Source organism: Halorubrum wangae, assembly GCF_051194135.1.
Taxonomy (GTDB): Archaea; Halobacteriota; Halobacteria; order Halobacteriales; family Haloferacaceae; genus Halorubrum.
Window position 1 is genome coordinate 386721 of sequence record NZ_JBLZNH010000001.1, and the last position, 110028, is coordinate 496748.

At 67.2% G+C, this 110028-nt stretch carries 115 protein-coding genes, 1 other RNA gene and 3 pseudogenes (1 of these 119 cut by a window edge); 56 read left to right on the forward strand and 63 right to left on the reverse strand.

What is annotated here, in order from left to right; all coding sequences use genetic code 11:
• The 6 genes in view from ACNS84_RS01970 to ACNS84_RS01995 are tightly spaced (each overlapping or abutting the next) and all read left to right on the forward strand, a layout consistent with a single transcriptional unit that may run on beyond the window.
• Positions 1 to 1903, forward strand: the 3' portion of a protein-coding gene (locus tag ACNS84_RS01970; RefSeq protein ID WP_435073165.1) for a type II secretion system F family protein. Its footprint begins 137 nt before the window's first position; the window shows 1903 of its 2040 coding nt (coding positions 138–2040); the start codon falls outside the window, past its left edge; it ends in the stop codon at positions 1901 to 1903.
• Complete coding sequence (locus ACNS84_RS01975; RefSeq protein WP_435073166.1) at positions 1893 to 2474, forward strand: DUF7287 family protein; 582 nt, start codon at positions 1893 to 1895, stop codon at positions 2472 to 2474. The genes ACNS84_RS01970 and ACNS84_RS01975 overlap by 11 nt, the downstream gene beginning before the upstream one ends.
• Positions 2468 to 3082 (forward strand): DUF7288 family protein, encoded by a 615-nt coding sequence (locus tag ACNS84_RS01980; protein WP_435073167.1) that lies wholly within the window; start codon positions 2468 to 2470, stop codon positions 3080 to 3082. The genes ACNS84_RS01975 and ACNS84_RS01980 overlap by 7 nt, the downstream gene beginning before the upstream one ends.
• Positions 3070 to 4086, forward strand: a complete 1017-nt coding sequence (locus tag ACNS84_RS01985) for a DUF7261 family protein (protein WP_435073168.1) — start codon at positions 3070 to 3072, stop codon at positions 4084 to 4086. Before ACNS84_RS01980 ends, ACNS84_RS01985 begins: the two co-directional genes overlap by 13 nt.
• Positions 4079 to 4573, forward strand: coding sequence for a DUF7266 family protein (locus tag ACNS84_RS01990; RefSeq protein ID WP_435073169.1), 495 nt, complete (start codon positions 4079 to 4081; stop codon positions 4571 to 4573). Before ACNS84_RS01985 ends, ACNS84_RS01990 begins: the two co-directional genes overlap by 8 nt.
• On the forward strand, positions 4570 to 5388 hold the full coding sequence (locus ACNS84_RS01995) for a DUF7289 family protein (RefSeq protein ID WP_435073170.1): 819 nt from the start codon (positions 4570 to 4572) through the stop codon (positions 5386 to 5388). The genes ACNS84_RS01990 and ACNS84_RS01995 overlap by 4 nt, the downstream gene beginning before the upstream one ends.
• A gap of 50 nt (positions 5389 to 5438) precedes the next feature.
• Here ACNS84_RS01995 and ACNS84_RS02000 read toward each other — a convergent pair whose 3' ends face one another.
• Complete coding sequence (locus ACNS84_RS02000) at positions 5439 to 7319, reverse strand: DUF7289 family protein (RefSeq protein WP_435073171.1); 1881 nt, start codon at positions 7317 to 7319, stop codon at positions 5439 to 5441.
• Positions 7320 to 7445: 126 nt separating this feature from the next.
• Here ACNS84_RS02000 and ACNS84_RS02005 point away from each other — a divergent pair, with 126 nt between their 5' ends.
• From ACNS84_RS02005 to ACNS84_RS02015, 3 genes are all read left to right on the forward strand, one after another.
• Positions 7446 to 8258 carry an alanyl-tRNA editing protein gene (locus ACNS84_RS02005; RefSeq protein WP_435073172.1) on the forward strand — a complete coding sequence of 271 codons (813 nt, stop codon included), beginning with the start codon at positions 7446 to 7448 and terminating at the stop codon, positions 8256 to 8258.
• 68 nt (positions 8259 to 8326) lie between these two features.
• Complete coding sequence (locus tag ACNS84_RS02010; protein WP_435073173.1) at positions 8327 to 8653, forward strand: transcription factor S; 327 nt, start codon at positions 8327 to 8329, stop codon at positions 8651 to 8653.
• 103 nt (positions 8654 to 8756) lie between these two features.
• On the forward strand, positions 8757 to 9344 hold the full coding sequence (locus ACNS84_RS02015) for a DUF6517 family protein (RefSeq protein ID WP_435073174.1): 588 nt from the start codon (positions 8757 to 8759) through the stop codon (positions 9342 to 9344).
• Positions 9345 to 9403: 59 nt separating this feature from the next.
• Here ACNS84_RS02015 and ACNS84_RS02020 read toward each other — a convergent pair whose 3' ends face one another.
• The 3 genes from ACNS84_RS02020 to ACNS84_RS02030 all read right to left on the reverse strand — a co-directional run bounded on the left by ACNS84_RS02020 (position 9404) and on the right by ACNS84_RS02030 (position 12368).
• Positions 9404 to 9907: a DUF7332 family protein gene (locus ACNS84_RS02020; RefSeq protein WP_435073175.1), complete on the reverse strand. Its 504-nt coding sequence runs from the start codon at positions 9905 to 9907 to the stop codon at positions 9404 to 9406.
• 74 nt (positions 9908 to 9981) lie between these two features.
• Complete coding sequence (locus ACNS84_RS02025; protein ID WP_435073176.1) at positions 9982 to 10353, reverse strand: methylglyoxal synthase; 372 nt, start codon at positions 10351 to 10353, stop codon at positions 9982 to 9984.
• An 89-nt stretch (positions 10354 to 10442) separates the two neighbouring features.
• Positions 10443 to 12368: a beta-CASP ribonuclease aCPSF1 gene (locus ACNS84_RS02030; RefSeq protein ID WP_435073177.1), complete on the reverse strand. Its 1926-nt coding sequence runs from the start codon at positions 12366 to 12368 to the stop codon at positions 10443 to 10445.
• Positions 12369 to 12603: 235 nt separating this feature from the next.
• Between ACNS84_RS02030 and ACNS84_RS02035 the strand changes: the two genes are divergently transcribed.
• Positions 12604 to 13119 (forward strand): DUF7984 family protein, encoded by a 516-nt coding sequence (locus ACNS84_RS02035; RefSeq protein ID WP_435073178.1) that lies wholly within the window; start codon positions 12604 to 12606, stop codon positions 13117 to 13119.
• A 2-nt stretch (positions 13120 to 13121) separates the two neighbouring features.
• On the opposite strand, the gene ACNS84_RS02040 is transcribed toward ACNS84_RS02035, so the two are convergent.
• The 6 genes from ACNS84_RS02040 to ACNS84_RS02065 all read right to left on the reverse strand — a co-directional run bounded on the left by ACNS84_RS02040 (position 13122) and on the right by ACNS84_RS02065 (position 17262).
• A complete protein-coding gene (locus tag ACNS84_RS02040; protein ID WP_435073179.1) occupies positions 13122 to 14024 on the reverse strand; it encodes an SDR family oxidoreductase in 903 nt (300 codons plus the stop codon).
• Between the two features lie 64 nt (positions 14025 to 14088).
• Positions 14089 to 14535: a GNAT family N-acetyltransferase gene (locus ACNS84_RS02045; RefSeq protein WP_435073180.1), complete on the reverse strand. Its 447-nt coding sequence runs from the start codon at positions 14533 to 14535 to the stop codon at positions 14089 to 14091.
• A 54-nt stretch (positions 14536 to 14589) separates the two neighbouring features.
• Positions 14590 to 15423, reverse strand: coding sequence for an archaeal proteasome endopeptidase complex subunit alpha (gene psmA / locus ACNS84_RS02050; protein ID WP_435073181.1), 834 nt, complete (start codon positions 15421 to 15423; stop codon positions 14590 to 14592).
• A gap of 4 nt (positions 15424 to 15427) precedes the next feature.
• Entirely contained in the window at positions 15428 to 15907 is a 480-nt protein-coding gene (locus ACNS84_RS02055) for an Rpp14/Pop5 family protein (protein ID WP_435073182.1), read from the reverse strand.
• A 7-nt stretch (positions 15908 to 15914) separates the two neighbouring features.
• A complete protein-coding gene (locus ACNS84_RS02060) occupies positions 15915 to 16538 on the reverse strand; it encodes a class I SAM-dependent methyltransferase (RefSeq protein WP_435073183.1) in 624 nt (207 codons plus the stop codon).
• Positions 16522 to 17262, reverse strand: a complete 741-nt coding sequence (locus tag ACNS84_RS02065; protein WP_435073184.1) for an RNase P subunit p30 family protein — start codon at positions 17260 to 17262, stop codon at positions 16522 to 16524. Before ACNS84_RS02065 ends, ACNS84_RS02060 begins: the two co-directional genes overlap by 17 nt.
• Before the next feature lie 137 nt (positions 17263 to 17399).
• Between ACNS84_RS02065 and ACNS84_RS02070 the strand changes: the two genes are divergently transcribed.
• Positions 17400 to 17684 (forward strand): DUF357 domain-containing protein, encoded by a 285-nt coding sequence (locus tag ACNS84_RS02070; protein ID WP_435073185.1) that lies wholly within the window; start codon positions 17400 to 17402, stop codon positions 17682 to 17684.
• Between the two features lie 78 nt (positions 17685 to 17762).
• Here the strand turns inward: ACNS84_RS02070 and ACNS84_RS02075 are convergent, their stop codons facing one another.
• From ACNS84_RS02075 to ACNS84_RS02085, 3 genes are all read right to left on the reverse strand, one after another.
• Positions 17763 to 18455 carry an HAD-IIB family hydrolase gene (locus ACNS84_RS02075; protein ID WP_435073186.1) on the reverse strand — a complete coding sequence of 231 codons (693 nt, stop codon included), beginning with the start codon at positions 18453 to 18455 and terminating at the stop codon, positions 17763 to 17765.
• Between the two features lie 102 nt (positions 18456 to 18557).
• Positions 18558 to 19730 carry a Cdc6/Cdc18 family protein gene (locus ACNS84_RS02080; RefSeq protein ID WP_435073187.1) on the reverse strand — a complete coding sequence of 391 codons (1173 nt, stop codon included), beginning with the start codon at positions 19728 to 19730 and terminating at the stop codon, positions 18558 to 18560.
• A gap of 94 nt (positions 19731 to 19824) precedes the next feature.
• A complete protein-coding gene (locus ACNS84_RS02085; RefSeq protein WP_435073188.1) occupies positions 19825 to 20031 on the reverse strand; it encodes a hypothetical protein in 207 nt (68 codons plus the stop codon).
• 142 nt (positions 20032 to 20173) lie between these two features.
• Between ACNS84_RS02085 and ACNS84_RS02090 the strand changes: the two genes are divergently transcribed.
• Entirely contained in the window at positions 20174 to 20575 is a 402-nt protein-coding gene (locus tag ACNS84_RS02090) for a hypothetical protein (RefSeq protein ID WP_435073189.1), read from the forward strand.
• A 17-nt stretch (positions 20576 to 20592) separates the two neighbouring features.
• Here the strand turns inward: ACNS84_RS02090 and ACNS84_RS02095 are convergent, their stop codons facing one another.
• Positions 20593 to 21672, reverse strand: a complete 1080-nt coding sequence (locus ACNS84_RS02095; RefSeq protein ID WP_435073190.1) for a DUF7973 family transport facilitator — start codon at positions 21670 to 21672, stop codon at positions 20593 to 20595.
• Positions 21673 to 23205 carry a glycerol kinase GlpK gene (gene glpK, locus ACNS84_RS02100; protein ID WP_435073191.1) on the reverse strand — a complete coding sequence of 511 codons (1533 nt, stop codon included), beginning with the start codon at positions 23203 to 23205 and terminating at the stop codon, positions 21673 to 21675.
• Between the two features lie 406 nt (positions 23206 to 23611).
• On the opposite strand from glpK, the gene glpA reads away from it, so the two are divergent.
• The 13 genes from glpA (at position 23612) to ACNS84_RS02165 (ending at position 35778) form a co-directional block, all read left to right on the forward strand.
• The gene (glpA, locus tag ACNS84_RS02105) at positions 23612 to 25447 is read left to right on the forward strand and encodes an anaerobic glycerol-3-phosphate dehydrogenase subunit GlpA (RefSeq protein ID WP_435073192.1); all 1836 of its coding nucleotides are present in this window, start codon (positions 23612 to 23614) and stop codon (positions 25445 to 25447) included.
• Positions 25447 to 26826, forward strand: a complete 1380-nt coding sequence (gene glpB, locus ACNS84_RS02110) for a glycerol-3-phosphate dehydrogenase subunit GlpB (protein WP_435073193.1) — start codon at positions 25447 to 25449, stop codon at positions 26824 to 26826. Before glpA ends, glpB begins: the two co-directional genes overlap by 1 nt.
• Positions 26823 to 28331 (forward strand): anaerobic glycerol-3-phosphate dehydrogenase subunit C, encoded by a 1509-nt coding sequence (locus tag ACNS84_RS02115; RefSeq protein ID WP_435073194.1) that lies wholly within the window; start codon positions 26823 to 26825, stop codon positions 28329 to 28331. The genes glpB and ACNS84_RS02115 overlap by 4 nt, the downstream gene beginning before the upstream one ends.
• A 182-nt stretch (positions 28332 to 28513) precedes the next feature.
• On the forward strand, positions 28514 to 29959 hold the full coding sequence (locus tag ACNS84_RS02120; protein WP_435073195.1) for a CRTAC1 family protein: 1446 nt from the start codon (positions 28514 to 28516) through the stop codon (positions 29957 to 29959).
• A gap of 116 nt (positions 29960 to 30075) precedes the next feature.
• Positions 30076 to 30264, forward strand: coding sequence for a DUF7576 family protein (locus ACNS84_RS02125; RefSeq protein ID WP_435073196.1), 189 nt, complete (start codon positions 30076 to 30078; stop codon positions 30262 to 30264).
• A 74-nt stretch (positions 30265 to 30338) separates the two neighbouring features.
• Complete coding sequence (locus ACNS84_RS02130; protein WP_435073197.1) at positions 30339 to 31064, forward strand: ribosome assembly factor SBDS; 726 nt, start codon at positions 30339 to 30341, stop codon at positions 31062 to 31064.
• 96 nt (positions 31065 to 31160) lie between these two features.
• A complete protein-coding gene (locus ACNS84_RS02135; RefSeq protein ID WP_435073198.1) occupies positions 31161 to 31649 on the forward strand; it encodes a YbaK/EbsC family protein in 489 nt (162 codons plus the stop codon).
• Between the two features lie 144 nt (positions 31650 to 31793).
• On the forward strand, positions 31794 to 32822 hold the full coding sequence (locus ACNS84_RS02140; RefSeq protein ID WP_435073199.1) for a metal ABC transporter substrate-binding protein: 1029 nt from the start codon (positions 31794 to 31796) through the stop codon (positions 32820 to 32822).
• An 82-nt stretch (positions 32823 to 32904) separates the two neighbouring features.
• Entirely contained in the window at positions 32905 to 33645 is a 741-nt protein-coding gene (locus ACNS84_RS02145) for a metal ABC transporter ATP-binding protein (protein ID WP_435073200.1), read from the forward strand.
• Complete coding sequence (locus tag ACNS84_RS02150; RefSeq protein ID WP_435073201.1) at positions 33645 to 34715, forward strand: metal ABC transporter permease; 1071 nt, start codon at positions 33645 to 33647, stop codon at positions 34713 to 34715. The genes ACNS84_RS02145 and ACNS84_RS02150 overlap by 1 nt, the downstream gene beginning before the upstream one ends.
• Before the next feature lie 97 nt (positions 34716 to 34812).
• Positions 34813 to 35097 carry a DUF7545 family protein gene (locus ACNS84_RS02155; RefSeq protein WP_435073202.1) on the forward strand — a complete coding sequence of 95 codons (285 nt, stop codon included), beginning with the start codon at positions 34813 to 34815 and terminating at the stop codon, positions 35095 to 35097.
• A 73-nt stretch (positions 35098 to 35170) separates the two neighbouring features.
• Positions 35171 to 35605, forward strand: coding sequence for a thioredoxin domain-containing protein (locus ACNS84_RS02160; RefSeq protein ID WP_435073203.1), 435 nt, complete (start codon positions 35171 to 35173; stop codon positions 35603 to 35605).
• Complete coding sequence (locus tag ACNS84_RS02165) at positions 35602 to 35778, forward strand: DUF123 domain-containing protein (protein WP_435073204.1); 177 nt, start codon at positions 35602 to 35604, stop codon at positions 35776 to 35778. The genes ACNS84_RS02160 and ACNS84_RS02165 overlap by 4 nt, the downstream gene beginning before the upstream one ends.
• A gap of 18 nt (positions 35779 to 35796) precedes the next feature.
• Here ACNS84_RS02165 and ACNS84_RS02170 read toward each other — a convergent pair whose 3' ends face one another.
• The 3 genes from ACNS84_RS02170 to ACNS84_RS02180 form a co-directional block, all read right to left on the reverse strand.
• A complete protein-coding gene (locus tag ACNS84_RS02170) occupies positions 35797 to 36279 on the reverse strand; it encodes an acyl-CoA thioesterase (RefSeq protein ID WP_435073205.1) in 483 nt (160 codons plus the stop codon).
• A 63-nt stretch (positions 36280 to 36342) separates the two neighbouring features.
• Complete coding sequence (locus tag ACNS84_RS02175; RefSeq protein WP_435073206.1) at positions 36343 to 36795, reverse strand: bifunctional nuclease family protein; 453 nt, start codon at positions 36793 to 36795, stop codon at positions 36343 to 36345.
• Between the two features lie 90 nt (positions 36796 to 36885).
• Entirely contained in the window at positions 36886 to 37566 is a 681-nt protein-coding gene (locus ACNS84_RS02180; protein ID WP_435073207.1) for an ArsR/SmtB family transcription factor, read from the reverse strand.
• Between the two features lie 108 nt (positions 37567 to 37674).
• Here ACNS84_RS02180 and ACNS84_RS02185 point away from each other — a divergent pair, with 108 nt between their 5' ends.
• The 3 genes from ACNS84_RS02185 to purM all read left to right on the forward strand — a co-directional run bounded on the left by ACNS84_RS02185 (position 37675) and on the right by purM (position 41252).
• Entirely contained in the window at positions 37675 to 39444 is a 1770-nt protein-coding gene (locus ACNS84_RS02185; RefSeq protein WP_435073208.1) for a TraB/GumN family protein, read from the forward strand.
• Between the two features lie 25 nt (positions 39445 to 39469).
• Positions 39470 to 40138, forward strand: a complete 669-nt coding sequence (locus tag ACNS84_RS02190; protein WP_435073209.1) for a metalloprotease — start codon at positions 39470 to 39472, stop codon at positions 40136 to 40138.
• An 82-nt stretch (positions 40139 to 40220) separates the two neighbouring features.
• On the forward strand, positions 40221 to 41252 hold the full coding sequence (gene purM / locus ACNS84_RS02195; RefSeq protein WP_435073210.1) for a phosphoribosylformylglycinamidine cyclo-ligase: 1032 nt from the start codon (positions 40221 to 40223) through the stop codon (positions 41250 to 41252).
• 329 nt (positions 41253 to 41581) lie between these two features.
• On the opposite strand, the gene ACNS84_RS02200 is transcribed toward purM, so the two are convergent.
• The 11 genes from ACNS84_RS02200 to btuC form a co-directional block, all read right to left on the reverse strand.
• Positions 41582 to 42121 (reverse strand): CBS domain-containing protein, encoded by a 540-nt coding sequence (locus ACNS84_RS02200; RefSeq protein WP_435073211.1) that lies wholly within the window; start codon positions 42119 to 42121, stop codon positions 41582 to 41584.
• 41 nt (positions 42122 to 42162) lie between these two features.
• On the reverse strand, positions 42163 to 42531 hold the full coding sequence (locus tag ACNS84_RS02205; protein WP_435073212.1) for a DUF555 domain-containing protein: 369 nt from the start codon (positions 42529 to 42531) through the stop codon (positions 42163 to 42165).
• Between the two features lie 79 nt (positions 42532 to 42610).
• A complete protein-coding gene (locus ACNS84_RS02210; RefSeq protein ID WP_435073213.1) occupies positions 42611 to 43609 on the reverse strand; it encodes an isocitrate/isopropylmalate family dehydrogenase in 999 nt (332 codons plus the stop codon).
• Positions 43606 to 44262 (reverse strand): 3-isopropylmalate dehydratase small subunit, encoded by a 657-nt coding sequence (gene leuD, locus ACNS84_RS02215; protein WP_435073214.1) that lies wholly within the window; start codon positions 44260 to 44262, stop codon positions 43606 to 43608. Before leuD ends, ACNS84_RS02210 begins: the two co-directional genes overlap by 4 nt.
• On the reverse strand, positions 44259 to 45680 hold the full coding sequence (leuC, locus tag ACNS84_RS02220) for a 3-isopropylmalate dehydratase large subunit (RefSeq protein WP_435073215.1): 1422 nt from the start codon (positions 45678 to 45680) through the stop codon (positions 44259 to 44261). Before leuC ends, leuD begins: the two co-directional genes overlap by 4 nt.
• Positions 45681 to 45750: 70 nt before the next feature.
• Positions 45751 to 46923 (reverse strand): ketol-acid reductoisomerase, encoded by a 1173-nt coding sequence (ilvC, locus tag ACNS84_RS02225; RefSeq protein ID WP_435073216.1) that lies wholly within the window; start codon positions 46921 to 46923, stop codon positions 45751 to 45753.
• Positions 46823 to 47509 (reverse strand): acetolactate synthase small subunit, encoded by a 687-nt coding sequence (gene ilvN, locus ACNS84_RS02230; RefSeq protein ID WP_435073217.1) that lies wholly within the window; start codon positions 47507 to 47509, stop codon positions 46823 to 46825. The genes ilvC and ilvN overlap by 101 nt, the downstream gene beginning before the upstream one ends.
• Positions 47506 to 49317 (reverse strand): biosynthetic-type acetolactate synthase large subunit, encoded by a 1812-nt coding sequence (ilvB, locus tag ACNS84_RS02235; RefSeq protein ID WP_435073218.1) that lies wholly within the window; start codon positions 49315 to 49317, stop codon positions 47506 to 47508. The genes ilvN and ilvB overlap by 4 nt, the downstream gene beginning before the upstream one ends.
• A 355-nt stretch (positions 49318 to 49672) precedes the next feature.
• Complete coding sequence (locus tag ACNS84_RS02240; protein ID WP_435073777.1) at positions 49673 to 50866, reverse strand: LeuA family protein; 1194 nt, start codon at positions 50864 to 50866, stop codon at positions 49673 to 49675.
• A gap of 463 nt (positions 50867 to 51329) precedes the next feature.
• Positions 51330 to 52634 carry an ATP-binding cassette domain-containing protein gene (locus ACNS84_RS02245; RefSeq protein ID WP_435073219.1) on the reverse strand — a complete coding sequence of 435 codons (1305 nt, stop codon included), beginning with the start codon at positions 52632 to 52634 and terminating at the stop codon, positions 51330 to 51332.
• The gene (gene btuC, locus ACNS84_RS02250; RefSeq protein WP_435073220.1) at positions 52631 to 53797 is read right to left on the reverse strand and encodes a vitamin B12 ABC transporter permease BtuC; all 1167 of its coding nucleotides are present in this window, start codon (positions 53795 to 53797) and stop codon (positions 52631 to 52633) included. Before btuC ends, ACNS84_RS02245 begins: the two co-directional genes overlap by 4 nt.
• Positions 53798 to 53859: 62 nt before the next feature.
• On the opposite strand from btuC, the gene ACNS84_RS02255 reads away from it, so the two are divergent.
• Positions 53860 to 55011, forward strand: coding sequence for a PGF-CTERM-anchored ABC transporter substrate-binding protein (locus ACNS84_RS02255; protein WP_435073221.1), 1152 nt, complete (start codon positions 53860 to 53862; stop codon positions 55009 to 55011).
• A 22-nt stretch (positions 55012 to 55033) separates the two neighbouring features.
• On the opposite strand, the gene ACNS84_RS02260 is transcribed toward ACNS84_RS02255, so the two are convergent.
• From ACNS84_RS02260 to ligA, 3 genes and pseudogenes are all read right to left on the reverse strand, one after another.
• Positions 55034 to 55768, reverse strand: a complete 735-nt coding sequence (locus tag ACNS84_RS02260; RefSeq protein ID WP_435073222.1) for an MBL fold metallo-hydrolase — start codon at positions 55766 to 55768, stop codon at positions 55034 to 55036.
• 35 nt (positions 55769 to 55803) lie between these two features.
• A pseudogene (locus ACNS84_RS02265) lies at positions 55804 to 56651 on the reverse strand (hypothetical protein).
• An 82-nt stretch (positions 56652 to 56733) separates the two neighbouring features.
• Positions 56734 to 58584: an ATP-dependent DNA ligase LigA gene (gene ligA, locus ACNS84_RS02270; protein WP_435073223.1), complete on the reverse strand. Its 1851-nt coding sequence runs from the start codon at positions 58582 to 58584 to the stop codon at positions 56734 to 56736.
• A gap of 147 nt (positions 58585 to 58731) precedes the next feature.
• Between ligA and ACNS84_RS02275 the strand changes: the two genes are divergently transcribed.
• Entirely contained in the window at positions 58732 to 60300 is a 1569-nt protein-coding gene (locus tag ACNS84_RS02275; protein WP_435073224.1) for a glutamate-cysteine ligase family protein, read from the forward strand.
• A gap of 57 nt (positions 60301 to 60357) precedes the next feature.
• Here ACNS84_RS02275 and ACNS84_RS02280 read toward each other — a convergent pair whose 3' ends face one another.
• Complete coding sequence (locus tag ACNS84_RS02280) at positions 60358 to 60774, reverse strand: thiol-disulfide oxidoreductase DCC family protein (RefSeq protein ID WP_435073225.1); 417 nt, start codon at positions 60772 to 60774, stop codon at positions 60358 to 60360.
• 165 nt (positions 60775 to 60939) lie between these two features.
• On the opposite strand from ACNS84_RS02280, the gene ACNS84_RS02285 reads away from it, so the two are divergent.
• On the forward strand, positions 60940 to 62625 hold the full coding sequence (locus ACNS84_RS02285) for an HTTM domain-containing protein (protein ID WP_435073226.1): 1686 nt from the start codon (positions 60940 to 60942) through the stop codon (positions 62623 to 62625).
• Between the two features lie 57 nt (positions 62626 to 62682).
• Here ACNS84_RS02285 and ffs read toward each other — a convergent pair.
• The 3 genes from ffs to ACNS84_RS02300 all read right to left on the reverse strand — a co-directional run bounded on the left by ffs (position 62683) and on the right by ACNS84_RS02300 (position 64603).
• Positions 62683 to 62994, reverse strand: an RNA gene (gene ffs, locus ACNS84_RS02290) — signal recognition particle sRNA.
• A 49-nt stretch (positions 62995 to 63043) separates the two neighbouring features.
• Positions 63044 to 63451, reverse strand: coding sequence for a DUF7548 family protein (locus tag ACNS84_RS02295; RefSeq protein ID WP_435073227.1), 408 nt, complete (start codon positions 63449 to 63451; stop codon positions 63044 to 63046).
• Positions 63452 to 63571: 120 nt separating this feature from the next.
• Positions 63572 to 64603, reverse strand: coding sequence for a sensor histidine kinase (locus tag ACNS84_RS02300; protein WP_435073228.1), 1032 nt, complete (start codon positions 64601 to 64603; stop codon positions 63572 to 63574).
• Positions 64604 to 64868: 265 nt separating this feature from the next.
• Between ACNS84_RS02300 and ACNS84_RS02305 the strand changes: the two genes are divergently transcribed.
• The gene (locus ACNS84_RS02305) at positions 64869 to 65330 is read left to right on the forward strand and encodes a DUF7992 family protein (RefSeq protein ID WP_435073229.1); all 462 of its coding nucleotides are present in this window, start codon (positions 64869 to 64871) and stop codon (positions 65328 to 65330) included.
• 45 nt (positions 65331 to 65375) lie between these two features.
• Here ACNS84_RS02305 and ACNS84_RS02310 read toward each other — a convergent pair whose 3' ends face one another.
• On the reverse strand, positions 65376 to 66401 hold the full coding sequence (locus ACNS84_RS02310) for an aldo/keto reductase (protein ID WP_435073230.1): 1026 nt from the start codon (positions 66399 to 66401) through the stop codon (positions 65376 to 65378).
• 77 nt (positions 66402 to 66478) lie between these two features.
• Complete coding sequence (locus ACNS84_RS02315) at positions 66479 to 66757, reverse strand: ribonuclease P protein component 4 (RefSeq protein WP_435073231.1); 279 nt, start codon at positions 66755 to 66757, stop codon at positions 66479 to 66481.
• A 127-nt stretch (positions 66758 to 66884) separates the two neighbouring features.
• On the opposite strand from ACNS84_RS02315, the gene ACNS84_RS02320 reads away from it, so the two are divergent.
• The 5 genes from ACNS84_RS02320 (at position 66885) to ACNS84_RS02340 (ending at position 70019) form a co-directional block, all read left to right on the forward strand.
• Positions 66885 to 67079: a methytransferase partner Trm112 gene (locus tag ACNS84_RS02320; RefSeq protein ID WP_435073232.1), complete on the forward strand. Its 195-nt coding sequence runs from the start codon at positions 66885 to 66887 to the stop codon at positions 67077 to 67079.
• A 48-nt stretch (positions 67080 to 67127) separates the two neighbouring features.
• Positions 67128 to 67709, forward strand: a complete 582-nt coding sequence (locus ACNS84_RS02325) for a DUF7524 family protein (RefSeq protein WP_435073233.1) — start codon at positions 67128 to 67130, stop codon at positions 67707 to 67709.
• An 85-nt stretch (positions 67710 to 67794) separates the two neighbouring features.
• A complete protein-coding gene (locus ACNS84_RS02330; RefSeq protein WP_004050211.1) occupies positions 67795 to 67983 on the forward strand; it encodes a hypothetical protein in 189 nt (62 codons plus the stop codon).
• Positions 67984 to 68008: 25 nt separating this feature from the next.
• Entirely contained in the window at positions 68009 to 68512 is a 504-nt protein-coding gene (locus ACNS84_RS02335) for an RNA-binding protein (RefSeq protein WP_435073234.1), read from the forward strand.
• 76 nt (positions 68513 to 68588) lie between these two features.
• Positions 68589 to 70019: an FAD-dependent oxidoreductase gene (locus tag ACNS84_RS02340; protein ID WP_435073235.1), complete on the forward strand. Its 1431-nt coding sequence runs from the start codon at positions 68589 to 68591 to the stop codon at positions 70017 to 70019.
• Positions 70020 to 70048: 29 nt separating this feature from the next.
• Here ACNS84_RS02340 and ACNS84_RS02345 read toward each other — a convergent pair whose 3' ends face one another.
• The 5 genes from ACNS84_RS02345 to ACNS84_RS02365 form a co-directional block, all read right to left on the reverse strand.
• Positions 70049 to 70555 carry a hypothetical protein gene (locus tag ACNS84_RS02345; protein ID WP_435073236.1) on the reverse strand — a complete coding sequence of 169 codons (507 nt, stop codon included), beginning with the start codon at positions 70553 to 70555 and terminating at the stop codon, positions 70049 to 70051.
• Complete coding sequence (locus tag ACNS84_RS02350; RefSeq protein WP_435073237.1) at positions 70552 to 71046, reverse strand: phosphopantetheine adenylyltransferase; 495 nt, start codon at positions 71044 to 71046, stop codon at positions 70552 to 70554. The genes ACNS84_RS02345 and ACNS84_RS02350 overlap by 4 nt, the downstream gene beginning before the upstream one ends.
• 99 nt (positions 71047 to 71145) lie before the next feature.
• The gene (locus tag ACNS84_RS02355; RefSeq protein WP_435073238.1) at positions 71146 to 71781 is read right to left on the reverse strand and encodes a winged helix-turn-helix transcriptional regulator; all 636 of its coding nucleotides are present in this window, start codon (positions 71779 to 71781) and stop codon (positions 71146 to 71148) included.
• Between the two features lie 108 nt (positions 71782 to 71889).
• Positions 71890 to 72969 carry a glutamate--cysteine ligase gene (locus tag ACNS84_RS02360; protein WP_435073239.1) on the reverse strand — a complete coding sequence of 360 codons (1080 nt, stop codon included), beginning with the start codon at positions 72967 to 72969 and terminating at the stop codon, positions 71890 to 71892.
• 198 nt (positions 72970 to 73167) lie between these two features.
• On the reverse strand, positions 73168 to 73725 hold the full coding sequence (locus ACNS84_RS02365; protein ID WP_435073240.1) for a DoxX family protein: 558 nt from the start codon (positions 73723 to 73725) through the stop codon (positions 73168 to 73170).
• Positions 73726 to 74056: 331 nt separating this feature from the next.
• Between ACNS84_RS02365 and ACNS84_RS02370 the strand changes: the two genes are divergently transcribed.
• Positions 74057 to 74542: a hypothetical protein gene (locus tag ACNS84_RS02370; protein WP_435073241.1), complete on the forward strand. Its 486-nt coding sequence runs from the start codon at positions 74057 to 74059 to the stop codon at positions 74540 to 74542.
• 79 nt (positions 74543 to 74621) lie between these two features.
• On the opposite strand, the gene ACNS84_RS02375 is transcribed toward ACNS84_RS02370, so the two are convergent.
• From ACNS84_RS02375 to ACNS84_RS02390, 4 genes are all read right to left on the reverse strand, one after another.
• Entirely contained in the window at positions 74622 to 75194 is a 573-nt protein-coding gene (locus ACNS84_RS02375) for a PH domain-containing protein (RefSeq protein WP_435073242.1), read from the reverse strand.
• A gap of 6 nt (positions 75195 to 75200) precedes the next feature.
• Entirely contained in the window at positions 75201 to 75890 is a 690-nt protein-coding gene (locus ACNS84_RS02380) for a PH domain-containing protein (protein ID WP_435073243.1), read from the reverse strand.
• A 188-nt stretch (positions 75891 to 76078) separates the two neighbouring features.
• Positions 76079 to 76660: a flavodoxin domain-containing protein gene (locus ACNS84_RS02385; RefSeq protein ID WP_435073244.1), complete on the reverse strand. Its 582-nt coding sequence runs from the start codon at positions 76658 to 76660 to the stop codon at positions 76079 to 76081.
• A gap of 163 nt (positions 76661 to 76823) precedes the next feature.
• Positions 76824 to 77720, reverse strand: coding sequence for a CPBP family intramembrane glutamic endopeptidase (locus tag ACNS84_RS02390; protein ID WP_435073245.1), 897 nt, complete (start codon positions 77718 to 77720; stop codon positions 76824 to 76826).
• 374 nt (positions 77721 to 78094) lie between these two features.
• Here ACNS84_RS02390 and ACNS84_RS02395 point away from each other — a divergent pair, with 374 nt between their 5' ends.
• Entirely contained in the window at positions 78095 to 79096 is a 1002-nt protein-coding gene (locus ACNS84_RS02395) for a DUF7544 domain-containing protein (protein ID WP_435073246.1), read from the forward strand.
• 359 nt (positions 79097 to 79455) lie between these two features.
• On the opposite strand, the gene ACNS84_RS02400 is transcribed toward ACNS84_RS02395, so the two are convergent.
• Positions 79456 to 81282, reverse strand: a complete 1827-nt coding sequence (locus tag ACNS84_RS02400) for a flavin-containing monooxygenase (RefSeq protein ID WP_435073247.1) — start codon at positions 81280 to 81282, stop codon at positions 79456 to 79458.
• 277 nt (positions 81283 to 81559) lie between these two features.
• Here ACNS84_RS02400 and ACNS84_RS02405 point away from each other — a divergent pair, with 277 nt between their 5' ends.
• Positions 81560 to 81841 carry a hypothetical protein gene (locus ACNS84_RS02405; RefSeq protein ID WP_435073248.1) on the forward strand — a complete coding sequence of 94 codons (282 nt, stop codon included), beginning with the start codon at positions 81560 to 81562 and terminating at the stop codon, positions 81839 to 81841.
• A 379-nt stretch (positions 81842 to 82220) separates the two neighbouring features.
• Here ACNS84_RS02405 and ACNS84_RS02410 read toward each other — a convergent pair whose 3' ends face one another.
• The 6 genes from ACNS84_RS02410 to nth all read right to left on the reverse strand — a co-directional run bounded on the left by ACNS84_RS02410 (position 82221) and on the right by nth (position 88849).
• Positions 82221 to 82388, reverse strand: a complete 168-nt coding sequence (locus ACNS84_RS02410) for a DUF1059 domain-containing protein (RefSeq protein ID WP_435073249.1) — start codon at positions 82386 to 82388, stop codon at positions 82221 to 82223.
• Between the two features lie 631 nt (positions 82389 to 83019).
• Positions 83020 to 83442, reverse strand: a complete 423-nt coding sequence (locus ACNS84_RS02415; RefSeq protein ID WP_435073250.1) for a DUF7539 family protein — start codon at positions 83440 to 83442, stop codon at positions 83020 to 83022.
• 268 nt (positions 83443 to 83710) lie between these two features.
• Complete coding sequence (locus ACNS84_RS02420; RefSeq protein ID WP_435073251.1) at positions 83711 to 85288, reverse strand: acetolactate synthase large subunit; 1578 nt, start codon at positions 85286 to 85288, stop codon at positions 83711 to 83713.
• Positions 85285 to 86676, reverse strand: coding sequence for an NAD-dependent succinate-semialdehyde dehydrogenase (locus ACNS84_RS02425; RefSeq protein ID WP_435073252.1), 1392 nt, complete (start codon positions 86674 to 86676; stop codon positions 85285 to 85287). The genes ACNS84_RS02420 and ACNS84_RS02425 overlap by 4 nt, the downstream gene beginning before the upstream one ends.
• A complete protein-coding gene (locus ACNS84_RS02430; protein WP_435073253.1) occupies positions 86673 to 87239 on the reverse strand; it encodes a ferredoxin--NADP reductase in 567 nt (188 codons plus the stop codon). Before ACNS84_RS02430 ends, ACNS84_RS02425 begins: the two co-directional genes overlap by 4 nt.
• Before the next feature lie 926 nt (positions 87240 to 88165).
• Entirely contained in the window at positions 88166 to 88849 is a 684-nt protein-coding gene (gene nth / locus ACNS84_RS02435; RefSeq protein ID WP_435073254.1) for an endonuclease III, read from the reverse strand.
• Between the two features lie 161 nt (positions 88850 to 89010).
• On the opposite strand from nth, the gene ACNS84_RS02440 reads away from it, so the two are divergent.
• The 4 genes from ACNS84_RS02440 to ACNS84_RS02455 all read left to right on the forward strand — a co-directional run bounded on the left by ACNS84_RS02440 (position 89011) and on the right by ACNS84_RS02455 (position 91547).
• A complete protein-coding gene (locus ACNS84_RS02440) occupies positions 89011 to 89376 on the forward strand; it encodes a DUF5658 family protein (RefSeq protein ID WP_435073255.1) in 366 nt (121 codons plus the stop codon).
• Positions 89377 to 89446: 70 nt separating this feature from the next.
• Positions 89447 to 90448, forward strand: a complete 1002-nt coding sequence (locus ACNS84_RS02445) for a VOC family protein (protein WP_435073256.1) — start codon at positions 89447 to 89449, stop codon at positions 90446 to 90448.
• On the forward strand, positions 90445 to 91158 hold the full coding sequence (locus tag ACNS84_RS02450; protein WP_435073257.1) for an alpha/beta hydrolase: 714 nt from the start codon (positions 90445 to 90447) through the stop codon (positions 91156 to 91158). The genes ACNS84_RS02445 and ACNS84_RS02450 overlap by 4 nt, the downstream gene beginning before the upstream one ends.
• Positions 91159 to 91262: 104 nt before the next feature.
• A complete protein-coding gene (locus ACNS84_RS02455; RefSeq protein ID WP_435073258.1) occupies positions 91263 to 91547 on the forward strand; it encodes a transcriptional regulator in 285 nt (94 codons plus the stop codon).
• A 24-nt stretch (positions 91548 to 91571) separates the two neighbouring features.
• Here the strand turns inward: ACNS84_RS02455 and ACNS84_RS02460 are convergent, their stop codons facing one another.
• Complete coding sequence (locus tag ACNS84_RS02460) at positions 91572 to 92249, reverse strand: type 1 glutamine amidotransferase domain-containing protein (RefSeq protein WP_435073259.1); 678 nt, start codon at positions 92247 to 92249, stop codon at positions 91572 to 91574.
• A gap of 305 nt (positions 92250 to 92554) precedes the next feature.
• Between ACNS84_RS02460 and ACNS84_RS02465 the strand changes: the two genes are divergently transcribed.
• Positions 92555 to 93445, forward strand: coding sequence for a DMT family transporter (locus tag ACNS84_RS02465; protein WP_435073260.1), 891 nt, complete (start codon positions 92555 to 92557; stop codon positions 93443 to 93445).
• Positions 93446 to 93761: 316 nt separating this feature from the next.
• The gene (locus tag ACNS84_RS02470) at positions 93762 to 95276 is read left to right on the forward strand and encodes a hypothetical protein (protein WP_435073261.1); all 1515 of its coding nucleotides are present in this window, start codon (positions 93762 to 93764) and stop codon (positions 95274 to 95276) included.
• Positions 95277 to 95455: 179 nt separating this feature from the next.
• Here ACNS84_RS02470 and hpt read toward each other — a convergent pair whose 3' ends face one another.
• The gene (hpt, locus tag ACNS84_RS02475; RefSeq protein WP_435073262.1) at positions 95456 to 96025 is read right to left on the reverse strand and encodes a hypoxanthine/guanine phosphoribosyltransferase; all 570 of its coding nucleotides are present in this window, start codon (positions 96023 to 96025) and stop codon (positions 95456 to 95458) included.
• Positions 96026 to 96292: 267 nt separating this feature from the next.
• On the opposite strand from hpt, the gene ACNS84_RS02480 reads away from it, so the two are divergent.
• On the forward strand, positions 96293 to 96883 hold the full coding sequence (locus tag ACNS84_RS02480) for a DUF8215 family protein (RefSeq protein ID WP_435073263.1): 591 nt from the start codon (positions 96293 to 96295) through the stop codon (positions 96881 to 96883).
• A gap of 11 nt (positions 96884 to 96894) precedes the next feature.
• Here the strand turns inward: ACNS84_RS02480 and ACNS84_RS02485 are convergent, their stop codons facing one another.
• Both ACNS84_RS02485 and ACNS84_RS02490 read right to left on the reverse strand, forming a co-directional pair.
• Entirely contained in the window at positions 96895 to 97674 is a 780-nt protein-coding gene (locus ACNS84_RS02485; RefSeq protein WP_435073264.1) for an enoyl-CoA hydratase/isomerase family protein, read from the reverse strand.
• A 60-nt stretch (positions 97675 to 97734) separates the two neighbouring features.
• Positions 97735 to 97956, reverse strand: coding sequence for a hypothetical protein (locus ACNS84_RS02490; RefSeq protein WP_435073265.1), 222 nt, complete (start codon positions 97954 to 97956; stop codon positions 97735 to 97737).
• A 105-nt stretch (positions 97957 to 98061) separates the two neighbouring features.
• On the opposite strand from ACNS84_RS02490, the gene aroC reads away from it, so the two are divergent.
• Positions 98062 to 99249: a chorismate synthase gene (aroC, locus tag ACNS84_RS02495; RefSeq protein WP_435073266.1), complete on the forward strand. Its 1188-nt coding sequence runs from the start codon at positions 98062 to 98064 to the stop codon at positions 99247 to 99249.
• Between the two features lie 27 nt (positions 99250 to 99276).
• Here the strand turns inward: aroC and ACNS84_RS02500 are convergent, their stop codons facing one another.
• Complete coding sequence (locus tag ACNS84_RS02500; RefSeq protein ID WP_435073267.1) at positions 99277 to 99486, reverse strand: hypothetical protein; 210 nt, start codon at positions 99484 to 99486, stop codon at positions 99277 to 99279.
• 50 nt (positions 99487 to 99536) lie between these two features.
• The gene (locus ACNS84_RS02505) at positions 99537 to 100085 is read right to left on the reverse strand and encodes a TIGR04206 family protein (protein WP_435073268.1); all 549 of its coding nucleotides are present in this window, start codon (positions 100083 to 100085) and stop codon (positions 99537 to 99539) included.
• Positions 100086 to 100207: 122 nt separating this feature from the next.
• Between ACNS84_RS02505 and aglM the strand changes: the two genes are divergently transcribed.
• The 6 genes and pseudogenes from aglM to ACNS84_RS02535 form a co-directional block, all read left to right on the forward strand.
• Positions 100208 to 101530 carry a UDP-glucose 6-dehydrogenase AglM gene (gene aglM / locus ACNS84_RS02510; RefSeq protein ID WP_435073269.1) on the forward strand — a complete coding sequence of 441 codons (1323 nt, stop codon included), beginning with the start codon at positions 100208 to 100210 and terminating at the stop codon, positions 101528 to 101530.
• A gap of 97 nt (positions 101531 to 101627) precedes the next feature.
• Positions 101628 to 102476: a DUF7847 domain-containing protein gene (locus tag ACNS84_RS02515; RefSeq protein WP_435073270.1), complete on the forward strand. Its 849-nt coding sequence runs from the start codon at positions 101628 to 101630 to the stop codon at positions 102474 to 102476.
• Between the two features lie 56 nt (positions 102477 to 102532).
• Positions 102533 to 102916 (forward strand): annotated as a pseudogene (locus tag ACNS84_RS02520) (hypothetical protein); the annotation flags it as partial.
• 101 nt (positions 102917 to 103017) lie between these two features.
• Complete coding sequence (locus ACNS84_RS02525; protein WP_435073271.1) at positions 103018 to 103686, forward strand: DUF2238 domain-containing protein; 669 nt, start codon at positions 103018 to 103020, stop codon at positions 103684 to 103686.
• Between the two features lie 139 nt (positions 103687 to 103825).
• On the forward strand, positions 103826 to 104746 hold the full coding sequence (locus tag ACNS84_RS02530) for a metal-dependent hydrolase (RefSeq protein ID WP_435073272.1): 921 nt from the start codon (positions 103826 to 103828) through the stop codon (positions 104744 to 104746).
• A 105-nt stretch (positions 104747 to 104851) separates the two neighbouring features.
• A pseudogene (locus ACNS84_RS02535) lies at positions 104852 to 105073 on the forward strand (hypothetical protein); the annotation flags it as partial.
• Positions 105074 to 105094: 21 nt separating this feature from the next.
• Here ACNS84_RS02535 and ACNS84_RS02540 read toward each other — a convergent pair.
• Positions 105095 to 106441 carry an alkaline phosphatase family protein gene (locus ACNS84_RS02540; RefSeq protein WP_435073273.1) on the reverse strand — a complete coding sequence of 449 codons (1347 nt, stop codon included), beginning with the start codon at positions 106439 to 106441 and terminating at the stop codon, positions 105095 to 105097.
• 125 nt (positions 106442 to 106566) lie between these two features.
• Between ACNS84_RS02540 and ACNS84_RS02545 the strand changes: the two genes are divergently transcribed.
• Positions 106567 to 107538, forward strand: a complete 972-nt coding sequence (locus ACNS84_RS02545) for a phosphoadenosine phosphosulfate reductase family protein (protein ID WP_435073274.1) — start codon at positions 106567 to 106569, stop codon at positions 107536 to 107538.
• Positions 107539 to 107557: 19 nt separating this feature from the next.
• Here ACNS84_RS02545 and ACNS84_RS02550 read toward each other — a convergent pair whose 3' ends face one another.
• A complete protein-coding gene (locus ACNS84_RS02550; protein ID WP_435073275.1) occupies positions 107558 to 108217 on the reverse strand; it encodes an NAD(P)-dependent oxidoreductase in 660 nt (219 codons plus the stop codon).
• 300 nt (positions 108218 to 108517) lie between these two features.
• Complete coding sequence (locus tag ACNS84_RS02555) at positions 108518 to 109441, reverse strand: NAD-dependent epimerase/dehydratase family protein (protein WP_435073276.1); 924 nt, start codon at positions 109439 to 109441, stop codon at positions 108518 to 108520.
• Positions 109442 to 109550: 109 nt separating this feature from the next.
• Between ACNS84_RS02555 and ACNS84_RS02560 the strand changes: the two genes are divergently transcribed.
• Positions 109551 to 110012: a GDP-mannose mannosyl hydrolase gene (locus ACNS84_RS02560; protein WP_435073277.1), complete on the forward strand. Its 462-nt coding sequence runs from the start codon at positions 109551 to 109553 to the stop codon at positions 110010 to 110012.
• Positions 110013 to 110028 lie beyond the last annotated feature (16 nt).

Genomic DNA, 110028 nt, shown 5'->3' on the forward strand with positions numbered 1-110028 from the left:
GCGGATGCCGGACCAAGTGGAGATGTACGTCTCGCGGGCGCTGGGGGTCGGACTGCTCGTCGGCGGGCTCCTCTGGGCGGTCGGTACGCTGCTCGGCTTCGGCGTGTTCTCGCTCGGACTGATCGATGCGAACACGCTCTCGCTCGGCATCCCGGCGCCCACGCCGGCGATCCAAGAGCTGTTGCGGTCGCTCGTGATTCCGACGGCGGTGTTGATTAGCGGCCTCGTCTTCGGATCGATCGGGTTCGCCGTCGGCTTCGGGGGTCTCGTCGCGATTCCCTACTCTCGGGCGTCGGAGCGGAAACGCGAAATCAACCTCCTGCTCGCGGACTCCGTCTCGTTCATGTACGCGCTCTCCGTCGGCGGGCTCAATCAGCTGGAGATTCTCCGCTCGATGGCGAAGGCAGAGGACACCTACGGCGAGGTCTCCCGCGAGTTCCAGAGCATCGTCAACGAGACGGAGTACTTCGGGACCGACTACCGGAACGCGATCCGCCAGCAGTCGATGGAGACGCCCTCCGATGAGCTCTCACAGTTCCTCGCCGATATGCTCTCCATCGTCAACTCCGGCGGCAACATGGAGAGCTTCCTGAAGGACAAAAAGGAGAAACACCTCCGCACGTCGAAACAGGAACGCGAGATGACTCTGGAGACGCTGGAGCTGTTCGGCGAGATGTACATGACGCTCTCGCTGTTCCCGCTCCTTCTCATCATCATCCTCGTCATCATGGGGATGATGGGCGAGGCAGACGACCGACTGCTGTACGCGACGGTGTACGCCCTGATCCCGCTGACGGGCGTCGGCTTCCTCGTGCTCGTCTCCACCGTCAAACAGGACGAGCCCGGCAACGGCTACCTCCATCCCAAGGACGGCAGCAAACGGCTCCAGCAGACGAGCGAGGAGGGACTGCTTCACTTCGGCCTAATCGAGGGGTTCGTGGGTCAGTTCGGCGTTTTCGACCGGATCCGCGACCGAGAGGGGACGTACAAAACGAAACAGATCGTCTCGGCGCCGCAGCTGTTCCTCCGTGACAACCCGCTGTACACGCTGGCGTTGACGGTTCCGGCCGCGGTCGCCATCGTCTCCATCGCGGCGCTCACCGGCAACGCGCCGATCACCTTCGACGGTTGGGTCGCCCGTCCGGTCTGGTCCGCGTTCGTTTGGGTCTACGTGCCGGCGTACCTCGTGATGACCCCGCTCGCCGTGTTCCACGAGTGGAACCAGCTGTCGAAGCGGGCGATCACGGGCAAGCTCTCCGAGAGCCTCCGGAAGCTCTCCTCGGCGAACGACACCGGGCAGACCCTCTTGGAGTCGGTCGAGACGGTTTCGGAGACGTCCACCGGCCAACTCGCCGAGGAGTTCGAGGTCATCCACGCGAAGGTGAACTACGGCATGAGCCTCCGCGACGCCCTGGTCGAGTTCAACAACAAGTACGCGGTCCCGCGACTCGCCCGAACGGTGAAGCTCATCTCTGAGGCGCAGGAGGCGTCCTCACAGATCACGGACGTGTTGACGACGGCGGCGCAGGCGTCTGAGAACCAGGACGACATCGAGCGCAACCGGATCTCGCAGACACGGATGCAGGTGGCGATCATCGTGATGACGTACATCACGCTGCTCGGCGTGATGGCGATTCTCCAGACCCAGTTCATCGAAGTGATGGGCGGACTCACGTCGCAGGCGGAGTCGGCCGGCGGAGGCGCGGGGGGCGGGTCGAGCTTCGGGGGCGGCGGCGTCGATCCGGACGTGCTCTCGATGCTGTTCTTCCACGCAGTGACGCTGCAGGCGGTGCTCTCCGGCTTCATCAGCGGGTACATTCGCAGCGCCGACATTATCTCCGGCGTCAAGTTCGCGGTGATCCTGATGACGCTCGCGCTGGGGGTGTGGATCTATGTGGGATGAGCGACGGTCGACCGTCGTCGGTCGGGGGGTCGCGGGCAACCGCGCGCAGACGCCGATCGATTTCGCCGTCGGGGCGAGCGTGTTCCTGTTGACGCTCGGGTTCGTGATCGCCTTCATCCCGACGGTGTTCGACCCGTTCGCCGGCGCCGAGACGGCTCTGCCTGCCGTGAGCGACCGCGTCGCCTCGGGACTCGTCGGCGACCTTCTCGCTACATCGCCGGTCGAGCCCGCGGTGTTGTCTCCCGCGTGTACGGCCGCGTACTTCGAGGGTGACGGAGGGAACGCCACGCTCGCCGGGGCGGCCGGCTGTCAAGCGGGGGTCGCGAACGACACGGCCGAGGAGTTCGGGGTCGACGGCGACGTGCTCGTCGTCGTCCACGCGATGGACGAGCCGGACCCGATCGGCAACGCCTCGACCGTCTCCATCGACACCCGATACGGCACGCGCCCCGTCGAACTGCGCCGTAGCACGACCGATACGATCCGCGTCGACCGCGGCGGTGTCAGCGTCTCCCAGCGGCTCGTCTCCATCGGCGGGGCGCAGTACCGACTCACGGTGTGGGTGTGGTGACCGTGCGACCGTTCGACGACCGCGGACAGGCGCACACGCTTGAGGCGTTCGCGGCGGCGATACTGATACTCGCCGGGCTCACCTTCGCGCTGCAAGCGACCGCGGTGACCCCGCTGTCGGCCAGTACGTCGAACCAGCACTTGGAGAACCAGCAGCGCGCGGTCGCGAACGACCTACTGGAGACGAGCACGGCCACCGGCGACCTCGAAGACGCCCTCCTCCACTGGGACCCGGAGAGAGAGACGTTCACCGACACTCGGAGTCCGAGCTACTTCACCGGCGGCGGACCGCCGAACCCGTTCGGCGCGGCGCTGAACGAGAGCTTCGGGGACCGACGGATCGCGTTCAACGTGTACGTCAGACACGGACCGGGCAACGAGGAGGAGACGACGCTGGTGAGCATGGGGGCGCCGAGCGACAACGCCGTGACGGCGTCGCGGACGGTCGTCGTGACAGACGACGCGAATCTAACCGCGCCGGGGTACCGGGACACGACGCTGGAGTCGCTCTCGGACGGGACCAGCGACGGCGAGTTCTACGCCGCGGACGCGTCCGCCGGCGCGGTGTACGACCGACTGGAGGTGCGCATCGTCGTATGGCAGCTGTGACGACCGACCCGCCCGACGGCGACGGGTCGCGTGGTGTCGGTCCCCGCGACGGGGGGGCGGCGAGCGACGGGCGGGGGTTCCGCGACGCCGACCGCGGTCAGATGCTGCTGGTCGCCGGGCTGATCGTGGCCGTCGCGCTCGTCGCACTCGTGGTGCTGTTGAACGCGAGCATCTACAGCGAGAACGTCGCGACCCGAGGGATCGAAGCCACCGACGGCGAGGCGATGGAGGTCCGGGCGACCGCGGTCGAGGGGACTGGCGCCCTGATCGACGGCACGAACCGGAATCGCCCTGCAGACCACGGCGCGGCGATCACTGCGGTCGAGGACGGTGTCGTCGACCTCGACGCGTACCTCGCCCGAGCGTACGCGGATCGGGGCGGGGTGACGCACCTCACCACGACGGCGGCGTCGATGGAGCGCGGCAGCTACGTGACGGGAAACCTCACCGCGAACGGCACCGGCGGATCGAACGCCTCGCTCGCCGCCGGTGTCGACCGGACGCGAGGGTTCGTCGTCGGCGTGGAGCCGACCTCGCTCGCCTCGACGGACGAGTCCGGAGCGGTCGCGAACGCGTTTCGAATCGAATTCGCCGACTCCACGGCCGCGACGCGGGAGGTGTACGTGTACGAGAACGCCGATAGCAACGTCACCGTCGCCGTCGGCGAGAACGGAAGCGCTCCGACCGTCGTCTGTTCGACACCGTCCAGTGGTCCCGTCGACGTCGATCTGACCGGAAGCACCCTCGGTGACGAGGGCTGTCCGGGGCTCTGGACGGAGAGCGCGGGGGAGTTGGACGGGTCGTACGACGTGCGTATCGAGCGGACTGACGCGGCGGCCGGTGACGTTCAGTTGACCGCGCTCCCCGAGTCGGGCGACGCCGTCAGTTCGGACCACACCGCGAGTCCGGCGGTGTACGAAGCCGTGATCGATCTCAGCTATCGGACCGCGGAGCTTCGGTTTGAAACCACCGTCCGGGTCGCGCCGGGTGAGCCCGATGCGTGAGCCCTCGGGCGCGGAGGGCGGCAGTCTCCGCGCAGACGACCGCGCCGTGAGCGTCACCGTCGGGTACGTGCTGACGCTCGCCATCGGCGCCGTGCTGCTCTCCGGGATCGTCATCGGGATCGGCGGCGTCGTCGACTCGCAGACGGAACGGGTCGTCAGGGGCGACCTCGCCGTGGTGGGCCAGACCGCCGTGGCAAACCTCGAGAGTGCGGATCGACTCGCTCGCGCGGCGGAGGTCGACCGGCCGGCCACCGCCGACGCCCCGAATGTCTCGATCGATGTCGACCTACCGACCCGGCTCGCGGGCCGGCCGTATCGAATCGCAATCGACGGCGACACCGTGACACTTCGGACCGACGACCCGGACGCATCCGCCGAAATATCACACATCGCGGCCCTCCCGGTCGCGGAGGCGAACGTGCGGGGCGGCCCGATCCGAATCCGGTACGACGGCGACGCCGGGCGGCTGGAGGTGATGGCGCGATGAGCGACAGGCGAACGCGGACGGTCTCCCTGGGGGGCATCTCCTCGCTCGCTGGCGACGATCGCGGTGTGAGCAACGTCGTCGGCTACATCCTCGTGTTCTCGCTGATAACGATCACGATCGGAACGGTGTTCGCGGTCGGTATCACGGGCGTGGAAGACCGGCGTGAGGCCGAACGGGTCGCCAACGTCGAGCGCGCGTTCGACGTGCTCGACGACAACCTGCGAGACATCCAGCGGTACGGCGACCCGAACCGCGCGACGGAGATCCGGTTGGCCGGCGGCACCCTCTCGGTCGCCGAGGAGACGCGGATAACGCTCGCGAACACCAGCGACCCAGCAGACCTCGTGAATGGGACGCGCGCCGAGTGGCGGTCGAAGCGGATCGCCTACCAGGAGGACGACACGACGATCGCCTACGACGCCGGTGCCTTGGTCCGCGGCGACGGCGACGGCTCAGTCATGCTGTCGGAACCCCGCTTCGTCGGCGCCGGCGGCCGGACGACCCTTCCGATTGTTGCGCTGGTCCGCGGCGACGGCGACGACCGGGTCGCCGGCGACGGAACGGTCCAGATCACCGCTGTCGAGGACGAAAACCTGGACTCGGAGACCACGCGTTACGCTGCCGCGAGCGGCGAGACGCTGTACCTCTGGGTGGAAACGGACCAGCCCGATGCGTGGGCGCGATACTTCGAACGCGCCGACGGGTTCGCCGACGCGACCCCCGCCGGCGCCGACGGGGTCGCCGTGGCCGAGATCGAACACGACGACGCGGTGTACGTGCACGAGATCATTCGCGTCGTCGGGCTACAGCGCTGAGCGACGGTCAGTCGCGCTCCGCCTGTGACGTGACCGGCCGTCAAGCCGCGTTAGTCGTCCTCGACTGTCACCCGGTGTCTGGAGACGTGGAGGTGACTCACCACGGGGACGGAGTCACCGTCGAACGGTTTGAGCCCCCTGAGCGCCTCGTCGTAGTGGAGCATGAGATCCGCGTTGGTGAACTCGAAGCTCCCAGAGGTGAACGACCCTTTGAACGTCATCTGATTCTTTAGCTCCACGTCGCTCGTCGGGGCGTACATGACGCCGGCGAAGTCGATCCCGTCGGTCTGGTCGCCGTCGAAGTAGATGTCGTCGCCGCTCGAGTACAGCCACAGATTCTTGGTCACGTCGTTCTCGGCGACGAGACGCGCTTCGTTCCGCACGGCGACGTCGCCGGTGGTGTACAGTTCGAAGCGAGTGTCGTCCGCCGTCTCGATCACCGCGTTGTTTCGAATCCCGACCGTGCCGTCGACGAAGAGTTCGTTGCGGTTTGCCCCCTGTGCGCGCATGGTCGATTGGTCCTGCATGGCGAAGTTCCCCTCGACGAGGATCGCGATGTCGTCGGCGTCGCTGGCGTCGTTCTCACCGACGAACTCGACGCGACTTCCGTCCTCGGCGACACTGAGCCCACCGCCGACATGAACGGTCGCGCCGTTCTCGATTCGGAGCGTGCCGCCGTCCGTGACCGAGATGTCCCCGTCGACGTACGTGTCCTCGCTGATCCGGAGCGTGCTCCCGTTGGCAATTAGGATGGAACCGTTGACGTAGGTTTTCTGCTCTATCTTTGTGAGCGCCCCGTCGTCGTGTTCGAATCCGCTCCTGACGTTCCCGATCGACGCGAGGTTCTGATCGCGGATCTGATTCATCCGCTCGGTTATGGCCCCGGATATCGGGTCCGCGGGTTCGAGGGAGTCGTCGACCAGGCGCTCGCCGGTGACGTTCAGTTTGTCCTCCTGTCCCGGCGGGATGTCGTACGACTCCGCGACGAGGTCGCCGTGGATCGTGATGCTATTCGTGCCGCCGCCGCCCCCGGCCGTGAGACGGAACTCGCCCGTGGTCTGCACCACCGCGTCGCTGTCCGCGGCGTCGGTACCGGGGTAAGGGGTCTTTCCTTCCGAATCGTAGCTGTCGGCGTACAGGCTGTCGATTCCGCCCGTGTTGAGCTGAGATCTACCGACCGCCGAGACGCTCGCGCTGAGCGTCGGGTGGACCGTCTCCGTGCGGAGCGCGACTCGGACTTCCGTGGGTGAGACCTGCGTGACGTTCGCCCGCGTCCGGGTTTCGAAGAAGCGTCCCCACGCCTCCGCGTACTCGCTCTCGACCGTGATCGTGACGTTTCCGCCGAGTAGCGGGTTCGAGACGTTCTCGGAGGGGAACAGTCCCTCCGGGTGCTCCGAGCGCCCCGTGACGACGGCGGCGTCGCCGAGGCGTCCGTCGACGCCGTCGATAGTCACCAGCGGCAGCGTGAGCGTGTCGCCGCGGTAGTGGAACTCCGGTGGCGACACCATCCACGAGCCGTCGTCGTTCGCCCGCCAGACGCCGCCGCCTTGGTACGCGACCTGCTCGTCGCCCCGCTCGTAGATGATTGCTCCGAGCGTGACGTTCTTCGTCACCGTTTCGATCCCGCCCGTCTCGTTTTTCGCCTCCACCTCGATGCGCATCACTCCCGACTCGCCGTCGACGCGCACGTTGGCGTCTTGACTGGGATCGAGCCGGACGCGCTGGCTCGTCGACCCGCCGTGCGCGACGAGACTGGCTTTCGAGTCGACCTGCGTCATCGCCCCCTCGATCCGCTGGACGTCGGCCGACGACTGGACGTCGCCGAGAGCGGTCGATCCGAGCGCCACCGTTATCCCGACCGCCGTGATCGTGAGCCCCAGCAGGAGGACGACGCCGATCACCTCGCTCTGCGCGCGGTTGGGGCTATACATATCGATCGCTAGATCGGCTGCACTGATAAACGTCGACGTCCGAGTATCGCGACTGAGACCGGGTCCCCCGCGGTGAGCCGTGGATAGAGCGCACGAGCTAAGCCGTCGGACCCGTTCCGTACGCCTATGACCGAGGAGTTGTACCTCGCCGACGACACGGTGACCACGTTCGAGGCGACCGTCGAGCGCGCTCTCGACGACCGCGTGGTCCTCGACCGGACCCACTTCTATCCGACGGGCGGCGGCCAGCCTCACGACACGGGCACGCTCCGCCTCGCGGACGGGGATGACGAGGCCCGGTGGCGGGTGGTCGACGTCCGGAAGAAGGATACGATCTATCACACGCTCAGACCGGTCGACGGGGACGACACGAGCGACGAGGCGCTCTCGCCACCCACCGCCGGCACCGCCGTCGTCGGCGACGTCGACGCGGAGCGTCGGGGCGCCCACTCGAAGTACCACACCGCTCAGCACCTCCTGTCGGCGCTGCTGTTGCGCGAATTCGACGCGCAGACCACCGGAAATCAGCTGTACCACGACCACGCGCACCTCGACGCAGCTTACGACCGCTTCGACGACGCCGACCTCGATCGGATCGAGGCCGGGCTCAACGAACTCGTCGCCGACGAGCGCCCGGTGACGAGTTACGTGATGGACCGGGCCGAGGCGGAGGCGACCCTCGATCCGGAACGGACGCGCATCAACCTCCTCCCCGACTCGATCGAAGAGCTCCGGATCGTCGAGATCGGGGCGGCGGGCGCCGCCGAGGCGGGACCGGGGACCGACGCCGACCCCTACGACCGGACCGCTTGCGCCGGCACCCACGTCGGTAACACGGCCGAGATCGGTGATATCGTCGTCACCGGCCGGGAGACGAAGGGGAGCGACGAGGAGCGAGTCCGATTCGCGCTCGCCGCCCACCGAAACGGCGACGAGTGACAGTTTCGGGGACGCTCCCGCTCGGCCGCGATCCCGCCGTTTATATACGATCCGCGGTTCGATCCGCCATGAAGTTCTGCGACGAGTGCGGCTCGATGATGATGTCCGGCGAAGGCGAGGACCACTGGGTGTGTAGCGACGAGGACTGCGGCCACGAAATCGGCCGGGAGGACGGCGACGACGAGTGGACCACCGAGTCGCAAGTCGAGTCGGAGATCATCGACGTGAGCGACGCGGAGGACAAGGGGTTGCCGAAGACGACGGCTCACTGTCCGGACTGCGGTAACGACCGCGCCTATTGGTACATGCAGCAGATCCGCTCGGCCGACGAGTCCGAGACGCGCTTCTTCGTCTGTACCGAGTGCGAGCACAAGTGGCGCGAAGACGACCACTGACCCGCTCCCCGACGGATCCCCTCTCCTCTTTGCGGCTTTCTCGCGGTTCCGATCCCCCGGTGTGCGTACCCGTTTTTAATTACCTCCCCGGTGAACGGCGACCATGGACCCGCCCGTCGTTCCCGCCGACCGACTCGTCGGTTGGCGACGCGTCGCCGAGACCACGGAGCGCCCGTTCGACGCCGGCCCCATCTCGGTGACCGCGAGCACGGTCCGCTACGAACGGTCGGACGACCCGACGCCGCGACCCTTTTGCTTCGCGAGTCGCCTGTCCATCCGCCCGGAGACCGCGCCGAACGCCCCGCTCACGCGACTCGTCGAACGTCAGTCGAAGGTGGGATTCCGCGATCGACTCGCCGATCGCGGCATCGAGGCGGTCGAGCAGCGGGGCGACCGCGAGATAGCGGTCGACGACCCAACTGCCTCGCGGGCGAGGGTTTGGACGTTCCGAGGCGACTGTCGACCCGTCGCGACCGATCGGGGGCCCAGCGACGAGACCGCCGCCAGCGCGGTCCCGGTCGAGGCCCTGCTCGCGGTGTGGGCGACCGATCAGTACCTCCTCGCCGGCGGGGCGTACCCGCTGGACGCGGGTGCGTATCCGAACGGGCGGAACGCCGCCGACGCGCGGCGAGAACTCCTCGGGATCGTCCGCGGTGTCCGGCCGCCCGCGAAGGACGAAGACGGCGAGTAGAACGATGTGGGAGATGAGACTGACGCTACGGGAGCGAAGAACGCGACGGGCGCGACGGCTCAGCAGGCCACGGTGCCCGCGCCTGACTGGATCGGGGAGCCGTCGTCGTCGTACTCGGAGTCGGCGATGGCGCCGTCAAACATCGGGAGGTTGAGTTCGTAGACGTACAGCACGCTGAACGCCGCGAACGGGTCAACCCCGTCCGAGATCGCTTCGCGCGCGGTGAGCCGAACCCCCGCGGCGAGCGTCACGATCCGGTCGTCGCCGAGCGCTCCGGCCGCCTCGATGCCAAACTCGTTGCCCGCCACCGGGTCGGTCAACACGGAGAGGTGGACGACGATGTCGATCGTGGCCCCCGTCTCGCCGATCGAGATCGGGTAGCCGTCACCCGCGAAACACCGCGTCGGGGGCGTGGCTGCGTCCTCCTCCGTCTGCGCGACTGGGGTGTCGCCCGAGTTTGCCGCGCTCGCTCCGCCGACGGCCGCTCCGCTCGCGACGAGCGCCGAGACGAGGAGCAGCGCGGCCGCCAGCGCGGCGAGCCGTGGGATCGGGCGACCGGTCATTGGTTCGCGTTACGACGGGTGCACGTAAAATGCCGCGCTCTCGGCTATCCGATCTGATACCCGGGCGGGCGGCGTCACGACGAATGGAGGAGCCCCTCGACGAGCAGTTCGCCGGAGGCGACGTTGGTCGCCAGCGGGACGTCCTTCACGTCGCAGACGCGGAGCAGTGCGGAGATGTCGGGCTCGTGCGCCTGCGCGGTGAGCGGGTCTCTGAGGAACACGACGCCGTCGATCGCGTCGTCGGCGATCATCGCGCCGATCTGGAGGTCGCCGCCGTAGGGTCCCGACGCCTGTCGATTCACGGCGAGGCCGGTTTCCTCGGCGATGCGGGTCCCGGTCGTCCCCGTCGTCACGAGTTCGCACTCCTCGAGGACCGCCGCGTGCTTGGTGACAAACTCCACCATCTCGTCTTTCAGTTCGTCGTGGGCGATGAGTGCGAGACGCATAGGCGGACGTCACCCCGTCGCCTGTTAAATACACCCGTCGACACAGCGCGCGTCGCAGGATCGAAAACGGCGTCTCCCAGCGGAGCGGCCTACTTGAACCGGAACGTTTCCAGGTTCTTCGGCGCGAACGTCCGCATGTTGTAGTCGTGGTACAGCGCGGATGAGAGGTCCTGCACGGAGCGCTCGTCGCCGTGGACGCACAGCACCTTCTCGGGGCGCGGGTTCATCGTCTTCACGAAGTTCTCCAACCCCTGTCGGTCGGCGTGTCCGGAGAAACCGTCGACGACCTCGGTCCCCATCTCCAGCGTGAGCGTGTCGCCGCGGCTCCCGCCGCCCCAGCCGTCGACCGGGATCTCGTCCCAGCCGTTCTGAATTCGGCGGCCGAGCGTCCCCTGCGCCTGGTAGCCGACGAAAACGAGTTTCGAGTCCGGGTCGGGTCCGATATGGCGGAGCCACGACATGATCGGCCCGCCCTCGATCATCCCGGAGGTGGAGATGACGATACACTGGTCGCCGTCGGCGACCTCCTGCCGCTCGTCCTCGCCTGCGTCGATGTGGTTGAACTGTTCCGCGAGGAACGGGTTCTCGTCGTCGTGGAAGATCCGGTCGCGGAGGTTGTCGCGGAGGTACTCTGGGTACGTCGTGTGGATCGCGGTCGCCTCCCAGATCATCCCGTCGAGGTGGACGGGCATCGTCGGGATGTCGCCCTCGCGCATCGCCTCCTCCAAGACGAGCATGATCTCCTGCGATCGCCCCACGGCGAACGCGGGGATGACGACCTTCCCGCCCTGCTCGTACGTCTCGTTGATGACTTCTTTGAGCGCCTCCTCCGAGTCGGCCTGGTCGGTCTGATAGTCGTCGCGGCCGCCGTAGGTGGACTCCAGGACGAGCGTCTCGACCCGCGGGAAGTCGTTGACAGCGCCGTTGAACAGGCGGGTGTCCTCGTAGTGGATGTCGCCCGAGAACGCGACGTTGTAGAGCCCGTCGCCGATGTGGAAGTGCGTGACCGCGCTTCCGAGGATGTGGCCCGCGTTGTGGAACGTGAGTTTCACGTCGGGCGCCACGTCGGTGACATCGCCGTACTCCAGCGGGATGGTGTGTTTGATCGCCTCTCGGACCTGCGCCGACTCGTACGGCGGCGTCCGCCCCTCTTTGGCGGCGACGTCGAGGTAGTCCAGCGTGAGCAGCCCCATCAGGTCGCGGGTCGGCTCAGTCGTGTAGATCGGGCCGTCGTATCCGTACTTGAACAAGAGCGGCAGCAACGCCGAGTGGTCGAGGTGGGCGTGCGTCAAGATGACGGCGTCGAGCGTCGCCGCGCCGGCGCCGAGCGCCTCCGGGACTTGGAGGTACGGCACCTCGCCCTCCGCGCCGGGCTTGTCGCCGCAGTCGATGAGAATGCGCGTTTCGGGCGTCGAGAGGATGAAGGCGGCTCGGCCGACTTCGCGACAGCAGCCGAGCGTCGTGATCCGTACCCACTCGTCGTCGGACATCTTCTCGCGGTGGATCTGCCGGCCGACCCGTTCGAGAATGTCGCGACGCTCCTCGCGTTCGTTTTTCAGGAACCCGCGCACGTTCGAGACGGTGGACGATTCAATCGGCGGCGTCCGAACGACCTCGGGGGTCCAGCCGACCTCTTGGGTGATCTCCCGGAGTGTGGAGCCACGACGGCCGATCACCATACCCGGCTTCTCCGCCTCGATGACGACTTCGCCGGTGTCCTCGTGGAAGTCGAGGTCGGTCACGCCGGCCTCCTCGGGAATGACCGCCCGAACCTCTTCTTCGGCGCGTCCCGGGGGAGAGAGGGCACTGGGGTCGGGTCGGACCGTGATTCGTTTCCGGAGCTTGGAGGCGAGCCGGCGGATCAGGTCGCCGTCGCCGGCGAACCGTTTCGGGTCACGCGTGTACACGACCAGTTCCGGGCCCTCGTACTTGACGTCGGTGACCGTGATGTCGTTCGGAATCTCCTGTTCGATCTCTGATTTCAGGTTATCGAGCTGCTTATCGACTTGACTCATATCTTACCGCGGGTAGTTGGGGTCGCCGCCGCCGTCGAGTCGCGCTGCGGGCCGACGCGCGGCCCGGCGCCGAACGGTCGACCGTGACGGGGTAGGCATAGTGGTAGTACTGTCCGTAGGTGGTTCCATGCGGGAACAGCCAGCGAAAACCCGCTTGGAGTGACGTAATCCCCGGTTGTTATAAAACCCTTCGCAAAGGGCAAACCCCTTTTCCGGCGATGGCGTTCGAGCCGGTATGCGCGTTACCCCCGAAACGGTCCGAGACGAGCGCGAGTGGGTGCACAATCGCGCCCCCGTCGTCGTTTCCCTGATAAACGAGACCCGCGATCGGCTCGGAACGCTCTTCGGGACCGACGTCGACGCCGTGAGCCGCGAGGCCTACCGCCGCGACGTCGACGCCGTCTTCGCCGACGGCGAGGTCGCGGTCAACGTCGCCGGGTACGTCGCGCTCCTCCGGGACCTCGACGTCGAGGGCGACTACCCCGGCTTCGTCGTCGACGAGGTCCTCGGTCGCGAACTCGCGGCGACAATCGCCGGCGGCCGGCCGCTCTCATTGCTCGCGGAGGCGACGTTTCACTTCGTGGACGTCCACGTGAGTGAGGACGCGACCGCACCGGCTGAGGAGACCGGAACCGCGGGCGCCGACGACCTCGACGCCGCGCTCGCCGCGGGGTTCCAGACGCGGCTGCCGGGCTGGGAGTGGCGAGAGACGGAGAGCCCGTTCGCGGTCGATTCGACGCGGGAGAAGTGAGGTTACGACGTGAACTTTCGGACGAACTCGTATCCTCGATCGAGCAGCGCGTCGGGGAGGAACCGCGCGAGTACGGCGACGCGGGCGGCGGTGCCCGGCTGAACTCGCGCCGGAGGACGAGTCGCGCTCGCGGCGTCGTAGATGGCGCCGGCGACGAGTTCGGGTTCGACCGCGCCCGGCCCGCCGCCGCCGACCAACTGTGCGTCTTCGAACATCTCGTAGAACCCCTCGTAGGCGCCGCTACGGTCGAGACCCTCCGCGTCCGCATCGTCGGCGTCCTCCGCGTCGTCCGCGTCCGGGTCGACGCCCGCCTCCGTCTGCGCGCGGTTCGAGAAGTTCGTTTTGACGGGGCCGGGCTCGACGACCACCACGTCGACGCCGAACTCGTCGACCTCGTTGCGGAGGGCGTCCGACATCGCTTCCACCGCGAACTTCGACCCGCAGTACACGCCCCCGCCGGGGAACGAGACGCGCCCAGCGACCGACGAGACGTTGACGATGGTACCGTCCCGCTCGCGCCGCATCGACGGCAACACCGCCTTGATGAGTCGGTGGGGCCCGTACACGTTCACGTCGAACTGTTTGTGGACATCGTCGGTCGACACGTCCTCCATCGGCCCGAACTGACCGTACCCTCCGTTGTTGATCAGGGCGTCGATCGCGCCCTCCTCGTCCAAGATCCGGTCGACGACGCGGTCGACGTCTGACTGGTCCGTCACGTCGAGCGTGGCGAGCTTGCAGCCCGCCTCGCCGAGCGTCTCGATGTCCGCGGGATTCCGGGCCGTCGCGTACACGGTCCACCCTTCGTCGTTGAACGCGTGCGCCGTGGCGCGGCCGATGCCCGAGGAACAGCCGGTGATGAGAACCGTCTTCTGCACGCGTCGTGGGTCGGCCCCCGTCATCATAACTCTCCCGACCCGAGCGCCGGTCCGGTCGCCGCGTCGCTCTCCTCTGCCTCGCCCGTTCGGGTCACAACTCCTCGGTCCAGATCCCCATCGCTCGCGACCCGGGCGCGGTCTGCTCGAACCCCCACCGTTCGTAGAAGCCGTCGACGTCCGAGAGGAGGTCCACGTAAGCACCGTCCGGCGCGTTCGCACGGAGCCACGCGACGAGTGCGTCCATCATCGCCGTCCCGATCCCCCGCCCCTGATGCGGCGACGCGACGGCCGTATCCGTGAGGTGGAAGATCGACCCGCCGTCTCCGACGATCCGGGCCATTCCGACCGCCGTTCCGCCCTCGGTCTCGACCACGTGGACGCCGTAGGTAGTGTTCGGGAGCCCTCGCTCGACGGCCTCGCGCGACCGGTCGGTCATCCCGGCCTCGCGCCGGAGCCGACGGAACGCGTCGACCGACGGCGTGCTCTTCCGCAGTTCGTAGCCGGGCGGAAGCCCGGGGCCGGCGTCGTCGTCACTCATGTGTCTCCGTTCGCGCCCAGAAAAATGGCCGTTTCGGCCGACGTCGACTCGCCGTTACTCCTCGGTAGCGCCTTCGTCGCCGCCTGCGCCTTCGTCGCCGCCTGCGCCTTCGTCGCCGCCCGCGTCCTCAGCTTCGCTCTCCTCCTCTTCCTCCTCCTCGGTCGCGAGGAGGTCGCGCTCCTCGAGGATAGACTCCAGCTCTTCGGCCGAGAGCTCGGTGTAGCCGTCCTCTGCCGTGATCGTGGCCACGCCAACGCCGTTTGGCGCCAACTCGCCGTCGTTCGGCTGCGCGAGGGTGTCGAGCGCGAGCCCGACCGCCTCGTCGGTGGAGAGGCCGTCGTCGTACTCCTCTTCGAGGTAGTCGCGGAGGTCGTTTCGGTCGGAGCCGATCGAGAGGGCCTGCCACTCGTAGGGCGTCCCGGAGGGGTCGGTCTCGAACAGGCGCGGCTCGCCGTTCTCGATCCCGCCGACGATCAGCGCGACGCCGAAGGGTCGCGCGCCGCCGACCTGGGTGTACTGCTGGATGTGGTCGGTGATCGTCTTCGTCAGCGTCTCGATTCCCATCGCCTCGCCGTAGCGCAGGCGGTTGACCTGTGCCTGGCGGCGCGCAAAGTCGATAAGCTGGCGCGCGTCGGCGACGTGCCCCGCGCTCGCGACGCCGACGTGGTCGTCGGCCTTGTGGAGTTTCTCGATGCTCGCCGGCTCCATCAGGCGGGAGCGGGCGCGCTTGTCGGCCGCGAGGACGACGCTGTCCTCGCCGCGAACGCCGACGCTCGCCGTGCCGCGTTTTACGGCCTCCCGGGCGTATTCGACCTGGTAGAGCCTGCCGTCGGGAGAGAAGATGGTGATTCCTCGGTCGTACGCCTGCTGTTGGGATTGGCCCTGCATGATATCACTCGATGTCGAACGCCGCCGCGCCAACGTACCCCGACTCGACTCGCACATCGTACGCGTCTCCACGCACGACGGCGGGTCGCTCGGCGCCTTGAAACGCGACGTCTCGCTGTGTCGAAGAATCGCCCGCGCGACCCATATATCTTTCCTCACAGGCACGCACCGTCCCCGAGATACCACGCACGTGGATCCCGACCGGTCGGTCGTCGACCTCGCTTACGCAGGCGATCACAGCCCGCGCCTCGTCGACGTGACCGTGCCGTACCTTGACGACGGCTTCACCGACGCCGTCCTCGTGCCTGAAGTCGAGCAGCGTGAGGTCCGCGTCGGCGCTGCCGGCGTCGCCGATCAGGTTGCCGGCGGCGTACCAGAGTGCCCGCTGAAATGCGCGGCGACCGACGCTCGCGTCGGGCCACGTCTCGATACCGATCGCGACGTACCGCCAGCGCGGCCGGAGGTGTTTTGGGAGGTGTTTCACGCGCCAGTCACCCGGAGAGCGCGGTCCCGCGCTCCGCGACGATCACGGCCACCTGATCGTGGACGCGCTCGACCGCGGTCACCGCGAACCCCTCGGCGGTGAACGCCTCGACGAGGGTCCCGACGGTTGCGGGGTCGTCGACCTCGGGGCCGTAGAACGGCGCCTCCGGGTCCGGCGTCCCGAAGAACGCCACGTCGCCGAGAACGATCCGGCGGGCGCCGGTTGCGGCCATCTCGCGGATCGCCTCGCGCTTCTCGTCGTCGGAGAGGTGGTGGAGCGCGAAGTTCGAGGTGACGATGTCGACCCGCTGGTCCGCGTCGACCTCGGGCGACCGGAACTCGCCGTACGCGAACTCGACGTTCTCGATGCCCTGTTCCTCCGCCTTGCGTCGCCCCTCGTCCATCATGCCCTCACTGATGTCGCGGGCCAGCACGCGCTCGGCGTCGGGCGCGAGCGCGAGGGCGATGGCGCCCGTTCCGGCGCCCAGATCGAGGACCACGTCGTCGGCGTTCGGGGCGGCGTAGTCGATGACGAGGCTCGCGCAGGCGTGGTACTCGTCGCTCTTCGCGTCATCGTACTCGGCCGCCTTCTCGGAGAAGCGCGCGGCGTGTTCCTCAACCGTCTTCTTCATACCTTCCACGTCGCACCCCCGGCTCTATGAAGGCCTCGGAGCGGCGCTCCCGGTTGCGCGCAGCGATGTCGCCCCACGCGCGGAGCCCGTCGCGGACCCACTCGGGATCGAACCCGACGGCCTCGGCGGCGGCGACGAGTTCCCGCGGTGCGCGGAGGGCGAGGTGCGACCTCGCGTTCGCGCTGACGACGTGCGGGGCGTCGTAGTAGGTCACGATCTCCCTGAGCTTCCGGAGGGACGCGAGCGCCCTCACCCGCTTCCCGCCGCTGGCGCGGAGCAGCGGCCCGAGGTCGAACTCCACGTGGATTCCATTGTCGCGGGCCGCCTTCGCGAGGACGTGATTGAAGTCGCCCGACCCGGCCATGGGGCGCGCGAGCACGTCGACGCGCGGCTCCTCGACCGCGAAGCGGTTGAGGCCGTCATCCCCCCCGACGAGCGCGACAATCGTCCGGTCGGATCGGTAGTTTCCGACCGCACCAGAGGCGCTCGTGGCGTTGTCGGCGTCGATCTCCACCGCGTCGACGACGTCGATCCCGCACTCCTCGCGGAGCGCGGCTGCCTCCGGCGGCCGGTCGGCCGCGCTCGCTCCGCCATTTTCTCCGGCCGGAGCGAGCGCGTCCCGCGTGCGGACGACGATCCCGTCGTAGCCGTAGCGCGCCGCGGTGGCCGCGTGGCGGGCGACGGTCGTGTCGCCGTCGGGATGGGCGTGGACGGCCTCGTACATGGCCGTCCGTTTCGGCTCCGCCGGTATCGTCGTTGCGTTTTCCGGCGACGCGTCCGCCGCTGGTACGCGGTCGCGTCACCCGACCGCACGCTGGCGGTGCCCGAGGGTTTTTGCGTCGCTCGGGGAAACCGGAGCGCATGAGCGCCGACCTTGAGGAGAAGACGGACCGCTATGAGCGCATGCTCGCGGACGCGCTGGCGGTCGCGGAGCCCCGACCGCCGGCCGACACGCCCCTCGGCGAGGCCGCGGCCGACGTGATGGAGATGGCCGAGTCGTACCTCGACGACGGGCGGCACTTCCGTGAGCACGAGGATCCGGTCAACGCGCTTGCGTCGTACTCGTACGGGTACGGCTGGCTCGACGCCGGCGTCCGTCTGGGGCTGTTTGCCGTTCCCGAGGACACCGAACTGTTCACGACGTGAGGAGCCGGGCGTCTGTTCATTGAGCGCCAAGCGGTCCTCGCCGTCCGTGGATAGAGAGAGACACACCGAGCCAGCGTCTCACTCGCCTCGGTCGTCTCGCTCGCGTAGGGTCGCCAGCACCGACGCCGTCCCGTCCATGTACGCCTCGTTTAGGACGACGTCCGCAGCGTCTCGAGCCGTCGTGTCCGCGTTGGCGACCGCGTACGACTCGCCAGCGACGGCGAACGTCGACGCGTCGTTCTCGCTGTCGCCGACCGCGACGAACGCGTCGACGTCCAGCCCGAGTGCCTCGGCGACGTGTTCGAGTGCTCGACCCTTGCTCACGTCGGGCGACTTGACGTGATACGCGTAGCCGGTGTCGACCACCTCCACGCGCCCCTCGGCCTCCGCGGCCACCTCGCGGAGCAGCGCCTCGTCCGCGTCGCGCGACAGCGCCACCTCCGTCTCTCGCCAGCGGTTGACGGTGTCGCCGTCGCCCCATCCGATCTCCCCGCCCCGCGCCACGAACGCCTCGACGACGGCCCGCGGGGCGGTCGGGTCGCCGAGAACGGTCGTCTCCCCCTGGGCGTACGCGATCCCGCCGTTTTCGGCGACCACGAACTCGGGTCGGCCGAGGAAGTGCGCCAGTCCCACCGGGTAGGGGAACGCCTTGCCGGTCGCGAAGACGACCGGCGCGTCCCACTCCGGAAGCAGTTCGAAGACGCGCGCGTCGATCCGGCCGCTCGGCGTCGTCAGCGTCCCGTCGATGTCCAGCGCGAGGGGCGGAACCATACCGGCGGTGCGGGGGCCGGGCGCAACTGTCTTGCGTTCGTGAGAGGCGTCGAAAAGGGGCGTCGCGGGCGTCGCCGCCGCAGTTTGGTCAGTCGTGCGAGGTCAGCTCCGCCACGGCGGTCGGTCGAACAGCTCCTGGAACACGAGCGTCGGGAACCGCGGCACGAGCCGGCTCGGAGGTCGGCCCTTCCCGTCGCTCTGGCGGACCGTCACCCGGTCGAGCAGGCCCGCGTCCGCGAGCTCGTAGAGCACCCGGCGCACCGTAGACGCCGAGAGGTCGACGTCGGGCCGGGAGGCGATCGTTTCCGTCGCGGCGCTCACCGAGGACCGATCGTCCTCCGTGAGGCTGACTAACTCGTACAACAGCCGCTGTCGGCTGTCCGAGAGCGCGAGAACGCGACCGAGCGCGGCGCCGGGCTGCGGGACGGCGTCGATCCCGGCGTCGAGGTCGGCCGGACGGATCGTCGACGCCCCGGCGCGCTCCGCGCTGATCGCGGCGCCGCTGATCGCGGCGAGCGCGTCGTGCGCGTCGCCCTCGGCCCACTCGGTCACCTCGCGGATCTGGTCGTGGGTGACCGCGTCCCGGCCGAGTCCGGTCGAACACCGGCTCGTCAGTAGCTCGACGAGCACGTGTCGCCGGTACGGCTCGAACGCTACGGTCGCCTCCGGATCCCACGCCATTCCGTCGGGCGGCTCCCGGCCGAGGCACACGGGTGCAATGTGATCGCTGATGTCCGTGAGCCACGTCACGACCTCCGAGGCGTCCGGCGTCTCGGGCTCGTTGGTGTGGTCGACCGCGACCACGACCTCCGGTCCGGTGCGAACGCCGTCCCGTAGCTCGTCGACCAGTTCGTCGGTCCCGATTCCGTGTTCGGGGATAGGGTCGTCGCCGATCGTCGAGAGGACCGTGTGGTACAGCCGGAAGCGGGTCGAGCCGCGTCGTGCGTCGACGTAGACGAACCCGGGAAGCGTCGGCTCGACCGCCCGCGTCGCGGTTTGGATCGCCCCCCGCGGTCCGCTGTGGGCCGCGAGCCGTTCGATCAGGGCAGAGACGACGGCCGATTTCCCGCTCCCCTTCGGTCCGTGCACGTAGGTGCTCGGGGGGAGCGATCCGGAGAACGCCGGGCTGAACACGTCGAGCAGGCGCTCGAACGACGGTCCACGGCCGGTCGGCGAGTCGACGTGCGTGACGGGGGAGACCGCGTCGAGATCGACGAGAACGCCCGCGCCGGTGTCGTACCCCAGCCGACGCTCGATTCGGTCGTCGATGTTCACGGACGTCCCTCCGAGATACCGCGATAAAACTGGCACGAACGATGCAGTTCGGATTGACTCGCCCTCCAGCCGGCCGCTCCGACCAGACGGGTCGCTACCAGTGGTCCGGTTTGTACCGGTTTATCAACAGCGTCGACACGACGAACACCGCGGCGGCGACCGCGCCGACTATGGCCCCGGCGACGATCCGCGCGCCCACGGGGCCTTCGGCGGTCACCGCCACGACGAGCGTGACGACCGCTGCGACCACGAGCATGTTGCGACCGTCGCGTCTCTCGAGTTCCGGTGTTTGCAGATTCATACCAGGCTCTCTCGTCGGGCGGCGTTAAATCCACCCCGAACCGACCCGTCGCGCCCCGGTCCGTTTCGCCGAGGTCGGCGGTGTCCGGGTCCGCTCCGCTGTCGTCCACACTCTTAAACGGGCCGCCCACGTCCCGCGGAGTATGACCGAGCCAGAGTTCGACGAGTCGGTGATCAAAGCCGACAAACGGAGTAAGGCGGTCGCGCTGCTGGTCGCAATCGTCGCGTTCCTCCTCGTCCGCGAGCTCGTCGCTGATGTCCAGTTCGCCTCCATCGTCGCGGCGACGGCCGGGATCGGTACCAGGCTGTACATCCCGTACCACGCGAGTGTTCGGGTCCCGGAGTCGGACCGTACGTCGATCAGCGAACACCCGACGGCCGGCGCCTACCACCACGGTGCGGCCGGGATCGGATCGGTGCTCCTGTCGGTCGTCGCCGTCGCCGTGTTCGTGGTGACTCAAGGGCTGGTTACCTCGGTTGGTGTCGGGATCATCGCTGGTGTCGTTTCGTACGTGGTTCTTTCCGCGGCGCTTCCCTCAGCGTAAAAACGAGTGGCCGAGGCTCAGGTACCCGGCACCCAGATGGAGCCGAGAATCCCTAAGATCGCCAAGACGGCCAGGATCGAAGACGTGATGAAGATCGCTGCGGCCGGCGGGTCAACGTGCGTGTCCCCGTGCGCGTAGAAGACGCGCTGGAACGCCTCGCCGATTATCCCGCCGAGAAGCCCGAACCCGGCGCCGGCGATCAGTCCGACCGTCGGACCGAAGCCGGCGCCGGTGAACGCGGCCCACGCGGTCGCACCTGGGAGCGTCATGTGGTGGGTGACCGGGATTCGCTCGACGCCGAGGTTCAAGAACAGCAGCGTCGCCGCGCTGACACCGAACCCGAGGAACACGTTTCCGGTCTGGATCGCGGCGTACGAGGCCGCCACCCCGGCGGCGGCGCCGATCGCCGCGACGTGTCCCCACTTGTACATGTTCGGCAGCCACGGCTCGACCGCGAGGCGGTCCTCGCTGGACTTGCCGCCGTCGCCGGGCACTTCGCCCGGCTCGCGCATCTCCTCGCGTTCGAACGGCCCCATGTCGAAGTAGCCGCTCGCCTTGCTGCTGACGTTCCCGATCACGGAGTATCCGAACGCCGCCCGCGCGACCACCGCGCTGGCGACCACGGTGAACGCGATCGGGTCCGTCGGAATCGCCAGGTTCCGGAGCGTCTGTTCGAGCACGATGCCGAACACGCCGAACAGCGCACCGACGGCCAGGATGTCAGGCCGACTCCCCAGCGCGAAGCCGATGTCCTTCGCGTTGTGGTAGTCGAATCCGGACTCCATCGCTCCGTTCTTCGCCGCGTACGCCGCCGCCGCCGCACCGCCGGCGAAGGAGATGTGCGGCCCGAAGACGGGACCGAACCCGACGCCGACGCCCGCACCCGAGGCCGCGTCGCCGCCGAAGACGCCCGCGATGACGAGGAAACCGGTGAAAATGAACGCCGGGAGCGCACCGAGGGCAGCGCCGAACGCGCCGCCGGCCGCCGCGCCGAGCCAGATGGACGGATCGAGCAGGATGTCGAGCACCGCTCCGATAGATCCCGCGTTCCACCCGCCGGACTGCGCGAGCAGATCCGCCGCGACTAAACCGCTCATCTATTCCTCCTCCTGCGCCCAGTTAAGCGATCGTTCGACGGCGTCGTCCCAGCGGCTGTACAGCTTGTCGACCTCTTCCGACTCCTTCTCGGGGGAGAACTCGCGGTCGATCTGCCAGTTGTCGCGGAGTTCGTCGACGGTGTCCCAGTACCCGACGGCGAGGCCGGCGGCGTACGCCGAGCCAAGCGCGGTGGTCTCGTCGACCTCCGGACGGACGATTTCCGTCTGAATGATGTCGGACTGAAGCTGACAGAGGAAGTTGTTCTTGACCGCGCCGCCGTCGACGCGGAGGCTCGTCGTCTCGACGCCGGAGTCTGCCTCCATCGCCTCCGCGAGGTCGCGGGTCTGGTACGCGATGCTCTCGAGCGTCGCGCGAACGATGTGCTCCTTGCTCGTCCCGCGGGTCATCCCGACGATGGTCCCGCGTGCTCGGCCGTCCCAGTGCGGGGCGCCGAGGCCGGTGAACGCCGGGACCATGTAGACGCCGTCTGTCGATTCGACCGAGCTCGCCAGCTCCGCGGTCTGGGCCGCGTTGTTGATCAGGTCGATGTCCTCGAGGAACTCGATCGCCGCGCCGGCGATGAATATCGATCCTTCGAGCGCGTACTGGACGGGCTCGCCGGACATCTGGAAGCCGACCGTCGTGAGCAGGCCGTTGTCGGAGGCGACGGCCTCCTCGCCGGTGTTCATCAGATAGAACGCGCCGGTGCCGTAGGTGTTCTTCGCGTCGCCCTTGTCGAAGCAGGTCTGTCCGAACAGGGCGGCCTGCTGGTCGCCCAGCGCGCCGGCGACGGGGACCTCTTCGCCGAGGAACCCGTCCGCGTCGGTGTGTCCGTAGTACTCCTCGTCGGACGACGGACGGACCTCCGGGACCATCTCCTTCGGAACGTCGAACTCGTCGAGGAGGTCGTCGTCCCACTCCATCTCCCGGATGTTGTACAGCATCGTCCGGGAGGCGTTGGTGACGTCCGTGATGTGGTTCCCCGTCAGGTTGTAGATGAGCCACGCGTCGATGGTGCCCATAATCAGTTCGCCGTCGCGAGCGCGGTCGCGAAGGTCACCGCCGCGAGAGCTCTCCATCTTGAGCGGCTCCGCGTTGTCAAGGATCCACTCGGTCTTGGTCGCGGAGAAATACGCGTCGCACTCCAGTCCCGTCTTCTCGCGGATCTCCTCGACCTTCCCCGCCTCCTGGATCTCTTCGACACGGTCCGTCGTTCGCCGATCCTGCCACACGAGGGCGTTGTGGACCGGCTTCCCGGAGTCTTTGTCCCAGACGATCGTCGTCTCGCGCTGGTTGGTAATACCGAGCGCATCGAGTTGGCTCGCCTCGAGGTCGGCGTCCGCGAGACCGTCGAGAACGACCTGTTTGGTGTTCTCCCAGATCTCGATCGGGTCGTGCTCGACCCATCCCGGCTTCGGGTATATTTGTTCGTGCTGTTCGTATGCGTTCGTGACGACCTCGCCCTCATGGTCGAACACCATGAATCGGGTTCCGGTCGTCCCCTGGTCGATTGCACCGACGTACTGTGTCATGTTTTGGATCCCTCCTGTGGCGCTGGTCCGCACGCGACGACGACGCCGGTCTCATCTCGGGCCGTGCCCGCACGAGACGCGTCCCGGACGTACCGGGAGTCGGCATCGAACGGTGACGCGTCCCGAAAGGCCGCAAATCGGTCCGTGCGTCGGTCGCACGGGCGAACTCCGGGGGCGTCACCGCATCGCCGCGGTATATCTTCACGGAGGCTACCACGCCGTTCGTGAACATAATGTACTACCATAATAATCTAACTGTTAAAATCCAGTTCTGAGCACGATTGAAAAAGGAAGTATATAAAGAAACTGCTCTCAACAAGGCTTGTCCTACTTGAATGTCTCTGATAGTTATTCCGACCCACGTGCAGGAGGTAAAGTAAAGTGCACAGGGTCCGAGCGCACGAATATGGATCAACAGGTGGACGTCGTGGTCGTCGGCGGCGGCTCGACCGGCTGCGGCGTCGTCAGGGACCTCGCCCGAAGGGGGCTCGACGTCGTGCTCGTCGAGAAGGGGAACCTGACGCACGGCACGACCGGGCGGATGCACGGGCTCCTTCACAGCGGGGGCCGGTACGCGGTCTCCGACCAGAAGAGCGCGAAGGAGTGTATCGAGGAGAACCGGGTCCTCCGCGACATCGCGTCGCACTGCGTCGAAGAGACGGGTGGAATGTTCGTCAAGCGCCCCGAGGACTCCGAGGAGTACTTCCAGAAGAAGTTAGAGGGGTGTCGCGCGTGCGACATCCCGGTCGAGGTGCTCGACGGCGAGGAGGCGCGCCGCCGCGAGCCGTACCTCGCGCGCGACGTCGAGAAGGCTATCGCGCTCCCCGACGCCGCGATCGACCCCTTCCGACTCTGCGTCGCCAACGCGGCCGACGCCCGTGAGCACGGCGCGCGGATCGAGACACACGCCCCGGTGACGGACGTGCTCCTCGAGGACGGCGAGATCGTCGGCGTCGAGATCGAACACGAGACCGGTCCCGGAAAGCGCGTCCACCGCAAGCCCGGCACGACCGAGGAGATCCGCGCGCGACACGTCGTGAACGCGACCGGCGCGTGGGCCGGTAACGTCGGCGAGATGGCCGGCGTCGACGTCGAGGTCCGCCCCTCAAAGGGCGTGATGACGGTGATGAACACCCGGCAGGTCGACACCGTGATCAACCGCTGCCGACCGAAGGGCGACGCCGACATCGTCGTCCCGCACGAGACGGCCTGTATCCTCGGGACGACCGACGAGGAGGTCGACGACCCCGAGGACTACCCCGAGGAGGAGTGGGAGGTCGACCTCATGATCGAGACGCTCTCCGAACTCGTGCCCGCGCTGAAGGACGCCCGGACGCTGCGGTCGTTCTGGGGCGTTCGCCCGCTGTACGAGCCGCCGGGGACCGGAACCGAGGACCCGACCGACATCACGCGTGACTACTTCCTGCTCGACCACGACGAGCGCGACGACCTCCCCGGAATGACGACCATCGTCGGCGGGAAGCTCACCACCTACCGCATGATGGCCGAGTCCATCTCCGATCACGTCTGCGACCTGATCGGCCACGAGGCGACCTGCGACACCGCCGACGTGCCGCTCCCCGGCTCGGAGAGCGACGCGCGCATGGAGGAGCTAATGGACGAGTTCGGCATTCGCTCCCCGGTGGCCCGTCGTTCGGGCCAGCGACTCGGGTCGCGGGCAGAAGATGTGCTCGGCGAGTGCGACCCGAATCCGGTCGTCTGCGAGTGCGAGGGCGTCACGCGCGCCGAAGTACAGGACGCGATCGGTGAGGCTGGTAGCGACCTCAACGCGGTCCGTCTCCGCACCCGCGCCTCGATGGGGAACTGCCAGGGCGGTTTCTGCACCCATCGGATCGCCTCGGAACTGGCACAGGAGTACCCGGAGCCCGTCGTCCGCGACGCCGAGGACGAGCTGTATCAGGAGCGCTGGAAGGGCCAGCGCCACGCGCTCTGGGGTCGCCAGCTCTCGCAGGCGATGCTGAACCACCTGCTGCACGCGACGACGATGAACCGCGACGGCGACCCGGCGAACCTCGACGGCGAGGTCGACTTCGGCGCGTTCGACGCCGGCCCCGCGGGCGGCCCGGCCGGCGCGGACGACGGCGGCGAGTCCGGGACCGCAGCGGCCGATGGGGGCCGCGCAACTGACGACGCGGCGACCGACGGGGGCCGCGCAACTGACGACGCGGCGACCGACGGGGGCCGCGCAACTGACGACGCGGCGACCGACGGGGGTCGCTGATGGCGATCAACAGCGACGTCCTCGTCGTCGGCGGCGGGTTGGCAGCCATCACGGCCGCGGTCTCGGCGGCCCGCGAGGGCGCCGACGTGCGCCTCGTCTCACACAAGGCGAGCACGCTCCGTCAGGCGTCGGGGCTGATCGACGCGCTCGGCTACGTGCCGGCGACCGAGCCAGCACAGCCGCTCCGCGAGGGGCCGCCGACCGCGGGCCGCGAACTCGACCGCGACGAGTGGCCAGATCCGGAGGGACCGCTCGCGGACCCCTTCGAGGGAATCGACCGGCTCCCCGAGACGCACCCCTACCGGATCGTCGGCGCCGACGCGCTCCGAGAGGGGTTAGCGCTGTTCGACGAACTGGCCGGCGACGCGTATCGCGGGAGCCACACCGATCGCAACGCCCTCTTGCCGACGTTCGGCGGGAGTGTCAAGCCGACCGCGCGGTACCCCGCCGCCGCGGAGGCGGGGCTCGCGAGCGACGAGCGACCCGCGCTCATCGTCGGATTCCGGTCGCTGACGGAGTACGACGCTCGGGCGTTCGCCGGGCGGCTGGAGGCCGCGGGTGTCCCGTTCGACGTCGCCGGCGCGGAGGTGGAGTTCGCGGAGGCGTTCCGGGCCGACACGAAGGTCACGCGGCTCGCGAAGGCGCTCGATTACGACGAGGACATCGACGGCGTCCCCGCCCGCGAGGCGCTGGCGAAGGCCGTTGGCCCGCACCTCCACGACGTGGTAGACGAGACGGGCGGCGTCGACCGCGTCGAGCGCGTCGGCTTCCCGGCGTTCCTCGGCGACGACAGAGGTGACGAGGTCCGCGCGGATCTCTCTGACCGGCTCGGCGCCGACGTGTTCGAGATTCCGATGGGGCCGCCGAGCCTCCCCGGGCTCAGGCTTGAGGACCGGCTCTACGACGCGCTCGACGCCGAGGGCGTCAGGTTCGAGACCGGCAACCCCGTCGTCGGTATCGAGACCGAGGCGGACGGGCGCGTCGAGACGGTCGCCGTCGACCGAAAAGGGCGCGAGACGCCGTACGGCGCCGACGCCTTCGTGCTCGCGACCGGCGGGCTCGTCGGCAAGGGACTCGACTCGGACCGTGACGCCGTCCGCGAGCCAACCTTCGGCTTGCACGTCGAACAGCCCGCGGACCGCTACGAGTGGTTCGTCGACGACGCGTTCGGCGATCAGCCGTACGCGCGGTTCGGCGTGCGGCCCGACGAACGCGGGCGCCCGCTCGACGCCGACGGCGAGGTACAGTACGCGAACGTCTTCGCGGCCGGCGGAGTCGTCGGCGGCGCCGACGTGGCGCGGGAGAAGTCCGCGAGCGGAGTGTCGCTCGCGACCGGCATCGTGGCCGGGCGGCAGGCGGCGACGGAGGCGACCCAATGACACGACACACAGACGACGAGACGGACGGATCAGGGGGAGAGCGCGACGACGGGAGCGAGCCGCGGGCCAGCCCCGGCGTCCCGGCGGCCGGCCGAGACGAGCAGCCGTCCATATTCGTCCCCGACGATGGGGACGTGACGGACGGGAGCGAGGCCGCCGCTGGTGGACGCGCAGCGAACGACGCGGCCACCGACGGTGGGGTCGAGAGCGCGACGGGCGGCTCCGACTCAACCGAGCTCGATCCAGACGCGTACGACCCGGTCGACGTGTTCCCCGGCGGCGACCTCGACCTCCGAGAGGGGGCCGACTCCTGTTATAAATGCACCAGCTGTGACACCTCCTGTCCGGTCGCCGAGGTCGACGAGGAGTTCCCGGGACCGAAGTTCCAGGGCCCGGAGCAGTGGCGGCTCAAGCGCAAGGACGACCACGACATCGACGAGTCCATCTCGTCCTGTTCGAACTGTATGCGCTGTGACGACGCCTGCCCCTCCTCGGTGCCGCTCTCGCAGATGCACAACGAGGCGCGCGGCCAGTTCGTCGAAGAGCAGATGGAGAAACTGTCGGTGGAATACGTCCGCAACCGGATCCTCGCGAACTATCACACCTCGGCGCGGCTGGCGAGCGTCTTCCCGCGTACCGCCTCGTTCGCGATGAACTTCGGGCCGGTCCGGTGGGCGATGGAGAAGACGATGGGCATCCCGAAGGAGCGCGATTTCCCCGAGTTCGCCACGGAGACGTTCCGCGAGTGGTGGAAGGCCCGCGGCGGCGCGCAGGTCGAGGACCCGGACAAGCGGGTCGCGTACTTCCACGGCTGCTACTCCAACTACAACACGCCCGAGGTCGGCAAGGCGATGGTCCGCGTGTACGAGCACTTCGGCTACGAGGTGATGGTGCCGCCCCAGAAGTGCTCCGGCACGCCGATGTTCGCGAACGGGATGCTGAAGGACGCGCGCCGGCACGCGGAGACGAACGTCGAGAGCCTCATCGAGGCTATCGGCGAGGGCGCGGACGTGATCGCCTCGTGTACCTCCTGCTCGATGTCCCTTCGGCAGGAGTACCCCGAGCTGTTCGACATCCACGGGATCGAGGACGTCTCGAAGCACACCTACGAGGCGCTGGAGTACCTCCGAATCAACGAGGACTTGGAGAACGAACTCGCGGGGACGAAACTCGCCGACGAGCAGTCGTTCGCGTACCACGCGCCGTGTCACGCCCGCAACCAGGGGCTCTCCCGGCAGGCCGTCGAGACATTCCGCGACGTCGACGGCGTGACGATGGAGGACGTCGGCGACTCTTGTTCTGGCATCTCGGGAACGTACGGCTGGAAGAGCGAGAAGTACGAGACGTCGATGAAGATCGGCGAGGAGATGTTCGAGCACATGGAGGACGCCGAGGGCGACGTGGGGATGACGGAGTGTCCGACCTGTGCGATGCAGATGGAACACGGCACCGGCTACGAGATCAAACACCCGCTCCAACTGCTCGAAGAGACGGTCGCGGCCTGAGCGGGCTGGGGTCGGACCGCCCCGACGGGGCGGGGCCGGACCGCGGTCGCGGTATCGGGCGGAATCCGTTGCGATGCGGTAACCGAAACCCGTCGCGGTCGGCCGCCGGCGAAATCGTATTTATTTCTCTCGGGGTGAATCCAACCCGTGAGTTCATATTTCCCGAGCGGTGACGGAATACCATGTTCACGGAGCGGTCCGACCTCGTGGGTGACGACGATCCGATCCGCGGGTACGGCGTCGCGGTGACGCCGGGACGGAACGGGCCGCTCGTCTTTGTCGCCGGATACGGCGAGCCGAACCGACTGTACGCCCGCGACGGAGACCGCTTCGTCGACACGGCGTGCGGCATCGTCGCGGACGGCACCCGCCACGGGATGGGCGTCTGCGCGGCCGACCTCGACGCCGACGGCTGCGAGGAGGTGTACGTCCACAACTGTACGATGGGCGTCGACGGCGGCGGCGACCCGGACCTGCTCTTGAGTCGCCTCGAGTCCGACGGCTACCGCTGGACCGACGTGTTCGCGCTCGACGTGAACGCGGACCGACTCGACGTGCGGGCCGGTCGGTCCGTCGCCGCGCTCGACCGGCTCGGAACCGGCCGGTACGGGGTCGCCGTCTCCGGATACGCCGCGCCGCTCGCGTTTTACGAGCTCGGCGACGACGGCGAGATAACCGACATGGCCGACGCTGTCGGTCTGGAGGTCGACGGCGGCTGTCGGTCTCTGCTCGCGGTCCCTCACTGTACCGGCGCGGGCGACCTCTTCGCGGGCGTCGAACGCGGGCCGAACCGCCTATTCCGAAACGAGAACGGCCACTACGACCTGACGCGCGGCGGGGCGCTGGCTGACCCCACTGGCGACACCCGCGGCGCCGCGCTCGTCGACGAGGGCGGGACGTTCGCGTTCGCGGTCGGCAACGAGAACGGTCCGAATCGACTCCTCCGATACACCGCGGCCGGCGGGTTCGAGGACGTCGCGCCGGCGGCGCTCCGGGAACCCGGCCGGGTCCGGACCGTCGTCGCGGCCGACTTCGACAACGACGGCCGCGAGGAGCTGTTCTACAACGTCTCCGGCGAGCCGAATCGACTCTACGAGCGGGTCGGCGGGAACGGGGCGGACGCGGGCGCCGATGCCTCCCGCTGGCAACCCGTCGACCTCGGTTCCGCCGCCGAGCCTGACGGCTTCGGGACGGGTGCGGTGGCGGCCGACCTCGACGACGACGGCGTCTTGGAACTCTTCGTCGTCCACGGAGAGGTCGCTGCACAGCCAATCTCGGCCTACGAGGTGGCCGGCGCCGCCGACGCCGGGTGGCTTCGCGTTCGGCCGACGACGCGACACGGAGCGCCGGCCCGCGGCGCCGTGGTGCGTTTGGAGACGACGGCCGGCAGCCAGCGCCGCATCATTGACGCCGGTGGCGGCTGCCTCTGCCAGACCGAACCGGTCGCGCACTTCGGCCTCGGCGGCGCGACGCCGCAGCGGGTCGTCGTCCGGTGGCCGGACGGGCGCGAACGAACCCTGTCCGACCCCGTGCCCGACACGGAGGTCACGGTCGACCACCCGTCGAGACTAGAGTCGTCGCCGGACGCGACAGTTCGTTCCCCGAGCGAGCCCCCGCGCAGTCGGTAGCGGGCTCACGATTGGCCGCTGCGGCCGCTCGGTCGGTCATGTCCGTCTGGCACCAGTGGCCCGGCCAGAACTGCCGCCCTTCGCGGGTTCAAGTGTCCGGGGGTGTACGGACGGGTATGGTAGATGCGACTTCCGACCTCGAAGAGGACATCGACGAGGAGTCCGCGCCGCGCTGCGCGACGTGCGGGGGACCGGCGCTGGGCGTCGGCCGACGGACCGTCACGTGGGTCGACGGAGCCGACGTCGTGCACCGACGCTTCTGTTCGCAGGCCTGTCGCGACGACTGGGACGACGAGCGACCCTGAGCGGCCGGTCGAGGCGCGCGGGCGTCGGACGGGGCGCGGGAGGCTTTTTCAGTACGGGGGTGGTATCGTTCGGTATGATATCGCTCGACGAAGCCGTGACGGCCAGACTGGAGTCGCACGGCGAACGATTCGAAGTGCTGATCGACCCGGACGCGGCGCTGGAGATGAAACGTGGTGAGTTCGACGGCGACTTGGAGGACGTGATCGCCGCGGAGGACGTGTTCGAGAACGCCTCGCGCGGGGACCGCCCGGCGGAGGAAGACCTCGAAACGGTGTTCGGGACGACGGACCCGCTGGAGATCATCCCGGAGATTGTCGAGCGCGGAGAGATCCAGATCACCGCCGAGCAGCGCGAAGAGATGCTGGAGCAGAAGCACAAACAGCTCGTCACCACCATCACCCGCAACGCGGTGAACCCGCAGATGGACGACTCTCCGCATCCGCCGGAACGCATCGAGCGGGCGTTAGAGGAGGCCGGGTTCCAAGTCGACCCGATGGAGCCGGTCGAAAACCAGGTCGACGACGCACTCGAGGCGCTCCGCCCCGTCATTCCGATTCGGTTTGAAGAGGTGACGATGGCGGTCCAACTCCCCGCCGACTACGCGGGCTCCGGGCAGGCGCAGATCCGCGAGTTCGGTGACTTAGAGCGCGAGGAGTGGCAGAACGACGGCTCGTGGGTCGGCGTCCTCACTTTCCCCGCCGGGTTGCAGAACGATCTGTACGACCTCGTCAACGAGGTCACGTCCGGCGAGGGAGACGCCCGCGTGATCAAGGACAAAGACGAGCTGCGGACACGGTAAATCGCCGCCTCCGTCCCGCGGTCGACTGGCGCCGGCCGACCGTCACACGTGCCGCGGCCGGGAGATTCATGCCCCGGCACCGACTTCTTTCTTCGCATGCACGAGCGCGCGGCCGAGTTCGCGGCACGAGCACGGGACAGGTACGGCGTCGACCTCGACGTGGTGGAGTTCGACGCCGGCACGGAGACGGCGGCCGCGGCGGCAGATGCCGTCGGCTGTGACACCGCGGCGATCGCCTCGACTATCGTGGTGTCGCTCTCCGGCGGCGATATTGACGAAGACCGTCTCATCGCGGCGATCACGAGCGGCGCGAACCGGCTCGACCTGGACGCGGTCGCGGCCCACTTCGGCGCGGACGACGCCGCCATGGCGGATCCGGCGCGGATCCGCGACGTGGTCGGCTGGAGCATCGGCGGCGTCCCGCCGCTGTGTCACGACGCCACGCTCCCCACCATCTTCGACCCGACGCTTGCCGAGTTCGACACGGTGTATGGGGCCGCTGGAACGCCAAGCGCGCTGTTCGCGATCGATCCCGAGCGACTCGCGGCGCTCGCGGACGCGACCACGGTTGATCTCACCGAGTGAACGCGGACGCCGGCCGAGCATTCTGAACGGCGGGTGGCGTCTCCGGGCCGAGTTGTTAATCGACCCCCGCTCTCGTCCGCCGAATTATTAAACCGGAGTTATGAAGTAATAATGTTTTTCTATTAACAGCCGCTACGAGCCGGTATGAGTCACTCACGTCGCACGCTGTTGCGGGGCGGGGCGGGGCTGCTCGCCGCCGGCGCGGCGACCTCGCTCGCTGGCTGTTCCGGTGCCGCAAACGGTGATGCGGACGGGTTCGACGGCGGGTACGCCGCCTTCTTCACGCTCAGTGACTGGGCCAACGAAGTCGCGGGCGACCGCGCGACCTTCGAGAACCCGGTCGAAGTCGGTCGGCTCGGCCACGGGTGGACGCCCGACGGGACCCTCGCCGCGGACGTCGCCGCGACCGACGCGTTCGTCTACCTCGACTCCCCGGAGTTCGCGTGGGCGCAGGACCTCGCCGCGACGCTCGAGGCCGACTACGACTCCGTTGCGGTCGTCGACGCGCTCGCCGACGTCGAGGACGACCTCCTCGCCTGGGACCACGTTCACGGGGAGGCGGGCGACGAAGACGACCACGACGAACAGCCGGACGGCGACGAGCACGACGAACAGGCGGACGGTGACGAGAACCGTCAGCACGACCCTCACGTTTGGGTCGACCCGGTGTTCGCGGCGACGATGGTCGAAACCATCGCGACGGGGCTGGGCGAGGCCGACCCCGACAACGCAGCGGCGTACGCCGACAACGCGGCCGCGTACGCCGAGGAACTCGATGCGGTCGACGCCGGCTTCGAGTCCATCGCGACGGACGCCGCCCGCGACGTGGCCGTCATCGCGGGCCACAACTCATTCCAGTACTTGGAGGCGCGGTACGGGTTCCGGCTCCACTCACCGATCGGGGTCTCGCCGCAGAACGAGCCGAGTCAGAGCCAGATAGCCGACACCATCGAACTGGTCGACGAGGCGGGGATCGACACGATTCTCTACGACCGGTTCGAGTCGACGACGCTCGCCGAGACAATCGTCGAGAACAGCGGCGCCACGGAGACGATGGCCGTCACCCCCGCCGGCGGGACGACCAAGGAGTGGAACGAGGCGGGCTACGGCTATCTCGAACAGATGACGGAGGTCAACCTCCCGGCGTTCGAGCGCGCCTTCGGGGTCCAGTGACCCGGAAGCCGACGGTCCGGCGGTGCGGCGGCGACGGACTACAAGAGCTAAGGATCCGGGCGACCGATATAGGTGACACGCAGTGACCGACATCGTCGACCTCGACGGCGTGACGTTTGCCTACGGCGACACCGTCGCCGTGAGCGACGTCTCTCTGACGGTGGAGGAGGGAGACTTCCTCGGACTCGTCGGTCCGAACGGCTCCGGGAAGACCACCCTGCTCCACCTCATGCTCGGCCTCCACGAGCCCGACACGGGCAGTATCGAACTGTTCGGTCGTCCGATCGACGAGTTCGACGACGGCGGCCGGATCGGCTACGTCTCGCAGAAGGCGACGAGCCGCGGCGGAGCGATGCCCGTAACGGTCCGCGAGTGCGTCACCATGGGTCGGTTCGCGCACGCCGGCCGGGGACGGCTCTCCGACGACGACCGCGCCGCCGTCGCCGACGCCATCGAGACGGTCGGGATCACCGACCTCGCGGACCGGCTCGTCACCGAACTGTCCGGCGGGCAGAAGCAGCGGGCGTACATCGCGCGCGCCCTCGCCAGCGACGCCGACCTGCTCGCGCTCGACGAGCCGACCGTCGGCGTCGACGCCGAGTCGCGCGACGCCTTCTACGCTCTCCTCGACGAACTGAACGACGACGGAATCACCATCATCCTCATCGAGCACGACATCGGCGTCGTCACGGACCGCGCGAACCGCATCGCCTGTATCAACACCGAGCTCTACCACCACGGCGACACCGAGTCGTTCGTCGAGAGCGACGCCCTCGCCGAGGCGTACGGCGCGACCGGTCAGGTCGTGCACCACCACCACTGATGAGCGGAGCCTCGGCCCCGGACGGCGAGGAGAGCGTGAGCCCGGCCGCGACTCCCGACCGTGGGCTTCGTCGGACGGCCGAACTCGTCGGAATCGGCATCACCGGTGCCGTCGCCGTCGGGATGCTCGGCTTCCTCCTCCTCTATTGGGCGCAGGATCTCCCGGTCGCGAGCGGTCTGTACGCCGGGTTCCGCGCGCTCGGTCGCGGGATGGACGCCTCGTTCGGGACGAACGTGTTCCGGCACCCGATCATGTGGCAGTCGATGTCGGTCGGCGTCCTCGTCGGCGTCGTCGCGCCGCTCGTCGGGTCGTTCCTCGTTCACCGCGAGATGGCGCTGATCGGTGAGACGCTGGCGCACACGGCGTTCGCCGGCGTCGCCATCGGTATCCTCGTCAACGCCTCGACCGGCTGGGACGGCTCGCTGCTGCTCGTCGCGCTCGTGGTCGGCATTCTGGGAGCGCTCGCGGTCCAGTGGCTCACCGAGCGCACCGACGCCTACGGTGACGTCCCCATCGCGATCATGCTCAGCGGGAGCTTCGCTGTCGGTACCCTAATAGTCAGCTACGGGCGCGGGCTGACGGCGATCAACATCGAGGGATACCTGTTCGGGAACCTCGCGGTCGTCACGGCCGAGGGCGCGCGGCTGATGGGTGCGCTTTCACTGCTCGTCGTCGCCGGCGTGGCGCTGACGTACAAGCAGCTCCTCTTCATCACCTTCGACGAGCAGGCGGCGCGGGTCGCCCAGCTGAACGTCACCGGCTACAACACGCTCCTCGTGGTGTTGACCGCGGTCGTCGTCGTCGGAGCGATGCAGGTGCTCGGCGTCATCCTCGTCGCCGCGATGCTCGTCGTTCCCGTCGCGGCGGCCTCACAGGTCGCTCGAAGCTTCCGCGAGGCGACGTACCTCTCGGTGATCTTCGGTCAGCTGTCGGTGCTCGGCGGCTTCGCCGTCTCGATCGGGCTCGGGCTCCCCTCCGGCGGGTCGATCGTCGTCACCGCGATCGCCGTCTACCTCGCGACGATCGCCCTCTCCGGCTTCTCGGTGAAGGCCGTCTCCGCGCACGGATAGTCTCAAAACGACGGGGTGCGACCCCCGAGAGAGGCGCGTGTGCGCCCTCGGCGCGCGCTTTCCACAGACCCTTATGTCCCGACCGCGAGGTGCTCGTATGGGAGAGACAGAAACCTACACGATCACCGGTCCCGACGGTGAGGAGGAGTCGTTCGAACTGCCCGCCGGTCTCGTCGACGTGCTCAGCGAGCAGGGCGAGCAGGGCACCCGCGTCGTCAGCGACGTCGTGGTGCAGGCGATGGCCCAGCAGGCGCACGTCATCGTCCACCACAGCGAGGGCGAGGTGCCGGAGGACATCGCGGAGATGAACGAGACGGCCGCGGAGCTGTTCGAGGAGCGCTTCGGCCAGTCGCTCGAGGACGCGCTCGGCCACTCGCACTGAAACGCCGCGCGACTTCCACGTCTTTTCACCCGCCTGCCGGCCGCTTAAGCCGGCGCAGGCCCTACGTCTCACCATGAGTCTCGACTCGGACGCGCCGGTGCTGATCTTCGACGGCGACTGCCCGTACTGCTCCGTCGCGGCGCTTGCGCTCCGCCGGCTGGAGGGCGTCGTCGCGGTGCCGTGGGAGGCCGATCCGGTCGGCCCGTTCCTCGACGCGCAGTTCGGCTCGCGTCCGTTTGCGATGGTGTTCGTCGACCCGGGCGAGCGCAAGGTGTACGCCGGTCGGTCGGCGGCCGAGGAGCTCGCCGACCGCGCGGGCACCCCGGGGATCGTCGGCGGGCTCGTCCGCGACAACTACGACCGGATCGCCGACGTGGTGGGGACGCTGTCGGGTCGCGGCCGCGATCCGGCCGACGTTCACGAGGTGTATCGCCTCACCGACGCCGCAAGCGACCTCGTCGACGACCTCCGGCCGGCCGCGAGCGACCCGCCAGAGGCGCTGTCGTGAGCGGGGACGGCGCCGGCGGCATCTACACACGTGTCATCGACCTCGCGACCCCCGTTGTCATCGACGTCGGCGCGCTCGGCGAACACCGCTTCGAGCGCGGCGTCTACGCGTACACCGACAGCGCGCTCGGCGTCGATGGCGATTCGCACGTCGAACTGGTCGCCGAAGAGTAGCGGTCGGCCGAGCGACGGTTACAGGTCGTAGCGCTCCACGATGTCGGTAAGCTGTTCGCGCCGCCCCTCTATCGCCTCCTCTCGTAGCGCCGTCTCCTCCGGGGTCGGACAGGTCAACTCGGGAACGCTCGCCGGCGAGCCCTCCTCGTCGAGCGCGACGAAGGTGAAGTACGAGGTCGTCGTGCGTCGCCGCTCGTCGGTTCGTGGGTTCTCCGCCCACACGTCGACTTTCACGTCGAGGCTCGTGCGCCCGACGTTGAACACGTACCCCTCGATTACGGCGACCTCGCCCATCTCGATGGGCGCGATGAAGTCGACGTGGTCCATCGAGGCGGTGACCACCTGTCGGTTCGCGAATCGCATGCCGGCGATGGCGCCGCAGATGTCCATCCAGTGGAGGACGGCGCCCCCGAGCGCCCGCCCGAGGTTGTTCGTGTCGTTCGGCAACAGCATCTCGGTCATCTCGGTGTGCGACTCCGCGACGGTCGCCGTCTCGTCCATACCACGGGTGAACGGGCGGGTGACTTGAACCTCCGGCTTCCCTGGTCGGCAAGCGGGCCGCCGTCAGGTGTCGCCGACCGACTCGTCGTCGAAGTGGACGGAGTCCGGCGACCGGCCGGCCTCGTCGATCACTTCGTCCGAGACGATGATCGGGCAGTCGATCCGGACGGCGAGCGCGAGCGCGTCGGACGGTCGCGCGTCGAAGACGAACCCCTCCGGCTCGCCGTTCTCGTACCGCTCCGCGTCGATCTTCGCGTAAAACGTCCCGTCGCGGAGGTCGTCCACGCGAACGCGGTCGATCGCCCCGCCGAACTCCGTCAGAATATCTACGAGCAGGTCGTGCGTCAGGGGGCGGTCGAACGTCTCGCCCTCCAGCGCCAGCCCGATCGACTGCGCCTGATCGGCGCTCACGAAGATCGGGACGTACTCCCCGCGGGCGGAGAGGATGACCGCCGGCACGTCGCCGCCCGGTGCAGAGCCCGTTCCGACTCCGACGACGTCGGCCTCGTGTTCCATACCAGATCGAGGCGACGGTGACATGAATAGCTGTCCCACGCGCGGGCGGCGTCGTGGGACCGTCCCGCACCATCTCGTTGCGCGCACCGCTCAGCGTCTAGCGCGCCGATACCAGTACGCCCACGCGACCGTGAACACGAGCGCCGCGCCGAGGAAGAAGACGACGCCGGGCTCGAGCAGCGAGACCGCGTACTCGGCGACCGGGTCGACGACGTACTCGACCGTGCCCTCGATCGCCGCGTCGCCGCTCTCGGTCGCGCCGCCGGCGTCTCCCCCACCGGCGACGCCGGCGTCGTCACCCCCGCTCGTCGTCGTCACTCGCGCCGTCGGCCCCGCCACGGAGAGCGCGTGCTGGGCGACGAGGGCCGCCAGCCCGATCAGCGCGTACCCGCCGAGTAGCCGCGCGAGGGCGCTCTTGATCCCGGCCGATTCCTCGCTGCCACCGGCGAACAGGACGAGCGGCTCGTCCGCCGCCGCGTACACGTCCATCTCGCGGCCCTTCTCGGAGTAGGTCGTGTCGACGACGTCGACGAGGTCCGCGCCGTCGAGCTTCGCGAGGTGGTACTGGACGTTCTGGAGTGAGGTGTCGACCTCGGCCGCGATCTCCGACTTCGTCGCCGGCTCGTCGTGGAGGCAGGTGAGAATGTTGCGGGCGGTCTCGGAACTCAGCGCAGCGATGAGGTCGTCCGCGTCCTCGTCGTCGACACCCACGATCCGCGGCTCCCGATCGTCGGGAGTCGCGTCGGGGAGGGAGGGAAACAGCCGCGACATACTCGGTCGTCCACGCCGTGAGAATACAAATTTGTTGGATCGATAAGGGTCACCGCGGCCCATATCGACTCACAAACCCTAAACGCCGTGAGAGGGTACTGTCCGCCAATGACAGAGACGCCAGGGGGCTCCGACGGCGCGTCCGCACCTCCGACGGCGAGTGATCCTCCGTCGGCGTCAGGGACGGACGACGGTGCCGGGGACGAAGGCGGCTCGGTGACGGTCGTCGGGACCGCGCACGTTTCCGAGCACTCGGTCAACGAGGTGGAGGAGACGATCGAGGCGGAGCGTCCCGACGTCGTCGCGGTCGAACTCGACGAGGGGCGGTACCGCCAGCTTCAGGGCGAGACCCCGGAGGACCTCGACGCGGGTGACCTCCTGCGCGGGAACACCGTCTTCCAGTTCCTCGCGTACTGGATGCTCTCGTACGTCCAGACCCAACTCGGCGACCGCTTCGACATCGAACCGGGCGCGGACATGCGCGCGGCCATCGACGTCGCCGAGGGACTCGGCATCGACGTCGCCCTCGTCGATCGAGACATCCAGACGACGATTCAGCGGTTCTGGGCCCGAATGACGGTCACAGAGAAACTTCGCATGGTCGGTGGGCTCGCGTTCGGCGTCACCGACTCGCGGGTCGTCGGGGTCGTCGCGGGGCTGTTCGTCGGGATAGTCGCCGGTCCGGCGATCGGTCTGTTTGGGGGCTCCTTCGGCGTCACCGACGCGCTGCTGACGAGCGTGACCGGCGGCGTGCTCGCCGCCGTCGCCGTCGGACTCGCCGTCGACCAGATCGGGAAAGTCGCGCTCTCGCCTGACGGGCGGCTCTACGCCGCCGCGGTTCTCGGCGTGAGCGCCGGAATCACGGCCGCGGTGCTCGGTCTCCTCGACGGACTCGTCACGACGTATCTCGGCGGATTCACCGTGACGGCTATCGGTAGCCTCGGACTCGGTATCGCGCTCGGGCTGACCCTCGGCGTGGTCGTGTCGGCAGCGCTCGGGCTAGTCGGTCGCGGCGGAGAGCCGGACCACGGGGGTATCGAGTCGCTCGGCGTCGAGGAACTCACCGACACCGACGTGGTGACGATGATGATGGAGGAGTTCCGCCAGTTCTCGCCGGGCGGCGCCGAGGCGCTCATCGACGAGCGGGACGCGTTCATCGCCCACCGGCTCGTCGCCCTCCGGGAGGCCGGTCACGACGTCGTCGCCGTCGTCGGCGCGGGGCACCAAGCGGGGATCGAGCGGTATCTCGCGGCCCCGGAAACGCTGCCGCCGATGGAGAGTCTCGTCGGCCGCGAGCGCGGCGGCAGAGTCCCGTGGAAGAAGGCGATCGGGTACGCGATCACCGTCGGGTTCGTCGGCTTCTTCGTCCTGCTGGCGCTGGCCGGCGTCGAGAACGCGTTCCTCTTCCGCCTGTTCGGCGCGTGGTTCCTCATCAACGGCGTGTTCGCCTTCGGATTCGCGAAGGTCGCGGGCGCGCGGTGGTCCTCCGCGGGCGTCGGCGGCGCTGTCGCGTGGATGACCTCGATCAATCCGGTGCTCGCACCCGGCTGGTTCACTGGCTACGTCGAACTCCGGCACCTCACCGTGAACGTCGGCGATATCGGTACGCTCAACGAACTACTCTCCGACGAGACGCAGTCGCCGTCGGACCTCGTCTCGGCGATGCTCGACGTCCCCCTGTTCAAGCTCATCGTCATCGTCGCGATGACGAACATCGGGAGCATCGTCGCGAGCTTCCTGTTCGCCGTCTACGTGATCCCGGCGATGTTCGGCACGGAGGTCGGCGGCGTCGACGAGGTCGGCCGGCTGTTGATCGACGGCGCCAGTACAGGTGCGGAGCTGATCCGATCCGTCTTCACCGGCGGAGGTGCCGCATGACCCGACTCGCGCGAGGAGGGAGCAAATGAGTTTTGCCTTCCGCGGCCGCCGAATCGCCGGCCTCTACTTCAGCGGCACGGAGCTCCGTGACCTGCTCGTCGCGTGGCTCGCGCTCGGCGTCGCCTTCACGTTCTTCTTCGTCAACGGCACCGCCGGCTTCGGTCGGCTGGTCGCAGCGGGCGTTCTCCCGCCGCTGCTCGTCGGCCTGCTCACCGCGGGCGTCGCCTTTCTCCTCCACGAAATTGCGCACAAAGTCGTCGCGGTCCACTACGATCAGGTGGCCGAGTTCCGGGCCGACAACAGCATGCTGTTCCTGGCCATCATGAGCTCGCTACTCGGGTTCATCTTCGCTGCGCCCGGCGCGGTCCACCACCGCGGCCGGCTGACGCCGAAAGAGCACGGCCACATCGCGCTCGCCGGGCCGGTCGTCAACCTGCTCCTCACCGTGGTCTTCCTCCCGGTGCTCCTGCTCGGTCCCGTCGTCGGAAGTCCGGTTATCACCCTGATCGGCTCCCGCGGGATCGCGATCAACGTCTTCCTCGCCGCGTTCAACCTGATCCCGTACGGTCCGCTCGACGGGAAGACCGTGTTCGACTGGAGCAAGGCGGTGTGGGTCGTTTTCTTCGTCGTCTCCGTCCTGCTCACGGTTGGGCTCGTCTTCGTCGGCGGACTCGGCTTCGGCGGCCCGTTCTGAGGCAGGCGGCGGTCCGCCGCGCGGGTCCCGACTGCTTGGCGGGAACGGTGCGCTTTTGCTCCGCGGGCGTCCCTCGACACACATGACCGAGGGCGACGGCGGCGAGACGGACGGGGGCGACGAGGGAGAACCGAGCGCGGACGACGAACTCACCTACGCCGAGGCGGGGGTCGACATCGACGCGAGCGAGGCGGCGACCGCGGCGCTGATCGGCGCGGTCGGCGAGGCCGAGGGCGACTACGCCGGCCTCCTCGACATCGGTGACCGGTACCTCGCGCTCGCGACCGACGGCGTCGGGACGAAACTCCTCGTCGCCGAGGCGCTCGGCGACTACTCGACGGTCGGCATCGACTGCATCGCGATGAACGTCAACGACCTCGTCGCCGCCGGCGTCCGCCCCGTCGCCTTCGTCGACTACCTCGCGGTCGACGAGCCGGACGAGCGATTCGCGGAGCAGGTCGGTGACGGACTCGCCCGCGGGGCCGAACTCGCTGACATGGAACTCATCGGCGGCGAGACGGCGGTGATGCCGGACGTTATCTCGGGGCTCGACCTCGCGGGAACCTGCGCCGGGCTCGCCGCGAAGGGCGCCGTCTTCGACGGCACGGCGGAATCGGGCGACACCCTCGTCGGCTGGCGATCCTCGGGCATCCACTCCAACGGTCTCACGCTCGCCCGCGAGGCCGCCACTCGGGATCACGCGTACACCGACCCGTGCCCGTTCGAGGGGTACGAGACGGTCGGCGAGGCCCTCTTGGAGCCGACTCGGATCTACACGGGTCTGCTCGATCCCATGCGCGAACACGACGTGCACGGCGCGGCCCACGTCACCGGCGGTGGGTGGACGAACCTGACGCGGCTCGGCGACTACCGGTACGAGATCGAGGACGCCTTCGATCCTCAGCCCGTCTTCGAGTTCGTCCAGAGCGAGGGGAACGTCCCGGACGAGGAGATGTACCGCACGTTCAACATGGGCACCGGGTTCGTCGCGGCCCTCGACCCCGACGACGCCGAATCGCTGGCGGCCGCGACGGACGGCCGTGTCATCGGGCGAGTCGAGGAGAGCGAGGGTGACGCGGCGACGAGCGTCTCGATCCGCGGGCTGGAGCTGTAACGCGCCGGCGCGAACTACCGGCTATTTTCATCGATACGCGCGAGTGGCGGCTCGAGTTACTCGTGAACGCCACCTTCTGATCGCGAGGGACGTAGCGGCGGGTACTGAGCGAGCGACCCGAGTTGCTGGAGGCGGACGTCGCCGAGGGCAGCGACACGAGCGACGCGGTCGGTCCCGCGGACGAGGGGGCTGAGGCGAGCGAACCGGCGATGCCGACCAACTCGCCGCCATCGAGGACATCGAGGACGGCGCGGGCCGTGTGGAGATATGGGAGCGCCGGGAGCGCGAAGACGCGGGCCGTGATGGGACGGAGCGCGACGAGTGGCCCGCTACGACAGGTGTGCGGCGATGTCCGCCTCGGTGATGATCCCGACCGTCTCGCCGCCGTCGGTGACCATCACGGCCTTGTAGTGGTCCAGGAGGTTCCGAACCTCGTCGACGGTCGCACTGGGGGCGACCGTCGGGAACGACTCGCTCATCACTTCGCTGACCGGGTGATCGCCGACGTTCTCGCCCGCGTGGATCACGTCGCCCTGACTGATCGAGCCGACGGGCACGCCGCTCTGGAGCACCGGTAGCTGCGAGTACGCCTCCTCCTCCATCAGGTCGACCGCCTCGCGCACCGCGTCGTCGGGCGCGACGCTGATCACCGTCTCGTTCATCAGATCGGTCGCGCGAACGACCTCGCCCTCCGCCTCTTGGAGCGCGTTGACGATCCGCCGGAGCGTCGAGAGACGGGGGTCGACGTCACCGCCCTCGATCCGCGCGATCAGCGGCTGCGAGACGTCAGCCGCGTCGGCCAACTCGCTCTGGGTCAGTTCCAGCGTCGTCCGTCGCTCGCGGAGGTCCTGTGGCGTCGGGAGTTCCATACGCCAAATAACTCCGGGTTATTAGAAAAGGTTTCGGCGTCTCACTCGCCGTCGTCGTCTTCGTCGCCATCGGTTTCGATGATTTCGATGACTTCGAGCGGGACGTCCCGCAGCGCGCCGCCAATCTCGCTTTTCGCGATCCGCTCGGCGTGCTCCTCGCTGTCGGCGTTGAAGATGTCGATTTCCAAGAGGAGTCCGACGAGGGCCGTGTTGGCCGCGAGGAACGCGGCGTCGAACGGCTCGCCGCAGGCCGGACAGCCGGTGACGCCGGGTTCGACCTCGACGTACTGCTTGTCCGTCTCGTTGAGTCGCTTGCCGGCTTCGCTGACCGCGACGCCGATGGCGTCGTCGGTCTCCTTGACATCGCGGACCAACCAGGCGGCTTCCAAAGCGACTTCGTAATTGCTCATACTCGACCTGACGGGCCGCAGGGTTTCGTTTCTTGTGGTTTGCCCGTGGCCGTCGTGAGAGAGCGTGTCTCTCGGGGCGTTACAGCCGGTCGACGATCGCCGCGGTGACCTCGTCGGTCGTCGCGTCGCCGCCGAGGTCGCCGGTGCGGGGGCCGTCGGAGAGCACGCCCTCCACCGCGTCGCGCACGCGCTGGCCTTCCTCGACGTATCCGAGGTACTCCAACAGCATGGCGCCCGAGAGAACCGCCGCCGTCGGATTCGCGATCCCCTCGCCGGCGATATCGGGCGCGGTGCCGTGGACCGGCTCGAACAGCGCGTTCTCGTGACCGATGTTAGCCGACGGGAGCAGACCGAGCCCACCGACGAGCCCGGCCGCCAGGTCCGAGAGCACGTCGCCGGCGAGGTTCGGGCAGACGATCACGCCGTACTGGCTCGGATCGAGCGGGAGCTTCGTCGCGAACGCGTCCATCAGCTCCTCGTCGGCGTCGACGCCGTGCTCCGCGGCGACCGAGAGCACCTCGTCGCGGAACCGCCCGTCCGTCTCGCGCATCACGTTCGCCTTATGCGCGACGGTGAACCCGTCTTCGGGACCGCCTGCGGGACCCCGCCCGTCTTCGACGAACTCGCATGCGAACGCCGCCAGTTCGCGGGAGGCCGACGAGGTGACGACTCGCGTCAGCGTCGAGAGGTCGTCGGAGAGCCGGTTCTCGTGGCCCGAGTAGACGCCCTCGGTGTTCTCGCGCAGGAAGACGACGTCCGTCTCCGGACGGAGCGCGTCGACGCCGGGGTACGCCTTCGCGGGCCGCACGTTGACGAACGAGTCGACGGCGTCGCGCAGCGGGAGGATGACGTCGGCGGCGGTCTCGCCGGCCGCGCCGAACAGCGTCGCGTCCGCGTCGGCGGCGAGGTCGTACGTCTCCGCGGGCAGCGCCTCGCCGGTCGCCTCCTTCGTCGCGTCACCGGCGTCGGCCGAGACGAACTCGAAGTCGAGGTCGAACGCCTCCAACACTTCGACGGCCGCGGGCACGACCTCGCGGCCGATCCCGTCGCCCTCGATGACGACGACCGTTTGACTCACGCCTCGTCCCCCGGGATGTGCTCGGCCGGAACGTACGGCAGCGACCGAGCGGTCTCGCGGACCGCGCCCTCGTTCGCGCCCATCAGCGCCGTGGTGTCCCAGACGCCCTCGACGAGCGCCTTCCGCTGGGCGTCGTGGACCGTCGCGTCGACGACGGTGTCGCCGTACGTTATGGTCTCCGCGGCCACGTCGATGTCGACCTCGGCGTCCGGGTTGGCTTCGACGAAGTCCTGCAGCGCCTCGATGTCGGCCTGATCGGCCGTGACCGTGGGAATACCGAGCGCGAGGCAGTTACCCGCGAAGATCTCCGCGAACGACTCGCCGACGACCGCGTCGATACCCCAGCGCATCAGCGCCTGCGGGGCGTGTTCCCGCGACGAGCCGCAACCGAAGTTGGCGTTGGCGACCAGAATGCTCGCACCCTGGTACCGATCCTCGTTGAACGGGTGGTCCTTCTCGTTGTCGTCGTCGTCGAACCGCTGGTCGAAGAAGGCGAACTGACCCAACCCGTCGAAGGTGACCACCTTCATGAATCGGGCGGGGATGATCTGGTCGGTGTCGATGTCGTTGCCCCGGATCGGGATCCCGGAACCGGACACCTCCGTGACCTTCTCCGCCGGCGCCTCGCCGTCGCTGAACTCGGGAGAGCTCATACGGTCGCCACCTCCTCCATCTCGCGGACGTCAGTGACCTCGCCGGTCACCGCCGCGGCCGCGACCATGATCGGACTCATCAGGACGGTGCGCCCGTCCTTCGAGCCCTGCCGGCCGACGAAGTTCCGGTTCGAGGACGAGGCGCTCGCCTCGTCGCCAACCAGTTGGTCGTCGTTCATGCCGAGGCACATCGAACAGCCGGGTTCGCGCCAGTCGAAGCCGGCCTCGATGAATATCTCGTCGAGCCCCTCGGCTTCGGCAGCGTCGCGGACGCGCTGGCTGCCGGGGACGACCATCGCGCGCACGTCGTCGTCGACCTCGCGGCCCTCGACGAACGCCGCGGCCTCGCGAAGGTCTTTGAGCCGCGCGTTCGTGCACGATCCGAGGAACGCCACGTCGATGTTGTATCCCTCCATCGTGTCGCCCGGCTCGACCCGCATGTGTTTCTGTGCGCGGCGCGCCGTATCGCGGTCCTCTTCGGGGAGATCGTCGGGGTCCGGGATCGGTTCGGTGATCCCGGCCGTCTGTCCGGGCGTCGTCCCCCACGTGACCGTCGGCTCGATGGCGGACCCGTCGATGGTGACCACGTCGTCGTACTCGGCGTCGTCGTCGGTCCGGATCGACTCCCAGTAGGGTTTCAGCCGCTCGAACTTCTCGGGGTCGTCGGCGAAGGCGTCCGTCTCTCGCAGCCACTCGTAGGTGGTCTCGTCGGGGTTGACGTACCCCGCGCGAGCACCGCCTTCGATCGACATGTTACAGATGGACATCCGTCCCTCCATCCCCAGGTCCTCGATGGCCTCGCCGGCGTACTCGTACACGTAGCCGACGCCGCCGTCGGTCCCGAGCTTCCCGATGATGGTCAGGATGACGTCCTTCGCGGTGACCCCCTCACCGAGTTCGCCCGTGACTTCGATCCGACGGACCTTCTGCTTCTCCATCGCGACGCAGCCGGTCGCGAGTACGTCTCGGATCTGTGACGTCCCGATTCCGAACGCCAGCGCGCCGAACGCGCCGTGCGTCGACGTGTGCGAGTCGCCGCAGACGATGGTCATTCCCGGTTGGGTGAGCCCCTGCTCCGGCCCGATGACGTGGACGATACCCTGATTGCCGGAGTCGGGATCGGAGAAGTCGATGCCCGATCCACGGACGTTCTCCTCCAACTCCGCCATCATGTTCTCGGCTGCCTCGTCGCGGTAGGGCCGGTCGCGGTTCCCGGTCGGGACGATGTGGTCGACCGTCGCGTGCGTGCGCTTCGGGAACGCGACGCCCTGCTCGCGCTCTCTCAGCATACCGAACGCCTGCGGGCTGGTGACCTCGTGAACGAGGTGGAGCCCGACGAACAGTTGGTCCTGTCCTGTGGGCAGCCGCGTCACCTTGTGCCGGTCCCACACCTTGTCGTACAGGGTTCTCTCGCTCATCGGGATCCCCCCTCGCAGAGCGTGGACCGAGCGTGCTCGTGAGGCCGGTTCGCGTCGCCGCGGACGCCCATCAGGCCGTCACCTCGGCCGACTCCTCTTCGTCTTCCTCGTCGTCCTCCTGCCACGAGAACAGGCCGCGAAGCTCCTCGCCGACGGCCTCGATCTCGTGGTTCTTCTCGGCCGTCCGCAGCTGCGTGTAGGAGGGTCGTCCCGCCTGATTCTCCGCGATCCACTCGCGAGCGAACTGTCCGTTCTGGACCTTCTCGAGCACTTCTTCCATGTTCTCGCGGGCGTGCTCGTCGACGACGACGTCGCCCTGCGTGAGCCCGCCGTACTCGGCGGTGTCGGACACGGAGTCCCACATGCCGCCGAGCCCGTCCTCGTACATCAGGTCGACGATGAGCTTGAGTTCGTTGAGGCACTCGAAGTACGCCATCTCCGGGGAGTAGCCGGCGTCGACGAGGGTCTCGTACCCCTGCTTCACGAGGGACGTGACGCCGCCGCAGAGGACGGCCTGCTCGCCGAAGAGGTCCGTCTCCGTCTCCTCGCGGAACGACGTCTCGACGACGCCGGCGCGGGTGCAGCCGATGGCGGCCGCGTACGCGAGGCCCTCCTCGTGGGCGTCGCCGGTCGCGTCCTGATAGACGGCCAGCAGTCCGGGGGTCCCCTCGTCGTTCTCGTAGTTGCGGCGCACGAGGTGGCCGGGGGACTTCGGCGCGACCATCGTCACGTCGACGTCCTCGGGCGGCTGGATCTGGTTGTAGTGGATGTTGAACCCGTGAGCGAACTGGAGCGTGTCGCCCGCCTCCAGGTTCGGCTCGATGGCGTTCTCGTACACGTCCGGCTGGACTGTGTCGGGGACGAGGACGCTCACGATGTCGGCCTCGGCGACCGCATCCGCGGGGCTCGCGACCCGGAGCCCGTCGCTCTCGGCGGCGGCCCGCGAGGAACTGCTCTCGCGGAGGCCGACGACCACGTCGACCCCGCTGTCGGAGAGGTTCTGCGCGTGGGCGTGCCCCTGCGAACCGTAGCCGAGGACGGCCACGGTCTTGTGCGCGATCGCCTCCTCGTTCGCGTCGTCGTCGTAGTATACTGTCGAATCGAACGTCTGCGTGTCTTCTTCGGTCATGTGTCGTGTGTAGTTAGTCGTCGTGGGTGGTCGGTTCGCCGGCCGTTCCGGGTTTCTCTCCGGGCGCCGTCGGGGTGTCGCCGCGCGCGAGCGCGGTCTGCCCCGTCCGAGCAATCTCGAGGATGCCGAACTGACGGAACGCGTCGAGCGCGTCGTCGATCCGTTTCTCGCCGCCCGTCAGCTGGACGGTGATCGTCCGCGGCCCGGCGTCCAGCGTCCGTCCGTCGTACATCTCGGTAACGGCGTGGACCGCCGCGGGGTCGTCGGCCTCGACCTTCAGCAGGACGAGCTCCGCCGTCACTGCGTCGCCGGACACCTCGCCGACCGAGATAACCGGCTTCAGCTTCGCCATCTGCTTTTCGATCTGGTCGATACCGGGGTCCGTCTCCTCGACGACCATCGTGATCCGCGAGTGGCCCTCGACGGTCGTCGGCCCGACGGTGAGACTCTCGATGTTGAACTGGCGTCGAGAGACGAGTCCCGAGACGCGCGCGAGCACGCCCGGCTCGTCCTCGACGAGCGCCGAGATGACGGCGCGGCGCGACTCGTGTTCCGCCTCGACGACGGGATCGATCCGGATCCCTTCGAGGTTGCGGCGTCCCTCCGGGTGCGTTCGCTCCTCTGGGGCGGGCTGCTCGCTCGGCGCGGGCCGCGAGTCGGCCTCCGGCGCGCCACCGGATGCGGTGGAGTCGCCGCTCATAGCTGGTCCTCCGCGGTGGCGAACTTACCGTTCGCACCGCCGCTCGGCACCATCGGCAGGACGTTCTCCTCGGGGTCGACGTGGAAGTCAATCACGGCTGGCCCGTCGTACTCGAGGGCCTCCTCGACCGCGGGGGCGACCTCGTCGTAGTCGTCGACGCGGAGCCCGAGGGCGCCGAACGCCTCGGCGAGCTTGTCGAACTCGGGCATCCACGTGTAGTCGGAGGCCATGTGACGTCCCTCGTAGAAGGCGTCCTGCCACTGGCGCACCATGCCGATGTACTCGTTGTTGAGCACGGCGATGGTCAGGTCGAGGTCCTCGCGAACGGCCACGGACAGCTCCTGCATCGTCATCAGGAACGAGCCGTCGCCGTCGAAGCAGACGACGTCGCGGTCGGACTCGCCCATGTTGTTCGCAGCGACGCGCGCGCCGATCGCGGCGGGCACGCCGTATCCCATCGTCCCCAACCCGTGCGAGGAAACCCACGTCCGGGGCTCGGTGTAGGTCCAGAACTGTGAGGCCCACATCTGGTGTTGCCCGACGCCCGTCGTCACAATGGTGTCGTCGTCGGTCGCCTCGTCGAACGCCTCAACGACGAACTGCGGCTTCAACGGCTCGTCGTCTGGCGTCGTGTACGTGAGTGGGTACGTCTCCTTCCACCCGGCGCAGCGCTCGCGCCACGCTTCGGCGTCCGGCGCGTCTCGGATCGCCGCGGTCAGCTGGTCGAGAACGTGCTTGGCGTCGCCGATCAGCGGGTGGTCCGCGTGGACGTTCTTCGATATTTCGGCGGGGTCGATGTCGATGTGGACGACCTCGGCCTCCGGCGCGAACGTGTCGATGCCGCCGGTCAGCCGGTCGTCGAACCGGGTACCGACCGCGATCAGGCAGTCCGTGTGCGTGATAGCCATGTTCGCATAGCCGGTGCCGTGCATCCCGGCCCACGAGAGGCAGAGGTCGTCGTCCTCGGGGTACGACCCGATCCCGGGCATCGTCGTCGTCACCGGGATACCGTTCGTCCGCGCGAACGTCCGCGCGGCGTCGCTCGCCTCGGCCTTGATCACGCCACCGCCGAACAGACAGAGCGGGCGCTCCGCCGCCTCGATGGCCCGCGCGGCCGCCTCGACGTCGTCGGCGTCGGCGCTCGGATCGGGGTCGGTGCCGGCCGGCGCCGCTGCCGGACCGGGCGTCCGATCGGTCTCGTCCTGCGTGACGTCCTTCGGGAGGTCAACGAGCGTCGGCCCCGGACGGCCGACGCGCGACAGTTCGAACGCCTCGCCGACGGTGTCACCGACGGTATCGGCGCCGTTCGCGAAGTAGTTGTGCTTCGTGATCGGCCGCGTGACGCCGACGGTGTCCGTCTCTTGGAACGCGTCGTTGCCGACGAACTCGGTCGGCACCTGTCCGGTCAACGCGAGCATCGCGTCGGAGTCCATGTCGGCGTCGGCAATCCCGGTGACGAGGTTCGTCGCTCCGGGGCCGGACGTCGCCAGGCAGAGGCCCGGTTCCCCGGACACGACGCCGTACGCGTCAGCGGCGTGGGCGGCGCCCTGCTCGTGGGCCATGGTGATGTGGTCGATCGACGAACTGTACAGCGCGTCGTAGACGGGCATGATCGCCCCGCCCTGGACGCCGAAGGCGGTCTCCGCGCCGGCCGCTTCGAGGGCGGCGACGACCGACTCTGCGCCGGTCGAGACCGCTCTCGCGTCAGGCGCGTCGTCGGCGTCGGGGGCGCCGTCGTCGGCTCCCTCTGTCGGCTCCTCGGAGCCCTCGGGGTCGTCTTCTCGTGAGTGTGCTGCTGTGTCGCTCATTGTCGTGGTCGTGTTCGATGTGGTATCTCAGGCGCGTGGAAGTTCGGTCCGAACGTCGACACCGCGCGCGGACTGCGGCCCGCTTGTCGGCGTTCGTCGGTACGTCGAGTCGATGAGGAAGGGGTAATGTAGGGGCTCAGACCCCTACGATGATCGGCGCGACGGCTCCGTCGACGTCGGCAGTCGTCGATGCCGCAGGGTGCCGTCGCATCTCGGCCTGACCAACGGAACCGCGGTATAAATCCCTGTCGGGACGCCGATCCGATGAACCGGGTCGTAGCGAACCGGTTCGCGGGGGCGACTGCCGATTCGCACGGCGGCCGCTCGGCGGGCTTCCCGGCCAGGGGGGCGGCCATCAGACCCGAACCTCCTCCTCCCGGTCGATGTCGGCCTCCTCGGCGAATCGCTCGACGTCGCCGGCGGTCACCTGCCGCTTGCCGGCGCCGTACTCCTTGACGCGTTTGGTGAGGCGCCGGACCTCGCTGTCCGTCGGGTCGAACCCGGCCTCCACCAGGTGCTTGCGCACGCTGTGGGTGCCGGTGTGTTTCCCGAGCACGAACTCGCGTTCGGCTCCGACCATCTCCGGGGTCATCACGCCCGTCTCGAACGTGTCGGCGTTCTCGATGACGCCGGCGGCGTGGATGCCCGATTCGTGCGCGAACGCGTTCCGTCCGGTGATGGGTTTGTTCGCGGGCACGGGGATGTCCGAGGCCTCCTCGACGATCCGCGCCAGCTTGGTTATCTGGGTGGTGTCGATGCCGGTGTCGACGCCGTACACCGATTCCACGGCCATCACGACCTCTTCGTAGGCCGCGTTGCCTGCGCGTTCGCCGATCCCGTTGACCGACACCTGCGCCTGCTCCGCGCCGTTCTCGAATCCCATGATGGCGTTTGCCGCGGCCATCCCGAAGTCGTCGTGCGTGTGGACGTCGACGCGAGCGTCGGTCGACTCGACGACGGCCTTCACGGTCTTGCCGAAACTCGTCGGCATCGCCACGCCGCACGTGTCCGGAATGTTGATCCAGTCCGTGCCGGCGTCGCTGACCGCCTCGACGATCTCCGTCAGGTACTCCGGGTCCGTCCGGGTGGCGTCCATCGGCGAGAACATGCACTCGACGCCGGCGTCTTTCACCTGCTCGACGGCGTCGACCGCGCGTTCCTTCGCCTCCGCTCGGGTCGCGTGCATCGAATCCTCCAGCTGGACGTCGCTGGTGGAGACGAACACGTGGACCATCTCGACGCCGGAGTCTATCGCGGCGACGATGTCGCCCTCGACGACCCGCGCCAGTCCGCAGACGGTGGTGTCCGTCGCGGCGGCGATGTCGCTCACGGCCTCGAACTCCGCGTCCGAGTTCACCGGGAACCCCGCCTCGATGACGTGGGTGTTCATGTCGTCCAGCGTCGCCGCTATGCGGCGTTTCTCGTCGTAGCTGAACGACGTCCGTGGTGACTGTTCACCGTCTCGTAACGTCGTGTCGAAGATCCGTACAGGACCGATTTCGATGTTAGAAGCTATCGTGCCCTGGAAGAACTCGATCCGCCGGGGTATCCGACGAAGCCTCCGTGATGTCTGTCATCGATTGTCGACAGTACGGTGGAGAACTTAACGCTTGTGCCGAAAGCAAAAACGCCGCTCCGGCGACAGGTTCAGATGGACCCGCGATCGCGCGAGACCGCACGACACCAACGCCATACCAACTCATTATACACCTTATATTTTCGCCGGCGCAGACGAGAGCTGTCGTTTCGGAACCCGAGTAATAAGGGGAATCGACGTTCGTTTCGTTCCGGCCGCGGTCACGCGCGCCGAGGTCGTTGCGGTCGACGTCCGGCGGAAGCTCGACCGCGTCGTCGCCCTCGGACCGGCCCTGCAGTCCGGAGAACACGCGGGGCAGCGTCGACGTGTCGCAACCCCGAGAGACCGACCACCGCGACGAACTCCCCGTCGGCAACCGGGAGGTCGACGCCGCCGAGCGTGACCCTCCCGTGTCCGGTACTGGACTCGGTTGCTGTCACGTGTCACGCGGTCGTCTCGGGTCGGCGTCGGTGTCGGTGTCGGCGTCGGAAACCGCGTCGAACAGGGAGTCGTCGTCGACGTCGGCGTCGACCTCGATCACGCGGTCGGCGGCCGCGAGGACCGCCGTGTTGGGGTTGACTCGGTCGACGCTGCCGCGATCGGTGGCGGTGGCATCGCCGACGGCGACCGCGGCGTCGGCGTCGCGCGAGAGCGCCACCGCGGCCTCGCGAACTTCCGGGTCGACCGGCTCGAACGCAGGGGCGGCGACGACCGCGGCGTCGGCGTCGCGGGCGGTTTCGGCGGCGGCGTCGCCCCCGGTGACCACTCCGACTGAGAGGTCGTGGCCCGCAGCCGCGAGGCGGGCGACGACCCGTGCGGTCTCGCGCCCCGTCCCGACGATGTGAAGGCGTCGGGGGTCGACGCGCCGCACCTCGGAGCCGTCGTCCACGCCGACGGCGTCGAACGCGGTCACCGCGGGAGTTCCGGTCGCGGGGTTCCGCCCGACGAACGCCTCGGCGTCGAACGCCGTGCGCAGCGTGTCCGCGGTCAACACCTCCGCGGGCGGACCGGTCGCGCTGACGCCGCCGTTCGCGAGGACGACGATCCGGTCGCAGTACCGGGCCGCCATGTCGAGGTCGTGGATCGCCGCGAGCGCGCCGTGACCGTCCTCGGTGAGGTCGCGGACGAGTTCGAGGGTACGCACGGCGTGGTTCGCGTCGAGGCTCGCCGTCGGCTCGTCGAGCAGCAGCGCCGGGGTCTCCTGCGCCAACGCCCGCGCGAGTAACACTCGTTGCCGTTCTCCGCCCGAAACCTCTGTGATCGACCGATCGGCGAAGCGCGCGACGCCCGCCGCCGCCATCGCCTCGCGGACCGCCCGGTCATCGTCGGAGCCGTGGCCGTCGAACCGGCCGAGGTGCGGAGTCCGTCCCATCTCCACCACGTGGCGCACCCGGAAGTCGAACGCGAGCCCCGTCTCCTGGGGGATGCTGGCGACACGTCGACCGGCCTCGCGCGCAGTAAGGTCGCACGCCCGGTCGCCCCCGAGCCGGACCGCTCCCGCGTCGGGCGCGAGAGTTCCCTTGATTGCGCGGAGCACCGTCGTCTTCCCGGCACCGTTTGGGCCGACGAGTCCGACACACTCGCCGCGCTCGACGCGGAGGTCGACGCCGGAGACGACCGACACATCGCCGAACGACACCGCCAGATCGGTGACCTCGATGAGCGGCTCGTCGGCGTGTGGAGCGTCACCACCGTCGGCATCCTCGCTCCCGCCTCCCTCCGCGGTCGAGTCGGTGCTCACAGCTCGTGCACCTCACGGTTCGAGAGCAGGTAGACGAAGAAGGGCGCGCCGACCGCAGCGGTGACGATACCGACCGGGAGCTCCGTGCTCCCGGCGCGGGCAAACGTGTCGGCGGCGACGAGGAACGACCCGCCCGCGAGCGCCGCGGTCGGCAGTAGCACCCGGTGGTCGGGACCGACGACCAGCCGGAGCATGTGGGGGACGATCAGCCCCACGAAGCCGATGACGCCGGCGAAGGCGACGCCCGCGGCCGTGATCAGCGCGGAGGCACCGAGCAGGATCCGCTTGGTCCGCTCGACCGCGATCCCCAGTCCGCGCGCCTCCTCCTCGCCCAACAGGAGGACGTTGAGGTCGCGTGCGTACACGAGAAGGATCAGGAACAACGGGGGCACCAGGACCGCCGTCGCCGCGACCTCGCTCCACGAGGCCCCGGAGAGGTGACCCATCAGCCACGCCACAATCCGCCGGAGCGACTCGCCGGCCTGCAGTTGGAGGTACGAGATGACCGCGCCGAGGAACGTCTGGACCGCGACCCCCGCGAGCAGCAGCGTTGCGACCGGCGTCCGGCCGTGTCGCGTCGCGATCGCATACACGCCGAACGCGGCCGCGAGCGCGCCGACGAACGCAAAGAGGCTGACGCCAGCGCTGTGCGAGAGTCCGATGTCGATCGCGCCGATCAGGGGGAGGGTCACCGTCGCTGACAGGGCCACGGGGAAGACGATGAAGGCGACGGCCCCGACCGCCGCACCGGAAGAGACGCCGATGATCGACGGGTCGGCCATCGGGTTCCGGAAGAATCCCTGCATGACGGTGCCCGCGGCCGCAAGTGCGAAGCCGACCAGCGCGGCCATCAGGATGCGGGGGAGCCGGACGCCGACGACGATCTGCGCGTGGACGTCGTCGACCGGATACGAGAACGGCGAGGCGTACGTGAGGTCGACCCCGGGCAGGGTCAGGGGCCTCACGCCGGGGAGTCGAAGGGTGCCGACCGTCGCGGTCGTCGTCTCGACGCCGGCCGGCACGCTCACCGCGTTCAACACCGCCTTCACGACCTCTGCGGGAGGGATTCTGACGGGGCCGATCGCGGCGCTTACCACGACCGCGACGACGAGCGCGACCGCTAATCCCGCCGACCAGCCGGACGCTCGCGTCCAGGCATTCATTCGTTCTCCAACAAAACTTGTAGTAGGTAAATACTTATTGGACGAGCCGCGTCGTCGATCCGATGCGAACCAGGTACGCCATCGCAATGGCCCTGCTCGTGACGACCGCCTTCGTGGGCGGCGTCGCGGGTCCGGCCGCGGGTGCACAGCCGACGACGGAGTCGCCGACACTCGAGACACCGAACGCCGGACCGAGCGTCCACCAGACGGACGATACGTGCGGGTTCCCACTGGAGATCACGGACGCGACGGGGACGACGATCACGCTCGACGAGGCGCCCGAGCGGATCACGACGACGAACCCGTCGGCCGCCCAGACGCTCTGGGAGCTCGGCGAGCAGGATCGAGTCGTCGGCGTGACGCAGTACGCCGCGTACCTCGACGGGGCGAGCGAGCGCGAGAACGTCTCATCGGAAGGGCTCGGCGTCAGCATCGAGCGCGTCGTGGCGACCGAGCCGGATCTCGTGCTCGCACCGAACGCGTCCGCGGGTCAGGTCGGTGCGCTCCGCGAGCAGGGGCTCACCGTCTACCACTTCGCCGAGGCGACCTCCATCGAGGACATCGCTGAGAAGACCGAGGTCACGGGTCGGCTCGTTGGCAACTGCGAGGCCGCCGCCGAGACGAACGCGGAGATGAACCAGGCCGTCGCCGACGCCGAGAACCGGACCGCCGACTTCGACCGGCCGGACGCGCTGTACCCGCTCGGCAGCGGCTTCGTCGCCGCGAACAACACGTTCATCAACTCGATCATGGAGGCCGGCGGCGTGAACAACGTCGCGGCCGCCGAGGGCGACGGCTACCCGCAGCTCTCGAACGAGGTGATCCTTCAGACCGACCCCGAACTGATCCTCGTGAACACGCCTGACGCAGCGATCTTAGCCGAGGAACCGTACGCCAGCACCACCGCCGGCATCGAGGGGAACTACGTCGTCATGAACGTGAACTACCTCAACCAGCCGGCCCCGCGCAGCGTGATCGAGTCGACGACCACGCTCTCGACCGCGGTCGCGGAGCTCCAGACCGAGGACGACGGCGCGACTGACGAGGAGAACGGGAGCGCCGACGGGGAGAGCGATACCGACGACGCCGACGGGTCGGCGGCGGACGGGAGCGACGGCGAGGACGCGAACACCGGCGACGAGGCACCCGGCTTCGGCGTCGTCACCGCGCTGATCGCCGCGATCGCCGCCGCGCTGATCGCCCGGCGGCCCTGAGACGAAATCCGAGAGTCGGCGCTCACTGATTCGCCGACCGCGCGTCGAGCGCGACGGGGATCGATCGGGCGGCGACGTCGCCCGCGAACGCTTCCCCGTCCGCTTCCAGCTTTTCGAAGGTGTCGTAGTGGATCGGAACCACGAGATCCGGGTCCATCCGGTCGGCGAGGGCCGCGCTCTCGTGACGGTCGGAGACGATGCCGCCGCCGCCGATATTCGCGAGGAAAATCGAGACATCGAGCTCCGCGAACGCATCGAGCGCGTCGGAGTCGCCCGGCCAGAACACGGTGCGGTCGCCGAGGCCGAGTAGGAACCCGCAGCCGAGCCCGGGCGGGTGCGTCACCGAGCCGTCGGGACCGGCGTTGGGGCCCTCGGGGTCGTTGTGTGCGGCGACGGACCACACCGTCACCGCTCCCGCGGGCGTGTCGACGTCGACACGCGCCTCGTCGTCGACGCGGATCACGTCGTAGTCGTCGGCGAGCGAGTCGATCGATTCCACGTCGCGACTGATTTTCGCGGGGTCGACCGCGTCGTAGATCACCAGCGTCGCGTCTTCCCTCGCGACCGAGCGAATTCCGTCCGGGTCGTAGTGATGATCGTGAGTGACGACGACGAGGTCGCCGTCGCGCGCCCAGTAGTCGTCGAGGACGCCGTATCGCCCCGGATCGGTGTAGGCGACCGGACCATCCTCGGGCGCGAGGCGCGCCGTCGCGTAGCCGAGCCACTCCACCGTGAATTCGTCGTAGCGGACTGTCATGCGTCACGGTCCGGTCGCGGGCGTCTTGAGGATGGCTATGCCGGGTCAATCGCGTCGACCCGAATCAGGTCCCAGGCGTCGTCGAGGTCGGCCGTTCCTGCTTCGTTGCCGGAGTCCCGGTCGGGCGCGAACGCCGGCCCGAGGATGTGTTCCGGGACGATGGGCATGGGAATCGGCACGTACCCCGCGGCCCGCATCGGCGCGAAGCCGCTGACGCTCTCGACGATTGCGCCGTCGGCGCCGCGCCGCACCCGAAATCGCTTGTCGTTCGGGTGGCGGCTGTACGCGTACGGGAACGCCTCTGCCGGCGGTTCGCGGAGGCTCTCGACCCCCGCGAGCACCGCGACAGCGTGGCCGTCGACCTCACAGACCAGTCGCGGGACGACCGGGCGGTTCGCCTCGTCGACGGCGGCGGCGTCGATCCCTGGCCCCGCGGGAACCGGCCCGACCGGCGTGTCGGTCTCGCGCCATGCGAACGTCGGCTCTCCGAGCCCCTCGTACCGGACGCAGGCGTAGCCGCCGCCGGCGACCGGTATTCGATCGGGGCCCGCGTGGAACGTCCGGCGGCCGTCGCGCTCGTCGACGAGCAACGGCGGGTCCGAGAGAAGCGACCGAACCGTCGCGGCGACCTCGGGGTCGTCGACGACGAAGTAGGCGCGGCGGTCGCGGTCAAGCGCGTGCGCGAGGCGATCACCGTCGCCGTCGCGTCGTCCGGCGTGAGCGGTTCGACCGCGAGCGCCACGCCGTCGCCCGGTCGGGTCGCCACCGCCGGGGGTTCGGCCCGAGTCTCGGGGTGTGCGACCTCGTATCCCTCGTCGGCGAGACGGGCCGCGGCCGCGTCCGTCAGCCGTCGTCGCGTCGCGTCGCCGAGCGGGCCTGGCATGGAAGCCTATACGATCCGGAAGGTGAAGCGGGTTTCGCGTAGCGGGGGCGGTCGAGCGCCGGCGCGGACGGTACTTAAATGGCTACGCCGAGTCGCCGGCGAGTCGTGCGATCCGTTCCAGCGAGTCCGCGTCCGCGACCGACTTGTCCTCGCGGACGCCGACGAACCGGGGGAACCGCAGCGCGTAGCCCGAGGAGTAGGTCGGCGACGTCTGAATCTCCTCGTAGCCCACCTCGACGACGACCTCTGGGCGAATCGAGAGTTCGGTACCCGACTCGCCCACGACGTGCGGTTCGAGGCGCTCGGTGAGGTCGGCGAGCGCCTCGTCGGTGAGGCCCGTTGCGACCTTTCCGACGGTGGCGAACCCGCCGTCTCCCGTCCCGCCGTCCGCCGCGTCCGGCCCCGTCCGTACCCCGAGCAGAAACGTCCCGAACAGGTCCGCGCGGCGCCCCTCGCCCCACTCCGCCCCCACGACGACCGCGTCGAGGGTCTCCACGTCGGGCTTGCGCTTCAGCCACTCTTGCCCCCGGTCACCGGGGGTGTAGGCCGCGTCCGGGTCCTTCAGCATGACTCCCTCGTGGCCCGCGTCGAGCGCGGCCGCCTCCGCCGCCGCTATCGCCTCCGCGTCGTTCGCGAACTCCAACGTCGCCGCCGCGTCGGGGAACACCTCGACGAGGTGGGTGTGACGCACCCGGAGCGGTTCGTCGAGCAGGTCGACCCCGTCGGCGTGGAGGCAGTCGAAGGCGTGGAGTCGGAGCGACACCTCCTCGCGCATTCGCCCGACGTCGTGTTTTCGGCGGAACCGCCGCAACACCTCCTGGAACGGGAGCGGGTCGCCGGCGTCGTCGACCGCCACGACCTCGCCGTCGAGGATGACCGGCACGTCGACTCGGGCCGCGACGTGCTCTACGATCTCCGGGAGCGCATCGGTCACGTCGTCCATGTTCCGGGAGTAGAGTTTCGGGCCGAGTCCGTCGACCGCGTCGGTCTCTGCGCCGTCGCCGTCGTCCCCCTCTCCCGGCACGTAGTGAACCTGCACCCGAGCCCCGTCGAACTTCGTCTCGACGGCGACCTCGCCGAACGCCTCGACCGCGTCGGTCGCGGTGCCCGCCTGCGCGAGCATCGCCTGTACGGGGCGCCCGACGACGAGTCCCTCCTTCCGGAGGCCGGCGATTCCCTCGTCACGCGAGAGGGCCGCGACGCGGCCGTAGTCGTTCGTCACCTGCAGCGCGCGCTCGACGGCCCCGACCGCCTCGTCGTCGGCGCGCCGTGTCGGCTCCTCGTCGTCGCTCTCGGCGGACTCGGACTCCGGGTCCGTCAGGAACGCCTCGGCAATCGCATCCCGGACGGTCCCCTCGCCGACGCCGATCCGCATCTCGCCGAGGACCAATCGAGCGAGGAACTTCGCCTCGGCGGGGTCACACCGATTGAAAAGGCCGAACAGCGAGTCGAGTTTTCGGGACTCGCTGCCGTCGCCCGACGCGGCCGCCAGCTCTCGCAGCGACGCGTCGAGCCCGGCGACGGTGAGCGCGTCGCGTCCCTCGCCGAAGGCAGCGAGGCCGCGCTGGCCGCCGAAGTCGAAGCCGGCGGCGACCGCGCCGATCTCGCCCGCCGACGCGAGCCGGTCCTCGACGTCGGCGGCGGTCACGTTCGGGCCCGCTGCGCGGGCGATCGCTTCCCGGCACAGCGCCGGGCCGATATCGAGCGTTCGGGTGTCGTGCGCCGGGAAGACGCGGCCGAGCAGGAACCGGGTGACCGTCGCGAGGTCGTCGGCGTCGTCCCCTTCGGTAGCGTCGTCGCGGTCGGCGGCGTCGTTCGACCCGCCTCGACTCCCGGCCGCTTCGAGCAGGTCGGCGACCGCGAGCGTCGTCCCGATGTCGCCCGGCTCGGCCGCGAGTTGCTCGGCCCGCGCGGCGAACGTGGCGAACTCCATATGCGACCTCGGCGATCGGCGGGCAAAAACGCCCCGGTACGACGGCTACACCCCCTGGTTGCGGTCTCCTCGCCGCATCGTGCCGACGCTCCCCAAACCGCCGATCGGCCGCAGGTCTTTTTACCAGCCCGACTCGTCACCCGTCGCATGAGCACGGAGCCCGCCCTCGCAGACGGCGTCCGGGAGACGCTCGCCGTCGACCCGGACGAGTTCGACGCGCGCGTCGAAGCGGAGGGAGAGATCGTCAAGCAGGAGCTCCGTGACGGCTCCTTCGACAACCACCAGTCGATCGTCGGCTTCGAGTACGAGTTCTACGCGGTCGCCGACGGACGATGGAGCGAGGAGTCGCGAGCGAACGAGTACGCCCTGATGCGCGTCCCGCGACGGCTCCTGGAGCTGATGGGGTTCGAGAAGGAACTGGGGCTCCACAACGCCGAGATGAGTACGAGCCCGCAACCCCTCTCCGACCACGGGCTCCGGGCGCAACTCGCGGAGGTCCGGGCGCAGTTGGAGGCCGCCGAGAACACCGCCGCCGTGGAGGGGATGCGACTCGTCTCGGACGGGATCTGGACGATTCCGCCGACCGGCGAGACGGCCCGCGGGTACCTCACGGACAGCGTCGACGTCGACGGCGTCACCGTCGCCGTCAACATGAGCGACGCAGTTCGGTATCACGCGATGGCGAACGCCGGCTCCGGCGAGCGACGCGGCACCCTCCTCGAAGCGCCGGGGGTGTCGCTGGAAGCGGACACTGTGATGCCGGAGAGCCTCATCACCTCGATCCAACCGCACTACCAGGTCGCGCAGGCCGAGACGCTTCCGCGGCACTTCCGGTACGCGCTCCGAATCGCGGGACCGCTGCTCGCGCTCGGGGTCAACTCTCCCTTCTTCCCGCCTGACCTGTACGACGACGATTGGGACGGGGAGCGCGTCCTCGACGAGGGGGCGGCCGGGAATCGCATTCACGTGTTCGAGTCGGTGCTGAACGCCCGCACCGACGAGGCTAAGGTCCGCTTCCCGCGCGACGTTCACGACGTCGAGACTGCTATCGACCGGATCGTCGGCGACGAGACGCTGATCCCGATGCCGGAGCCCGAGGGGACCGACCGCTTCGACGACGCGTTCGCATCGTTCCGAACGAAGCATGGCAGCTACTGGCGGTGGGTCCGCCCCGTTTTCGAGGGGTCGAGCCGTTCGAGCGCGAACGCCCGGATCGAGTTCCGACCGATCGCGGCCCAGCCGACGGTCCGCGACTCCATCGCCTTCCAGGCGGCGTTCGCGGGGCTGATGCAGTCGCTCACGCAGCACGAGCATCCGGTCATCGGCCTCGACTGGGATACCGCGCGCGAGAATTTCTACGCGGCGGTTGCTGACGGGCTGGACGCCGACATCGAGTGGATCAGTCACGACGGCGAGACAACGACTGACACCGACGCGGTGTACGCAGACCTGATCGACCACGCAGAGGCGGGCCTGCGGACCGCCGGCTGTCCCGAGGAGGAGGCGGCGTCGTGGCTCGCGCCGCTCCGATGGCGGGTCGCGAACCGGACGACTCCGGCGAGTTGGAAGCGCGACCGGGTCCGCGCTCGGCTCGACGGTGGCGACGACTTCGAGACCGCGGTCCACGAAACCCAGCGCGAGTACATCGATCGGCAGTCGGAGACGCTCGTGGAGGGCGGCTTCTCGGCGTGGAAGGACAGCGGCGAGGCGACATAAGACGAACCCCGCCGAACGGTCGATGCGGACCGCCACCGAACGGTGGAGTCGCGCCGATCAGTCCAAAAACCGCGACTGGACGTCTCCGGACGGGATCATACACTGGTCCTTCTTGCCGAACCATCGGTATCGGTGATCGGCGACGAAGTCGTAGATCCGATCGCGAACCGAGCGCGGGAGGTACCGGAACGGCGAGAGGAGTCGGTAGGCGCCGCCCAGTCCCGACGCTATCTGGATGATCGCCGCCGACTTCACGTAGCTCTCCCCGTCTTCGATCAGGACGACCGACTCCAGTTCGTCGCTCGGTAGGTCGTGTTCGACCAACAGCGCCTGCCCGACGTCGGACTGCAGGGAGGCGAAACGATACTTCTCCTCCGTGTCGCGGGGGAGAACGAACTGCACGAACCCGCTACAGAGGTTGCAGACGCCGTCGAAGAGAATGATCGCCTTGTCGTCCGGAATCTCTGTAGACATCGTCTGACAGACCTTCAAGATACCGACAGTTCACACTTCCGGTCACTGCGTCTCGAGGGTCGGCTCCGTCCGCCACGCGATCGGACAGCCAACTGCACGTTTGTGTCTACACCAAGCTTATATCATCCGAAAGTAGAGTCCAGACATCCGACACAATTTGGATTCATGACTCGACAGCCCTCCACCGAGACCGCGCGGTCGCGACTTTCGGGCACTGTCGATCGGCTTTCGGCGGCACTCGCCGCGCGAGTCGCGGTCGACCTGCGCGCGCTCGCGGCCTTCCGGATCGGACTCGCGGCGCTGTTGCTCGTCGACCTTGTGCGGCGGTCGCGTTGGTTGACCGCCTTCTACACCGACTACGGCGTGCTCCCGCGACGAGCGTTCGCCTCTGACTACTCGACGAGCCACTCGCTGCACGCACTCGTCGGAGAACCGTGGACCGTCGCGCTGCTGTTCGCCGTCGCGGGCGCGTTCGCCCTCGCGCTGCTCGTCGGGTATCGGTCGCGACTCGCGGCGGTCGTCTCCTGGCTACTGCTGCTCTCGTTGCAAGCCCGGAACCCGATGCTGTTGAACGCGGGCGACAGCCTGCTGCGCATGCTGCTCTTCTGGAGCGTCTTCCTCCCCCTCGGCGCGCGGTGGTCGGTCGACGCCGTCAAGCGGGCGGACGCGCGGACCGACACGGGATCCGAGGCCGACTCTACCACGAGGTCCGATGCCGATCTCTCCACGGGGAACGATGCCGATCCCCCGACGTCGGGTCCGAGCGCCCCCTCAGTGGCGACCGTCGCTACGATGGCGGTTCTGCTGCAGATGCTGGTGATGTACGTGACCAACGCCGTTCACAAGTACGGAGGCGACCTCTGGATGAGCGGCGAGGCGCTCGTGTACGTCATGCAGGCCGACCACTTCACCTACCTGCTCGGCAATCACCTCGCCGAGTTCCACGGCTTGCTGCGCGCGCTCACCGTCCTGTGGGTCGCGCTTCTGTTCGCGTCGCCGCTGTTGCTCCTCCTCACCGGCGTGCCGCGCGCTGTGCTCGCCTCGCTGTTCGTCGGCATGCACCTCGGCATGGCGGTCACGATGCGGATCGACCTCTTCCCCATCATCGTCGTCGTCGGTTTCCTCCCGTTCTTTCAGACGCCCGTGTGGGACGCCCTCGAGCGCGCTCTCGCTCGTCTGGGGTGGTCGACGTCGCTCTCGCGCTGGCGAGCCCGGCTCGAATCTTTGGTGAGATATCTGCGCTCGCTCGAACCGACGCTCCCCCGACCGACCGCGCCCGGGCGCCTCGACGGGCTCCGCGGCACAGACTTCGCTGCCGGGTTCACCCGCGGACGTGTGCTCCTCTCGACGGTCCTGCCGTACGTCTTCCTCGTGTTGATCGTCCTCTCGAGCGCGCAGGCGGTCGACTTGGCCGAGGTTCCCGACCCCGCAGAGGAGGTCTTAGACGTCGTCGAAATGGACCAGTCCTGGCGGATGTTCGCGCCCGATCCCACCTACACGACTCGGTGGTTCGTCGCACCCGGCGCCCTCGAGAACGGCACCGAACGGGACGTGTTACGAGACTCACCGGTCGATTTCGAACGCCCTGCGCGCGCGGAGACCACTTATCCGACCTCGCGCTGGCGGAAGTACCTCACGAACGTCTACTCGGCCGACAACGAGAACCACCGCTCGTACCTCGCGAACTACCTCTGTGAGGAGTGGAACCGCACCCACGAGGTCGGCGTCGAGACCGTCACCGTCTACCAGCTGTACGAGCGAACGGACCCCTATAACGGGACGGTCGAGGCCGAAGGCACGGTCGAACTGATCGAGTACGACTGCTCCGGTGAGTTCGTCCAGAACGAGTGAGCGGGGCCGTCGCAGGGCGTGTACGGCCGCCGCTCATTGAGTAAAAACGCGTATGAATGGCGGACAGGCGGGCTAGCCCGGCGTTCCGGCACGGGGTATCCCGATTGCCTTCTCCACCCCGCGACCCGACGAGCGACGGGCGTCCGGCGGTGGGCTGCTCGCTTCCGCGCCTGACCCAGTGTCGCCGACGAACCGCGACGGACCGCTCCTGCGAGCGGGCGCCACGGACCGCTGTCCCCGGCGGACGAGGCTTCCACGTTGGCTCTCGGGGCCCGCGCCGGTCAGACCGGACGCGCCCGGTGTTCGGTCCCCGCTAAAGACTACCTCGCGGGTGACGAGCGGGGCCTAACCGCCCGACCTAGTCCATATCAAAATACTCGGGTCCGCCATAAGGGCCTTTCGTTCGCCACCTCGATTCCTACGATAGCAGCGCCCGGGCGTACACCGCTGCGGAGACTGGCAGCGCGACCGACAAGGCGACGACGACTGGCGCGTGCCACCGCAGCCAGCGATACTCCGCGAACATCGTCGTCGGCTCGATGGCGAGCGCCCACGTCGCTGCGCTGAGCGTCGTCGCGGCGCCGAGGATCACCGCGACGCCCGCAAGCGTTCCGGGGTCGAGGTTTCCCCGTTCGACGGAGGCGACGACGACGGCGCTGACGAGCGCGAACAGCGCGATGCCGCCGGCCCCGAGCGTACCGGCGGCGTAGTAGCCGGCAAGCTGGGTCGCGTACCCCGACACGAGCGCGTACGGGGCCGCGAGCACGACCACGGTGACGACGCCGGCGACGATTCCCGCCCGGCGCGAGATACCTCGAAGGTCCATATCCGGGGGTGATCCGGCACGGCGGTAAAAGGACCGGATCGCCCGCGGCGGCGACCGCGCTCTCGATTCGGCGTCCCGACTCGGAAGCGTTTCGTTTTCCTCCGGGCCAGCCGTCCGGCTTCACTCCGTCTCGACGCCAGTTATCTCGAATCGCACGCCCCCTCCGGTCCGCTCTGTCACGTTAACTTCCCAGCCGTGAGCGGTCGCGATTTCCTTCACGATCGCAAGCCCGAATCCGGTGCCGTCTCGTGCAGTCGAGTAGCCGCTCTCGAACACCGTTTCGCGGTCCGGTTCGGCGATCCCCGGCCCGTCGTCTTCGACGTACAGTCCGCCGTCGAAATCGCCGATCCAGATCGTCACGTCGTCGCCCCCGTGGTCGATCGCGTTCCGAATGAGGTTCTCGACGAGCTGTTGCAATCGCGCGGGATCGGCTTGCACCGTCCGCGTCGCCTCCACCTCGAGAGTCGCGTTGGCCGTGTCCATAACGGACCACGACTCCTGGACGAGCTCGGACAGCGCCACCGCTTCGACGGCGTCGACGACTTTGCCTTCTCGGGCGAGCGTGAGGATGTCGGAGATCAGCGCCTCCATTCGAGTGAGTGCGCGTTCGGCGACGGCGAGATGTTCGCTGTCACACGTCTCAGCGGCGAGTTCGAGCCGCCCCTTGGCGACGTTCAACGGACTGCGGAGATCGTGCGAGACGAGGCTGGCGAACTCTTCGAGCTGTTGGTTCGACATTTGGAGCTTTCGCTGTATCTCCGCGAGCTCCTGTTGGCGCTCTTTTTCCGCGGTAATCTCTCGGTAAACGCCGCTAATCTTGACGATCTCGCCGACATCGCTGTACTGCGGAACGCCAGTGGTTCGGACCCAGTACACTTCCCCCTCATCGGTGAGTTCCCGTAGCTCTAAATCGTAGGTTTCTCCGGTCTCTTTGAGCCGTCGGACCGCCGCCTCGATGATGGGCCGATCCTCGGGGTGGTAGAACTGGAGTCCGGCTTCGAGCGTTGGCGTGTAGTCCGCGGGAAGGTCGCGGATCCGGCTGACCTCCTCGGACCAGCGTAGCCGTTCGGGATCCAGATCCATCTCCCAATAGCCGACCTTCGCATACTCGCCCTGTCGGGTATGTGACTCTTCTTCCGTCCCGGCAGTCATATGATCAGTACGTCGGTAGCGCATATTAACGGTGGTATATGTAGACGCCCTTGGCGCGGGGGAGTACTGCACGTTCCGTCCTGAGAGACCGAGAAACAACAGTAGGAGTGCACGTCGTCTTCTCGTGGTCACCGCCGTGCTGGATTCTCGCCCCGTCTTCAGCGCGGATTCGGTGCCCGATAGCCGTCCGAACAGTCTCTCAGTGGTGTCAGAACGGGGACCAGAGGAGCCATACTCTTGCGTGGGGGCGAACAAACACGTACTAATGAGTCTCGACGTCGATACGCCGGCACCGCCCGAACTGCAAGAGACCGACCCGAACGAATACGAGGACGCAGAGGTCGTCGGAGACACGGATTACAAGCGCGACGAGTTGGGGGCGTTCCTGAAAGCGGGGGCATGGGAGGACGCGTTCCTCGAGTGGGCCGGAGACACGGACATGGACGAGGAGGCGTTTCAGATCGTGCTGGATTTGGACATGCTCCAGCAGTACGACTTTTTCTGGGACTCGTTTGCAGAACGCGTCGGCTACCACGCACCCGGTATTCCGGAAGATTGGAAAGAGCGCAACTACCACGCCGACTTGGATTCGTGGGGGACGGTCTCCTCGATAAACGCCGGACTGACCGAGTTGGGACAGATCACCTGCGACGTCCTGAAAAGCGAGTACATCGACTGGGAGACAGAGTACGAAGCGCCCGACGACCTGCCTGATTTCGAAACGTAGCCGCCGGCGTCCGTCTTCGCCTCGTGTTCCGTCTCTCCCGACCGCTCAGTGTCCCCAGAGCGACCCGTCCGGGGCGTACCGCGCGTCCATGATCCTCTCCCACTGCTCGTCGGAGAGGGCGAGGTCGGTCGCGGCGACGTTCTCGGCCAGTTGGTCGGCCGTCCGCGCGCCGACGATGGGGACGCAGGTAAACTCGTCCCACTCGGTTAGCCACGCGAGCGCGACCTGTGCCGGCGTCGCGTCGAGTTCGGCGGCGACTTCGCGGACCGCGTCTAACACCTTCCAGCCGCGCTCGGAGAGGTAGAAGCGCTCGAATCGGTCGTCGAAGCTGGCGCGCGAGCCGTCCGGTGCAATCACCTCCTCGGGGTCGTCCGGGTCGGCGCGCTCGTACTTTCCGGTGAGGAACCCGCCCGCCAGCGGGGAGTACGGACAGACGGCGACGTCCTGGTCGATGCAGACGTCGAGGTACTCCTTGACGTCCTCGTAGTAGCCGGCGTGGTGGAGCGGCTGGACCACGTCGAACCGGGCGTAGTCGTTGACGTCGGCGGTCCACAGCGCCTTCGTCAGCTGCCACGCCGCCATCGTCGACGCGCCGAGATAGTGCACCTTCCCCTCCGAGACGAGTTCGTCGAGGACGCGCATCGTCTCCTCGATGGGCGTCTCCTCGTCCCACCGATGGATGTAGTAGATGTCGAGATAGTCGGTGTCGAGTCGGTCGAGCGTCCCTTCGACCTGCGCTCTGATGTGCTTTCGTCCGAGCCCGGAGTCGTTGGGTCCGGGCTCGCCGCGCCCGTCGAACGGGAAGTACACCTTCGAGGCGACCACGTAATCCTCGCGGTCGTGCTCCGCGAGCCACTCGCCGACGTACTCCTCGCTCGTCCCGTTCGGATTCCCGTACACGTTGGCGGTGTCGATGAAGTTGATCCCGTGGTCCGCGGCCGCGTCGAGCAGCGCGTGGGCCTCCTCGCGGCCCGTCTCGACCACGCCGTTCGTCTCCCGCCCGAAGCGCCACGTCCCGAAACAGAGTTCCGAGACGCTGAGTCCGGTGTTGCCGAGTCGTCGATAGTCCATGCTTGCACCTCTCGTCGGTGAGGTTTAAATCGTGACGACAGCGGCGGGCCGCGGGCGGGGGCGAGCCGGCGACGCGGTTACTCGAACGGGTACCGCGCCGTCGACCCGCACTCGCGACAGCGGACGACGACGCGACCGGGCCGGAGCCGGACGCGCCCCGTCTTTCCGGGCCGGAGGTACACGTCGCAGTCGTCGCAGGTCTGGCGAGAGAACGCGGCCGGAAGCCCGCACCGGTTCCGCTCCGCGACGCGGCGCGCGAGCGCGACGTACTCCCTGGATCGATCGTACTCGTCGTCGACGACCGCCTCGCGGGCGAGCGTCAACAGGCGGTCGATCCGTTCCGACGGAATCCCCATGTCTCGCCGGGGGCGACGGACCGGCAAAGTCGTTGCTATCGACGGACGGCCGGGCGGTGGGATTGACGCGGCGACGCCGCGATCCGGACCCGCACGGTTTTTTACCGGTCCGGTCGAACGCCTCGGTATGAAAGAGTCGCTGATGGACGTCGTCTGCTGCCCGCTCGACAAGGCCGACCTCGAACTCGACGTCGATGACCGAGAGGACGAAGAGATCCTCACCGGGACGCTCACCTGCACCGAGTGCGGGGAGAAGTACCCCATCGAGGACGGGATTCCGAACCTCCTGCCGCCGGACATGCGCGAAGAGGCCACCGCGTAGTCCGAATCGTACTGCATCTTTTTTTAGTGTGAGTTCGTCGACCCGTACGTGCCGACACTCGCCGTCGAACTAAACGGGGACGCAGTCCACTCGATCCGGGCACCAGACCGGTTCGCGACGAACGGTCACTTCTCCATCGTGCTCGAGAACCTCGGTCGGTCGACGCACGTCCACCTCCACTTCGACGATGACCTCAATCGGGTCTGCTCGGTCGCCGAAACGAATCACTTCGTCGACGGCGAGTCGACCAAACGGGTTCACGTCACCGCCGCTGAGGTCGACGAGACGGTCGCCGGCAAGCTAAAGATCGTTACTGGGTACGGGTCGAACACGCGGTACGTCGACATGGAGATTGACCCGCCTCCGGAGTCCGAGACGCAGCGGGTCGCCGTCGACGAACGGTTCACGAAACCGCCGGAGCGGTCGCCCGACCCGCCGCTCGGACAGCGCGCCGCGGCTGCGGTCACCGAACTCGTGGAACGCGGCGGGTTGTCGGCGGCGATCGTCGGTATTCTCGCCATCGTCGCCGGCGTCGCGCTCGCGCTCGCCATCGACAGCCTGATCGTCTCGTTCGCGGTCGGCGTCGTGCTGACGGTGTTGATCGTCGTCGTGTTGCTCACGATGGCGTGACCGCCGGCCGCCGAGACGACGTCCAACCGCGCTCCGGTCGCTCCGGATCCGCGCGCTTTTAAGCGTCCCACTGGAACCAAATTCCATGAGCTTTGAGAAGGAAGACGAGGTCGTGCTCCACGACAAACACAGCGAGTACGACGGCGAGACGGGCACGATCACGCAGGTGATGGAGACGATGTTCGGCGACGCGACCTACACGGTCAGCTTCGAGGATGGCCAAGAGACGGGCGTCCCCGAGGACGCGCTCGACGCCGTCGAGAGCGAGGAGTAACCGACCCCGTTACCCCGAGACCCGCATGGCAAAAGTCCCCTTCCACTACGTCGACCTCCGGGCGTTCTCGTACGCCACCGAGGACGAGAAGCGGGTCGAAGACGCCCTCCGAACGTTCCTCCCCGAGGACGTCGAACTCGACCGCGTCGAGAATGTCGGCCACCACGGCGACCGGATCGTCGTGCTCTCCGCGCGGATCGAAAACGCTGACGGTATGCGCCACGTCCTCGACGCGCTGGCCGACCTCGACGACGTCGACCGCGTGATCGACGAACTCGACCAGCGCGTCGACGACAACTGCGCGCTGTTCCTCCGAGTCGACAAGCAGGCCGCGTTCCGCGGCGACGTCCGACTCGGTCCCGGCATCACCGTCCGCGCGAAGGTCGAGGCGTACCCGGCGAAGAAGGCGGCGGCCGTCGAGAACGCCCGCGAGACGCTGTCGCGTCTGGCCGACGATGACGAGGCCGATTCGGATTCCGGTGAAGACGGCGACGAGGCCGATTCGGATTCCGACGAAGGCGCCGCGTAACCGACCGACCCCGGGCCGGGCGTCCGCCCTGCACCCGCGGCGTGCATTTTTGTACGGTCCTCTCGTCGACCCGCCCATGAGCGACCCATTCGTTGTGGTCGGCGCCGACGCGGCCGGACTGAGCGCTGCCAGCAAGTTCCGCCGAGAGGCGCCCGACCGCGAGGTCGTCGTCTTCGAGAGGGGTCAGTGGATATCGTACGCCTTCTGCGGGATGCCGTACTTCATCGAGGGACGGGTCGAACGCATGTCGGACCTCCTCTCGCTGTCCCCGAGCGAGGTCGACGAGCGGGGGATCGACCTCCGGCGCGGCCACGAGGTCGTCGCCGTGGATCCGGACGCGAAGCGGGTGACTGTCGAGACCACCGACGGCGACACCCTCGAACAGCCGTACAGCGACCTCCTCGTCGCGACCGGCGGTCGCGCGTCGACCGGCCTCTTTGACGTGCGCGGGGTGGACGGTGCCTTCACACTCCATGACATGGACGCCGCGGCCGCCATCGACGCCTACATCGCCGACCCGAACGCGTACGATCCGGACCGCGCGGACGTGAGCGCGGTCGACCGCGAGCGGGTCGAGCGCAACGCCGCGATGCCCGCCCCCGAGACGGCGGCAGTCGTCGGCGGCGGGTACGTCGGCGTCGAGACCGCCGAGGCGCTTACCGCCCGGGGCCTCGACGTGCACGTCTTCCAACGCTCCGAGCACCTGCTTCGACCGTTCGGTGAGGCGGTCGGCGAGCGCGTCGAGACCGCGCTGACCGAGGCCGGCGTGACCGTCCACACGGGGAGCCCCGTCGAGGCCCTCGACGGCGACGGTCGGATCGAGGCCGTGCGCTTCGACGGGGAACGGTTCCCCGTCGACATGGCGGTCGTTGGCGTTGGTATCGAGCCGAACACGACGCTGTTGGGGGGGACCGGCGTCGAACTCGGCGAGGGCGGCGCGATCCGGACCGACGAGTACGGGCGGACGAGCCTCTCGAACGTGTACGCCGCCGGCGACTGCGCGACCGCGAGACACGCCGTCACCGGCGAACCGGCGTGGATGCCTCTCGGCCTCACCGCGAACCGGGCCGGGCGGGCGATCGGCGCCACCGTCGCCGGCGATCCCTCGCTCGTGGGCGACATCGCGGGCACCGCGGTCGTGAAGGCGTTCGAGATGGAGGCCGGGCGCGTGGGTCTCGTCGAGGTGGAGTCGGCCCGCGAGGCCGGCTTCGACCCCGTCAGCGAGACGGTCACCGCCGGCTCCCGCTCGGGCTATTATCCGGGCGCGGAACCGACCGATGTGACGCTCGTCGCCGACCGCGATACCGGGCGACTGATCGGCGGGAGCATCGTCGGCCCGGACCACGCCGCGATCCGGATCAACACGCTCGCGACCGCACTGGAGGCAGACATGACCGTCTCGGAGGTCGAGCGACTCGATCTGGCGTACGCGCCCCCGTTCAGCCCGGTGTGGGATCCGGTGCTCGTCGCGGCGAAGGTGCTCAACGGAACACTCGAGGAAGCGTAACAGTCGACCGGTCGCGTCGGTCGCTCGCGTCAGTCGCTCGCGTCAGCGTCGCCGTCGGCGCTCGTTTCTCCGTCAACCCCGTCTCCCGGACCGCCGCCCCCGATCCCGGCGACGACCCGACCGACGAGGTAGCCGGCCGTGCCGACAGCGACCGCGGCCGCGAGGGCGACGCCAAGCGGTTCGGCGACCGCGACCGCGAACCCGAGGGGGTCTGCAAACGGGATCGTGTAGGGAACCGGCCCGATCGCTCGCAGGAGCACGGCGGCGAAGGGCCCGTACGCGAGCAGAATCGCGGGAAGCACGCCGGCGCCGACCGCGGCGAAGGCGACGGTTCCGATCGCGGTCAGCGCCGCGAGGGCCGCGGCGACCGGTGCGACGGTGCCGGTCGCGGGAGTGACTCCCGCGGCCGCACCGAGAATCGCCGTCGCGTCGAAGGCGACGTACGAGACCGCGAAGCCGACCGCACTCCAGACGGCCGCGCGCTCGAAGCCGGTCTCGCCGATGGCGATCCGGCTGAGTCGGCTCTCGCCCGTCATTCCGGGCGGGTCGCGCCGCGTCCCTCGCGGTCGGGCGTAAGATTTCCGTGCTCGTCTATCTCGCCGGCGACGATCCGCGTCGAGGAGATGCGCTCGCCGTCTTCGGCGGGGACGTGGTTGACGACGACGAGTTCGAGCGGGTGGTGGCCGCGCTCGCGACGTATCTCGTTGATCTGTTCGCCGCCCGCCTTCGTCTCGGGCGAGACGATGAGGGCGTCGAACTCCGGCTCGACGGCGATGCCGGTCGGCTCGGTGAGTTCCCGCACAGCGAACTCACGGTCGTGCTTCTCGGCGCGCGGCGCGAGCTCGGCCACCAGGTCACGCTTCCGGCGGTCGTACGGACGGACGTAGCGCTCGACGTGTCGGGTTTTCGGGGCGAGTTCGTCGGAGGTGAGGCCGACGGTGACGTCCCCCAGCTCGAACGCCCGTTCGAACAGCTTCCGATGGCCGTCGTGAACGGGGTCGAAGGTGCCACCAAGCGCGACGTTCATGCCAGTCGGTTGCGCGGCCGGAACTTAAATTGTCCCGAAGCCGGGCTCGTGGGGGAAGACTCACCGCCCGGCAGTCGTCGGTGTCGATTCCGTTCGGCGCTATCGGTCGTCGTCGGTCTCCTCGGCTCCGGCGGCTTCTCCCTCCTCTTCCTCGTTCTCCTCATCCCCGTCTGTGCCCGCCGCCTCGTCCTCGTCGTCGTCGACGGAGATCTGCACCGGCTCCGCGTCACCGTCGGTGGACTCGCCGCCGAGCCGTCGGTCGAGATTGAAGACGGCGTTCAGCTCGCGTTGCACGTCGCCGACGACGCCCCTGACCAGTTCGCTCGGCGCGATGGCCTCGTACTCGTAGGGGTTGTTGCCGGCGCCGCTCGCCTCGCGCTTGTCGCGCTCGACCTTCTCCTCGTCGTGAAGCTCCGCCAGCGCCTCGCGGACCGTGCTCGGGTAGAGCCCGGTGCCGTCGGCAATCTCGTCGCTCGTGCTACGGGGGTTGTCCCGCAGGTAGACGTAAATCCGGGCGCGGGTCTCGGTGTCGAGTAGCCATGCCAGCAGGTCGACGACGTTGTCATCGAACCCCTTCACGGCCTTGTCGGCGCCCTCGCCCAGCCGCTCTTTGGTCTTGCGGAGCTCTTCGCGGGTCCGCTCAGTTGGCGATTCGTCTCCCGCACCCTCCGCGTCGAGGGCGACACCGCCGTCGGCGTCGGCGGCGGAATCGTCGTCAAACTCGTCGCTCGTCATGTCAGAAAGAGGGGTCCGCGCACTCAAAAGGGTTTCTCGTCGCTTTCGTTCCAACGAAACACCGGGCGCGTCTCCCTCGGCTCGGTGTGAGTGCCCGCGTCCGCCTAGCTACGGCGCCACGATCAGGTCCGCACACAGCGCGTCGAGCCCGGACTCCTCGCGGAGCCGTCGCTGGCGCTCGGTGCCGCTTTCCGCGTCGTACACCCGTCGAATCCCGTCGATCCCGAGCCGGTCGCACTCGCGGTCGACGACCTCACCGAGCGACACGGTGTCCTCGCCGCTCCGCGTGAGGAACGAGGCGTCGTGGCCGTGGCGGAGCGCGCGCCACTTGTTCTCGTCGAGCAGTTCGCGGCGGAGCGACGTCGCCGACTCGCCGTCCGCGTAGCGCTCGGCGTAGTCGACGACGAGCGCGTGGACGTACTCGACCAGCGCGAGGGTGACCTCGGGGTCGCGCTGGGCGTCGGGCGCGCGCACCTCGACCGTGCCGTGGCCGGTGTGGGGGCGCACGTCGAACCAGAGTTCGCCGCGGTCGGCGATCGATCCCTGCTCGACCATCCGGCGCTCGTAGCGCTGGAAGGCGTCGAAGTCGTCGAACGCGGAGGGGACTCCCGTGTTCGGCAGGTTCTCGAATATCTTCGCACGGGCGGACGCCAGGCCGGTGTCGAAGCCGTTCCAGAACGGAGAGTTCGCCGACAGCGCGAGCAGCACGGCGCAGTGCCATCGCAATCGGTTGGCGATCCATACCGCCTTGTCCGCGTCGTCGACGCCGACGTGGACGTGTAGCCCAGCGGTGGTGTTGCGGTGTTGCGGGTACCGGATCCGATCCAACTGGGCCTCGTACCGCGGCTTCTCGACGTGATCGAGCTCCCGCCACTTTGCCGCCGGGTGGAGCCCCGAGGCGGCTATCCGGTACCCGTCCGCAGCGGCGTGGTCGACGAGCGCCGCTCGCACCGTCGAGAGGGCGTCCGCGGCGTTGTCAGGGTCCTCGATCCGCTGCGTCTGCGCCTCGATGGTACACTGAAACAGCTCGTGGTCGAATCCCGCGGGCACCTCGCTCGGCGGGTCGCGGCCGTAGACGAGGTCGTCGGTTCCGGACGTCGGGCGTCCCTCGGCATCCACGATGTAGAACTCCTCTTCGATGCCCAGCGTTCCCATGCTGGCGAACGCGTCCCGCGAACCGAGATCCATTATCCCTCCTTTCCCTCCCCGCGTTCTTATATGAATTGGAACCCGAAACGGCGCGCCGGTGTCGGCGTCGAACGCGAAAGGGACGACCGAGAGCGGCGTCGCTCGTCGGTCGAGAACGCGGCGAATCGATTTCGTCGAAAACGAGTTGGCGATGTCGCGGTTATGCGCCCACGGCTCTCCGCAGCCTCCCGTCCTCGGTCACCCGAGGACGTAGCGGAGCGCCGGGACCTTCTCGATCAGGGGCTCGCCGCCGACCTCCAACCGCTCGATGTAGGCGTCCAGTCCGAGGACGCGGCCCGCGCCGAACGCGGCGACCGTGAGGAACACGACCGCGTACACCAGGGTCGAGTCGAACAGCGCGAGCGCTTCGCCGGTCCACCCACCGAGGTAGAACAGCGCCATCTGCATCGCGCCGCCGAGCGCGGCCAGTCGGACGAACGCGCCCAGGATGAGCGCCGTCCCGATGAGCAGCTGCGTCGCGGGCACGAACACGTTCGCGAACTCGACGAACCACGGCGTCGTCCCCATCGCGGCGTACAGCCCGCTCACCGGGCTCGCCGCGTCCACGCCGTGGACGAGGTAGCCGCTGGCGTCGAACGGCTCACCGGTCGCCTTCCCGAGCCCCGCGAACAGGATCATCCCACCGATCGTCGCCCGGAGCATGACGAGGAACAGCGCCGACAGCGAAGACGCCTTCCCCTGTAGCGTGATCCCGCCGAACTCCCCGCCGAACTCGTTCGTGGTTTTAGTTGACATTGTGTTTCTCCTCACATACGAATACGACTGATGCCGATATAAACCGAGAAGCGCGTTCTCTCCGGGGGAGAAGGGATCGCGGAGTTCCCCCGTTCGCGGGGGTGTTTAAATACCCGTACGACGCTCGCTCGCGGGAGTGATCGAGCGAACTGTTCGGTGAGGATTCTGTCGACATCTTCCACTGACGAGACGGTACGGCAGTCATGCTCCGGGGCGGAGCCCCCCTCTCGACGGCTTTCGGGCTCCGTGGCTCGGGCACCACGGCTGTATCGCTCGGTTCCACGGAGAGGGCGAGAAACACCTATCCGGGAGCCGTGTGTACCGTTCTCTCATGGTCACTCGCCGGACGCTCCTCTTCGGGACTGCGACACTCGTCAGCGGTCTGTCGGGGTGTATTGCGACACAGCGGTCGAGCAGCCCGCAGGTCGTGTGTGCAGCGGGCATCGACAGCGGCGACAGTAATCCGGTCTTTTCACTGACGCCCACCGTTCGGTCGTTCGGGGCGAACACGAACCCAGTCGTCGAACTGGTCGTGCCCATTAGGCAGGCAGTGGTCGAATCGCAGAACGTCAGGGAACTCGTCGTGTTCAGTGAGTCGGAGGTACGATACCGGATCCCGGTGAGCCCGAACGACGACCCGGTCGGGGAGACGAACAGGTACGATACCGACGATGTCGTCGAGTACGCGCAGTCGCTCGGCCACGTTCCCCAGAACGGAGTGTATCGTCTCGTCGCCCTCGACGGCGACGGGGAGTCGCTCGACGAGGATAGAATCGACTTCCGCTGCTATCGCGTCGTCGACGAGGAATCGGACTGATCCGCCGGTCTGACGAGCTACTGTTCGTCGACGCTGGAGACTCGATTCGGGACACTCACTGACGGTCTCACCCGGTCGATTAACTCTCGAGCGCGCCGCGAATGGCTCGGACCTCCTCTCGAATTTGCTGCCACTGCTCCATATCCCCCGGGATCGCGACTTCCCCCCTGTGGCTTCCACTGAGACCGTCGTCGGTCGACGCTGCTCGATCGACGAGCGCCCGGATCGCGCGAGGGTCTTCGATCGCCCGCAAAGAGAGGTCGTCCCCACCGGCGATTTCGAATGTGACCGAGCCGTATCCGAATAGCGATCCCGTGATATCCTGCCCGAAGGAGCTGTTCTGAACGGTCTCGAGATTCGCCTGCGTCACAGACCGAGTCACCACACCGCGTTTCACGTACAGCGCCTCGTCCGTTATGACGTACTGCACGCCTTGCAGGGCGATATACTGCCACAGCGGGATCGCCACGCCGAGCGGAACCGCGACCAGAAACGCCGGGGACCCTCGCGTCACGCTGACGGTCATCGCGAAGATGAGCAGAAGCCCCCCGATCACGACTGCCGGAAGGATGGTCGTGATCCGCGGGCGGCCGGCCCACTCGACGGTTTCCGTCGCGGTGAGCGGGATCGCCGGATCGATCGCCTCCGTCATAGCTGGCTACCGTTCATTGGTCGACTCGTCGGGAATCGAGTCCGTCGTTCGCCGGTTGCTACGTCCGCCATCGTTCGTGGTCTTGTCCTCGCCAGTCGATGGGTCGGCTACCGCATCAGCGACGCGAGAGTCCGCCGCGGATGCGTCCGCTGTGGGCTCTCGGGGCGCGTCGAGAGCGGATCGGATCCCTCTGAGTTCAACGAGGATGTCGTCGAGCACGTCGCGCTTCGTTTCACCCGTCTCCGTCCTCCGGTCACCGCGACTGGCCTTGACGCGCTTGTTGATCAGTTCCTGAACCTCGCGCGGGTCGGGGACCGATCCGAACTGCATCTCGATACCGGAGCCGCCGGCGGTCGAAATATCGACGTTCCCGTAGCCGAATCGAGAGCCGAAGAATCCCTGACTGTACGACGTGTTCTGCACCTTTCCGAAATCGATGCGCTGCACGTCACGTGAAATGACTCCCGTCTTCTTGTAGAGTCCGTCGGTCGTCACGACGTACTGCGTATTCTTGCGCTGGAGATAGGCCGTCGCGATGATGAACAACCCGACGATCAGCAGAGAGAGCGGCACCCCGACGACGAGCGCAGGGATCAGGCTACTCTCGTGGGGATTCCCTGACCAGACGATCTCTTCGTCCTCGTCAAGCGTCAACCACTCCAGTGTTTCCGGATCGATCGTTGGCGACTCAGACATACGACGGACTTCGAAAGAGACCGGTATTAATTTCCCGACATCACCGGTTCACCCCTGGCCCAGTCAGATACCGCTCTCGATGAAGCGGCCGCCTCGGAACGCTGACTGCCGTACTCGCGACTGACCACCAAGCACGGCCTCACCCCGCGCCGTCAGGAGCGTGGACCGGTTCACAACGGGAATCACCGTCACGTCGATGGCGTGTCTGTGCGGTCCGTATTGACACCGAGACGTCCCTCGACGAACGTAGCGACATCTGCCGCAAACGCGTCGACCGCGTCCCAGTCGGTGAACTCGACGTCGCCGTCCGGCTTCCGCTCCTGGACGAGCAGTTCCTTCGCGATCTGTTTCATCATGAGCCGTTTGAGAAAGCCGTACTCGGAGAATCGAAGCGCACCGCCGAACTGCCCGATCCGATCCGGATGCCACCCGGTTTCCGCGAGAAACGTCTCCACGTACCCCGCGGCTTCTTCGCGCTTCTCGTCGGTCGCCGAAGACAACGAGACCTGAAAGAAGGCGGTCGGCATCCCTTCCAGAGCGCTTCGATTTTCGGTGACGAAGTCACGAACCGCGTCCTGATGTTTGCCGAGGTGGATCGACGCCCCAACGATCACGGCATCGTACTCGTCCACGCTGAACGAGTCCGGTCGGTCACGCACGTCGAGTGTGCTCGTTTCGTGTCCACGTTCACTGATCTCGGACTCGATTCGCTCTGCAATCTTTGCCGTTTGGCCTTCGCCGGTCCCGTAGAGTATCAGGAACGAACTCACGTGTCAGTACACCTCAACTTGGATCTCGTCGTACCGGTAGATAAAGGCTGGTCGGCATCGACTCTCGCCCGCGTCACGATTCGGTGGAGGTGATTCGGTGGAGGCGACAGCACGCACCGCCGGCGTTCTGGAATCGCGTTCGGCGTTCGGCGGGTGTGCGCAGTTACGGAGCGGACTCCGCGTCGGTTGCCGGTGGCAGGCCGGCATCTTGCGGCGTCGGCGGGTCTCGGTTTGCAAGGCGGCGACCACCGTAGAGGACTACCAAGAGAACTGCGGTCAGCACGAGCGGGACGGCGCCCGTCACCTCGGCGAGTAAGTTTAGCCAGGGGTCCGGTACTCCGTTCGGGATGAGCGCCTCGGGATCAGCGGGATGGAATATTCCCATGGCGTTGATGCCGGCGTGGAACACCGCGACGGCGAGAACGCTCCCGCCGGTGCTGTTGTACATCCACGTCCACAGGACGGACCCCGCGAAGATAGAGACCAGCCAGAGCAGTTGTTGAGAGCGCGGCCACCCGCCGTGAGTTGTCGTCGCGTTCAAGAACAACGGGAGGTGCCAGGTCGCCCACGCGACGCCAACGATGCCGCTCGATGTCAGCGCGCTGTAGGAGTCCTGCAGGATGGGGAGCATGAAGCCACGCCAGCCGAGGTCCTCCTGGCCGCCACCCCACACGGTCCCCCACGCCATCGCGAACAGATAGACGAGTGGCGTTTCGAGCTCGGTAAAATCGACTGGGCCGCCAGCCAGGACAAAGAGGAGGACGCCCAGCGAGAGGATGAAGAGCGGGAGTCCGAGCGCGAGCAGCCACCACTTCGCACCGATCCGCCATTTAAACATCTGGCCGACCCACCTGCGGAGGCTCCCACCGGATGCCCAGATGACGACCGCAGCGCCGATCGGTGGCCCGAACCCACCGAAGCCGATCAGAATCGAGTGCGTCCAAGACGCCTCCATGCCCGAATACGCGAGCGCACCTTGGACCGTCCACGTGAATGCATACGCGATTGCGACGAAGCTGAGTAGGCGATGTCGATCGATCCACGTTCTGATGCTGGACATACCTCGACAGTGACACACCTCGCAATTAATACTACTCCCGGTTTCCGAGCGTTCGACAATACAACCGTCTCAGTCCCTCTCGAACCGAATCGTCTCTCCACACGACCGTCTGTTTCGGTGTCGGAATCCGGACATTCATCCGTCCCTGGACGGGTACGAACGGTCGAGTAGGGAGACGGGACAACAGTTAACTCGACACACCGAATTATAGTTAGTGAGATGTCACGAATTGGCTCCACCCACACGGCCACCGATGTCGACGCCAGTCCACATCGTCGGTCGAGAGGCGCCGTGCGGGACCGAACGACGACGGACGAACACCCGCTGGAACGGGAGTCCGGCTCACTCTCCGCGTCCGTTCACGAGTCATCGCAATGACGCTCTACGCTGTCGAAGCCATTGACGACGCCATCGAAGCGACGAAGTCGTTCCTCTGGCCGTTCGATCGGGGCCGGTGGCTGCGACTGGCAGTGATCGTGTTTTTCATCGGTGGAAGCGGTGGGTACACGCCGTTTCAGTTCAGCGGCAGCGCGCCCACCGGGTCTCCCTCTGACTCCCCGTTTCCCCCGGGGACACCGTCGCCGGAGGTCGTCGTCCCGGGCGGTCTCGAACTCCTCGTGATCGCGGTCATCGTTGGACTGATCGTTTCGATCCTGCTCGGACTCTTGTTCGTCGGATCGGTGATGGAGTTCGTCTTTGTCGAATCCCTCCGACGGGAGACGGTTTCCGTTCGCCGGTACTGGAGCGACCACTGGCGACTGGGTGTGCGACTGTTCGGGTTCCGTCTCCTTCTCGGCGTACTCACGCTGGGCATCTTCGCGGCGCTCGTCGCCGTGGTTCTGTCCCCGATTCTCTACGGAAACGAAGGGCTCGTCGTCGGACTGGCGCTGTTCTCGATTCCAATCTTCCTCGTCGTCGGACTCAGTAGCGGCCTCATCGGGGGCTTCACGACGAACTTCATCGTTCCCATTATGATCGCGGAGGACAGACCGTTGCTGTCTTCGTGGCGCCGATTCTGGCCGACGCTGACCGGCCAGTGGAAGCAGTACGCCGCCTACCTTATCTTTTCGTTCATCATTCAGATCGCGGTGGGAATTCTCACGAGCGTCGCGATCATCGTAGCCCTGGTCGTGGCCGCAGTTCCGTTCGGGATTGTCGGCCTCGTGGGCGTCGCGCTACTCTCCGTGGCCGAAATCGTCGGCGGGGTGTTGATCGCCGTTGCGGCCTTGCTGTTCGTCGTCTCGATATTCGTCGTGGCCCTGTTCGTCGCCGTCCCGTTGCAGACGTACAGTCGGTATTTCGCACTGTTCGTCCTCGGTGATACCGAAGCGGAGTTCGATCTTATCGCCGAACGGCGAGCACGTATCAGAGAATAGCTTCGCTGCGTGGTTTTCATTCAGCCGAGTGGCTCTGTTGAAATCCTCAACCGGTGATATGTTCTCAGCGTTCTGCTGAATACAGGGCGCGTATCTCGCACAGAATTCTCTCCCAATTCGATCAGATCGAATCGGTCAGTACAGAGGGTACATCCAACAAATTACGGGTGAAATCGTTACTGTAACGAGTCATACGTGTTTGAGACACTATCGGAGCAACTCAATCATATAAAATATTGTTACTTGTTTTCTTTCCGTTGCCCTTGCCCTGCCTCTCCTTACCTAGGGGATTGCGGAGGAACGGCTTGACCGTGGCATTCCCGATAACATCACTGCGACCGTCCTTGGGAGAGTGGCCGCTAGATCCCCTCGTGGTGGACCTCCTGCCTGCCGTACACCGGCGTGGGGATCTCCTCATAGCGTGCCTTCAGCTGCAGCGCCAGATACAGCGAGTAGTGGCGTGACTGGTGCAGGTTGCCACCGTGGAACCACAGATTCTCCACCTGCGTCGGCTTCCACATGTTGCGCTGCTCGCCCTTCCACGGTCCGGGGTCTTTGGGCGTGTCTGAACCAATCCCCCAGACCTTCCCCGCCTGCCGCGCCGTTTCCTCATCAATCAGACCGGCCACCCAGTGGTTCATCGAGCCGAACCCCGTGGCGCACACGACAAGGTCTGCCGGGAGCTCGGTGCCATCTTCTAGCAGGATCGCATCCTCGTTGAACTCGGTCACCTGCCCATGGGCCATATCAATCTCTCCGTCGATTATGAGCTGACTGGCGCCGGTGTCGATGTAGTAGCCAGAGCCACGGCGGAGGTACTTCATGAACAGCCCCGATTCATCGGGACCAAAGTCGATCCAGAAGCCGGCGTCCTCGAGCGCATCGTAGAAGTCGGAGTCGATCTCCCTGATTTTGTCGTATTTGGGTTTCTCGAACTCATTCATGATGCGGTACGGGACGGATGCGAAGATCATGTCCGCCCGGTGGGTGTCGATGCCGTTCTCGACGGCCCGCTCGGAGTACAGATCGCCGAGTGCGTGCTCCAGTATTGACTCCGTCTTGATGACGCACGTCGATGAACGCTGCACCATCGTCACGTCCGCGTCGACCTCCCAGAGCCCCTCACAGATGTCGTGGGCTGAGTTGTTCGAGCCCACCACTACCACGGACTTGTCCTCGTACTTCTCGTCGGGGCCGGGGTACTCAGATGAGTGTAGTACCTCGCCGTTGAAGCGCTCCTCGCCGTCGAGGTCGGGCATGTTGGGCTTGCCGCTCATGCCCGTCGCCATCACGAGCTCCTGTGGGCGCAACACGAGCTCCTCACCGTCGCGGTTGACCTCGACCTCCCAGGTGCCCGTCTCCTCGTCGTACTGTGCACTGGTGGCCTCGGTCTTCGACCAGTAGTTCAGCTCCATCACCCGCGTGTACATCTCCAGCCAATCGCCGAGTTTGTCCTTCGGTGAGAACACCGGCCAGTTTTTGGGGAACTTCATGTACGGGAGGTGGTCGTACCAGACGGGGTCGTGCAGCGCGAGCCCCTCGTACCGGTTGCGCCAGGAATCGCCCGGCCGGTCGTTCTTCTCGACGATGATCGTGGGCACGCCGAGTTGGCGGAGCCGAGCACCGAGTGCGATGCCGCCTTGTCCCCCACCGACGATCACGGTGTGTGGTTGTTCGGTGTACCCCAGGTTCTCCAGCTCCTCCTCACGGCGCTCTGACCACGCTTTGCGGTCTGGGTCCGCAACCGGCTCTGCGCCTATCGGTCGGTCTCTGCCCTTGGGCTCCTCATGCCCCTTTAGCTCCGTCAGTGCGGTCAGGAAGGTCCACGCACCGCCATCTTTCAGCCGGACGACACCCTCACCACGACCCACCTCGGTCTCGAAGGTGAACCAGGCGGTGATGATCCCATCTTCTTCTTCCGCCGGCTCGCTAAGCTCGAAGTCCGACGGACCGGTGTGCGCGAGTGTCTCCTCGAGCATGTCCTCGACGCCGCTGGGATTCTCCACCGTCTTGATGTTCCAGGTAAACGCGACCAGGTCGCGCCAGTAGCTCGTCGCACAGAACATCTCCGCCGCAGCGGCGGCATCCTCCCGGCGCATCGCGTCCTCGAGCTCCTCCAGGTACGCCTGTGCCGTCTCGGTCGCAGGGTCGATGTCGCCATCGGACATCTGCTCTAGCGAGCTCATCGGCCCACTTCCTCCGCTTCGGTGGTCGCCACAATGGGTGTCGGTACCGATTGCAGTTCAGGTTGGTCGGTTTGGTCACCAAAGAACATCACGTTTCTGAATTTACGCCTCTTACTTAATGATTATTTATAATGATTTGTCATCCATACCGGCTCAGTTGCAAGGTTTGGATTGTGACGGTGGAGGCGTTACGCAAAACAAAGCCATCATATCTTCCCGCGAGCCCAGTTGGAACGGGCAGGATACGATTCGGGGAACAACCACCACGACAGGAAGCGTGGTGAATGAGATCGCGAACCGTGTCCCGCTCACCGAATCGGGAAACCTCGACATATTCGATTCACGACCGACTGAGTATCTTCCAACCGTCCGCGAGAATCATCGAGGTGCGCTGAAACCCGCGTTTATTCCGCTAGATGAACGGCTCTGGAAAATTGAGAACTACGAGGAGTTCCTCGCCAAGCGACAGCAACTCATCGCGGAGGGCATCAGCGACTATCTGGACGGACTCGTGGAGGACTCAGTTCTTCGTCCTACCACGGACCAGTCCATGATTTAGTGGGCACTCGTGGTTACAACCCTATTGATTGATCGCTCTTGGTTCAGCCCCGTTCGGCATCCGGAACGTAGCGTCCACGCTCATTTATCAATTCGTCAGTCTTAGGGACTTCAGATCGCTGTTATCGGTGTACACGGCTAGAATAGTCGATGTGACCGAATGCCCCGATGATAGTGCACTAGTCCAGATTACCGGCGTCGTATTCGATACTCTATAGACACTCTAAGTGTTGCACGCCAATTCTGACAGGGATTGGAGAGTATTCTGAGGGCGTGCTGAATAGAGGGCGCGAACCGCACAAAAGGCGCTAATCTGGCTCTGTTGAAATCCTTCGAAAGCGATACATTCTGACCTGTTTTGCTCAGTGTAGTCCTTGGCCTTAGATCTGTATGATATTGGATCTGATGTTTTCAACGGTCTCATCGTCCAGTTCGAGGTCGGGGTGTGAGCTATTCGCGTGTTCCTTAGCTTGAGCCATAACCTCCTCTTCAGTCTCAGCTTCAATCGTCGCGCTACATCCGTCTATGGGGCACTCGAGTCTGTTCATAGTCCAATCGTGGGGTATGTGTTACCGCATAATTGCTATTAGGCCAATAATGGAATATACGCAGATGCTACCGGGTGGACTCCACAACCCAGATCCATCCCGCTCCTCATCAAGAATTGTTCACCACCTCGTGCTGAACGTATGCTCTGTGTCTCGTAGACTCCTACTGACAGGACCCCGATAGCTCGGTGAGTCCGCGCTGCGTAGAGGGCAGGAACGTTGTACGGCCTAAGACAAGCATATCGCCACCCACCGAACGGTCAGAGAACCAAGCAAAGTCGGCGGGGGTTTTTCATGGCTTTGCTGACTGAACCCGGATAGAACGCCTGAAACGGCACGAACAGATTGACACGACAGGAGAGAAATCAGCTATCGTGTCCGACGTGGGAGATCCCGAAGCGCTCGGTGACGAGTGTGCGCGAACGATTCTCGTTTAGGCGAAGAAGGAATTCGCTCGGCGGCAGAGCTCAGCGACTGCGCCGGGGTTCGGAGCCGACGGTCAACCGGCGACTCGAACGACTCCGCGAGTACGACCTATCACGAAAGAGATCCAGTCAGTCACCGGTGAGAAGAAATGCAAGGTTATTCGGACAGAACTCGACGGCGTCGAACTCGATCTCAGCGAGCACGTCTAGCGCTGACGGACGAATTCGCCGAGTTCGTCCTCGATGAGCGTTGCGACACGCTCGCTGTACGTCCAGAGAGCCGCGTTGAGTCGCTCTTCGGTCTCGTCGTCGAGATCGTCGAGCCCCCGAAGAACCGAATCGCTGGTGATCTGCGGGTGGTACACGCAGACCACGCCGAGTAACGCGTCCGAGCTCGAGGCCCCGACCGTGTGGATTCCGTACTGATCGGTTCCCCAGACACCATCGCCACCCTGTCGTTCCAGTTCGGAATCGAGTGCGTCGAGCAGTTGTACCTCTTCGGGGGAGAGGATCGGGTCGTCACCTTCGAACAGTTCGGCGTACGCCTCTCTCCGGGCGGTTCTCGTCCACTGGTCCAACTGGGAACGCGCCCCCAGCACGAGCTGTCGTTCGTCTGAAAACTCGTCCATGTCCCTCGTACGACGCCCAGGCGAATCAACGTTCGGACGACGCCTCCGATTGGAGCACTGTCGTTGGCGCACGATCACGGGTAGAAGGGCCGTTTTGTGAGGACTTGATGACCGCGTAGGCGGCCGACGACTGGCGCTCGTCGCGGGCGCCGCTCGGAGTCGCTGGAGGGGGAGCTCCCACCTAGTCACCGACCGGGGAAGAAAGAAGCACACGAAAGTGGGACGAACTCGACGCTCGTGGTCGACCGGCGTTCGTTCCCGCGGCAGATCATTCGAGCCGAATCTCGACGAGCGACAGCTCGTCCGTGGAGACGACTCTCTCGAGTGTCGACTCGATATCGCCCCACGTCTCCGGGCGATAGCCCTCGATCCCGAAGCTCTCGGCGAACTGTTGGAAGTCCGGGTTCGTCAGCTCAGTCCCGAACTGCTCGCCCGTGTGGGAAACCTGTTTCTCGGAGATGAGTCCATAGTCGTCGTCGGTGAAGACGATGATGGTGAACCCCAGACCGAGGCGGGTCGCGGTCTCGATCTCAGCGGCGTTCATCAGGAACCCGCCGTCGCCGGTTGCCACGACTACGTTGGTGTCGATGGCGAGGGCGGCCGCAACCCCGCCGGGAACGGCGATCCCCATGCTCGCGAGACCGTTCGAGATGATGCACGTGTTCGGTTCGTAGGTGCGGAAGTGTCTCGCGATGGCCATCTTGTGACTGCCGACGTCCGAGATCAGGACGTCTTCGTCGGCCATCGCCGCTCGCAAGTACGGGAGCGTCCGTTTCACCGTAAACGGGTCGTCCGGCTCCGGTTCGCGGGAGACGTCGGCGACGATCCGTTCGCGGAGGTCCTGATACCACGCCGAGGCCGTCTCGATGTCGAGCCGCTTGCGAAGGCCGCGAAGCGTCGCCGAGATGTCCGCCACGAGTTCGACGTCTGGGTTGTAGTGCTCGTACACCTCCGCCGGCTCGTGGTCGACGTGGATGACCCTCTTGTCCCGGTCGGGGTTCCAAGATTTCGGGTCGTGCTCGGCGATGTCGTAGCCGACCGCCAGCACGCAGTCGGCTTCGGCGATGGCGGCTACGGCCTCGCCGTCCGGTCCGGAATCGAGCGTCATCAGCGACACGTCGAGTCGATCCGAGACCGCGCCCTTGCCCATGTACGTCGCGACGGCCGGCATCCCGACGTGTTCGACCAGCTCCCGGAGGCGACGAGCGGCGGGCGTCCGGACGGCACCGTTCCCCGCGAGCACCAGCGGTGCCTCGGCGGTCTCGATCAGGTCAACTGCCTGGTTCAGCGAGGTCTGGTCCGGATCCGAGCGGTGCACGCGCGGCCGTGTCGGAAGCGGGACCGCCTCGACGAATTCCGCTGCGACGTCCTCGGGGAACTCCAGATGGGTCGCCCCCGGCTTTTCGTACTGGGCCAGTTTGAACGCCTTGCGAACCGACTCGGGAACCGTCTCGGCCTCGGCGATCTGCGTGTTCCACTTGACGACCGGCTCGAACATCTGGACGATATCGAGCGCCTGATGGCTCTCCTTGTGCAGTCGTTCACGACCACCCTGTCCCGTGATCGCCACCAGCGGCGACTTGTCGAGGTGGGCGTCGGCGACGCCGGTGATGAGGTTGGTTGCGCCGGGGCCGAGCGTCGCTAAACAGACGCCGGCCGCGCCGGTCAGCCGGCCGTGGACGTCGGCCATGAACGCCGCACCCTGTTCGTGCCGAACCGGAATGAACTCGACGTCCGACGCCCGAAGCGAGAACAGCAGGTCCTCTAGCTCCTCCCCTGGCAGGCCGAACACGCGCTCGACCCCCTCGGCTTCGAGACATCGCACCAACAGGTCGGAGGCCTTCATTCGACCACCGTCCCGTCGTCCGGTTCGTCGGCAAGCCAGACGGTCTTGCGGTTGACGAACTCCTTGATGCCGTCCTCGGAGAGTTCGCGGCCGTAGCCGGAGACGCCGACCCCGCCGAACGGGACCCGCGGGTCCGATTTCACCAGTTCGTTCACGTAGACGCAGCCGGCGTCGATCTCGCCGGCGAGCCGTTCGCCGCGCCCGCGGTCGGTCGTCCAGAGGCTCGCGCCCAGTCCGAAGTCGGTGTCGTTGGCCTTCTCTATGGCCGCCGCCTCGTCGTCGACCCGGTAGACCGCCGCCACAGGGCCGAACACCTCTTCGGTGTCGACGGGACAGCCCTCGGGAACGTCCGTGAGCACCGTCGGCGGGTAGTAGGCGCCCTCGCGGTCGAGCGGGTCGCCGCCGGTCACGAGCGTCGCTCCGGCGTCGACGCTCGCTCGCACCTGCTCGTGGACGTTCTCCAGTAGGTCTTGGCGGGCCTGTGGACCGACGTCGGTCTCCGGATCCATCGGGTCGCCGACGACGAGCGACTCCACGGCGTCGACGAATCGGTCGAGAAACGCGTCGTAGACCTCCTCGACCACGATGAACCGCTTGGCGGCGATGCAGGACTGCCCGCCGTTCTGGTTGCGTGCCCACACTCCCGTCGACGCTGCGGCGTCCACGTCGGCGTTTTCGAGCACCACGTACGGATCGCTCCCGCCGAGTTCCAAGACCGTCTTCTTCAGGTGTTGGCCGGCCGTCGACGCGATGGCCCGACCGGCGCGGTCGCTGCCGGTGAGCGTCGCGGCCATCACCCGCTCGTCTCCGAGGACGTTCGCGACGCGGTCGGAAGGAATCAGGAGCGTTTGGAACACATCGTCGGGATAGCCGGCCTCGCGGAACACTTCCTCGATAGCGAGCGCACACCCGGGGACGTTTGAGGCGTGTTTCAGCAGGCCGACGTTGCCGGCGGTGAGGTACGGCGCCGCGAAGCGGAACACCTGCCAGAACGGGAAGTTCCAGGGCATCACCGCCAGCACCGGCCCCAGCGGTTCGTAGACGGTCTTGACCGTCGTCCCGGGGGGACTCGGGTGGTGGTCGGGTTCGAGGTAGGCGCCCGCGTGCTCGGCGTAGTGCTCACACACCCAGGCGCACTTCTCGACCTCGGCCTCGGCCTGCGTGATCGGCTTCCCCGTCTCGCGGGTCATCATCTCCGCGTACTCCTGGGCGTTCGCTCGGAGCACGTCGGCGGCCGCGGCGAGCAGACGCTCTCGGTCGGCGAGCGGTCGCTGTTTCCACGTCTCGAAGGCCGCCTCCGCGTCACCGAGCATCACGTCGACCTCGGATTCCGAGTGTTCTTCGTACGATTCGAGCGGTCTGTTTGTCGCAGGGTTGGTGGAGTTCATGGGTTGTCAGTCGGTCGCAAGGGGCATAGTAATGGCCGTTGACGGGACCGCGACGTCCCTGACAGCACGAACGTGACATCGAGGGTCGAGTTGTTCGCCGCCAGTTCGTTGAGCGTCTCCCGGTGGATGATCGTCTCTTCTCGTTTTTCACCGAGAACTAGATGCGCGTGGCCGGATCCCTCCCGAAGGTACTGCCGGAGCATCGCCATCATGGGCGTAATCCCAGTTCCGGACGCGAGAAATGCGACGTCTCGCCCCGGGTCAGCAAGCGACAGCGCACCCTTAATCGGACCGATTCGGACCGTATCTCCCGGCCGTTTCCGGTGCATGTACGACGATGCTAGTCCGTCGTCGTACCGTTTGATCGTCAACGCGAGCTGGTCGCCTCCGGGAAGATTCGTCGGCGTGTGCGGCCGAACGACCTCCTCGCCACCCGATTCGAACCGGACAGTCGTGTGCTGTCCCGGTTCGTAGTCGAACTCGTGGTCGGGCACGCGCAGGCGAAACCCGTTCACTCGCGGTGTCATTTGGGACGTATCGACGACCGTGGCTTCGTGTATCATTGTGGGGTTGACACGCTGGAAAGATGCGGTCTATCGCCGGTTCGACTTCCCCGGCTGGTAGCGTGGAATCGACGTGACCGGTTCCGGGTTTTTGTGTCGTGACCGCAACTATCCGATCGAAGATGAGGACGGGCAAATTCCCCAGTGTTTTTGAGCGAAACGCGAGTACTGATAAATCGGGTGACAAGACGCACGCGTCCCGAACCCGACCGACCGGAGCGGTCTTCGTTCAGTTATTGATAGATATCACAATAGGTTCCCTGAAAGCGCTAAATTCCTCACAGGCAGCGAATCTGTTGTAACGGCCTATCTCGGAGCGCTAGTTCCTGGCATATTTGAGGAGCTCACGACTACTACGTGAATGGATATCGAGTTAGCGAATATTCAGAAATATACGCTTCTGCGGCTATGCCGGCGTTTGGATCTGTTCTCGTCTACGAGTGCCCGAGAGGACATATTTCAGAGAGACTCCTCGCCCCCGGCTACGGTTATCGAATCAGTTGTCACAGTCGCTCTGACGATAGTTCAACGCCAGTATGGAGGTCTCCGTGGACTGCCAACCGAGGTCAGTAGTGCTCTTCTTTCAGCGTACTGGCTCTTCGCACGAATCGTGTTTGACAACTGTGGCCCTTGTCTTTAGTCGTGAGCTGGAATGACGCGGAAAGACGTCTCTGTTTCGCACGCAGAAGATTCAAACAGGAGCGTAGATTCGGCCCACGTAAACGCAGAAACTGCGGATCCACAGTTAACTGTGAATATACCCTCTGTATCTCGCACGCAGATTCTACCAATTTTTAAGGATTTCAACAGAGCCAGCCAAATGTCATTCGGTGACGAACGCCCAGGTGAGAACCGAGGAGTCACAGAGTCGCGAACGGGCAGTCCGGCGCGGTTCGCTCACCACTGCTCTCGGGTACGCGACCCCGTTACCACGCCTCGCCGCTCGCGAGGTCGACGCCGCCGTCGCCCTTCTCGGAGGGACAGACGTCCGCGAGCACGCAGTCGGCACAGTCCGGATTGATCGCCGTGCAGGTGGCGCGACCGTGGTCGATCATCAGATGCGTGAACTGCTGCCAGTCGTCTTCGGGGACGACGTCGAGGAGGTCCTGCTCGATCGCCTCCGGGCGTTGCTCCTCGGTGATCCCGAGCCGTCGGGTGAGCCGCTGGACGTGGGTGTCGACGACGATGCCCTCGACGACGTCGTGGCCGTGTTGGAGGACAACGTTCGCGGTCTTCCGACCGACGCCGGCGAGGTCGGTCAGTTCGGACATCGTGTCCGGGACTTCGCCGTCGTGCTTCTCGGCGATGTCCGCGCAGGCCGACCGGATGTACTTCGCCTTGTTGTTGTAGTAGGTGATGGAGTTGATCGCTTCCGCCATCTCGTCTTGGGTCGCGTTCGCGTAGTCCTCGGGCGTCTCGTACCTCTCGAAGAGGTCGGCGCACACTGCGTTCACGCGCTCGTCGGTGCACTGCGCCGAGAGGATCACGGCGATAAGCAGCTCCAAGCGGTTCGAGTAGTTCAGCGATATCGTCGAGTTCGGGTACTCCTCGTACAGACGGTCGAGTACCTCCGCGACCTGCGCCTCCCGCGACTCCAGTGGCGTGCCCATGGGGACCACTCCGACCGGCCGACATTGAACGATCCGAAAGCGGCGGGGTTGCCACCGGTGATTCGAGACCGCCGGGCCGTCGACTCATCGACCCGCCCGTCCCCGACTCGCCCGCCGTTCCGCACCGGCAGATTCACATCGCCGCCTCGACACGTCGAGTCGTGTCCCGGTCCCGCGATAGAACGAGGCGCCGCCCCGCGTACAACCGCCGCCCGCAGGAGTTCTACTGGTTCTGGATCGCCGCGACGGCGACGTACGGCGTCGGCGACATCGTCTCGACGATCGCCTTCCTGGAGTACGTCCCGTCGATCAACGAGGCGAACCCCGTCGTCATCTTCGCGCTCGACGCCTTGGGTCTCACAGGGCTCGTCGTCGTGAAACTCCTCGTGTACCTCGTGATGCTCTGGATCAGCGTCTCCGGCGCCCGCGACGGCGACGCGTTCCTCTACTACTTCCCGCCCGTCCTGCTGACGCTCGTCGGCACTTACCTCACCGTGAGCAACGTCCGGCTGCTGTGGATCGCCTGACGGGTCGCCTCGAGGGGCCGCTCCCGTCCCGACCGACATCGGTTTGCGGTGTGCGCCCCTCTGTGCGGACATGCTCGTTGACACGCCCGGGCTCCACCACGTCACGGGGATCGTCGGTGACGCGGGGGCCGCCGCGGCGTTCTACGGTGAGACGCTCGGACTCCGGCTGCTGCGCCGAACGGTGAACTACGAGGACGTCCTCCAGTACCACCTCTACTTCGGCGACGCCACCGGCGCGCCCGGCTCGGTCTTCACCGTCTTCCCGGACCCTCACGCCGACCCCGGTCGGACCGGAAAACCCGGCTACGAGGCGGTCGCCTTCGCGGTCCCGCCCGACTCGCTCGACTACTGGCGGGAGCGGTTCGCGGACCGAGACGTGACGGTCGAGGCCGCCGGCGACCGCTTCGGAGACGACGTGCTCGCGGTCGCCGACCCCGCCGGCACTCGGGTCGAACTCGTCGAGAGCGACGCGGGCGGCGATCCGTGGGTCGGCTCGGAAGCGGAGACGCGCGGTCGACTCCCCGCAGATCCGGTGCCCGAGTCGGCCGCGATCCGCGGTCTCCACGGCGTCACCGCGCTCCCGGCGGACCCGTACGGGACCGCGACCGTCCTCGACACGCTCGGCTTCGAGTACGAAGCGGAGGCGGGCGACCGGATCCGATACCGCGCGCAGGGCGACCGTGCGACCGTCGTCGACCTGCTCGCCCGCGACGCGCCCTACCTGCGCGAGGGCCCGGGGACGCTCCACCACGCCGCGGTGCGGGTCCCCGACCGCGAGGCGCTCTTGGAGTGGCACGACCTGTTCCGCGACCGCGGCTACGACGTCTCCCGGGTGAAAGACAGGCACTTCTTCCACTCGCTGTACGTGCGCGGCCCCGGCGGGCTCCTCGTCGAACTGGCGACCGAGGCGCCGACCCCGGACGGCCCCACGGGACCGGGGCTCGCCGACCCCGACGCGGTCGGTCACGCACGGGATCTGTACCTCCCGCCGCGGTTCGAGACCGACCGCGAGCTGATCGAGCGCCAGTTGCCCGCGTTCGAGGTCGAAGGCGTCGACCCCGGAGACAGATGAACCGACCGCTTCTCGGCGTCGAGGGGCCTCACGCGGACGCGACGCTGGTCACAGGAGGCGCGCCGGCCGCCGCGGCTGAGGTCGCGGTCGTGCTCGTCCACGGGCGCGGCGGGACGCCCGAGGGGTTCGTCCGGCTCGCCGACGAGTTCTACCGACCGGGCGCGACGTTCCTCGCGCCGGGAGCGGTCCGTTCGAACTGGTTCCCCGCCAACCACGACGCACCCGTGGCGGCCAACGAGCCGGCGCTCACTTCGGCCGTCGACTGCGTCGCCGCCGCCTGCCGGGTCGCCGGCGAGGTCGGCGTCGATCCGGAGGAAACCGTCTTTGTCGGCGTTTCACAGGGCGGGAGCGTCGTGAGCGAGTTCCTCCGTCGGCACCCCCGTCGCTACGGCGGTGCGTTCGTCGTCTCCGCGGCGCTGCCGGGCGCGGACCTCGCCGGATGCGACGTCGTCGGCGCCGTAGACGACGCCGGCAAGCGGGCGAAACCGCTCGCCGGCACGCCAGTCGCGCTCGACAGCAGCGCGGGCGACCCGTACGTTCCGATTGAACGCGTGCGGACGACCGCCGACGCGTTCGAGCGCGGCGGCGCCGCGGTCGACCTGCGGATCGACGAGGGCGACGGCCACGGGCTCGCTGACGCGACGATGGCGCGGATCGCCGACCGGATCGCTTCGTTGGTCGACTCCGACGCGGAGCCGACCGCTGAGTGACGAAGGGGGTCGACGCGGACGGTTCGCGGCCCGCCAAGTGGGGCGCTGGGGGTGAGACTCGCGCCCCCACCGACGTTTTATCCGCCGCCCGCGAACGCCCGGTCATGGAGACGACGCGTCAGCGGATCGCCGAGACCCTCCGCGAAGGACCGGCGACCGCGAGCGACCTCGGCGAGTCGCTGTCGCTGCCGACGCCGGCCGTGTACGAGCATTTAGAACACGTCTCGCGGTCGGTGGCCGACGACGACGCCTCAGACGAGTTCCTCGTCGCCCCGCCCGAGTGCCACGACTGCGGATTTGATGGCTTTGACGACCCGATCAACGAGCCGTCGCGGTGTCCGGAGTGCAAAAGCGAGCGGATCGGAGAGCCGGCGTTCGTGATCCGCTGAGTCGGCGGGGTCGTTTCAGTCCAGTTACAGCTCGTCCAACAGCGTCTGCGCCGCCTCGGCCGACGAGCCCGGACCGCGGGCGGTGATCAGGTCGCCGTCGACGGTGACGCTGGTGTCGGCGTCGAGTTCGGCGTCCCACTCGGCGCCGGCCAGTCGGACCTCGTCTTCGACCCAGTACGGAAGCTTCCGGCCGTCCGGCATCAGGTCATTCTCGTCCACGATGCCCTCCTCCCACTCGTTCGGGAAGCCCGTGACGGAGCGGCCCTCGACGAGGGGCGTCCCGTCGGCCTCGCGAGTGAACGCGAATATACCGACCGCGTGGCAGACGACGAGCGCGACGCCCTCATCACCCGCGACCGCGTCGAGGAGCAACTGGCGGGCGTGTCGGTCCTGATTCACGTCCCAGACGGTGCCGTGCCCGCCGGGGAAGACGACGGCGTCGTACCCGGCGGCCTCGACCGTCGCGATCGGTGCCGGGTCGTTGAGTCCCGGGTGTGTCTCGTCGACCTCGCGGAGCTCCGCAGCCCGTTCCTCGCCGCCCGCGGCGTCCGGATCGAGCGACCGCTCGTCGACGACCGGCGGCGACCCGGAGGGCGTCGCGATCGTCACGTCGACGCCCGCCGATTCGAGCGTCGTCAGCGGTTCGATGCACTCCTCGGCCCAGTACCCTTCCTCGCTCACGACAAATAGCGCGCTACTCATGTCTACCTCCCTATTCACGACCGCGACATAAAAGGCACCCGCGCCCGGCAGCGACGCCGGGTGGCCGCGGGGTTTATCGGGCGCCTCGTCAGGACGGTGGCGCGCGTCTCCGCTCCGGCCGTCGGAGCGGCGCCTGTTCGTCCACGAGACGGCTTTGTCCAAAATCCGTCGCTCCTGTCGCTCTCCGACACGTTTAGCAAGCTTCCGGTTCACATTCTGTCTTGCCGTCGCCAAGCGCATTCGGCCGCTCGGAGAGTCGGGGCGCTTCGACGCATATTTCGCCGTTGGCGGCGACCTCCGCGTGAATGAGTCGCTATCGAACAGCCGGCCACTTTTTGCTGCTGTGCGCGGTCTGGGGAACGGCGTTCATGGCGACGGATGTCGGCTTGGCTGATCTCCCTGCGGTGCCGTTCGCGGCTGTGCGATTCGACGTCGCTGCCGCGTTGCTGTTCGCCGCCGTTTTCGTCTCCGGCGCGGACGTTCGCCCCCGGACTCGGGACGACGTTGTCTACGTGCTCGTCGGTGGTGCGCTCATTATCGGCGCTCACCATGCGTTCCTCTTCGCCGGCCAGCGGTACGTCACGGGCGGTGTCGCCGCTGTTCTGTTGGGTCTCATCCCCGTGGTGACGCCCGCGCTCACGCGGCTTGTTTCTACTGACGAGGAGTTCACCGCCGCCACCGCACTCGGCGTCGCGCTCGGGTTCGTTGGAGTCGTCATCATCGCCAACCCCGACCCCGCGAACCTCGCGGACAGCGTTCTCGGGGTCTCGCTCGTGCTTGCGTCCGCGCTCGCGTTCGCCGTGGCCGCGGTCGTCACGCACAGCCGTTCGCCGTCGATGCCGTTCCTCTCCACACAGGCGTGGATGATGGCTACCGGCGCCGTCGTCCTCCACGCCGCTGTGCTCGTGCTGCCCGGTCAGTCGTTCGCGGCCGCCACGTGGACACCGTCCGCAATCGGCGCCATCGCGTACCTCTCCGCGGTGGCCGGCGTTGGCGGCTTCCTGCTCTACTTTATCCTCCTCGACGATCTCGGCCCCATCGAGATGAGCTTCATCGAGTACGTAATTCCTGTGTTCGCGGCGCTGGCAGGCTGGCTCGTACTTGGGCAAGAAGTGACGTCCGCGACCGTCGCCGGGTTCATGTTCATCTTGGCGGGGTTCGTCGCCGCGAAGTGGCGGGCGCTGCGTGGGACATAGTGGACCGCGGTCACCAATCACCAGAGGTGGTTCTCCTGACCGCATTCGTTGGGGGTTCCAGAGACTGCCACGTACGGTGTCCCGGTTCTGTTACACTCCTCAACCGGTGATATGTTCTTGGAGGCATGCTGCATACAGCGCGCATATCTTGCACAGTATGAATATCATACTGAACGCGTGAGGGAAGGACACTGCTTCCATGTCTGTCACCTTTGACCCAGGAAAATGGTCTCGAATTCCAGAGGAACTATCCGAGAACTTCAACTATTAATTACATATTAATTTATATACTTATACTACGTGTATATTAGGTAATATGAATAGTCCATCGAGCGACGCAAGAAGTCGGCAACGTGGTAGCGACGAGTTCGGAACGACGAGACGGGCAGTGCTGGCCGCCGGCGGAGCGGTTTCACTCACCGGGTTGGCCGGCTGTGCCGCCATCGATGGACTGTTCGACCGCGCCGGCGAGCAGGTGGTCGGCACGACGGTGTCCGCACCAGCGGCGTTCTACGCCGGGCAAGGGCCGACGAGGGACCAAGACAGTGACGACGACGGTCTATCCGACGGTGACGAACCGCAGTTCTCTGTCGGTGATCATACGGAGGTTCGGGCGGTGCCGGCGACAGTCCGGGCTGGCTCCCGTGAGTTCGAACTCGAAGGCTGGTCAACGAGCGGGCGACATTCGGCTTCACCAATCCCACCGAAGGCCTTGGCGGGCAAACCACCACGGACTCTGAGTCCCGGCGAAAATACGGACGATGATGAGGTGGACGAAGCCGATCTCATCGAGTATCTGGAGAACGAGCCGACTATCGGAGAGCGGTTCACCATCTGTCTGCCCGACACGAAGCTGCCGGGTGACCGTGGCTCACTGGCAGAGGAACTCACACTGGATCGGGCGCTCGCATACTTCGCCCCCTCACGCGAGCCGAACGGTGTACGCGCACCGTTCCACGAGCAATACGGTAGCCAGGGGGTCGAGTACGACGACGACGGCTGTATTCAGATCGACGGCCCCGTGTCGCTCCACAAAGACATCGCCTGTCAGAACATTCTTTCGGCAGAAATTGACACCTACCGCACCGCAAACCGGGGCATCGTCGGCTACGGGACTGAGGGGGCCGCTGTCGTCAGTGCCGCGCCAGTGTCAAGCGACACCATTGGAAAACGCGTCTTCCTCACGACCGATGTCACCGGTGAAATCATCCTTGGCGAAGACAGGGACATGGTAATGCCGGGCGACGGCGAAACAGTCTCGCAGACGCTGGTCTGTCCAGTGGCTGTGACGCCCGAGGGCTGCCCGTCACCACTCCCCGGGCTGTTCTACGTCCGGCGGATCATCCACGACGACCAGATCATCTTCGCCGGTGGCTGGATACTTGACGAGGGCGCACTCTTCGAGGATTCGGTGACTCTCCTGTTCGACGAGGGTCCGACCGAGGTTGCGAGTGTGACGCCGGAGGACATCGAGAGCGACAACTACGGGGACCGCATCGTCGGGCAGTTCTCCCGCGACCGGAGTCAGTTGGGCTCGTTGATCGGCATCGCTCAGGGACAGGAAACCGAGATGAACAAAGCGGAACTGATCGAGTCAATGGCATCAGAAGCATTTCAGACGGATCAGGGCCGAAAGGGACTCAACGCAGTGAACGTGAAAGTCCTCGGTGAAGTGGGAGGGGGCGGTGATGGCGACGACGGCAGCGACGACCCGATCCAGTTAACCGCGACGGCACTGGACGCTCCGCTCGTCCATCTTGCCAACGCTGCAGGGACGGGCAATGATGTGAAGTTCAAAGCTGGTGCGGAGCTGTCGAAGGCGGTCAACTGAACGGGTCCAGTTCCCCGAGTGCAATCGCCGGGGTCGTATTCCAACGTCTGTCGCTTCTAGCCCGACTTGGTGCTACGACACTGCTGAACGAATCCTCTGTATGCCGTAGATCCGTCGTATCCGTCGATAGAGAGTTTGACGGGGCTCAACTGACGGGGTATCTAAAACCGAACGGATCCCTACTCGTCGCCCTGCGCGTCGACGATCACGACCTCGCCGTCCTCGACGGTGACGTTGATCAGCGTCTTCACGTTGTAGTCGGTGCCGTCGAGTTCGTTGTCGCCGGCCTTCTTGATCACGGCCACCACGTCGACGACATCGGCGCCGACCTCGTCGGTGAGCGCGTCGAGGATCGCTTTCATCGTGCCGCCCGTCGAGAGCACGTCGTCGATCACGAGCACGCGGTCGCCCTCCTCGACGTCGTTGATGTACATCTCCGACTCGGAGTAGCCCGTTTCCTGAAACAGCGGGACCTCGCCGTCGAGGCCGTACTGTCGCTTGCGAATGACGACCAGCGGGATGTCGGTCATCAGCGACAGCGCCGTGGAGATGTGAATCCCCATCGCCGCGGGGGTGACGATCTTGTCGACGTTCTCCAGCTCCGCCTTCCGGATGATCCGGATGACGATCTCCCGGAGTAGCTCCGGTTCGAGCATGGGAACGCCGTCGCTGATCGGGTGGACGAAGTACTGGTACTCGCCTTTCTCGATTATCGGCGCGTCGAGGAGCGACTGCCGCAACTGGTCCATGTCGCCGGTAATCGGGCGCATTAATAAAGCGTGGCGATCCCCGGGTTCCGTGGAGTTCGGTGTCACGGGCCGCGGCGGTCACGGGATACCGGGTCGTCGCATCACCCTCGCACGCGAGTCGTCTCCGGGGACGACGCGCTCCCTGGGTCCCTCGATGCAGCCCTCCCGAACCGACCCAGACCCGCGGGCGAAACGAAGCGTAAGGGGCGGCGACGAGGCGGTCTTCCCGGCCGGGGTTTTAACTTTCTGAGCCGAGAGACTTAGCTGATGAGCGACTCGACGGAGCCGGGCACGGGCGACGGCCTGCCGAACAGGACTCGAGCCCATCGCGGCGGGGGACGCAGTCCGCGACGCGGCCCGCCCGGGCGGGAGACGAGCGCGGCCACCTCCACCTACCGCAACGAGTTCCTCGCCATCGGGAACCGGGCCGGGAGCGAGAAGGACCGACTCGGCGCCCTCCTCACCGACTTCGGTCGGATCGCCGGAGAGGTCGGGATCCTCACCCTCCCGGTGATGCTGTACCTCCCGTTCGCGGTCGGGCAACCGCCCGCCCTCTTCGAGACGTGGCTCGCGGGGCTGACGACGGCGGTCGTCGTCGCCACGCTGATCAGAAACGGCCGGATCGCGTCGCTTCCCTTCACCGACGCGCCGGGGTGGGCGCGCCTGTTCCCGACGCTGATCCTTCTCCGACTGCTCTACTTCAACGGGGCCCTCCTCGCGGCGGTCTACAGCGGCGGCGCCGTCGTCGTCGCAACGGGCGTCGCGGTCGCCGGGGTGGCGTGGTCGGTCCTCGTCAGCGGCGCGGCGACGCTGCTGTTCCCGGCCGCGGTCGACCGGTGGATGGCCGGTCGAACGTGACGCCCTCTCGGCTACTCGAACTCCGGCTCGCGCTTCTCCAGAAACGCGCGCATCCCCTCGCGCTGGTCGTGCGTGCCGAACAGGCCGGCCCACGCGCGGCGTTCCAAGGCGAGCCCGGTCGCCGCCGAGCCATCGCCGGCCGCGTTGAGCGCCTCTTTCGCGGCGCGGGTCGCGAACGCCGGCTTCGCGGCCAGCTCTCGCGCCAGCTCGTCGATCCGGTCGTCGAACGCGTCGTCCGCGACTACCTCTCCGACGAAGCCGACCTCGGCCGCCTCCGTGCCGTCAATCCGCTCGCCTAGGAACACGAGCCGCTTCGCCGTCTCGTCGCCGACGAGTCGCGAGAGCCGCTGGGTGCCACCCCATCCCGGAATGATGCCGAGATCGATCTCCGTCTGGCCGAGCACGGCGCTCTCGGCGGCGACCCGGAGGTCACACGCAAGCGCCAGCTCGCAGCCGCCGCCGAAGGCGTAGCCGTCGATCGCCGCGACGGTCGGCGCCGGGAACGATTCGATCGCGTCGGCGACGCGGTGGCCGAGCTCGGCGTACGCCTGCGCCTCCGGCGTCGACAGCTCGACCATGTAGGAGATGTCAGCGCCCGCGACGAAGGCGTCGTCGCCTGCGCCGGCCAGGACCAGCGCGCGGGCGCCCGCCGCCTCTGCCTCGTCGAGCGCGGCCTCGATCGCTTCGAGCGTGTCGACGGTGAGCGCGTTCAGCTGTTCCGGGCGGTCGACGGTGAGGGTCGCCACGTCGCTCTCGGCGTCAACGTTGAGCGTGATAGTGTCCCAAGTCATACCGGCCCGTCGCGGGGCGGGGTGAAAACCGTTCGGCAGGCGGGCGATCGGCGGCGGGTCCTATATCTCCTCCCGACTGTCGATCTCGGTGTAGATGAACCACGCGACGGTGTAGACGCCGATGAACATCAGGTAGCCGACCACGAGCCCGACGAGCTGGCGGGAGCCGAGGCCGTCTGGCAACGTCCGCGAGAGGAGCGCCAGCGCCACGCCGAACACGACGAGCGAGAACAGGCCCGAGAGGGCGTAGACGCCCAGATCGGAGGTGAGACGATCGCGCACGCCCCCACCAACGGCGTCGCCTTATAAACGCCCATCGGTCGCGGCGAGGCGGCGACGGGTTGCGCGGATTGCAACCCCTATATGCCCCCGGCCACACGTGTGGGTATGAACGGGAACCGGTTCGGTCGGCTCTTCCAGCTGACGACCTACGGCGAGAGCCACGGCGACGCGATGGGTGTGACTGTCTCGGGCGTGCCCGCCGGGGTCGAACTCGACGAGGAGGCGATCCAGGCGCAACTCGACCGGCGCAAGCCGGGCCAGTCGATGATCACCACCTCTCGGGGCGAGCCCGATGAGGTCGTCGTCAACTCCGGCGTCCAGGACGGCTACACCACCGGGACGCCCATCGGGATGGTGATCCAGAACAAGGACGCGCGCTCCGGCAAGTACGAGCCGTACGTCACGGCGCCGCGCCCCTCGCACGGTGACTACACCTACTCCGCGAAGTTCGGCACGCGCAACTGGGGCGGCGGCGGGCGCTCCTCGGCGCGCGAGACCGTGAACTGGGTTGCGGCCGGTGCGGTCGCAGAGCAGGTGCTCGACGCCTCCGAGTACGACGTCGAGATCAAAGCACACGTCAACCGGATCGGGGACGTCGAGGCCGACCCGGTGAGCTTCGAACAGCTGCTCGCGAACAGCGAGGAGAACGACGTGCGGTGCGCCGACCTCGAGGCCGCGGCCGAGATGCAGGAGCTGATCGAGGAGTACCAGGAGCAGGGCGACTCCATCGGCGGCTCCATCTACTTCGAGTGCCGCGGCGTCCCCCGCGGCCTTGGCGCGCCGCGGTTCGACAGCTTCCCCGCCCGACTCGGGCAGGCGATGTTCTCGATTCCGGCCACGACCGGCGTCGAGTACGGCCTCGGGAAGGCGGCGACAGGCGTCTCCGGCAGCGACCGCAACGAGGACTGGACGTTCGACGACGGGGAGTCGTTCGACCACGTCGAGAGCGACGAAGGCGACCCGGTCCCGGTCGGAAACGACCACGGCGGGCTCCAAGGCGGGATCACGACGGGCGAGCCCATCTACGGCGAGGCGACGTGGCACGCGCCCACTTCCATCCCGAAGAAGCAGCGTTCCGCCGACTGGGAGACGGGCGAAGAGAAGGACGTGCAGGTCGTCGGCCGGCACGACCCGGTGCTCCCCCCGCGGGCCGTCCCCGTCGTCGAGGCGATGCTGTACTGCACCGTCCTCGACTTCATGCTGCTCGGCGGCCGGATCAACCCCGACCGCGTTGACAACGACCCGGGTCAGTACGACACCGACTACCACCCGAGCAGCCCGGACAACGAGTAGCGATCTAGCTCTCTCCGGTCCGCCGCGTCACTCCTCGGGCGACCACTCGCAGGCGTTCCCCGCGGTGAGGCCCTCCTCGTCGATGTACGTCGAGAGACACGCGTAGTTACAGAAGTACGCGGGTGAGCCGCAGTCGTCCTCGCAGTCGCGCACGCAGATCGGATCGTGATCGAAGATTCGAGAGCCGCAGTAGGCGCACGTCTCGTCGGTGTCGGGCATCGACACGGTCGTGGACATACGTGAACGGAGCGGCCCGAGACTCGAAAAGGTGTCGCGCCCGTTGACGCTCACTGTACGACGATTCCGCGGAGGTCAGACCCGTACGCCGCGATGGCGACCGCGAGCGTCGTGACCGCGCCGACCGGTAGCACGGTGAGCAGCCCCGACGTGGTCCCGACTCCGAACCGCGCCGCCAGCCCCACCGAGACCCAGAGGCTCGCCGACGCCGCCAGCACGAGCAGCCCGCCGGTGACGCGGCGGTCCTCGCGACCGAACGCCGCGCCCGAGACGGCGCTGGCCGCCGCGAGGACGTGGAACCCGACCGCCAGCGGCCACGCGCGGATCGACGGCGGGAGCGCCGCGAACGGCCGCGACTGATCGAGGAAGTACCCCCACACCGGATACCCGCCGACTCCGAACCCGGAGTCAGACGCGGTTGGATTGACGAACCCCCAGAGGCTCACGATCGTGAGATCGCCCGCGGGGATGACCGCCATCGGCACCGCGAGCAGCGCGAGGACGAGGATCCATCCGTTCCGGGCGACGGGGCCGCGATCGCTCCCCGCCGGTCCGTCGGCTCGCTCGTCGACGGTCGCTCCCGAGGGCCGCTCTGGCATACCACCGTGTCGGAGCCGCGCCGGTAAGAACCGTCCGGGACCGACGTCGCGGCCCTCGCTGCGGGACGGTCGGGGTGAATTGACGCACAACGCTCTTTTGCTCGGGGGTCGCTTGCTCCGGTATGCGAGTCACCGTCGTCGGAAGCGGCTACGTCGGAACCACTCTCGCGGCCTGCCTCGCGGACGCGGGCCACGACGTCACCGCGGTCGACATCGATCCTGATGTGGTCGCCGCGCTGAACGACGGCCGCGCGGCGATCCACGAACCGGGCCTCGACGACCTCTTGGCCGAGCACGCGGGCGAGCGACTGCACGCGACGACCGAGTACGACGGCGTTTCCGACGCCGACGTGACGTTCCTCGCGATCGGCACCCCGTCGCGAGCCGACGGGAGCATCGACCTCGGCCCCCTCACGGCGGCCGCCGAGATGACCGGCGAGGCGATCGCAGGCGGGAGTGAGGGCTCCGCCGCGGAGGGCAATCCTGAGGACCGCCACCTCGTCGTCGTCAAGAGCACGATCACGCCCCCCGGCGTCGGCGCGATTCGCGAGGCGCTCCGAGCCGGCGCCGGCGATGCGGCCGACCGCGTCGAACTCGCGACCAATCCGGAGTTCCTGCGCGAGGGGTCTGCCGTCGACGACTTCCAGCACCCGGACAAACTCGTCTTCGGAACCGACTCCGACTGGGCCGCGGAGCGGTTGGACTCCCTCTACGAGCCGTTACTCGCCGCGACCGGGAGCGAGGTGCCGGTCATCCGGACCGACCCCGAGACCGCCGTGATGATCAAGTACGCGAACAACGCCTTTCTCGCGTCGAAGATATCGCTGGCGAACGATCTGGGCAACGTCTGCAAGCGGTTCGGGATCGACGCCTACGAGGTGATGGACGCGGTCGGCCTCGACGACCGGATCGGGTCGCAGTTCCTCCGGTCGGGGGTCGGCTGGGGCGGGTCGTGTTTCCCCAAGGACGTCGACGCCATCCGCGCAGCGGCCCGCGAGGCCGGCTACGAACCGCCCATGCTCGACGCCGCGGTCGCGGTGAACGACGGTCAGCCGGACCGCATGCTCGACCTTCTCGACGCCCACGTCGACGTCGCGGGCGAGCGGGTCGCGGTCCTCGGACTCGCGTTCAAACCCGGTACCGACGACGTCAGGAACTCGCGAGCGATCCCGATCATCGAAGCGCTGCAGGCGCGCGGCGCCGACGTCGTCGGCTACGATCCGGTCGCGACCGACACCATGCGCGAGCACTTCCCGGACCTCGAGTACGCGGACTCTGCGGCCGCCGCACTCGACGGGGCGAGCGCCGCGCTCGTCGTCACCGACTGGGACGAGTTCGCGGCGCTTGACGACGCGTTCGACGCCATGGCCGACCCGGTCGTGATCGACGGTCGCCGGATAATCGAGCGGCGCGACGGGCTGACCTACGAGGGCCTGACCTGGTAGCGCTCCCGACCGGTCACGCCGCCCGCTCGGAGCGACGCCCGCGAGGAACCGCGCGGAACCCACCGAGATTTATATAGAACGAGTGATATCTCGGACCATGGCGGCCCTCCACGCCCTCCGTCCGGCAGTCGGTGGTATCGTTCGCAACCCGATCCTCCTGCTCGTCACCGCGCTGTACGGGCTCGCGCAGGCCCCGAACTTTCTCGTCCCTTCGACGCGGCCGGGTCTGGCGGCGGTCGCTTCGCTCGTCACGTTCGGCGTGCTCATCCTCGCGCTCCCCTTCTTCCAGGGCGGGCTGCTCGCGATGGCGAGCGAGGCTATCGAGGGACGGACCGGTCTCGGCACGCTCGTCGCCGAGGGGAGGGAGAACTACCTCTCGCTCTTGCTCGCGTACCTCGTGCTGCTCGCGATCAACTTCGCCTTCGGCTTCGTCGGGTTCATGGGCGCGCTGATCGCCGTCGTCGGCGGGACGGCGACCACGGCGGTCGCGGAGACGCCGGGGTTCGGCGTCGACCCGACGGTGCTCGCGGTCCTCGCTCTCGTCGTCGCCGGCCTGCTCCTGGCGTATTTCCTCGTCGCCTTCGCGATCCAGTTCTACGCTCACGCGATCGTCCTCGACGACGCGGAGCTCGTCGACGGCTTCCGGCGGAGCGTCGGCTTGGTTCGCTCGAACCTCGTGAGCGTCGTCGGCTACACGCTGGTCCTGCTCGTCGGCGGCGTCATCCTCGGGACGCTGGCCGCGGTCGCGTCCGTGATCCTCGGCCCCCAGTCCGCGGGGACGGCCGCGACGCCGCTCGGCGGTCTGGTGTCGGTCGAGCCGACGCTCCCCGTCCTCGTCGTCGTCGGCGTCGGGTACCTCCTCCTGACGAGCGCGTTCGGCGCGTTCTACGCGACTTACTCGGTGGCGTTTTATCGGGGGATCAGCGGAAACGACGCGTCCCACTGAGTCCGACCGGTCGCGGGGGCCGCCACCAATAATCCGTTCGCTTCCGTCGGATCGGTATGAACACGCAGGACGGCGGTCACTACGACGCGGCGGTCGACGCGCTCGCGGCCCGCGAGTACGAGACGGCCGGGAATCGGTACACGCGCGGCGGACGCCGGGTGCTCGCCGACCCGCGCGAGGGCCTCGACCCCTTCGCGCCCGACGAGACGGGGTGAGTCGGACAGGGGCTTCAACAATTGCTCGCGGCGGCCGTCGCCTACCGGGTCGCCGGCGTCGACGGCCGGGCCACCCGGCGGGCGGTCGAGGGAATCGCCGCGACGCGCGACTTCCAGCGCGTGCTCGACGCGCCCGGACAGGGCGCGTGTCTCGCGGAGTTCGTCGCTGACTTCCGAGTCGCCGGTGGCCTCGACGGGGCGGACTCGGCGTACGACGACGCCGCGGCGCTGGCGGCGCTCGTCGCCGGCGGCGTCTTTCGGGTGTACTTCCGGCGACAGCTCAAGGCTAACGTCGCCCGCGTCGGCGGAGAAGGGGTGAGCGCGCCGTGAGCCTCGAGACCCGCGTCCGCGTCTCTCACCGCACGCAGGTCGGTATCGTCAGAGTTCTCCAGGTCCTGTTAGTCGCCATTCTCGGAGGCGGGCTGTACGCCGGCAACGTCGTGATCGCGTTCCAAGCCGCGGTCGGCCTCTTCATCACGCAGCTACCGGCGATCTTGGAGCGTCGATACCAGATCGTCATGGACGTGTGGCTCGTCATCTGGATCACGATGGCGGTGTTCCTGCACGCGCTCGGCACGGTGCCGCTCCCCGGACTCGACTTCGAGACGCTGTACGGCGCGACGTGGTGGTGGGACCATCTGACCCACGCGCTGTCGTCGTCCATCGTCGTCGCGGCGGGCTACGCGGCGACGCGAGCCGTACAGGAGCACACGGACCACATCCATCTCGGCCCGAAGTTCATGTTCGCGTATCTGCTCATATTCGTGCTGGCCTTCGGCGTCATCTGGGAACTCCTCGAATTCTACATCGCCGTGGGCGCGGACCTGTTCGGCATCCCGAAGGTGCTCACACAGTACGGGCTCGACGACACCGTGCTGGATCTCACGTACAACAGCATCGGCGGCGTCCTCGTCGCCGTCTTCGGGACGACGTACCTAACCGGCATCGCCGATCAGCTGGGCGATCGCCTCAACTCGAGATCGGCGAACCGCTGACGCCTCCGGGCACGACGTGTCCCAGGTCCGGCTTCGACGCCTCAGCGCTGTCGTTCGCGTTGGCACGTCCGCCGTACGGGACCGATCGGGGGGCCGGACGACACGAGATGGTTATTACTTCTGAAACGAACTCACCGGTATGTTCGTCGGGCACAGCCTCGTGGCGTTCGCCCTCGGAGCGCTGGCCGCGACGCGTCTCGGGGCCGACCGAGACAGAGCGCTTCAGCTCGGCGTCTACGCCGGGGCGTTCGCGCTCGTGCCCGACCTCGATATCGTGTACGCTCCGGTCGGGTTAGCCCTTCAGTCCGTCCAGACGATCGACCCGGACGCGTTCTGGAACACGGCGAACGTCATCCACCGAGGCCCGACTCACTCGCTCCTCTTCGGAGGTGTGCTCGCGACCGGCGTCGCGTTCTTAGCGACGGATCGACGGCTCGGACACGTCGTCGGCGCGGGCGTCATCGCGGGGCTGATTGCCGTCGCGGGCATGGCCGGCGGCAGCGCGGTCGCCGGGATAACCACGGTGTACGCCGTCGGCGGCGCGGCGGTCGCGACGGCGGCCCGGATGCGCGGCGTCCCCGCATCCGCGGTGTTCGCCGTCGCGTCCATCGGGCTGCTCTCACACCCGTTCGGGGACTTAGTTACCGGTAGCCCGCCGCTGTTTTTCTATCCGTTCGGCGCGATGCCGGTGAGCCAACGGATCACCTTACATCCAGATCCGACGCTACACCTGCTCGGGGCGTTCCTGATCGAGATCGGAACCGTCTGGCTGGGGATATGGACGTTCACTCGCTTACACGACGTTTCCGTCCGTCGGTTCGTTCACCCACGCGCAGGGCTCGGGATGGGGTACGCAGGGGCCGTCTTCGTCATTCCACCGCCGACGCTCCACAACGCCGCCGTATTCGTGTTCAGTATCCTCGCGCTGAGCGGGATCTGGGTCGCAGTCTCCTCGCGCTCGCTCACGAGACCGGTCGACACGCTGGGGGTCGTCGTCACCGGAACGGCGACCGTGACCGTCGCGGCGGTCGGGTACGGTGTCGCGTACGTGCTCTTTTGAACAGACGACCGTCGGGTGTCGTCCGCTCGGGAGTGAGCCACGGCTACCCGTGTGATGCGCGCGTGCACAGTCGCGCACTCAACGTAGCCGACGTGACCGAAGCAACGGTCGGGCGACTTCCTCGCGCACCGCGCTCGATTCAAAAAGCAGCGCTTCGCGGGGCTCGTCGAGCAGGCGGTGGCGGACGGTCATCTCGCTGCGCCTCGCGGGACGACCGAGTACGGCGACGAGACGCACCGATGTCCGAACTGCGGGTCGAACGACGCTAACTGGGCCGGCACCGACGTGCTCTGTATGCGGTGTTCGACGCCGATCGACCGAGTCTGACTCGCACCGACGTCGGCCGCGCTACTCCACGAGGAGGCTCTCTCCGTCGAAGGTCGCGTCGGCGTCGACGTCCATCAGGTCGAGGATCGTCGGGGTCACGTCGAAGAGGTTCGAGCCCGCGACGTCGACGTCGGGGTCCGTGGTGTACAAAAGCGAGTTCTCGAACTTGTGCATCCCGTTGCGCGGCCCTTCGGTGAAGACGGCCTTCTTGTCGCCGAAGCCGGCCTTCAGGTCGAAGCCGTCCGCCGGGATGACGACGAGGTCGGGGGCGATCTCGTCGTGCGCGCCGTCGAAGGCGTCCTCGCCGTTCACGATCCGCTTGCACACCTGTCGGCCGTCGGGACCGGTGAGCTCTTCGAGGTCGCTCTTAAGCTCCGCACGGACCGCCTCGTACTCCGACTCCGGGACGACTCCCTCGGGCTCGCGACCCTCCAGGTTGAGGTAGAAGCGCCCGGGGATGAGCGAGTACGCTCGCGTCTCGTCGTCGATGTCCGTCAGCGAGTCGTGCTCGTCGTCCGCGTAGGAGAGCCACCCCTCGTCGGCGAGGAACTTGTTGCAGTTGACCTCCCACTCCAGTCGGGTGAAGCCGTGGTCGGAGGCGACGATCAGCGTCGTGTCGTCGTCGAGCGACTCTCTGATCTCGCCGATGTACTCGTCGAGCGTGCGGTAGAATTCGAGGAAGTCTTCCTTGTACTCCCCGTCGGTCGCGTAGTCGCCGAACAGGAAGTGATTGACGCGGTCGGTGCTCATGAACACGCCGAAGAAGAGGTCCCAGTCGTCCTCGGCGAGGTAGTGAGTGAACACGTCGTGGCGGGCGTCGAGGGTGGCGTGAGCGTTCTCGACGAACTCGCTCTTGTCGTCGTCGTGGCCGAGCTTCGCGTTCACGTCGATGCGGTAGTCGCGGTCGCGGAGCACCTGCTCAACTTCGTCGTCGCTCGCGGCGGCGTCGAGGCCGGGTGAGAGGAAGCCGGAGACCTGCCGCTGGATCCGTGTCGACGGCGGGAACGTGACGGGGACGTTGAGCACGGTCGCGTCGCGCCCCGCGTCGGTGACGCGGTCCCACAGTCGCGTCGCCTTCACGTGTTGCCCCATCGGCACGTACGTCTCGTAGGAGTCGACCTCGCGGTCCTGAAAGCCGTACACGCCCGTTTCACCGGGGTTCACGCCCGTCGTGAGGCTCGGCCAGCACGCGCTCGACTCGGGCGGCACGATGCTCTCCAAGCGCCCGGCCGAGCCCGTCTCGGCGATGGCCGTGAGGTTCTCGAAGACGTCAGGGTGATCTTGCACGAGGTCGTACGGTACGCCGTCAATGCCGAGGAAGACGACACGTTCGTCGTCGTCGCTGCGCAGCCGGTCGAACAGTCCCATAACCGGAGAGTCTTGTTCCGCCGACATATCCCTTGTGCTCCCCTCAGTGAGACGCGTTACCACGAAGTGGCCGTGTGAGATCGATTCAGAAAGCCTATTTCCCTCGAAGGTGACCGTCCGGGCGTATGAGCGATGACTTCCCGGCGAGCGTCGACGTCGATTACACCGACGGCGAGGGCGAGGATCCGACGGACTATCCGTCGCTGCAACACAAGCTCGAGAAAGCGATCGAAGTCACCAAGACGGGGCTCGAACAGTACGAGAACCCGGCGGTGATGTGGACGGGCGGGAAGGACTCCACGCTGACGCTGTACTTCATCAACCAGGTGGCCGAACAGTACGGCTACGAGAAGCCGACGGCGGTCTTCATCGACCACTTCCAGCACTTCGATTCGATCACCGACTTCGTCGAGCGGTGGGCTGACGAGTGGGATATCGATCTGGTGTACGCCCGCAACGACGACGTGGGCGCGTACGTCGAGGAGCACGGGTTAGAGCCGGGCGACGACATCCCGGTCGACGCGCTGAACGAGCAGAATCAGCACCACATCCGAAATATCCTGGAGTACGAGGAGGAGACGTTCCCGTTCCTCTTGGACACGTACGTGGGCAACCACCTGCTGAAGACGGTCGCGCTGAACAACGCCCTCGAGGAGTACGACATCGACGGCGTCATCTCGGGAGTTCGGTGGGACGAGCAGGAAGCGCGGGCGGACGAGACGTTCTTCTCGCCGCGCCACGACCCGGACCTCTTCCCGCCGCACGACCGTATTCAACCCATCCTGCAGTTCGCCGAGGCCGACGTGTGGGACGCTTTCTGGAACTACGTCGTCCCGGACACGGTCGAGGCGTTTCCCGACGAGGGGTACGTCCCGCAGGCCGACGACGACCTGCCTGAGGGCGTCGAGCAAGACGATATCCCCATCTCGCCGAAGTACTTCGCCGGCTTCCGCTCGCTCGGCAGCGAGGTCTCGACCGACAAGACGACCGAGGAGCCCGCGTGGTTACAGGACCTCGAAGGAACGACCGAACGAGCCGGCCGCGCCCAGGACAAGGAGGACCTGATGGAACGGCTGCGCGATCTCGGCTACATGTAACGCTCGGGAGCGTTCGCTCTCAGTTTCGGTCCGCGATCTTCGGCATCTCGTGGACGTATCGGTCGTCCTCGAGGCAGTCGAGGATGAACGCGGCGACATTCGATCTGGCGGCGGTGTCGCGCATGCCCAGGGCGAGGTCCGTCCCGTGTCGGAACCCGTCCATCGGGTCGTCCTCGGTCAGACGGGGGGCGCGGACGACCGTCCAGCGAGCGTCGCTGGCGCGTACCATCTCGACGTGGTCGCGGGCGTCCTCGAGGGCCGCCCGCGCCAGCAGTTTCAACAGCGCCTCCATCACCTTCCCGCCGAGACTGACCGATTCCCCCTCCTCGCGGACGCCCGCCCCGACCAGCGTAACGAACCGCTCGACGCCGTGTTCGTCCATCGCCGCGAGCACGTGTCGGCCGGCCTCAGTCAGGAGGTCGTCCGGCCCGTCGGCGGTCTGTCCGAGGACGCTGACGACGGCGTCGACGGGGCGTCCGTCTGCCGCGACGGCGCGTTCGACGTCGTCGCCGTCGTACGCGTCACCAGTCACGACGCTGACTCGCTCGTCCTCCCGGACCGCAGACGGGAGGTCGGCCGGGTCCCGAACGAAGGCGACCACGTCGTGTCCGCGTTCGAGCGCCCGTTCGATGAGCGGGCCGCCGGTTCGTCCGGTCGCGCCGAAGACGACAATTCGCATACACCACGTAGGGTCGCCGAGAACATATACGTGCAACCTCGACGTTCCGAGAGGTCGGGCCACAGAGGGAGTACGAACCGGTGCTACGAGACCGGAAGCAGGATGTTCGACGCTCGATAACCGAACCACGGCCCGTCGGACGTGCCCGAGGGAAGGCGGGGTCGCTGGGTTCCAGCGTTCGTGTACACCGCCACGGCGATCGAGTGCGAGATCTGGGTTCGGTCCCCGCGGGAGCATCCGGGAGCGGACCCGTCACGCGTCGAAACGGATCGCGACACCGGAGCCCGCCGACGGGTTCGGCTATTCGGCCTCGTCGAGGTACGGCTCGCACACCAGCCGAACGCCCTCCTCGAAGTCGATTTCGGGCTCCCAACCGGTGGCCTCGTGGAAGTTCGAGTAGTCGGCCATCGTGTCGTGGACGTAGCCGTCGAAGGGGCACTCGATGTACTCCGGCTCGACGTCGGTGCCGAGCGCGTCGTTGATCATGGCGACCATTTCGTTGAAAGAGTACGCCTCTTGCGTGCCGACGTTGTAGACGCCCGTCAGCTTGTGGTCGGCGGCGAGCTCGCAGGCGCGGGCGACGTCCGAGACGTGGGTGAAGTCGCGGGTCTGGCTGCCGTCGCCGAACAGCTCCGGCGCCTCGCCGTTTGCGATGGCGTCCGCGAACTGCGCAACCGTGTTCGCGTACTCGCCCTTGTGCTCCTCGTTGCCGGCGAACCCTTGGTACACCGAGAAGAATCGGAGGCCGGCCATCGCCATGTCGTGGTGGTTGGCGTAGTACTCGGCGTAGCGCTCGCGGGCGAGCTTGGAGGCCTCGTAGGCGGTGTGCGCCTCCACGTCCATATCGACCGGCGAGGGCTCGGTTCGGCTGCCGTAGATGGAGGAGGTGGAGGCGTAGACGACCGTCCCACACCCTTCTCGGCGGGCGCGCTCCACCACGTTGACGAATCCCTCGACGTTGACGCGGCAGCCGCGTTGCGGGTTCTCTTCGTGCATGTTCCGCGAGGAAAGCGCGGCGAGGTGGAAGACGACGTCGACGTCGGCGGGGAAGTCGTCGTCGAGAACCGAGGCTTCGACGAACTCGACGTCGTCGTCGAGGTTCTCGGGTGTTCCGAGGTAGGTGTCGTCGACGGCGATCACGTCGTTGTCGGCCGCGAGGCGGTTCGCGAGGTTTGAGCCGATGAACCCCGCGCCGCCCGTGACGAGGACGCGTTTGTTCTGCATGGAGATGCGTCGTCAGGGCAGGAGGATTATGGCTTCGGTTTGGTCGCAGTCTCTCATTGCTCGATCCGACTCTGTACACCATTATCTGTCTCCAATTCGTCGACCGACCATGGACGACCACTGGATTCCGGACGACGAATGGCGGACGATCGTCGCCAACGTTCCGATTGTCTCCGTCGACTTGGTGATCAGGCGTGACGGCGGCGTGCTGCTCGGTCGACGCACGAACGAGCCCGCGAAGGGGTACTGGTTCGTACCTGGGGGGCGCGTCCTGAAAGGGGAAACACGCCGCGAAGCCGTCCATCGGATCGCCGAAGAAGAGTTGGATATCGCGGTCGAGATTGTCGAATCGCTCGGCGCGTTTGAGCACCGGTACGAGAGTTCCGACGTCGCGGGCGTCGATTCGAAACATTACCTGGCGAACGGGTACGTGGTCGACGTGGTTAGTGGGGAATTGAATCCGGATGACCAACACGACGAGTTTCGGGTGTTCCGGTCACCACCGGAGCCGTATCACGAGTACGTCCGTGCGTACGTCGAAGCCGCATCGACATTGGAAGAGTGGTGTTGATCGTCCCGCTCAATCT

Bases quoted from the DNA above. Each gene is read 5' to 3' on its own strand.
- psmA (WP_435073181.1), bottom strand. From the start codon at position 15,423: ATGCAGGGCCAATCCCAACAGCAGGCGTACGACCGAGGAATCACCATC.
- ACNS84_RS02185 (WP_435073208.1), top strand. From the start codon at position 37,675: ATGACAGAGACGCCAGGGGGCTCCGACGGCGCGTCCGCACCTCCGACG.
- ACNS84_RS02315 (WP_435073231.1), bottom strand. From the start codon at position 66,757: ATGGGGATTCCGTCGGAACGGATCGACCGCCTGTTGACGCTCGCCCGC.
- ACNS84_RS02430 (WP_435073253.1), bottom strand. From the start codon at position 87,239: ATGATACACGAAGCCACGGTCGTCGATACGTCCCAAATGACACCGCGA.
- ACNS84_RS02485 (WP_435073264.1), bottom strand. From the start codon at position 97,674: ATGACTTGGGACACTATCACGCTCAACGTTGACGCCGAGAGCGACGTG.
- ACNS84_RS02295 (WP_435073227.1), bottom strand. From the start codon at position 63,451: ATGGACCTTCGAGGTATCTCGCGCCGGGCGGGAATCGTCGCCGGCGTC.
- ACNS84_RS02065 (WP_435073184.1), bottom strand. From the start codon at position 17,262: ATGTACGAGGCCGTCCACGCCCATCCCGACGGCGACACGACCGTCGCC.
- ACNS84_RS02345 (WP_435073236.1), bottom strand. From the start codon at position 70,555: ATGACGGGCGAGAGCCGACTCAGCCGGATCGCCATCGGCGAGACCGGC.
- ACNS84_RS02135 (WP_435073198.1), top strand. From the start codon at position 31,161: ATGCACGAGCGCGCGGCCGAGTTCGCGGCACGAGCACGGGACAGGTAC.
- ACNS84_RS02395 (WP_435073246.1), top strand. From the start codon at position 78,095: ATGACGCTCTACGCTGTCGAAGCCATTGACGACGCCATCGAAGCGACG.
- btuC (WP_435073220.1), bottom strand. From the start codon at position 53,797: ATGAATGCCTGGACGCGAGCGTCCGGCTGGTCGGCGGGATTAGCGGTC.
- ACNS84_RS02375 (WP_435073242.1), bottom strand. From the start codon at position 75,194: ATGACGGAGGCGATCGATCCGGCGATCCCGCTCACCGCGACGGAAACC.
- ACNS84_RS02070 (WP_435073185.1), top strand. From the start codon at position 17,400: ATGAGCGCCGACCTTGAGGAGAAGACGGACCGCTATGAGCGCATGCTC.
- ACNS84_RS02025 (WP_435073176.1), bottom strand. From the start codon at position 10,353: ATGCGTCTCGCACTCATCGCCCACGACGAACTGAAAGACGAGATGGTG.
- ACNS84_RS02365 (WP_435073240.1), bottom strand. From the start codon at position 73,725: ATGTCAACTAAAACCACGAACGAGTTCGGCGGGGAGTTCGGCGGGATC.
- ACNS84_RS02460 (WP_435073259.1), bottom strand. From the start codon at position 92,249: ATGAGTAGCGCGCTATTTGTCGTGAGCGAGGAAGGGTACTGGGCCGAG.
- ACNS84_RS02305 (WP_435073229.1), top strand. From the start codon at position 64,869: ATGAGTCTCGACGTCGATACGCCGGCACCGCCCGAACTGCAAGAGACC.
- ACNS84_RS02425 (WP_435073252.1), bottom strand. From the start codon at position 86,676: ATGAACTCCACCAACCCTGCGACAAACAGACCGCTCGAATCGTACGAA.
- ACNS84_RS02545 (WP_435073274.1), top strand. From the start codon at position 106,567: ATGAGCGATGACTTCCCGGCGAGCGTCGACGTCGATTACACCGACGGC.
- ACNS84_RS02335 (WP_435073234.1), top strand. From the start codon at position 68,009: ATGGCAAAAGTCCCCTTCCACTACGTCGACCTCCGGGCGTTCTCGTAC.
- ACNS84_RS02320 (WP_435073232.1), top strand. From the start codon at position 66,885: ATGAAAGAGTCGCTGATGGACGTCGTCTGCTGCCCGCTCGACAAGGCC.
- ACNS84_RS02470 (WP_435073261.1), top strand. From the start codon at position 93,762: ATGAATAGTCCATCGAGCGACGCAAGAAGTCGGCAACGTGGTAGCGAC.
- ACNS84_RS02420 (WP_435073251.1), bottom strand. From the start codon at position 85,288: ATGAAGGCCTCCGACCTGTTGGTGCGATGTCTCGAAGCCGAGGGGGTC.
- ACNS84_RS01995 (WP_435073170.1), top strand. From the start codon at position 4,570: ATGAGCGACAGGCGAACGCGGACGGTCTCCCTGGGGGGCATCTCCTCG.
- ACNS84_RS02095 (WP_435073190.1), bottom strand. From the start codon at position 21,672: ATGAGCGGTTTAGTCGCGGCGGATCTGCTCGCGCAGTCCGGCGGGTGG.
- ACNS84_RS02045 (WP_435073180.1), bottom strand. From the start codon at position 14,535: ATGAGTGACGACGACGCCGGCCCCGGGCTTCCGCCCGGCTACGAACTG.
- ACNS84_RS02530 (WP_435073272.1), top strand. From the start codon at position 103,826: ATGTTCGTCGGGCACAGCCTCGTGGCGTTCGCCCTCGGAGCGCTGGCC.
- ACNS84_RS02480 (WP_435073263.1), top strand. From the start codon at position 96,293: ATGAGCGACTCGACGGAGCCGGGCACGGGCGACGGCCTGCCGAACAGG.
- ACNS84_RS02010 (WP_435073173.1), top strand. From the start codon at position 8,327: ATGAAGTTCTGCGACGAGTGCGGCTCGATGATGATGTCCGGCGAAGGC.
- ACNS84_RS01975 (WP_435073166.1), top strand. From the start codon at position 1,893: ATGTGGGATGAGCGACGGTCGACCGTCGTCGGTCGGGGGGTCGCGGGC.
- ACNS84_RS02285 (WP_435073226.1), top strand. From the start codon at position 60,940: ATGACTCGACAGCCCTCCACCGAGACCGCGCGGTCGCGACTTTCGGGC.
- glpB (WP_435073193.1), top strand. From the start codon at position 25,447: ATGGCGATCAACAGCGACGTCCTCGTCGTCGGCGGCGGGTTGGCAGCC.
- ACNS84_RS02155 (WP_435073202.1), top strand. From the start codon at position 34,813: ATGGGAGAGACAGAAACCTACACGATCACCGGTCCCGACGGTGAGGAG.
- ACNS84_RS02280 (WP_435073225.1), bottom strand. From the start codon at position 60,774: ATGTCTACAGAGATTCCGGACGACAAGGCGATCATTCTCTTCGACGGC.
- ACNS84_RS02550 (WP_435073275.1), bottom strand. From the start codon at position 108,217: ATGCGAATTGTCGTCTTCGGCGCGACCGGACGAACCGGCGGCCCGCTC.
- ACNS84_RS02190 (WP_435073209.1), top strand. From the start codon at position 39,470: ATGAGTTTTGCCTTCCGCGGCCGCCGAATCGCCGGCCTCTACTTCAGC.
- ACNS84_RS02560 (WP_435073277.1), top strand. From the start codon at position 109,551: ATGGACGACCACTGGATTCCGGACGACGAATGGCGGACGATCGTCGCC.
- ACNS84_RS02005 (WP_435073172.1), top strand. From the start codon at position 7,446: ATGACCGAGGAGTTGTACCTCGCCGACGACACGGTGACCACGTTCGAG.
- hpt (WP_435073262.1), bottom strand. From the start codon at position 96,025: ATGGACCAGTTGCGGCAGTCGCTCCTCGACGCGCCGATAATCGAGAAA.
- ACNS84_RS02130 (WP_435073197.1), top strand. From the start codon at position 30,339: ATGATATCGCTCGACGAAGCCGTGACGGCCAGACTGGAGTCGCACGGC.
- ACNS84_RS02515 (WP_435073270.1), top strand. From the start codon at position 101,628: ATGGCGGCCCTCCACGCCCTCCGTCCGGCAGTCGGTGGTATCGTTCGC.
- ACNS84_RS02445 (WP_435073256.1), top strand. From the start codon at position 89,447: ATGCTCGTTGACACGCCCGGGCTCCACCACGTCACGGGGATCGTCGGT.
- ACNS84_RS02150 (WP_435073201.1), top strand. From the start codon at position 33,645: ATGAGCGGAGCCTCGGCCCCGGACGGCGAGGAGAGCGTGAGCCCGGCC.
- ACNS84_RS02090 (WP_435073189.1), top strand. From the start codon at position 20,174: ATGACCGAGCCAGAGTTCGACGAGTCGGTGATCAAAGCCGACAAACGG.
- ACNS84_RS02160 (WP_435073203.1), top strand. From the start codon at position 35,171: ATGAGTCTCGACTCGGACGCGCCGGTGCTGATCTTCGACGGCGACTGC.
- ACNS84_RS02075 (WP_435073186.1), bottom strand. From the start codon at position 18,455: ATGGTTCCGCCCCTCGCGCTGGACATCGACGGGACGCTGACGACGCCG.
- ACNS84_RS02540 (WP_435073273.1), bottom strand. From the start codon at position 106,441: ATGGGACTGTTCGACCGGCTGCGCAGCGACGACGACGAACGTGTCGTC.
- ACNS84_RS02455 (WP_435073258.1), top strand. From the start codon at position 91,263: ATGGAGACGACGCGTCAGCGGATCGCCGAGACCCTCCGCGAAGGACCG.
- ACNS84_RS02410 (WP_435073249.1), bottom strand. From the start codon at position 82,388: ATGAACAGACTCGAGTGCCCCATAGACGGATGTAGCGCGACGATTGAA.
- ACNS84_RS02450 (WP_435073257.1), top strand. From the start codon at position 90,445: ATGAACCGACCGCTTCTCGGCGTCGAGGGGCCTCACGCGGACGCGACG.
- ACNS84_RS02125 (WP_435073196.1), top strand. From the start codon at position 30,076: ATGGTAGATGCGACTTCCGACCTCGAAGAGGACATCGACGAGGAGTCC.
- ACNS84_RS02350 (WP_435073237.1), bottom strand. From the start codon at position 71,046: ATGAACGTCGCGCTTGGTGGCACCTTCGACCCCGTTCACGACGGCCAT.
- ACNS84_RS02555 (WP_435073276.1), bottom strand. From the start codon at position 109,441: ATGCAGAACAAACGCGTCCTCGTCACGGGCGGCGCGGGGTTCATCGGC.
- ACNS84_RS02355 (WP_435073238.1), bottom strand. From the start codon at position 71,781: ATGACGAGCGACGAGTTTGACGACGATTCCGCCGCCGACGCCGACGGC.
- ACNS84_RS02300 (WP_435073228.1), bottom strand. From the start codon at position 64,603: ATGACTGCCGGGACGGAAGAAGAGTCACATACCCGACAGGGCGAGTAT.
- ACNS84_RS01985 (WP_435073168.1), top strand. From the start codon at position 3,070: ATGGCAGCTGTGACGACCGACCCGCCCGACGGCGACGGGTCGCGTGGT.
- ACNS84_RS01990 (WP_435073169.1), top strand. From the start codon at position 4,079: ATGCGTGAGCCCTCGGGCGCGGAGGGCGGCAGTCTCCGCGCAGACGAC.
- ACNS84_RS02340 (WP_435073235.1), top strand. From the start codon at position 68,589: ATGAGCGACCCATTCGTTGTGGTCGGCGCCGACGCGGCCGGACTGAGC.
- ACNS84_RS02140 (WP_435073199.1), top strand. From the start codon at position 31,794: ATGAGTCACTCACGTCGCACGCTGTTGCGGGGCGGGGCGGGGCTGCTC.
- ACNS84_RS02400 (WP_435073247.1), bottom strand. From the start codon at position 81,282: ATGAGCTCGCTAGAGCAGATGTCCGATGGCGACATCGACCCTGCGACC.
- purM (WP_435073210.1), top strand. From the start codon at position 40,221: ATGACCGAGGGCGACGGCGGCGAGACGGACGGGGGCGACGAGGGAGAA.
- ACNS84_RS02255 (WP_435073221.1), top strand. From the start codon at position 53,860: ATGCGAACCAGGTACGCCATCGCAATGGCCCTGCTCGTGACGACCGCC.
- ACNS84_RS02505 (WP_435073268.1), bottom strand. From the start codon at position 100,085: ATGCCAGAGCGGCCCTCGGGAGCGACCGTCGACGAGCGAGCCGACGGA.
- ACNS84_RS02015 (WP_435073174.1), top strand. From the start codon at position 8,757: ATGGACCCGCCCGTCGTTCCCGCCGACCGACTCGTCGGTTGGCGACGC.
- ACNS84_RS02465 (WP_435073260.1), top strand. From the start codon at position 92,555: ATGAGTCGCTATCGAACAGCCGGCCACTTTTTGCTGCTGTGCGCGGTC.
- ACNS84_RS02060 (WP_435073183.1), bottom strand. From the start codon at position 16,538: ATGAAGAAGACGGTTGAGGAACACGCCGCGCGCTTCTCCGAGAAGGCG.
- ACNS84_RS02035 (WP_435073178.1), top strand. From the start codon at position 12,604: ATGCGCGTTACCCCCGAAACGGTCCGAGACGAGCGCGAGTGGGTGCAC.
- ACNS84_RS02030 (WP_435073177.1), bottom strand. From the start codon at position 12,368: ATGAGTCAAGTCGATAAGCAGCTCGATAACCTGAAATCAGAGATCGAA.
- ACNS84_RS02175 (WP_435073206.1), bottom strand. From the start codon at position 36,795: ATGGAACACGAGGCCGACGTCGTCGGAGTCGGAACGGGCTCTGCACCG.
- ACNS84_RS02205 (WP_435073212.1), bottom strand. From the start codon at position 42,531: ATGAGCAATTACGAAGTCGCTTTGGAAGCCGCCTGGTTGGTCCGCGAT.
- ACNS84_RS02500 (WP_435073267.1), bottom strand. From the start codon at position 99,486: ATGTCCACGACCGTGTCGATGCCCGACACCGACGAGACGTGCGCCTAC.
- ACNS84_RS02415 (WP_435073250.1), bottom strand. From the start codon at position 83,442: ATGGACGAGTTTTCAGACGAACGACAGCTCGTGCTGGGGGCGCGTTCC.
- ACNS84_RS02275 (WP_435073224.1), top strand. From the start codon at position 58,732: ATGAGCACGGAGCCCGCCCTCGCAGACGGCGTCCGGGAGACGCTCGCC.
- ACNS84_RS02170 (WP_435073205.1), bottom strand. From the start codon at position 36,279: ATGGACGAGACGGCGACCGTCGCGGAGTCGCACACCGAGATGACCGAG.
- ACNS84_RS02360 (WP_435073239.1), bottom strand. From the start codon at position 72,969: ATGGATCTCGGTTCGCGGGACGCGTTCGCCAGCATGGGAACGCTGGGC.
- ACNS84_RS02370 (WP_435073241.1), top strand. From the start codon at position 74,057: ATGGTCACTCGCCGGACGCTCCTCTTCGGGACTGCGACACTCGTCAGC.
- ACNS84_RS02000 (WP_435073171.1), bottom strand. From the start codon at position 7,319: ATGTATAGCCCCAACCGCGCGCAGAGCGAGGTGATCGGCGTCGTCCTC.
- ACNS84_RS02260 (WP_435073222.1), bottom strand. From the start codon at position 55,768: ATGACAGTCCGCTACGACGAATTCACGGTGGAGTGGCTCGGCTACGCG.
- ACNS84_RS02040 (WP_435073179.1), bottom strand. From the start codon at position 14,024: ATGATGACGGGGGCCGACCCACGACGCGTGCAGAAGACGGTTCTCATC.
- aroC (WP_435073266.1), top strand. From the start codon at position 98,062: ATGAACGGGAACCGGTTCGGTCGGCTCTTCCAGCTGACGACCTACGGC.
- ACNS84_RS02200 (WP_435073211.1), bottom strand. From the start codon at position 42,121: ATGGAACTCCCGACGCCACAGGACCTCCGCGAGCGACGGACGACGCTG.
- aglM (WP_435073269.1), top strand. From the start codon at position 100,208: ATGCGAGTCACCGTCGTCGGAAGCGGCTACGTCGGAACCACTCTCGCG.
- glpK (WP_435073191.1), bottom strand. From the start codon at position 23,205: ATGACACAGTACGTCGGTGCAATCGACCAGGGGACGACCGGAACCCGA.
- leuD (WP_435073214.1), bottom strand. From the start codon at position 44,262: ATGAGCTCTCCCGAGTTCAGCGACGGCGAGGCGCCGGCGGAGAAGGTC.
- ilvN (WP_435073217.1), bottom strand. From the start codon at position 47,509: ATGAGCGGCGACTCCACCGCATCCGGTGGCGCGCCGGAGGCCGACTCG.
- ACNS84_RS02310 (WP_435073230.1), bottom strand. From the start codon at position 66,401: ATGGACTATCGACGACTCGGCAACACCGGACTCAGCGTCTCGGAACTC.
- ACNS84_RS02390 (WP_435073245.1), bottom strand. From the start codon at position 77,720: ATGTCCAGCATCAGAACGTGGATCGATCGACATCGCCTACTCAGCTTC.
- ACNS84_RS02120 (WP_435073195.1), top strand. From the start codon at position 28,514: ATGTTCACGGAGCGGTCCGACCTCGTGGGTGACGACGATCCGATCCGC.
- ACNS84_RS02180 (WP_435073207.1), bottom strand. From the start codon at position 37,566: ATGTCGCGGCTGTTTCCCTCCCTCCCCGACGCGACTCCCGACGATCGG.
- nth (WP_435073254.1), bottom strand. From the start codon at position 88,849: ATGGGCACGCCACTGGAGTCGCGGGAGGCGCAGGTCGCGGAGGTACTC.
- ACNS84_RS02380 (WP_435073243.1), bottom strand. From the start codon at position 75,890: ATGTCTGAGTCGCCAACGATCGATCCGGAAACACTGGAGTGGTTGACG.
- leuC (WP_435073215.1), bottom strand. From the start codon at position 45,680: ATGAGCGAGAGAACCCTGTACGACAAGGTGTGGGACCGGCACAAGGTG.
- ACNS84_RS02330 (WP_004050211.1), top strand. From the start codon at position 67,795: ATGAGCTTTGAGAAGGAAGACGAGGTCGTGCTCCACGACAAACACAGC.
- ACNS84_RS02085 (WP_435073188.1), bottom strand. From the start codon at position 20,031: ATGAATCTGCAAACACCGGAACTCGAGAGACGCGACGGTCGCAACATG.
- ligA (WP_435073223.1), bottom strand. From the start codon at position 58,584: ATGGAGTTCGCCACGTTCGCCGCGCGGGCCGAGCAACTCGCGGCCGAG.
- glpA (WP_435073192.1), top strand. From the start codon at position 23,612: ATGGATCAACAGGTGGACGTCGTGGTCGTCGGCGGCGGCTCGACCGGC.
- ACNS84_RS02020 (WP_435073175.1), bottom strand. From the start codon at position 9,907: ATGACCGGTCGCCCGATCCCACGGCTCGCCGCGCTGGCGGCCGCGCTG.
- ilvB (WP_435073218.1), bottom strand. From the start codon at position 49,317: ATGAGCGACACAGCAGCACACTCACGAGAAGACGACCCCGAGGGCTCC.
- ACNS84_RS02115 (WP_435073194.1), top strand. From the start codon at position 26,823: ATGACACGACACACAGACGACGAGACGGACGGATCAGGGGGAGAGCGC.